Annotated in this window: 62 protein-coding genes and 5 pseudogenes; 39 read left to right on the forward strand and 28 right to left on the reverse strand. The window is 69.7% G+C overall.

Annotation, left to right across the window (positions count from 1 at the left end):
* Window positions 1-94: 94 nt before the first annotated feature.
* A complete protein-coding gene (locus PV396_RS41315) occupies window positions 95-853 on the reverse strand; it encodes an AzlC family ABC transporter permease (RefSeq protein ID WP_319213498.1) in 759 nt (252 codons plus the stop codon).
* A gap of 346 nt (window positions 854-1,199) precedes the next feature.
* Here PV396_RS41315 and PV396_RS41320 point away from each other — a divergent pair, with 346 nt between their 5' ends.
* Both PV396_RS41320 and PV396_RS41325 read left to right on the forward strand, forming a co-directional pair.
* Window positions 1,200-3,368: an RICIN domain-containing protein gene (locus tag PV396_RS41320; protein ID WP_416071572.1), complete on the forward strand. Its 2,169-nt coding sequence runs from the start codon at window positions 1,200-1,202 to the stop codon at window positions 3,366-3,368.
* Window positions 3,369-3,520: 152 nt separating this feature from the next.
* Entirely contained in the window at window positions 3,521-4,549 is a 1,029-nt protein-coding gene (locus PV396_RS41325; RefSeq protein ID WP_319213500.1) for a LacI family DNA-binding transcriptional regulator, read from the forward strand.
* A gap of 21 nt (window positions 4,550-4,570) precedes the next feature.
* Here the strand turns inward: PV396_RS41325 and PV396_RS41330 are convergent, their stop codons facing one another.
* Entirely contained in the window at window positions 4,571-6,853 is a 2,283-nt protein-coding gene (locus PV396_RS41330) for a glycosyl hydrolase family 95 catalytic domain-containing protein (protein ID WP_319213501.1), read from the reverse strand.
* 226 nt (window positions 6,854-7,079) lie between these two features.
* Here PV396_RS41330 and PV396_RS41335 point away from each other — a divergent pair, with 226 nt between their 5' ends.
* From PV396_RS41335 to PV396_RS41355, 5 genes are all read left to right on the forward strand, one after another.
* Window positions 7,080-8,135 (forward strand): LacI family DNA-binding transcriptional regulator, encoded by a 1,056-nt coding sequence (locus PV396_RS41335; protein ID WP_319213503.1) that lies wholly within the window; start codon window positions 7,080-7,082, stop codon window positions 8,133-8,135.
* A gap of 256 nt (window positions 8,136-8,391) precedes the next feature.
* Window positions 8,392-9,678 carry an ABC transporter substrate-binding protein gene (locus PV396_RS41340; RefSeq protein WP_319213505.1) on the forward strand — a complete coding sequence of 429 codons (1,287 nt, stop codon included), beginning with the start codon at window positions 8,392-8,394 and terminating at the stop codon, window positions 9,676-9,678.
* 39 nt (window positions 9,679-9,717) lie between these two features.
* Window positions 9,718-10,626, forward strand: a complete 909-nt coding sequence (locus tag PV396_RS41345; RefSeq protein ID WP_319213506.1) for a sugar ABC transporter permease — start codon at window positions 9,718-9,720, stop codon at window positions 10,624-10,626.
* Window positions 10,623-11,441, forward strand: a complete 819-nt coding sequence (locus PV396_RS41350) for a carbohydrate ABC transporter permease (RefSeq protein WP_319213507.1) — start codon at window positions 10,623-10,625, stop codon at window positions 11,439-11,441. Before PV396_RS41345 ends, PV396_RS41350 begins: the two co-directional genes overlap by 4 nt.
* A gap of 227 nt (window positions 11,442-11,668) precedes the next feature.
* Complete coding sequence (locus tag PV396_RS41355) at window positions 11,669-13,996, forward strand: beta-glucosidase family protein (RefSeq protein ID WP_319213508.1); 2,328 nt, start codon at window positions 11,669-11,671, stop codon at window positions 13,994-13,996.
* A 21-nt stretch (window positions 13,997-14,017) separates the two neighbouring features.
* On the opposite strand, the gene denD is transcribed toward PV396_RS41355, so the two are convergent.
* Window positions 14,018-15,079 (reverse strand): D-erythronate dehydrogenase, encoded by a 1,062-nt coding sequence (gene denD / locus PV396_RS41360; protein WP_319213510.1) that lies wholly within the window; start codon window positions 15,077-15,079, stop codon window positions 14,018-14,020.
* A gap of 99 nt (window positions 15,080-15,178) precedes the next feature.
* On the opposite strand from denD, the gene PV396_RS41365 reads away from it, so the two are divergent.
* Window positions 15,179-15,817, forward strand: a complete 639-nt coding sequence (locus tag PV396_RS41365; RefSeq protein WP_319213511.1) for a nucleotidyltransferase domain-containing protein — start codon at window positions 15,179-15,181, stop codon at window positions 15,815-15,817.
* A gap of 60 nt (window positions 15,818-15,877) precedes the next feature.
* Here PV396_RS41365 and PV396_RS41370 read toward each other — a convergent pair whose 3' ends face one another.
* Both PV396_RS41370 and PV396_RS41375 read right to left on the reverse strand, forming a co-directional pair.
* Window positions 15,878-19,162 (reverse strand): hypothetical protein, encoded by a 3,285-nt coding sequence (locus PV396_RS41370; protein ID WP_319213512.1) that lies wholly within the window; start codon window positions 19,160-19,162, stop codon window positions 15,878-15,880.
* Window positions 19,163-19,217: 55 nt separating this feature from the next.
* The gene (locus tag PV396_RS41375) at window positions 19,218-19,661 is read right to left on the reverse strand and encodes a hypothetical protein (RefSeq protein ID WP_319213513.1); all 444 of its coding nucleotides are present in this window, start codon (window positions 19,659-19,661) and stop codon (window positions 19,218-19,220) included.
* A gap of 70 nt (window positions 19,662-19,731) precedes the next feature.
* Between PV396_RS41375 and PV396_RS41380 the strand changes: the two genes are divergently transcribed.
* Window positions 19,732-20,427, forward strand: coding sequence for a 2-phosphosulfolactate phosphatase (locus tag PV396_RS41380; protein WP_319213565.1), 696 nt, complete (start codon window positions 19,732-19,734; stop codon window positions 20,425-20,427).
* Window positions 20,428-20,579: 152 nt separating this feature from the next.
* Here the strand turns inward: PV396_RS41380 and PV396_RS41385 are convergent, their stop codons facing one another.
* Window positions 20,580-21,419 carry an alpha/beta hydrolase gene (locus PV396_RS41385; RefSeq protein WP_416071574.1) on the reverse strand — a complete coding sequence of 280 codons (840 nt, stop codon included), beginning with the start codon at window positions 21,417-21,419 and terminating at the stop codon, window positions 20,580-20,582.
* Window positions 21,420-21,805: 386 nt separating this feature from the next.
* On the opposite strand from PV396_RS41385, the gene PV396_RS41390 reads away from it, so the two are divergent.
* The 3 genes from PV396_RS41390 to PV396_RS41400 all read left to right on the forward strand — a co-directional run bounded on the left by PV396_RS41390 (window position 21,806) and on the right by PV396_RS41400 (window position 24,876).
* The gene (locus tag PV396_RS41390) at window positions 21,806-23,020 is read left to right on the forward strand and encodes a hypothetical protein (protein WP_319213515.1); all 1,215 of its coding nucleotides are present in this window, start codon (window positions 21,806-21,808) and stop codon (window positions 23,018-23,020) included.
* Between the two features lie 221 nt (window positions 23,021-23,241).
* On the forward strand, window positions 23,242-23,964 hold the full coding sequence (locus tag PV396_RS41395; protein WP_319213517.1) for an alpha/beta hydrolase: 723 nt from the start codon (window positions 23,242-23,244) through the stop codon (window positions 23,962-23,964).
* Window positions 23,965-24,249: 285 nt separating this feature from the next.
* Window positions 24,250-24,876: a class I SAM-dependent methyltransferase gene (locus tag PV396_RS41400; RefSeq protein WP_319213519.1), complete on the forward strand. Its 627-nt coding sequence runs from the start codon at window positions 24,250-24,252 to the stop codon at window positions 24,874-24,876.
* 41 nt (window positions 24,877-24,917) lie between these two features.
* Here PV396_RS41400 and PV396_RS41405 read toward each other — a convergent pair whose 3' ends face one another.
* From PV396_RS41405 to PV396_RS41415, 3 genes are all read right to left on the reverse strand, one after another.
* On the reverse strand, window positions 24,918-25,973 hold the full coding sequence (locus PV396_RS41405) for an SGNH/GDSL hydrolase family protein (protein ID WP_416071575.1): 1,056 nt from the start codon (window positions 25,971-25,973) through the stop codon (window positions 24,918-24,920).
* Between the two features lie 287 nt (window positions 25,974-26,260).
* On the reverse strand, window positions 26,261-27,379 hold the full coding sequence (locus PV396_RS41410; RefSeq protein ID WP_319213521.1) for a Gfo/Idh/MocA family oxidoreductase: 1,119 nt from the start codon (window positions 27,377-27,379) through the stop codon (window positions 26,261-26,263).
* Window positions 27,364-28,026, reverse strand: coding sequence for a ThuA domain-containing protein (locus tag PV396_RS41415; protein WP_319213523.1), 663 nt, complete (start codon window positions 28,024-28,026; stop codon window positions 27,364-27,366). Before PV396_RS41415 ends, PV396_RS41410 begins: the two co-directional genes overlap by 16 nt.
* Window positions 28,027-28,344: 318 nt before the next feature.
* On the opposite strand from PV396_RS41415, the gene PV396_RS41420 reads away from it, so the two are divergent.
* Complete coding sequence (locus PV396_RS41420) at window positions 28,345-29,685, forward strand: ferric reductase-like transmembrane domain-containing protein (protein WP_416071573.1); 1,341 nt, start codon at window positions 28,345-28,347, stop codon at window positions 29,683-29,685.
* 78 nt (window positions 29,686-29,763) lie between these two features.
* Here PV396_RS41420 and PV396_RS41425 read toward each other — a convergent pair whose 3' ends face one another.
* Window positions 29,764-30,333 (reverse strand): helix-turn-helix transcriptional regulator, encoded by a 570-nt coding sequence (locus tag PV396_RS41425; protein ID WP_319213527.1) that lies wholly within the window; start codon window positions 30,331-30,333, stop codon window positions 29,764-29,766.
* A 276-nt stretch (window positions 30,334-30,609) separates the two neighbouring features.
* Between PV396_RS41425 and PV396_RS41430 the strand changes: the two genes are divergently transcribed.
* On the forward strand, window positions 30,610-33,426 hold the full coding sequence (locus PV396_RS41430) for an AfsR/SARP family transcriptional regulator (protein WP_319213528.1): 2,817 nt from the start codon (window positions 30,610-30,612) through the stop codon (window positions 33,424-33,426).
* A gap of 17 nt (window positions 33,427-33,443) precedes the next feature.
* Here PV396_RS41430 and PV396_RS41435 read toward each other — a convergent pair whose 3' ends face one another.
* From PV396_RS41435 to PV396_RS41460, 6 genes are all read right to left on the reverse strand, one after another.
* Window positions 33,444-36,302, reverse strand: coding sequence for an AfsR/SARP family transcriptional regulator (locus tag PV396_RS41435; protein ID WP_319213529.1), 2,859 nt, complete (start codon window positions 36,300-36,302; stop codon window positions 33,444-33,446).
* A 196-nt stretch (window positions 36,303-36,498) separates the two neighbouring features.
* On the reverse strand, window positions 36,499-37,500 hold the full coding sequence (locus PV396_RS41440; protein ID WP_319213530.1) for an alpha/beta hydrolase: 1,002 nt from the start codon (window positions 37,498-37,500) through the stop codon (window positions 36,499-36,501).
* 94 nt (window positions 37,501-37,594) lie between these two features.
* Complete coding sequence (locus PV396_RS41445) at window positions 37,595-38,686, reverse strand: MBL fold metallo-hydrolase (protein ID WP_319213531.1); 1,092 nt, start codon at window positions 38,684-38,686, stop codon at window positions 37,595-37,597.
* Between the two features lie 43 nt (window positions 38,687-38,729).
* Window positions 38,730-39,650 (reverse strand): alpha/beta hydrolase, encoded by a 921-nt coding sequence (locus PV396_RS41450; protein WP_319213532.1) that lies wholly within the window; start codon window positions 39,648-39,650, stop codon window positions 38,730-38,732.
* Between the two features lie 132 nt (window positions 39,651-39,782).
* Window positions 39,783-40,607: an alpha/beta hydrolase gene (locus PV396_RS41455; RefSeq protein ID WP_319213533.1), complete on the reverse strand. Its 825-nt coding sequence runs from the start codon at window positions 40,605-40,607 to the stop codon at window positions 39,783-39,785.
* A gap of 234 nt (window positions 40,608-40,841) precedes the next feature.
* Complete coding sequence (locus tag PV396_RS41460) at window positions 40,842-42,374, reverse strand: FG-GAP-like repeat-containing protein (RefSeq protein WP_319213534.1); 1,533 nt, start codon at window positions 42,372-42,374, stop codon at window positions 40,842-40,844.
* A gap of 508 nt (window positions 42,375-42,882) precedes the next feature.
* Between PV396_RS41460 and PV396_RS41465 the strand changes: the two genes are divergently transcribed.
* Entirely contained in the window at window positions 42,883-43,383 is a 501-nt protein-coding gene (locus tag PV396_RS41465; protein WP_319213535.1) for a peptidylprolyl isomerase, read from the forward strand.
* A gap of 57 nt (window positions 43,384-43,440) precedes the next feature.
* Here PV396_RS41465 and PV396_RS41470 read toward each other — a convergent pair whose 3' ends face one another.
* Both PV396_RS41470 and PV396_RS41475 read right to left on the reverse strand, forming a co-directional pair.
* A complete protein-coding gene (locus PV396_RS41470; RefSeq protein ID WP_319213536.1) occupies window positions 43,441-43,935 on the reverse strand; it encodes a MarR family winged helix-turn-helix transcriptional regulator in 495 nt (164 codons plus the stop codon).
* A 180-nt stretch (window positions 43,936-44,115) separates the two neighbouring features.
* Window positions 44,116-45,342, reverse strand: a complete 1,227-nt coding sequence (locus PV396_RS41475; RefSeq protein WP_319213537.1) for an acyl-CoA dehydrogenase family protein — start codon at window positions 45,340-45,342, stop codon at window positions 44,116-44,118.
* 63 nt (window positions 45,343-45,405) lie between these two features.
* Here PV396_RS41475 and PV396_RS41480 point away from each other — a divergent pair, with 63 nt between their 5' ends.
* Window positions 45,406-46,233: an NAD(P)-dependent oxidoreductase gene (locus PV396_RS41480; protein WP_319213538.1), complete on the forward strand. Its 828-nt coding sequence runs from the start codon at window positions 45,406-45,408 to the stop codon at window positions 46,231-46,233.
* Between the two features lie 176 nt (window positions 46,234-46,409).
* Here PV396_RS41480 and PV396_RS41485 read toward each other — a convergent pair whose 3' ends face one another.
* Entirely contained in the window at window positions 46,410-46,994 is a 585-nt protein-coding gene (locus PV396_RS41485; RefSeq protein WP_319213539.1) for a helix-turn-helix domain-containing protein, read from the reverse strand.
* A gap of 253 nt (window positions 46,995-47,247) precedes the next feature.
* Here PV396_RS41485 and PV396_RS41490 point away from each other — a divergent pair, with 253 nt between their 5' ends.
* From PV396_RS41490 to PV396_RS41555, 16 genes and pseudogenes are all read left to right on the forward strand, one after another.
* The gene (locus tag PV396_RS41490) at window positions 47,248-47,772 is read left to right on the forward strand and encodes a (2Fe-2S)-binding protein (protein WP_319213540.1); all 525 of its coding nucleotides are present in this window, start codon (window positions 47,248-47,250) and stop codon (window positions 47,770-47,772) included.
* The gene (locus PV396_RS41495; protein WP_319213541.1) at window positions 47,769-48,764 is read left to right on the forward strand and encodes a xanthine dehydrogenase family protein subunit M; all 996 of its coding nucleotides are present in this window, start codon (window positions 47,769-47,771) and stop codon (window positions 48,762-48,764) included. The genes PV396_RS41490 and PV396_RS41495 overlap by 4 nt, the downstream gene beginning before the upstream one ends.
* Window positions 48,761-51,004: a xanthine dehydrogenase family protein molybdopterin-binding subunit gene (locus PV396_RS41500; protein ID WP_319213542.1), complete on the forward strand. Its 2,244-nt coding sequence runs from the start codon at window positions 48,761-48,763 to the stop codon at window positions 51,002-51,004. The genes PV396_RS41495 and PV396_RS41500 overlap by 4 nt, the downstream gene beginning before the upstream one ends.
* A gap of 44 nt (window positions 51,005-51,048) precedes the next feature.
* Window positions 51,049-52,203: an XdhC/CoxI family protein gene (locus PV396_RS41505; protein WP_319213543.1), complete on the forward strand. Its 1,155-nt coding sequence runs from the start codon at window positions 51,049-51,051 to the stop codon at window positions 52,201-52,203.
* 168 nt (window positions 52,204-52,371) lie between these two features.
* A pseudogene (locus PV396_RS45265) lies at window positions 52,372-52,632 on the forward strand (transcriptional regulator); the annotation flags it as partial.
* A gap of 346 nt (window positions 52,633-52,978) precedes the next feature.
* Window positions 52,979-54,934, forward strand: coding sequence for a RiPP maturation radical SAM C-methyltransferase (locus PV396_RS41510; protein ID WP_319213544.1), 1,956 nt, complete (start codon window positions 52,979-52,981; stop codon window positions 54,932-54,934).
* On the forward strand, window positions 54,931-55,875 hold the full coding sequence (locus PV396_RS41515; RefSeq protein ID WP_319213545.1) for a TauD/TfdA family dioxygenase: 945 nt from the start codon (window positions 54,931-54,933) through the stop codon (window positions 55,873-55,875). The genes PV396_RS41510 and PV396_RS41515 overlap by 4 nt, the downstream gene beginning before the upstream one ends.
* A gap of 22 nt (window positions 55,876-55,897) precedes the next feature.
* Window positions 55,898-57,178, forward strand: coding sequence for an MFS transporter (locus tag PV396_RS41520; protein ID WP_319213546.1), 1,281 nt, complete (start codon window positions 55,898-55,900; stop codon window positions 57,176-57,178).
* A gap of 16 nt (window positions 57,179-57,194) precedes the next feature.
* Window positions 57,195-57,428, forward strand: a complete 234-nt coding sequence (locus PV396_RS41525) for an MbtH family protein (protein WP_319213547.1) — start codon at window positions 57,195-57,197, stop codon at window positions 57,426-57,428.
* 126 nt (window positions 57,429-57,554) lie between these two features.
* A pseudogene (locus PV396_RS41530) lies at window positions 57,555-58,898 on the forward strand (condensation domain-containing protein); the annotation flags it as partial.
* A 63-nt stretch (window positions 58,899-58,961) separates the two neighbouring features.
* On the forward strand, window positions 58,962-59,417 hold the full coding sequence (locus PV396_RS41535) for an AMP-binding protein (protein WP_319213567.1): 456 nt from the start codon (window positions 58,962-58,964) through the stop codon (window positions 59,415-59,417).
* Window positions 59,314-60,192, forward strand: a pseudogene (locus PV396_RS45270) (AMP-binding protein); the annotation flags it as partial. The gene PV396_RS41535 and the pseudogene PV396_RS45270, both read left to right, overlap by 104 nt.
* 217 nt (window positions 60,193-60,409) lie before the next feature.
* Window positions 60,410-61,636 (forward strand): thioesterase domain-containing protein, encoded by a 1,227-nt coding sequence (locus tag PV396_RS41540; protein WP_416071576.1) that lies wholly within the window; start codon window positions 60,410-60,412, stop codon window positions 61,634-61,636.
* Window positions 61,637-62,233: 597 nt separating this feature from the next.
* Window positions 62,234-64,150, forward strand: coding sequence for a GAF domain-containing sensor histidine kinase (locus PV396_RS41545; protein ID WP_319213548.1), 1,917 nt, complete (start codon window positions 62,234-62,236; stop codon window positions 64,148-64,150).
* A gap of 11 nt (window positions 64,151-64,161) precedes the next feature.
* Window positions 64,162-64,815: a response regulator transcription factor gene (locus PV396_RS41550; protein WP_319213549.1), complete on the forward strand. Its 654-nt coding sequence runs from the start codon at window positions 64,162-64,164 to the stop codon at window positions 64,813-64,815.
* A 728-nt stretch (window positions 64,816-65,543) separates the two neighbouring features.
* Complete coding sequence (locus PV396_RS41555; RefSeq protein ID WP_319213550.1) at window positions 65,544-66,746, forward strand: heparin lyase I family protein; 1,203 nt, start codon at window positions 65,544-65,546, stop codon at window positions 66,744-66,746.
* Window positions 66,747-67,015: 269 nt separating this feature from the next.
* Here PV396_RS41555 and PV396_RS41560 read toward each other — a convergent pair whose 3' ends face one another.
* The 3 genes from PV396_RS41560 to PV396_RS41570 form a co-directional block, all read right to left on the reverse strand.
* The gene (locus tag PV396_RS41560; RefSeq protein ID WP_319213551.1) at window positions 67,016-67,960 is read right to left on the reverse strand and encodes a hypothetical protein; all 945 of its coding nucleotides are present in this window, start codon (window positions 67,958-67,960) and stop codon (window positions 67,016-67,018) included.
* The gene (locus PV396_RS41565) at window positions 67,957-68,313 is read right to left on the reverse strand and encodes a PadR family transcriptional regulator (RefSeq protein ID WP_319213552.1); all 357 of its coding nucleotides are present in this window, start codon (window positions 68,311-68,313) and stop codon (window positions 67,957-67,959) included. The genes PV396_RS41560 and PV396_RS41565 overlap by 4 nt, the downstream gene beginning before the upstream one ends.
* A 192-nt stretch (window positions 68,314-68,505) precedes the next feature.
* Entirely contained in the window at window positions 68,506-69,402 is an 897-nt protein-coding gene (locus tag PV396_RS41570) for a LysR family transcriptional regulator (RefSeq protein WP_319213553.1), read from the reverse strand.
* A gap of 159 nt (window positions 69,403-69,561) precedes the next feature.
* On the opposite strand from PV396_RS41570, the gene PV396_RS41575 reads away from it, so the two are divergent.
* The 4 genes from PV396_RS41575 to PV396_RS41590 all read left to right on the forward strand — a co-directional run bounded on the left by PV396_RS41575 (window position 69,562) and on the right by PV396_RS41590 (window position 72,919).
* Window positions 69,562-70,008 carry a nuclear transport factor 2 family protein gene (locus PV396_RS41575; protein WP_319213554.1) on the forward strand — a complete coding sequence of 149 codons (447 nt, stop codon included), beginning with the start codon at window positions 69,562-69,564 and terminating at the stop codon, window positions 70,006-70,008.
* A gap of 75 nt (window positions 70,009-70,083) precedes the next feature.
* On the forward strand, window positions 70,084-71,280 hold the full coding sequence (locus PV396_RS41580) for an NAD(P)/FAD-dependent oxidoreductase (RefSeq protein ID WP_319213555.1): 1,197 nt from the start codon (window positions 70,084-70,086) through the stop codon (window positions 71,278-71,280).
* 140 nt (window positions 71,281-71,420) lie between these two features.
* Window positions 71,421-72,254 carry an NAD(P)H-binding protein gene (locus PV396_RS41585; protein WP_319213556.1) on the forward strand — a complete coding sequence of 278 codons (834 nt, stop codon included), beginning with the start codon at window positions 71,421-71,423 and terminating at the stop codon, window positions 72,252-72,254.
* Window positions 72,251-72,919, forward strand: a complete 669-nt coding sequence (locus tag PV396_RS41590; RefSeq protein WP_319213557.1) for an NAD(P)-binding oxidoreductase — start codon at window positions 72,251-72,253, stop codon at window positions 72,917-72,919. Before PV396_RS41585 ends, PV396_RS41590 begins: the two co-directional genes overlap by 4 nt.
* Window positions 72,920-73,108: 189 nt before the next feature.
* On the opposite strand, the gene PV396_RS41595 is transcribed toward PV396_RS41590, so the two are convergent.
* On the reverse strand, window positions 73,109-73,714 hold the full coding sequence (locus PV396_RS41595; protein ID WP_319213558.1) for a dihydrofolate reductase family protein: 606 nt from the start codon (window positions 73,712-73,714) through the stop codon (window positions 73,109-73,111).
* A 264-nt stretch (window positions 73,715-73,978) separates the two neighbouring features.
* On the opposite strand from PV396_RS41595, the pseudogene PV396_RS45275 reads away from it, so the two are divergent.
* The 3 genes and pseudogenes from PV396_RS45275 to PV396_RS41610 form a co-directional block, all read left to right on the forward strand.
* Window positions 73,979-74,158, forward strand: a pseudogene (locus PV396_RS45275) (hypothetical protein); the annotation flags it as partial.
* Window positions 74,146-74,838: a response regulator transcription factor gene (locus PV396_RS41605; protein WP_319213559.1), complete on the forward strand. Its 693-nt coding sequence runs from the start codon at window positions 74,146-74,148 to the stop codon at window positions 74,836-74,838. The pseudogene PV396_RS45275 and the gene PV396_RS41605, both read left to right, overlap by 13 nt.
* Entirely contained in the window at window positions 74,835-76,286 is a 1,452-nt protein-coding gene (locus tag PV396_RS41610; RefSeq protein WP_319213560.1) for an ATP-binding protein, read from the forward strand. The genes PV396_RS41605 and PV396_RS41610 overlap by 4 nt, the downstream gene beginning before the upstream one ends.
* Before the next feature lie 204 nt (window positions 76,287-76,490).
* On the opposite strand, the gene PV396_RS41615 is transcribed toward PV396_RS41610, so the two are convergent.
* The 5 genes and pseudogenes from PV396_RS41615 to PV396_RS41630 all read right to left on the reverse strand — a co-directional run bounded on the left by PV396_RS41615 (window position 76,491) and on the right by PV396_RS41630 (window position 82,937).
* On the reverse strand, window positions 76,491-78,641 hold the full coding sequence (locus tag PV396_RS41615; protein WP_319213561.1) for an MMPL family transporter: 2,151 nt from the start codon (window positions 78,639-78,641) through the stop codon (window positions 76,491-76,493).
* 86 nt (window positions 78,642-78,727) lie between these two features.
* Window positions 78,728-78,892 (reverse strand): annotated as a pseudogene (locus PV396_RS45280) (hypothetical protein); the annotation flags it as partial.
* 61 nt (window positions 78,893-78,953) lie between these two features.
* Window positions 78,954-79,160, reverse strand: a complete 207-nt coding sequence (locus tag PV396_RS41620) for a DUF4145 domain-containing protein (RefSeq protein ID WP_319213562.1) — start codon at window positions 79,158-79,160, stop codon at window positions 78,954-78,956.
* Window positions 79,161-79,198: 38 nt separating this feature from the next.
* Window positions 79,199-80,704: an ISL3 family transposase gene (locus PV396_RS41625; protein ID WP_416071577.1), complete on the reverse strand. Its 1,506-nt coding sequence runs from the start codon at window positions 80,702-80,704 to the stop codon at window positions 79,199-79,201.
* A gap of 196 nt (window positions 80,705-80,900) precedes the next feature.
* On the reverse strand, window positions 80,901-82,937 hold the full coding sequence (locus PV396_RS41630; protein WP_319213563.1) for a SpoIIE family protein phosphatase: 2,037 nt from the start codon (window positions 82,935-82,937) through the stop codon (window positions 80,901-80,903).
* Window positions 82,938-84,079: the final 1,142 nt, after the last annotated feature.

Below are 84,079 nucleotides of genomic sequence, written 5' to 3' on the forward strand. Positions count from 1 at the left end.
CGCACCACCGCAATCTCGTCCGGAGTCACACACCCTCAACGCCACACCCAGCCCGCAGGACACGCACCACTACAACCGACCTGACCAAGCACTACTAGGCATCGGCGGTCTCTCCTGTGGAACGACGGGCGGTCAGGGCGTGACGGACCAGGAGCAGGCCGACGAACAGCAGCAGCGCCGTGAACATCGCCAGACCCGGGGTCACGACGAGGGCCACGGCCGCACTGGCTCCCGCCAGCAGCACGGAAGGGATTTCCCGGCGGGAACGGAAGGCGTCCAGAGTGAGCACGGTGAACAGGGAACACAGCGCGAACTCCAGGCCCTTGACGGGCGCGGGCAGGGCGGCGCCGAGGGCGACACCGACCAGTCCGCCGCCGACCCAGTAGCTCTCGCAGGCGATCTGCATGGCGAGCAGGCGAGGTGCGGAGCGCTCCGACTCCGGCAGCGAGGCGTTGACGGCGTACGCCTCGTCGATCATCGCGTAGACCGCGTACGCCTTCGCGACCGGGTGCTTGACCAGGTGCAGCGGAAAGGAGAACGCGTAGAAGATGTGCCGGAAGTTGACCACGAACACGGTCACGGCCACCGCGGCGAGCGGGGTGACGGTGGCCATCATGCCGACCAGCAGCAGCTCCAGGGAACCGGCGAAGGCGGCCACGGACAGGGCCGGTGTCAGCCACCAGGGCAGTCCGGCCTGAAGGACGAGCAGGCCGAGCGCGATGCCGAGGGGAAAGATCCCGAGGCCGGCCGAGAAGGAGTCGCGGATCCCGGCGGCGATCTGCTGTCGGCGGGGCACCGGAGCCGAGGGCCGGGCCGGGGCGGCGGTTGTCCGGGGGGACACGTCTTGTCGCATGCGCCCATGGTCGCGTGAATCCCGTGACATGTGGTTGCGAATATTGCGTGGATGAGGGCCTCCTGCGCAATCTATTGCCCGTCAACCCGCCCGACGCGGCAATCATTCACACTCGCTGGTGGGAGCGGCCGACCCCGGGCGGACGGGATCCCGGGCGGGCCGCACTCATCCCGATCGCCGGGACGTCAATACCTGGCGGTGGCGAACATGCGAAACACTTTCGGAAACACACCGGTGACATAGCGGTATCGCATCCCAATACTGTCTCCAGCCGGACCAGCCCTCACTGGAGCCGCACCTCATTCCTGGGAAAAGGCCCGCGGCCGGCGCACAGAGAAAAAAGGTAATGATGCGAAAACTGGCACAGAGAGCTCTCGCCGCGGCGACAGCCACAGGTTTGGGCGTCGCATTCGCCGTCGCCTCCGCAGCGGGTGCTTCGGCATATCAGCCGAGTTCGTCGAACCTGTACGTCGCGGACAGCCCGTCCACCTGCAACAAGAAGCCCTGTGTTCTCTATCCCAAGTCGGCGCAGCTGCCGGGCGGTCGTATCGTGGCCGCCTTCGAGAACAGCCAGGGTGCTCCGGTGGGGCAGAAGATGCCTGTCTACAAGAGTGACGACGACGGTACGACATGGCAGAAACTGTCGGACGTCCAGGCGCCCGCGTATCTGTCCAGCGATTCCCAGTACGCCAAGTACACGAGCAACTGGACGAACCCTTATTTCTATGTTCTCCCGCAGGATGTCGGAAGCCTGAGTGCCGGAACTCTGCTGCTCGCGAGCGTCGTCTCCGGGGACGACTACTACTACGAACAGAAGAAAGCGGCCGACCCGAACTGGACACCGACCGGTGACGGGGACCGCAAGGACGTGGCGATCGCCCTGTATTCCAGTGTGGACGACGGCACGACCTGGAATTTCCAGAACATCATCGCCGCCGGGGGATGGGCCGGCTCGGTGCTCTCGACCGCCAACACCAGCGCGCAGAAGGACCCGGTCTGGGAGCCGTACCTGGAGGCGCGCGGCGGTCAGCTCGTCGCGTACTACTCCGACGAGAACGACTACACCGGCTACGACTCCGCCACCGGGGTGCCGACCCTCGACCCGGCCAACGACACGGCGACCGACTCGGGCGGCCAGATCCTCGCCCACCGGACCTGGAACGGCAGCAGCACCTCCGCATGGAGCGGGCCCGTCGTCGACGTTCCGGGCACGACCGTGAACAACAACGGCAAGACGGAGATCGGCGGTGGACGCCCCGGCATGACGACGATCGCCCCGACCACCGACGGAAAGTGGCTTCTCACCTACGAGTACTGGGGCGGCGGAGCGAACGTCCGGTACCGGACCGCGGACGACCCGCTGAAGTTCTTCTCCGGGACCGACGGCGCCATCACCTCACTGCCCGTACCCACGGGCGGGCACGCCCTGGCGACAGGCGGCAGCCCGGTGCTCATGCCCATGCCGGACGGCCGCATCGTCTACAACGCCGCAGGCAGCGGAAGTGTCTGGGTGAACGAGTCAGGCCTGAGCACCGGCGCCTGGAAGGAGTACCAGACACCGATCACCGCCGGGTACAGCCGTAACCTCCAGTACGTCGAGGGCACGGGACGCGTTCTCGTCCTCCAGGCCGGCTTCGGCGGCGGGGGCATCGGTCCCGTGCGCTACGCCGAGGTCGACCTGGGCCGCTCCCCGGGCGCCTACTACACCCTCGTCAACCGCTCGACCGGCCAGGCACTCAGCCCCGCCGGCGGGAAGACCCAGGACGCGAACCTCACCGGCGACGTCCCCGACCTCGTCCTCGCGAACCGAGACCCGGCCGACGACACACAGCGCTGGCACACGACGGCCAAGGGCAGCGACGTGACCCTGCTGAACAAGGCCGGAGGACGGGCCGCCGCGATCTGGACCGGCAGCGCGACAGCGGGACAGAAACTGGCCCAGTGGGTCGACGACGGAGCCAACGACAAGCAGTGGACCCTCGTGCCCTCCAGCGACGGCTACTACAAGCTCCGCTCGGCGCGAAACACCAGCCTGTTCATGACGGGCGCGAGCGCGGGCGGCGCCGTCACCGTGGCGGCCTCGGCCGATGACGGCTCGCAGGACTGGCAGCTCGTCCAGGACCCCCTGCCGACGGACGGGACCTTCACCCTGAAGGGCGCCAACTCCGGCCGCTGCCTTGACATACCCAACGGCCAGACGGGCGTGCAGGCACAGATCTGGGACTGCTCCGGGAACGCGAACCAGACCGTCACACAGACCGCGGCCGGGGAACTCCGGATCGCCGGCAAGTGCCTCGGTGCGAACGCCGACGGCACGACCGCGGGCACGAAGCTGATCCTCTGGACGTGCAACGGCAGGACCAGCCAGAAGTGGTGGCTGCGCCTGGACGGCTCGATCCTCAACCGCTCCAACGGCCTGGTCGTCGACGTCACCGGCGGGGCAACCGCCAACGGATCGAAAGTGCAGCTGTGGAACGCCCTCGGCAACACCTCGCAGAAGTGGAGCCGCAACTAGCCAGGACCGCCCTTGCCCGCCGGCGCCGCCTCCCGTTAGCTTGCGGCGGAGTTCCCTTATGAGGGAATAGGCGCAGATCAACGCCGTACCGGCGAGCCCGGCGGGCATCGGGTGACAGGTCAGAGCGAGGCACACGAGTGACAGGTCGGGGCATGAAGACGGACCGGGACGCACAGTACGGTCTGCTGAGCAGCATCGCCGGTGAGGCCGGTGTCTCGCTGAGCACCGTCTCCAAGGTGGTCCACCGGCGCCGTGACGTCGGGGCGGCCACCCGGGCCCGCGTGGAGGAACTGCTGACGCGGCACGGATACGTCCGGCCCGGAGAGCCGAATCCCGTGGCGCCGCGCCAGATCGTCGCGGTGTTCCGGGACCTGTCCGGTCCCTACACACTGGAGGTCGTCCGGGGGATCGTGGCCGCCGCCGACGAACTCGACATCGACGTGGTGACGGGAACGACCGGCCACCGGTCGATCGCCCGGTGGCTGGAGGAGTGCGAGGCGCTGGGCGCGGCCGGGCTGATCATCGTGATCTCCATGCTCGCGGAGGACGACCAGCGGCGGATCGTCGAGCGGCGGCTGCCCGTCGTACTGATCGATCCGCTCAGCGCGCCCGGCCAGGACATCCCGAGCATCGGGGTGACGAACTGGAGCGGCGCCAAGGACGCGGTGCACCATCTGCTCGGACTCGGGCACACCCGGATCGGGATGGTAGTGGGCCGTGCGCACTCGCCGGCCGGAGCCGCCCGGCTGCACGGCTACCGGGCCGCACTCGAAGAGGCGGAGATCGACTACGACCCGGCGCTCGTGCGTTCGACGGACTTCGACTTCGACGAGGGGCTGCGCGCCAGCCTGCGCATCCTGCGTGCCGACGATCCGCCCACCGCGGTCTTCGCGGCCAGCGACGCACAGGCGCTCGGCGTCCTGGAGGCGGCCCGGCAGCTCGGGCTCGCCGTTCCCGAGGACCTGGCGGTCATGTCCTTCGACGACACGCTCGTGGCGGCCATGGCCTGCCCGCCGCTGAGCGCGGTGCGCCAGCCCTTCGAGGAGCTGGGCCGCGAGGCCACCCGGGTACTGCTGGACATGGCCGAGGGACGGCCGCCCGCGTCCCCGCGGATCGAGCTGGCCACGGAACTCGTGCTTCGTACCTCCACATCCGTGCCCCGGGGCGTCAGGACACCGTGAGCGGCCTCCTGGCGCTCACTCTCACCCTCGCCGGGGCCGGGCGAGCGGGACGCTCACCGAGACGGGAGCGCCCGGCAACAGACGCACAGTGCGCTGCCGGTCCGCGCCCCGTCGGCACACGACGTCGACCTCACGCTCGCGCTCGGAGCTGAACACCGCCCTGACGACACCCTTTTCCAGGTCCCAGGTCAGCTCGTCCACGCGCACCCCGGCGCGGGTGGCGACACCTCGCAGGCTGCCGCGGCGCCACTCGGCGGGGAGCGCCGGCAGCAGCTCCACGATCCCCGGCCGGGAGTCCACCAGCATCTCCACCACGACGGCGGGCAGACAGTGCGCCGCGTCCGCGTTGTAGATCTCCCGACCCGGATTGTGCGACGTCATCAGCGACCTGAAGAGCATGTCCCGGCCGAGGATCTTGAGGACGTTCGCCTTCGCCGTGTCACCGTCCTTCAGCCGCGCGGCGACCAGGGCGCGGTGCAGGCTGCCATGTGCGGACAGGTTCTCGTCGCCCCGGCGCAGCAGCGCCTCCCGGGCGGCGGCAGCCAGCTCGGGGGTGTCGTCCGGGGTGATGTCGTGCAGGGGCCACACCGGGTAGAGGTGGCTGATGTGCCGATGGTCGTCGGCGGTCTCCAGACCCGGCCACGCCCACTCGGCCAGCGCCCCGCGGTCGTCGACGCGATATGGGGGCAGCCGCTCGGCCAGCGCGCGCCAGCGGACGGCCCCCTCCTGCTCGACACCGAGATACGCGCAGACGTCGGCTGCGGTGGTCAGTGCGTGCCGGGCCGCGGCCAGGTCCATGGTGGCGTTCACCCCGGCGACGCCCCGCGCACCGCGCGGACCGACCTCGGGGGAGTAGGAGGGGACCAGGACCACATGCCCGTCCTGGTCCTCGCGGGTGAGGAAGTCCTCGAAGAACACCGCCGCCTCGACGAGCCAGGGAGCGAGGGTACGGGCGAGGAAGTCGTCGTCGCCGGTCGCCTGCCAGTACTCGAGGAGCGGGAACAGCAGCCAGTCCGCGCCCCCGAGCCACATCGTCCAGGGCCATTCGTCGTCGAGGTGGAACAGCAGCCCGTGCTCCCCGTCGGTCCGGCTCGGCGCGAGCACGCCCCGCGTGCCGTAGATCGTGCGGGCGTTGACGCGCCAGTCGTCGAACTGCCCGCCGATCAGCGCGGCGTACGACGCGATCAGCTCGGGCATCCCGGTGAGGACCGCCCCGGCCATCTGGAGGTTGATGTTGGCGTCGGTCGTGTAGTCGCCGGACCAGGCCGCGCCCCACGCCCCCAGCCACAGTCCCGTCAGCCGGGGCGGCAGCACCCCGCTGGAGCTGAGCAGCAGATAACGGCCGCAGTGGAACAGCGCCTCGACCAGCGCGGCGTCGAGTTCCTCGGTGTCGGCCCTGGCGATCAGTTCGCGTACGGGCAGTCGCCGGGCGCTCTCCGGGGCACCGAGGTCGAGCGTCGCGCGCCGGTACAGCTCGCCGTGGACCGCCGCGTGCCGGGTGAGCAGGATGTCGTAGTCGGCCGGCACCTCGGCGAGTCCCGAACGCAGTCCGTCGGCGGCGGGAACGGGCGCACCCCGGCCCATACGGGTCAGCAGCGTCACCCTCGTGGCCCCCACGACCCGGACCGTGTCCCCCTCCACGACGATCCCACCGCCCGAGACGACAACCCTGGTCACGCCGACGAAGCCGGCCGCACCGGGACCGGGCGGATACGTCCCCACCGCGGCGAGGGACGCCTCACCGGCGCCGTCGGCCCGCGCGGACGTAGTGAAGTGGACGTCGCCCGGCCGGCCGGGAAGCTCACCGGAGAGCCGTACGGCCAGATCGAGCCGTGGCCCGGTGATCTCGACGACCGCGACGGCGTCGGTGCGTGAGACGAACGCCCGCCGCGACCGTTCCCGTCCCGCGTCGGACCATGTGACCCGAACCTCGCCGGTGGCGAAGTCCGTCACCCGCCGATAGCTCTCCACCGTGCCCTCCCCGGCCACGGAGTCCAGATGGAGCACATGACCGGGGTGGAAGGACTGCGTCCAGGCCAGTCCCCGGCCGTCGGAGAACTCCCGCTGTGCTTCCTCGGGTTCCCCGGTGAGGAGCAGGTCGCGCACATGCTCGAGACGGCTCGCGACAGCAGGCGGGCGCATCCCGAGGGAATCGTTGGGCAGGACGTAACGGTGGTGGTTGTGGACGATCCGTTCCTGGTGCGGGTGGCCGGACACCATGATCCCGTATTCACCGTTTCCGGAGAGAAAGGCGTCCTCCCAGCGGTCGGCGGGCTGTGTGTCGTGGATGCTGTGCACCGGCATTACCGGCCTTCCCGAAATGATGTGCCCGAGCGGCTCGAACAGGTTGCGGGGAGCCTACAAGAGGTGTCCTCGCTCTTCGCGAAAGACTTTCGTAAGCCGTAACTCCCTTGTATTTCCCCGGGGTTCGAGGCCTTTTCCGCGACCCGCTCACGGCCGGGTCGTGATTCGGGTGTGTACTTTCCCTCCGCGCACGGTCATCGGACACCGACGGGGAGGTCCAGGCGAAGTGACGGGTCCAGCCAGGCCGCGCCGGAACGGTCGGAGCGATCAGTACGGGCTGCTCGCCTCGATAGCGGAAGAGGCCGGTGTCTCGGCGGCCACCGTCTCGAAGGTCGTCCATCGCAGACGCGACGTGTCCGCGGCGACAAGGGGGCGCATCGAGGCGCTGCTGCGCGAACACGGCTTCGTCCGGGCCTGGGAGGACGACACGCGCCGGGCGCGGCAGATCCTGGTCGTCCTGCGCGACCTGGCCGGCCCGTACACCCTGGAAGTCGTCCGGGGCATCGTGGAATCGGCGGCCGATGCGGGCATCCACACGACCGTGGGTACGACCGGCAGGCGCTCGATCTCGACGTGGCTGGAGGAGTCCGTCGCGCTGGGCACCTTGGGGGTCGTCATCGTCATCTCGGCCCTCGCCGACCTGGACCAGCGCCGGATCCTGGACCAGCGGCTTCCGGTGGTGCTCGTCGATCCCCTGAACGCGCCGAGCGCCGGCATCCCGAGCGTCGGGGTGACGAACTGGCACGGCGCGACGACCGCCGTCCAGCACCTGATCGCCCTCGGACACCGCCGGATCGGCATGCTGGCCGGCCGGTCGAGTTCACAGGCCGGGGCCGCGCGTCTGCACGGCTACCGGGCGGCGCTCACGGAGGCCGGAATCCCGTACGACCCGGCCCTCGTCAGGTCGACGGACTTCGACCACGGCGAGGCCCTGCGAGCGGCCCGCGCTGTCCTGGACCGTGCACAGAGGCCGACGGCTCTCTTCGCCGCCAGTGACGTCCAGGCCCTCGGCGCCATGGAGGCCGCCCGCCAGCTCGGCCTCGCCGTGCCGCGCCGACTGTCGGTCGTGTCGTTCGACGACACCCTGGTGGCCGCCATGGCCGCACCGCCGCTGAGTGCCGTACGGCAGCCGTTCCATGAACTCGGTCAGGAGGCCACCCGCGTCCTGCTTCACCTTGCCGACGGCAGGCCGCCCGCCATCTCGCGGCGGGAACTCGCCACCGAATTGATCGTGCGCATGTCCACCGCACCGCCCTGGAGCGAGCCGGACACAAGCGCCTGACCTCGATTTCCGCAAGCCCCCACATCGCGAAAGTCTTTCGGAACTGAATCCCTTCCGATGTTGCAGCGGGCGAATTGCGCCGCTTAGCGTGACCGACGCCGGCTCAACCGCAGGAGCAACGGGACGCAACCCTTGCGCGAAAGCACCTGACGGGCATGGCCATCGACCCACATCCCTCCGTACGAACAGGCCGGGACGGCCTGCCGGGTGAGTACACCCGTACCGAGGGAATTGCCGACTCGAAAGGTGTTCAACGATGAACAGAGTGTCCCGACGGTGGTTCCTCACCGCGACGGCGGCGACCACGCTGGGCGTCACCGTGGTGGGCTGCGGTTCGTCCGGTGGCTCCACGCCCTCCTCGCCGACCGGCAACGCGGACTTCTGGACACTCCAGGACCCGACCAACCCGGTGCAGAAGGCCGCCGTGGACGCCTTCAACTCCACCGGCAAGGGCAAGGTCGGCATGACCGTCATCGCCACGGACGGGTACAAGGACAAGCTGCGCACCGCGATGGGCTCCTCGAAGATGCCCGGACTGTTCTTCAACTGGGGCGGCGGCAGCCTCGACGACTACGTGAAGGCGGGCAAGCTCGTCGAGCTCGACGGAATGCTGGCGGGCCGGTTCCTGCCCTCCGCGCTGGCCGCGGGCAAGGTGGACGACAAGCTGGTCGGCATCCCGTGCCGAGGGACACAGCCCGTGTTCCTCTTCTTCAACAAGAAGGTCTTCGCCGATGCCGGCATCGAGCCGCCCGCCACCTACGCCGAACTGCTGAATCTGGTGAAGCTCTTCAAGGGCAAGGGGATCACACCGTTCGCGCTCGCGGGCAACGCCAGCTCCTCGTGGACGGAGCTGATGTGGGTCGAGTACCTCGTCGACCGCCTCGCGGGCCCGGTCCTCTTCGACAGGATCCAGAACGGCGACTGGTCGCAGTGGGGCGACCCGGCCGTCCTGAAGGCCGCGGAAATGATCAAGGAGCTGGTGGACAGCGGCGCCTTCGGCAAGAACTTCGGCTCGGTCAACTACGGCGCGGGCGGCACCTCCACCCTGCTCAACAAGGGCAAGGCGGCGATGGTCCTGATGGGCTCGTGGGAGTACGCCGTCCAGCAGGGCGAGGCCCCCGACTTCGTCAAGAACGACCTCGGGTACGTGCCCTTCCCGAGCGTCGAGGGCGGCAAGGGCGACCCGAAGAACGTCGTCGGCAACCCCACCAACTACATCTCGGTGACCGCCGCCGCCCCCGAGGACACCGCGGCGGAGTTCCTCAAGACCACCTACAGCGACAGCTATGTGCAGGGGCTCATCGAGAAGGGCGAGGTGCCGGTCACGACCAACGCCGAACAACTGCTCGCCAAGGCGCCCGACCCGGCGTACGCGAAGTTCCAGTACGACCTGGTGGCGAAGGCCCCGTCCTTCACCCAGTCCTGGGACCAGGCGCTCGGCCTCACCCTGGGCACCCCGCTGCTGACCGAGATCCAGAAGCTGTTCAACGGACAGAGCTCGCCGGAGCAGTTCGTCGGCGCGGTCCAGGCGATCAAGAAGTAGGAAGGCGTCCACGTGGTCTCCCCAACGACTTCGCGGCCGGTGAGCAAGCACCGGGCACGCGACGGGGCCGCTCCGCCCACCCTGGAGCGGCCCGGCGTGGCCTGGGCCGTCCCCGGGCTGCTGTTCTTCCTCGTCTTCGCGATCGTGCCGATGGCGGGAGTGCTCTACCTCTCCTTCACCCACTGGGACGGACTGAACAGCCCGCAGTTCTCGGGTCTGGACAACTGGTCGCGGTTCTTCGGCGACAGCCAGGTTCGCCAGTCGACCCTCGTCACGGGCGTCCTGCTGGTCGGGAACATCGCCGTACAGGCGCCGATCAGCATCCTGCTGGGGGTGTGGGCGGCCGGTCACCAGCGCAACCGCGCCGTCCTGTCGGCGGTCTTCTTCCTGCCCCTGCTGCTGTCGACCGCGGCCACGGCCATCATGTGGCGGCAACTGCTCGACCCGAACTTCGGTCTGCCGTCGAAGGTCGAGTGGCTGTTCGGCGGCAGCAATCCGTTCGGCTCCAAGTCGGGCGCGATCGCCTGTCTGGTCCTGGTCACCAGCTGGCAGTTCGTCCCCTTCCACAGCCTGCTCTACCAAGGCGCCGCCCGGGCCGTCCCGCACACGCTGTACCAGGCGGCCGCGATCGACGGCGCGGGACGGGTACGGCAGTTCGTGCACATCACCCTGCCGCAGCTGCGCAACACGGTCATCACCTCCACCACGTTCATGGTCATCGGCGGCCTCACCGCCTTCGACATCGTGCTGCTCCTGACCAACGGCGGCCCGGGCACCGACACCTCGATCCTGCCGTTCTCGATGTACCAGACCGCCTTCCGCACCTACGACTACGGATACGCGAGCGCCATCGCGAGCTTCCTGCTGCTGCTCGCCACCGCGGCCTCGGTCCTCCTCACGAAGCTCAGCGGCTACGACAGGATGACAAGCACCATGGAGGGTCTGTGAGGACGCGCCCGAACTACCTCGCCGGCGCCGCCGCCCTCGTCTGGCTGGTGATCATCGGCGTCTCGCTCTACGCGCTGGTGAACACGGCGGTGCAACCGCAGACGAAGTACACCGACAAAGGGCCCGTCTCGATCCCCTCCACGGTGACCTGGGACAACTTCACCACCGTGGTGGACAGCGGGTTCCCGCACTACATCTGGAACACCGTGGTCGTCGCGGTGGCCACCGTCGCCATCGTGCTCGCGCTCGCCGTACCGATCAGCTATGCGGTGGTCCGGGGCCGGGGATGGCTCTCCAAGGGAGTGTTCCGCCTGTTCCTGCTGGGACTTGCCATCCCCTCCCAGGCGGTCATCATCCCGCTCTTCCTCATCGTCAACGACCTCGGCTTCTACGACACCCTGTGGGGGATCATCCTGCCGACGGCGGCCTTCGCCCTGCCGGTGAGCGTGCTGGTCCTCAGCGGCGGGATGCGGGACATCTCCAACGAGCTGTACGAGGCCATGGCCCTGGACGGCGCCGGACCGGCCCGGACACTGCTGACCCTGGTCGTCCCGATGTCGCGCTCCGCCATCGCGACGGCGTCCGTCTTCGCGGCCCTGCAGGCGTGGAACGGCTTCCTGTTCCCGCTGATCATGACCCAGTCCGAGGACACCAAACTGGTGACGCTGGGCCTGTACAACTTCGTCTCCGAGTACAGCGCCAACGTGCCGGCCCTGATGGCCGCGGTGCTGCTGTCCGCCGTACCCATCCTGGTCGTCTACCTCTTCGCCCGACGGGCCCTCGTCGCGGGCCTGATGGGCGCCGGCGGCAAGTGACCGCGCCGCTGTCCCGCCCGGCCCGACACGGCGGGACGGCCCTTCGACCCGGGCCCGGGCGTGCCACGCGAGCCGACGAGAACCTCCGCTCGGCGCTGTCCCGCGCGTCCGCCTCCCCAGGACCGCAGGAGCGTCGCCCGGGCCCGAATCCGCCCCCGACCGACCCCCCCCTTCCAACTTTTTCCGAGCACGCCGTTCGCGGCACCCGTCACAGAAACGGACACACCTTGACGATCAGCGACGAGCGCCCGACGACGACCGGGCCCTGGAACGATCCCGCCCTGCCGACGGCCGACCGCGCCCGGGCCCTGCTCGACGCCATGACCGAGGGCGAGAAGATCGCACAGCTCGGCAGCACCTGGCCGGGCCACGAGGGGGGCGGCGACGTCGCCCCCATGCAGGACACCTTCCAGGGCGCCGAGAGCTTCGACGAGGCGATCCTGGACGGCCTCGGGCATCTCACGCGGGTGTTCGGCACGGCACCGCTGGACCCCGAAGCGGGCCGCGAGCGGCTGGCCGCCCTGCAGGAGCGGGTGGTCGCGGCGAATCGATTCGGCATCCCGGCCATCGCCCACGAGGAGTGCCTGACCGGATTCACCACCTGGCAGGCCACCGTCTACCCCACCCCGCTCGCTTGGGCGGCCACCTTCGACCCCGGCCTCGTGCGCCGCATGGCGGCGGCCATCGGCTCCGACATGGCCGCCGTGGGCGTCCACCAGGGCCTGTCACCCGTGGTGGACGTCGTACGCGACTACCGCTGGGGCAGAGTGGAGGAGACGCTCGGTGAGGACCCGTACGTCGTCTCGGAGCTCGGACTGGCCTATGTCCAGGGCCTCCAGGCGGGCGGTGTCGTCGCCACCCTGAAGCACTTCGCCGGCTACTCCGCCTCCCGCGCCGCCCGCAACCACGCCCCGGCCGCCCTGGGGCCGCGTGAACTCGCCGACGTCGTCCTCGTCCCCTTCGAGAAGGCCGTCGTCAAGGGCCGCGTCGGCTCCGTCATGAACGCGTACAACGACATCGACGGCGTGCCCTGCGGCGCGGACGAGGTCCTGCTCACCCAACTCCTGCGCGACACCTGGGGGTTCGAGGGCACGGTGGTCTCCGACTACTGGGCGATCGCCTTCCTCGCCTCCCTGCACCATGTGGCGGCCGACATCCCGGAAGCGGCCCGCGCAGCCCTGCACGCCGGCATCGACGTGGAACTGCCGCACACCACGGCCTACGGAGAGGCCCTGCGCGCCCAGCTGCGGGACGGCAGCCTCCCCGCCGGTCTGCTCGACCGCGCGGTGCTGCGCGTCCTGACGCAGAAGGCCGAACTCGGCCTGCTGGACCGGGACTGGACTCCCCGTCGGTACACGGCCCCCGCGCACTTCGACGCCCCCGGCAACCGGTCCATCGCCCGCGCGCTGGCCGAGGAGTCCGTCGTCCTGCTCGACAACGCCTCGGGTCTGCTGCCGCTCACCGGCGTGCGCTCCGTCGCCGTGATCGGTCCCGCGGCCGACGACGCCCACTGTCTGTTCGGCTGCTACTCGTTCCCCAACCACGTCCTGCCGAGCCACCCCGACCTCCCCATGGGTATCGAGGCAGCCACCGTGCTGGACGCCGTCCGCGAGGAGTTCCCCGGGGCCACGGTGCGGCACGAGCGCGGCTGCCAGGTCAGCGGCGACGACCACAGCGGCGTCGCAGCGGCGGTGGCCGCGGCCACGAAGGCCGACCTGACGGTTCTCGTCGTCGGCGACCGCTCCGGCCTGTTCGGCCACGGAACCTCAGGGGAGGGCTGCGACGTCGGCGACCTGACGCTCCCCGGAGTGCAGGACGAACTCGTCTCGGCCGTCCTCGACGCAGCGCAACGGACCGTCCTCGTCGTCGTGTCGGGCCGCCCGTACGCGATCGGCCGGCACGCCAGGGCCGCTGACGCGACCATCCAGGCGTTCTTCCCCGGCGAGGAGGGCGCGGCGGCGATCGCGGGCGTCCTCTCCGGGCGGATCAACCCCTCCGGCCGCCTGCCGGTCCAGATCCCGGGTGACACGGCCGGCCAGCCGGGCACCTACCTGGCGCCTCCGCTCGCCCTGAAGAGCGACGGTGTGAGCAACATCGACCCCACCCCCGCCTTCCCGTTCGGGCACGGTCTGTCGTACACGAGCTTCGAGACAGCGGACGCGTACGTCGAGGACGCGGTCGTCGGGGTCGACGCGCTGATCACCGTACGGGCCAGGGTCTCCAACACGGGCGACAGAGCGGGCACAGCGGTGCCCCAGCTCTACCTCACCGACCCGGTGGCCTCGGTCACCCGCCCCGTCCGGCAGCTGATCGGCTTCACCCGCGTCGACCTCGCTCCCGGCGAGAGCCGCGTCGTGGAGTTCGAGGTCCACACGGACATGACCAGCTTCACCGGAAGGGACCTGCGGCGCCGCGTCGAGCCCGGCGACATCACGCTGACCGTCGCACAGTCGGCAGGCGACCCGGGCACCTCCGCGCGGGTGCGGCTGGAGGGAAACCCGCGGACGGTCGATCACACCAGGACCATGACCACCGCCGTGACGGTACGCCGGTGACGCACGGGCCACCGGCACTCGTCACGGATGGCGCCCGTCCCGGGCACCGCCGGTGACCCGCCTGCGGAGACCCTCCCTGGCCGACTCCGCGACGGCTTCGGGGTGGTCCTCGACATAGGCCCGTACGACAGTCTCGAAACTGGCGTCGGGGCGGAGCCCGAGTGCTGTGGCACGCGTGTTGTCGAAGACGGCGGGCCACGAGCCGACGATGGCCTCGACGGCCGGATCGGGCGCGACCGTGACCAGGTCGGCGACGGCGTCGCCGGCCACCCGGCGCAGGGTGTCCAGCATCTCTGCGACCGTGACCGTGAGGGCGGGCAGATTGACCGGCAGCCCGCCCTCGAGCGCGCCTGGTCCGCGCTCGGCCTCGGTGACGCGGAGGATCCCGTCGACGGTGCGACGCGGCGAGGCAAGGGCGACCCGCAGATCGGGGCTCACCGGGCAGACGGCCGGGAGACCCGCGAGCGGTTCGCGGATGATGCCGGAGAGGAAGCCCGAGGCGGCCGCGTTCGGCCTGCCCGCGCGCACCGAAACGGTCATCAGACGCGCCACCCGCCCGTCGACGAAGCCCCGACGGGTGTATTCGGCGACCAACTGCTCGCAGATGCGCTTCTGCGCTCCGTAACTGGACCGGGGCATCGGCAGCGTCGACTCACTGACCACGGGCGGCAGCGGCAGCGCGGAGTCGAAGCCGTAGACGGCGACGCTGCTGGAGAACACCGTCCGGGGCGGCGGCCCACTCGCGGCCGACTGCGCGCGGGCCGCGTCCAGCAAGGCGCGGGTGGTGTCCAGATTGGCTCTCATACCGAGGTCGAAGTCGGCCTCGCACTCGGCCGAGACCGCCGAGGCCAGATGGATCAGGACGTCCACCGGCCGTGCGAACACCTCGTCGAGGCGCTCGCGCAGATCGCCGTGTACGACCTCCACCAGCGGGTCGGCCGCCAACGGCGACCCGGCGGGGACGACCCGGTCGGCGAGCACCAGCCGGTCGACGGGCACACCGCACAACACCCGCCGCTCGAGCAGCGCCCCGGCGACCCGCTGACCCAGGAAGCCGAAGCCACCGGTGATGACGACCCTCATCCGCGTTCCCCTCGACAGACCTCGAACCGGCGAACCTCTCGTACCCACCTTCCCCGTTCGACCCTGCTTCGGCCCCCTCCGGCCCAGTAGGTTGGGCCGATGACCGAACCCCTGCCGCCCGGCGGCGTCGTGCTCGACGCCGAGGAACTCGAAGCCCGGTGGGCGGACGCATGGCGGCCGGAACAACTGGCGGAGCGGTTGGACGGAGTCGGTGTCCCCTGGTGCGTCGCGGCCGGGTGGGCGCTGGACCTGTTCCGCGGCAGGCAGTCGCGACCGCACGGCGATGTGGAGATCGCGGTGCCCGCGGCGGGATTCCCGTCGATCCGGGACCGCTTCCCCGACTGCGCGTTCGACGCCGTGGGCTCGGGACGCGTCTGGGCCGAGGCGGGAGCGGAGACGTTGGCGGCCACCCACCAGACCTGGTCACGGGACCCGGCACGTGGCCAGTTCCTGTTCGACATCTTCCGCGAGCCGCACGACGGCGAAACCTGGATCTGCCGACGCGACGAGGGACTTCGGCTGCCGTACGACGCGATCATCGAGCGGACGGCGGACGGGATCCCCTATCTGATACCGGAGTTGGTGCTGCTGTTCAAAGCGAAGGAGCCACGGCCCAAGGACCAGGCGGACTTCGACAGCGTGCTGCCCCTGCTCGACAGGACGCGCAGGGAAACCCTCACCGGATGGCTGGAGCGTACGCACCCCGGCCATCCGTGGCTGGCGCGGCTGACGGGGTAGCGGCGCCGGCCGCGCGGTCCGAGGCCGGCGTCTGTTTCCCCTGGTCGGCGTTCAGTGCGGTCAATCGAAGGTGGCGGCGAGGGCTCGTACGTCGGAGCCGGTCGCCCACTCCCTGAGGTGGTGGAGAAGGGCACGGTAGTGCGCCTCCTGGAGGCGACGCGACGCCAGCGCGAAGGACGACACCCCGAGGTCCGCGTGCCGGAGCCGGCCGAGGCCCTTGACGGCATGCAGCGCCGCCATGGCCTCGTACCGCTCGACAAGCGGGGGACCGGCGTCGAGCGGAAACCCGAAGTCACGGAGCGCTTCGACGTATTCAGCCGCCAGGGCATGACGGCGCTCCCAGCCCTCGGGCGTCATCTCGAGCAGCGGAAGGTCGTCGATGACGGTGACCGCTTCCTGGAGCAGCGGCAGCGCCACCGTGGCCTCGATGTCGATCATCACCAGGTCACCGCGAGGAGTCCACAGCCAGTTGCCGGGATGCGGGTCCTTCTTGGCCACAGCGGGAGAACCGTCGGCCACGAAAGGCGCGCACACGGTGTGGAGCAGCTCCCGCTGACGCTCGTCGAGTATGAACTTGCGGCCAGCCTTGGCCAGTTGGGCCGCGAACGCCGTCCGCTCGGGTTCGCCGCACGTGACGGAGAGGGCTTCGCCGCCCGCGCCGGGGGAGACCCGCCAGGCCTGGAAGGCGGCGAGGTAGCGCAGGGCTTCGCGAAACCGTAGGACGGGATCGCCGGCGTCACGGGCGCGGAGCCGGTCGAGCGCGGAGGCGCCGAGGACCCGGCCCTGGGAGCGCCGCATGACGTAGACCGCGTCGCCGTCCTCGACGTCGATGACGGCCATCGGTTCGGGCAGGGTCCAGTTGTCCGGGGCGGGGCTCTGGCGCAGCCACTCGCCGAACCGGACGGTGGCGTCGCGTTCCTCGCGGGCCTCCTCGCCACCCAGCCGTTTGAGGACGATCGACTGTTCGATCAGTCGGTGCGGGTCGTTGATGACACGCACACCTCGAAGGCCGGGACGCGCCTGCCCGCCGAGGACGGAGTCGTCGAACTCCTTGTTGTCGACGGCCAGTTGTGCCGCGCGCCGCAACAACTCGCCACGTTGTCCGGTGGCCACCGCGGCAGCCAGGTCCTCGGGTTGCGAAATCAGCAGGGTGGCCGTGGCCAGGTGCTGATGGGACGTCGCCAGACCGGCCAGCTGCATCACCGCCCATGGCCACGTGGGGTCGCACACCGTTGCCTGGAGGGCCCGCAGCGCCGCGTCGGTGAGCAGCCCGGGCTCGTCGGTGAGCGCGGCGAGACGCATGACGGTGGCCGCGGTGACGCTGCGGTTCTCCCGCTGGGCGAACTCGGGGACGCCGGAGAACGCCTCGTCCTTGAACGCGAGGACCTGTTCGAGATCCTCGACGTCGCGGTTGCGTGTCCCGCGCCGGTAGTAGGCGTCCCCCAGCAGACCGGTGAGCTCGACCGCGTCCTGCCCGAGGTCACGTGCGGCCTGGAGATGGACGAGCGCCAGCTCGAGCAGGGACGGGTCCGCGGTGAGCGGGTACGCGCGCAACGCGCTCTCGCCGAGTTTGCTGTGCGCGATCGTCGGGTCGAAGTCTCCCCTGGCCAGGGCGGGGTTCTCCTGTGCCCGTCGCAGGGCCGAGCCCAGCCAGGCCATTCCGTCGGTGAGCAGTCCCAGGGCTTCCTCGGCGTCGGCCGCGTCGCCCGCCAGGAGCATCTTGGCCAACTTGAGTGCGCACGCGCCCGCGTTGGCCTGCGCGTCGACACTGGGCGTGGTGTCCACGGCGTCGAAGCTCAGCCGGTAGAGCTGGATGGTACGGGCCAGCTCTTCCGTACTCCCGGCGCGGCGGGCCAGGAACCAGGCCATGAGGGCGGCATGCCCGGCGGTCCTGTGCCGGGACGCGGGCGTTTGGGTGGGGTGCTCCAGATCGATTTCGAGCCGGTCCAGCGCCTGGGACAGCAGGGCATGCCACTCGTCGCCGCGCTCGTCGCCCTCGGTCAAGTGCCCTGCGAGGACCTTGGTGGCCTGTACGAGGGCGGCTGCGGGGATGGGCGCGTCGACCGGCGTGTCCGCGATGTCGGCGACCAGCCCAGCCAGACGCGGCAGGTCGTCCGCCTTCAGCGCCGCGTCCACCGCCTGCTCGAGTTCCGTGACGCGCAGTTTCGTCTCGACCATGGAAGGGGCGCCGGGCTCGAGCAGGGCGCGTGCCTGGGCGTGGTCGGCGGCGGCGCCCGCGCGGTCGTTGCGCCGGGCCCGGACACGGGCCCTGTCGAGGAGCGCGTGGATGACGGTGTTCGCCATGGAGTGGGCTTCGGCGTCGGGGCGCAGCCAGTCGTCCAGAGCCAGGTCGAGCAGTTCGGTCGTACGTCGGCCGTTGCGGTCCACGTCGACCCGGTAGCGGTGGTACCGCAGTTGTGCGCGTTTGGCCGCCAGGTAGCCGTCCTGGGTGCTGGCGGGTTCGACCAGGTCCAGGGCGGCGGTGTACTCGTCCTCGGCCTGACGCAACAGGACCAGACCGGCGCTGTTCTCGCCCGCCCTGAACAGGAAGTACCCGTGGTGGGCCAGAGCGTCGGCGGCAGCGGCGCGCAGCCTCTTCGTCCTGTGGGTTTCCGCAGGGACGGTGGCGGAGGCGCGAGCCTGTTCCAGGTGGGCGACGTCCTTGGTGACGTCGTACAGGCGCAGTCCGATCTCCGCCTGGTAGGCGTAGTGCTCTTCGGTGGTGTCGCCGAGCTCCTGGGCTTCCAGCGAGAGGCGGGCGGCGCCGCGCAGAAGCTGTTCGACGTCGGCGGCGACGGTGACGCGCCGGGACAGGATCACCTGGGCCGCGGAGAGCTGGCCGTAGTACTTGCGGCGGGTGGTGTCGTTGAGCCGGTTCTCGGTGTCGCGCACCCAGGTCAGCTGGCGTACCGACTCGTTGAGCAGAAACCGTCCCGAGTCCGACTCGCCGTCGACGCGCAGGAGTTCACGGCCCAGATGGAAGCAGCGTCCGCCGATCCGCAGACCTATCTCGATCCTGGTCCGCATCAGTCCCAGCTTCTCGGCCTTCAACGCCTCGGGCAGGCCGGGCGTGTGGCGGGCGAACAGCTCACGGAAGAGCGAGTACAGGACGATCCAGACAGCGTCCGGCTCGTTGGTCCTGTTCTGGTTCCCCTTGATGGCGCAGTAGGCGGTCACCAACTGGCCTGCGGACGGGCGCCCTTCGAGGTCGGTCACCTTCGAGGGAGCGATCAGACGATCGAGACGGGACGAAAGGTCTCCGGGCAGAAGCACGCCGTGGTCCGTCAGATTCTGGATGACGGTCGCCGGCGTCGCGCCGTGCGGCCTCTGTGAGTGCTGTGTCACTTGCCTACGATGGCACGACACGTGCGGCCACGCCGGGCTTCCGCGGAGTACGCGTTCAGTGCGGTGCCACCTCGTGCCGGGCCAGCTCGGCGAAGCGCCCCACCGCCGAACGGCACGCCTCGGCCTGTGAGTTGAGCTCCGCCCGGTCGGCGGCGTTCTTCAGCGCGGAGGCCAGATCGCGCGCCTCCTCCGCGCGCGCCACTATGGCACGGTCCCCTGCGACCAGTGCCACCTGGAAGTACGCCGACCAGGCCGCGTTGCGCGTCTCGTACACGGCGTGACCCGTGAGGTGGGGACGCCCCTCGTTCTCGATGAACCACCGGTCCATCAGGGCCTTGCGGAACTCCATGATCGCGATGGCGTAGTTCCGGTACGCGTCGATGCGCACCTCGTGCAACCGGTCCAGGGCCGCGTTGCGTCGTTGCAGCAACTGAGTGATCAGCGAGCCGACGATCCCGCCGGCGAGCGCGCCACAGACACCGATCAATGTCGTGATCATGGCGCGAACACTACCGTCCGTTCGCAACTCCATCGGGTCTTCACCTCGAGCATGCGCGATCATGAGCGGAATGAACTCCCGTTTCCTCGGTATCCCCGATCTGGTCGAAGTCCCGTCCGTCGCGGTCGTGATCGACGTCATGCGCGCCTTCACCGTGGCCGCGTGGGCCTTCGCCCAGGGCGCGGAGCAGATCGTTCTCGCCGAGTCGCTGGACGAGGCCCTGGCGCTCAAGTCCCGCCATCCGGACTGGGCGGCGCTCAAGGACGGTCCGCCCGCGCCGGGCTTCGACATGGTCAACTCGCCCGGCCTGCTGCGGTCCGTGGACCTTGCCGGACGAACCGTCGTGCAGAAGACCACGGCAGGGACGGTCGGCGCCCTCGCGGTCAAGGACGCCTCGCTGGTGCTGTGCGCCGGCTTCGTGGTCGCGGAGGCCACGGCAGAGGTCCTGCGGACGCGCGCGGGGGACAGTGTCACGTTCGTGGTCACCGGCGAAGACGGCCGGGCCGACGAAGACCTGGCGTGTGCCCAGTACATCGCTCGGAGGTGGGCGGGGGAGTCGGGGACCGACGCCGCGGAATTCCTCCGTCGCGCCGCCGATTCGCGCGCCGCAACCGAACTGGCCGAAGGGGTACGACAAGGAGTGCACCCGGACGACGTCGCCCTCTGCCTCGAACTCGACCGGTTCGCCTTCGCCATGGTGGCGACCCCGGAAGATTCACTGATGGTCCTGCGCCCACTCGCGACGTCTTCTCCGACTGATCGCTGAGCGCTCGGCCGTTCCTCGCCCGCGTTGAGGATCGCCGCGCGGGCCCCGGGCGGTGTCCCAGCCCCGATCCGGGACTAGGCTCGGCGCGATCGTGGCGCGCTCACACAGGTGCCGCCCGGGTCCGCCGGTGCCGTACGGAGCCCGTCGCGCCGTCAGGCGTCGAGCGCGGCGCGGAGGGTGGTGGCCATCAGGTCGATGGCCTCCTTACCGGCAGGCACCGGGCCGGTGTGGGTGAAGTAGTGGTCCACACCTTCGAAGTCGCGGTGGGTGACCGGTACGCTCGCGGATTCCAGTGCCTTGGCGTACGCGGCGCCTTCGTCGCGCAGGCGGTCGTGCTCCGCGGTGATGACCAGGGCCGGCGGCAGTCCTGCGAGGTCGTCGGCGAGGCCGGGCGAGACGAGAGGGTCGGCGAGGTCCCCGGGATCCGGGACGTAGGCCGCGGTGAAGATCCGCATGAGCGGGGGCGTGAGCAGCGGCTTGGCTATCGGGGACTGTTTGGTGGCCGGGTCGGCGACCTGGTCGAACGGGCCCGAGTCGAGGATCTGGAGCCGAGGTGTGAACGTGCCGCGCTCACGGGCCGTCCGGCACACCGCGGCCGTCAGGCTGGCTCCCGCACTGTGTCCGCCGACGGCGAGTCGGGAGCCGTCCCACCCGTGGACGGTGCCGTTCTCGGCCGTCCACGCGGTGACCTCGTAGGCCTGGGTGACCGGGACGGGGTGGGGGCGCTGCGGGGCGACGGCGTAGTCCACGTTGATGACCACGCAGCCGGCCGTGGCGGCTATGTAGCGGCAGAGGTGATCGTCCTGCTCGGGGCGGGCGATCACGAACCCGCCGCCGTGGAAGTTGACGTACACGGGGGGAGCGGCAGCCGTGCCGGTGACCGGCGGGCGATAGACGGTGCAGGTCACCGGCCCGACGCTGGTCTCCACCCGGAGGGTTTCGGTGCGCTTCGGAATGTCGGTGAAGCGCAGGTCCTTGTGTACACGGCTCATCACGCGGCCGAGCAGCAGCTGCACGCCTCTGGCCTTGATCCCGGGATTGAACAGCACGGCTCAGCCACCTATCACTGCAACGTTAAATAAACAGGAATCCTGATGATGAGGGCGGATCGCGCAGCACGCAAGAGGAAACGGTGGACGGCTTCGGGCGCGGGCCGCGAGGGCAGGTCGCGGCGCATGTCGTCGCAGATACGGCCCGGTGCGGGGCGGCCGGCCCGGGCCCGGCTGCAGAGCCTGGTCTGTGGCCGACCGACCCCTGTCTGGCCGATGGGAACTGGTGTACAAGTGAGGGCTGTGCAGCATCCGGTCGACCCGTGCCTGGGGAGGGCGCAGCGGTCCGCCGAGGTGCTCATCACGACCGATCGTTCTCAGGGGGGATCATGCGCATACGTTTACGTGCCTGGATTCTGGCGGGCGCGGGCCTGCTCGCCGCGGGCGCCGGTCCGGCGTACGGGGCCGACACATCGTCGGCCGAGCCGGCGGCGGGGTCCGTGCAGTACGCCGTGCAGGATCTCGGCACCCTGGGCGGTACCCGCAGCAAGGCGACCGCCATCGACGGGAACACCGTGGTCGGGAGCTCACTGACGAGCGGCGACGCCGCCGAACACGCCTTCGCATACGACCTGCGCAGGCACACCATGACCGACCTGGGCACGCTCGGGGGCTCCAGCCGGGCGATCGACGTGGAAGGCAACCACATCGTCGGGGAGTCGACCCTCTCCACCGACGGCTCGACCCATGGATTCACCTACAACCTCAGGACCGGCCGACTCGTCGACATCGGCACGCTCGGCGGCAGCAGCACCGACATCACCGGCCTCAGCGGTGACACCGTGGTGGGGACGTCGTCGCTGCCCGGCGACCTCGTCACCCACGCGTTCGCCTACAGCCTGCGCACCCGCACCATGACCGATCTCGGCAGCCTCGCCGGCCCCTCGGGCAACAGCACGGCGGCGGCAGTCAGCGGTGCGAACGTCGTCGGCACCTCGGCCCTGCCGAACACGCCTGCCAACAGGACGCACGGGTTCGCGTACAACCTGCGTACCGGGACGATGACCGATCTCGGCACCCTCGGCGGAAGCTCCAGCACGGCCAACGACATCAGCGGCCCCATCGTGGTCGGCCAGTCCCGGACGGCGGCGGGCGGCCTCACCGGATACGCCTACGACCTCCGCACCGGCAGCCGTACGGACCTGGGGTCCCGCTTCCTGACCGCGCAACTGATCAGCGGGAGCAACGTGGTCGGCGGCGACGGCCTGCTCTCCAGCAAGTTCGACCTCAGGACCCGCACGAGCGCCACGATCGGCTCCGGGCGTGGTGTCACCGAGGTCGAACAGATAGCCGGGAACGCCATGGTCGGCAACAACTTCGCCCCCAACTCCTTCGCCTTCGTCGCCCGCGCCGACAACGGCGACTTCACCTACCTCCCCTCCCTCGGCGGCCTCAACTCCTCCGCGTCGCAGGTCAACTGCCACGGCGTGGTCGCGGGAAGCGCGGCACTTCCGCCCACCGTCCCGGCCACCGTCAACGGACCTTTCCACGCCGTCGTCTGGGTGCCGCACACGGCCGCGCAGCGGAGCGGAGCCGCCGCTTGATCCTTTGCTGTCCGTGGTGAGGCGGCACGGCCCCGGAGACTTGGCAGAAAACCCGTTGGCGGACCACGGCCGCCACTGCTAGGTTCCCGGAGGCCGTGCGAGAGAACGAGGAGGTGGTACCCGTGAACGCAGTAACGACATGGGTGCTCCCCTCCGGGGTCACGGTCGGGCGATAGGTCGTCCGGGAGCGCCGTTCACGCGCACTCCCGAAAGGCACGACCATGCACTTCACTTCCGAACAGCGCCTCGACGACGGCGTACTCGAACGCGAATTCACCCTCGGGGACATCCCCGGGACGTTGTGGACACCTGGATCCGAACCGGCCCCGCTCGTCCTGATGGCCCACAACAACGGCCTGCCCAAGGCGGACCCCCGGCTCGTGGCCCGGGCCCGGTACACGGCGGCGCGCGGCTACGCGGTGGCCAGTATCGACGCGGCCGGGTGCGGCGACCGGCCCCGTTCCGCCGCCGACGAGCAGGCCCGTGCCGAGCTCCGGCGGGCCATGCAGGCCGGCGAGCAGGTCGACGAGATCTTCGAGTCCTTCATCGGCCCCCTGCTCGAAAAGGCCGTCCCGGACTGGCAGACCGCTCTGGACGCACTCCTCGAACTGCCCGAGACACGCGGCCCGGTCGGGTACTCCGGAGGATGGACCGCCCTCGGCATCCGGTTCGCGGTGGTCGAGCCGCGCATCGCCGCCGCCGGTTTCTTCGCCGGGGGTTACGTGCCCCGCGCCCAGCGCGAGGAGGCCCGGCAGGTCACCATTCCGCTGCTGCTCCTGCTGCAGTGGGACGACGAGGGGAACCCCCGGCAGCGGGCCCTGGACCTGTTCGACGCCTTCGGCAGCAAGGAGAAGACACTGCACGCCAACCTGGGCGGGCATACCGGCACCCCGTGGTTCGAGCTGGAGGACGGATGCCGGTTCTTGGACCGCCACCTGAAGTGAGGCCGGACCGTCGGGCCGACAGCACCGGATAGCGCCGTCGGTCCGTGGGCCCGTGGGCCGCCCCTCGTGAACAGGGCCCGGCCCGCCTCGAGACGGCACCCGGCAGACGCACAACCCCCGGGACCCGGCGGTACCGGCCATCGGCCGTGCCGCCGGGTCCTCGCTCACGCGGCGGCGCACCGATGAGAGCCCTCGCCGCCACGGGGCCGATGTCTACGATCAGTGAAAGCGCGATGACGCCGCTCTCGTCACCGCCGACGAAACTGACCGGAGGACACACAGAACATGACCAGGCCACGCGACCGTTGGACGGAACTGACAGGCGGGGACGCCGGGGAGGGATACGCCGAGCGTTTCGCGCGGCTCGCCGCAGCGGGCCAGGACATCCACGGCGAGGCCAACTTCTGCGCCGCCCTGCTGACTGCCCCCGCCCGGGTACTAGACGCCGGCTGCGGCACCGGCCGGATCGCGATCCGGCTTGCCGAACTGGGCCACCACTGCACCGGCGTGGACATCGACCCCTCCATGCTCGCCGTCGCCCGCCGCGACGCCCCTGCGCAGGAATGGCTCCACGGCGATCTGACCCACCTGGACGCCCTCGGCCTGGAACCCGGCTTCGACCTGGCGCTCGCCGCCGGAAACGTCATCCCCCTGCTCGCCCCCGGCACCGAGGCGACCGTCGTCCGGCAACTGGCTGCCACGCTGCGCCCCGGCGGACTGCTGGTCACAGGCATGGGGCTGGACGCGGCACACCTGCCGCTGCCTGAACCGCCGGTCACCCTGCCGGACTTCGACCACTGGTGCACCCAGGCAGGACTGACCCTGCGACACCGCTACGCGACCTGGTCCGGCGATCCCTACCAGCAGGGCGGCGGCTACGCGGTCAGCGTGCACGCTCGTCCGACCACCTGAGCCCGCTGGGGCCCCTGGGCGCTCCTTCGGGGCCGCTGGCGTCACCAGCGTGTCGGCAGACCGGCGAGGTACGAGGTGAGCCGGTCGGCGATGAGTCGGTCGTCGTGGGCCGAGTAGTGCCAGTCGCAGCCGAGGTAGTCCAGCCCCGAGTCGTCGAGGAACCAGTAGCGGACCCTGCTGTCGCCGGCGTCGTTGCGCGCCTTGACCACCTGCTGGACATGGCCCGCGTACTGTCCGGCGCCCACCGCCACGATGGTCGTACGCGCCCCGTAGCGTGTGCGCAGCTTCTGGACGAAGTCGCCGTAGGCGCTGCGGTAGGCAGCCGCGAGGGTCTCCGGCGTCCACGGCTCACCGGGGTTGACGGCAGTCGAGAAGTCGTTGGTGCCGAGGTTGACCACCACGACCTGGGGGCGCCAGGTGCCCGGGTTCTGCCAGACGTCGCCCGGCGTGTTCAGCAGGGCACGGTCGTAGAAGGTCCGGTAAGTGACGTCCGGGGAGCCGCCGTTGTAGTTGCGCACCATGCCGAGGCCCGAATAGCCGTTGATCTGGTAGTCGGCGTTCAGTCGCCGGGCGGTGAGGGCGCCGTAGCTCACATCGGAGTTGGTGTTCCGCCTGAGCTGGTCCCCCGTGCAGGTGCGTGAGGTCGACAGATTGCCGTAGCCCACCGTGAGGGAGTCACCGACGAACTCGATCTGGCGCTTGCGCGCGGCAGGCTTGCTCAGTACGGCACCGCCGGGCGCGGCGACGAACCCTCCGAAGGCGCTGGTGTCCCACGGGGTGTCGTTGCGCTTGACGAGCCGGACAGTGTGCGTGCGCTTCGACAGACCGTTGATCCAGCGCGTCGTGTTACCGGGCGTGACGAGCGTGGCGACGGTGGTTCCGTCGATCTGGACGTCGTAGTCGGCGGCCGAGTCGTTGAGGACGATGCCCACACCGGTGCCGCTGACACGACCCTCGAAGTACACCCCGGGCCAGCTGTACTGCACGGTCTTCCCGGCGTCCTTGACCCGCCCAGCGGTGTGCACCTGTGCCGGCACGCCTCTCGCCGGGACCGGTCGCCCCTGCTCCGGTAACTTGCCGCTGCCCCGGTCGACCAGCGTGGATGACGCGCCGGTATCCACCGTGGCCGCCCGCGCAGTACCGGTGGCTCCCAACCCGCTCAGGAGCGGCGCCAGCAGGGCGGTCACCGCGACGAGCACCCCCGTGCGCCTTCGCCGACCCCACACCCCGAATGTCATATCCATGTCATTAGCCCGCATGTGTGTCCCCTTCGCTCGGTGGTCGGCCTCTACGAGATGGTCCAGCACCGGCCGGTGTTTGGCCATGGCTCCGCCCGTGCGCTCACGGGCGGAGCGCACGCATGCACCCCCCTGCCGTCGTCAGGTCACTCGGTTTCGGGCCTGGCGTGTACGGGCACGGCGGCGGGCCGCTCGCAGTGACTGGCGACCAGGACGGCCTGGCCCCGCTGGGACGCGAGGAGCAGCGACTCCATGGTCTCCAGTACGTGGTAGGCGAGTTGGCCATCGGCGCGGTGCGGGGAGTTGGTGGCGAGGCCACGGGCGAGATCCGCGACCCCGTAGCCGCGCTCGGCCCCCGCGTAGCCACCCCGCACGGGAACGTCCTCCCAGTGCCCGGCCTGGGCCCGGAAGAGACGCACCGGGCCGTCGAAACCGTTGGGATCAGGGACGGACAGCGAGCCCCCGGTGCCGTACACCTCGATACGCGGCAAGGTGCCCGCCCAGACGTCGAACGACATCACCAGGGTGGACAGCACTCCGCTCTCATGCTCCAGGACACCGGTGACATGGGTGGCCACCTCCACCGGGAACTCGGTGCCGGCTCGAGGACCGCTGCCGATGGTGCGTACGTCGCGCGAGGTGGACGCCATACCGACCACTCTGCGCACCGGACCGAGCAGCGTCACCAGGGCGGTGAGGTAGTACGGGCCCATGTCGAACAGCGGGCCGCCGCCCGGCCGGTAGTAGAACTCCGGGGCCGGGTGCCAGAGTTCATGGCCGGGCGCGACCATGAAGGCGGTGGCGGCGACGGGCGTACCGATCTCGTCGGCGTCCAGGACCGCGCGGGCCGACTGCACGCCGGTGCCGAGGACCGTGTCCGGCGCACAGCCCACCCGTACGCCCGCGGCGTCGGCCGCCGCCAGGACGGCCCGGGCTTCCTCGGTGGTCGCGGCCAGCGGCTTCTCGCCGTACACATGCCTGCCCGCGGCGATCGCGGCCTGGGCGACCTCGGCGTGCGCGGCGGGAATGGTCAGATTGAGGACGAGGTCGACGTCCTCGGCCGCGTACAGCTTCTCCGCGACGGTGGCGCGGGCACCGGGGACCGTGGCCGCGACGGCGGCGGCGCGGGCCCCGTCCAGGTCGGCGACCGCGGTGACGGACACGTTCGGCAGTGTGGCGAAGGTCCGCAGATACGCCCCGCTGATCTGTCCGGCGCCGACCACCCCGATGCGCAACGGTGACTGGTCCTTCAGCGCGTCGCCCATGCCATGCCCTTCCTGATCATCGCGTCGACCTGGGGAACCTCCAGGTCGGCGAGGCTGTGTCCGATCGTGGTGACGAACACCCGGCCCGCGCCCCAGAGCCGGGTCCAGGCGACCGGCACCGACGTTCCGGCGAGCTCGGGATGCTCGGCGTCGGGGCCGTACTCGGTGACGGCGAGCACCTCGATCGCCGGGTCCACGTGAAGGTAGTACTGCTCGGTGGTGACGGTGAAGGGTTCGATGCCGGACATCACCGGGTGACCGGTCTTCTCCGGCACCGGGCGCACCTGATAGGTGGTGAACTCCCTCGGGTGGTAGACGAATTGACCACCGGTCATCAACTGGTAGCGGGTCTCGGCGCGGAACGCGTCGATGATGCCGCCGTGCCATCCGGCCAGACCGGTGCCCGCGAGGACGGCCCGGCACAGGCCCTCCGCCTGCGGGCCGGTGATCTCTCCCATGGTCCAGCACTGCACCACCAGATCGGTGGCGGCGAGCAGATCCTCGTCGAGGTAGCTGTCGAGAGTGTCGGAGACGGTCACCGCGTAGCCGTCCGCCTTGAGTGCGGTGACGTAGCGGTCGGTGGCGGCCACGGGGACGTGACCCTCCCAGCCACCGCGCACGACCAGTGCGTGCTTGGCTGACGTCATCGGATCTCCTTCGAGGATCTCAGGCTGTCGAAGCGCTTCGCTAAGACAAGGAAATTAACGATAGATGTCCGACGAAACAAGTGGGTGAACGCAGGGATGCTCTGAGATTCAGCAGGTTATTGGCGATTTCGAACAAGCCGAGCAGGCGAAGTGGCATCGTCGATGCGCTTCACCTACGGCGGGGGAGTGCGACGGGCAGGTCCCGGAACAAGAACAGTCGAGGCCAAATAGGCCCCACTTCTCGCCATGTTCCGTACTCTTGCCCGCCCAGGGGCCGCAACCACCCTTGGGCACAGGTACGTCAGAACAAGAGGGGAAATGGTGGAGGCGACAACTACACGGGTGCGAGAGGGTGCCATACCTCCGGTCGTCGCGGCGCGATGGGCGTTGTGGACGTTTGTCATCGCCAACCTGGTGATCGTCGAGGTCCTGTTCCTCACCGCCGGGACCGGCAAGAACGGGGTGCTCACGGTCGCCAAGTTCTTCGGCCTGCACGCCGCCGTGCTGATGCTGTTCCAACTGCTGCTGGTGGCCCGGCTGCCGTGGCTCGACCGTCGTATCGGCATGGACCGGTTGACGGTGTGGCACCGCTGGGTCGGCTTCACCCTGCTGTGGACCCTCCTCACCCACGCCGTGCTGGTGGTGCTCGGCTACGCCGACCTTTCCGACACGTCGATGACGAAGACGTTCTTCTCGCTCGCCGGAGTACCGGCCTCCCTGCTCGGCATGCTGGCCGCGGCGCTCGTCGTCGTGGTCGCCTCGGTCTCCACCAGAGGGGTGAGGCGGCGGCTGCGGTACGAGACGTGGCACGGCGTACACCTGCTGCTGTACGTGGCGTTGGGGCTGGCGTTCGTCCACCAGTTGCAGGAGACCACGACCTTCAGCTCCTCCGCGCTCGCGAAGATCTACTGGTGGGCGCTGTGGCTGTTCGCCTTCGGTTCCCTGCTCACGGGACGGATCGTCGTGCCGCTGTGGCGCAACGCCTATCACCGGTTCGAGGTCGTCGAGGTGGTCGCGGAGTCCGACGACGTCGTGTCGGTCCACGTCACCGGCCGCCACCTCGACCGACTGCCCGCCAGGGCGGGCCAGTTCTGCATCTGGCGGTTCCCCGGGCACAACCACTGGTGGCTGGCCAATCCCTTCTCGCTGTCGGCGGCACCGGACGGCCGCACATTGCGCCTGACGGCGAAGGCGGCAGGCAGTGCCAGCGCCGGCCTGCGCCACATCCCCGTAGGGACCCGCGCGTTCGTCGAAGGACCCTACGGGGCGTTCACCTCACTGCATCGCACGCGGCCCGGCGCACTGCTGATCGCCGGAGGAGTGGGCATCACACCGGTTCGCGCCCTGCTGGAGGAGGAACCGGCCGACGACGTCGTCGTCCTCTACCGGGTGCGCAGCGAGAACGACGCCGTGCTGGTCGACGAGGTACGCACCCTGGTCACGGCCCTCGGCGGGCAGCTGCACCTGCTCACCGGCCGCAGGGGGGAGGGCAGCTCGCCGTTCGAGCCGGAGAGTCTCCGCGCGCTGGTTCCCGACATTGCCGAACGCGATGTGTACGTCTGCGGCCCGCCCGCCATGACCTCGGTCGTACTCGGCGCCCTGCACGGGCTGAAGGTTCCCCCCGTCCAGGTGCACGCCGAGCGTTTCAGCCTGGCCTGACGGCATCCGAGGCTCCGACGGACGCGCCCGTCGGAGCCTCGGCGGTCGCTGTCGGCCGACCGCCGGGCCGGGGGACGCTCACCCCCGCAGACGCCCCTTGTCGGCCGTCACCTCTGCCACCAGCCGGGCGAGTTCGACCCGGGAACGGATCTCCAACTTCCTGAAGACGTGCCGCAAGTGGTAATCCACCGTGTGGCGTGAGACGGACAGCAGTGCGGCCGTCTCCCGGTTGGTCAGACCGTGGGCCACGTGCTCGGCCACCAGACGCTGCGACTCCGTCAGATCGGCCCAGTTCGCGCGCCGGCCCTCCGCCCGGGAAGCGGAACGCGGAAGCCGTGCGGAAACAGGGTCCGTGAACCGGACGATCGCTCCGACCAGAGCCGTCCCCATCGAGATGCCCTCCGAGAGTTGCGGCCGGGCTCCGGACGCCAGTGCGACCGCCCGCGGCGCAGGCGCTCCCCGCACACTGGACGCGACCTCCTGGCGCGCCCACTCCCACAACAACGGACGGTCGTCGGCGCGTACCAGCGCGGCCGCCGGGCTGTTGGTCAACAGGGTGACGTCGCTGACCACGGCGACGGGGTCGGCGGTGCTGCGGCACGCTTTCAGAAACCGTTCGTGCAACAGACGAGGGTCGTGGATGACCATCGATAACATCGTGTCTCCATCACCTTCCGGGGACGTAAGGGCGACCGGGCCTCGCCCACGCTACGCAGGGCGTGGTGACGGACAGGTGACCGAAAGGTGATGACCGGCGCTGCCCATCGCTCCGCATGTGACGAAAAGGTGCTGCTCCGCAGGACGGCGGAAGGTACTGTCCGAGGGCCCGCTGCCCGCTGCCCTCTACCTGCCCTCTGCCCCCTGCCCCTCTCGTCCGTCGTCGTGTTCGGCTCCCTTCGTCAGGACCTCTCAACCTTGGATCTCGTGCGTGCGACGGTGCTCGGTCCGCTCAAGGCCTGGAAGGGCGGGACAGAGCTCGACCTCGGTCCGCCCATGCGGCGCGCTCTGCTGGCCGTCCTGCTGACCCAGCCCGACCGGCCCGTACTGATGTCCGAGATCATCGACGTGCTCTGGGGCGATACGGCTCCGCAGAGCGCGCCGAACCTCGTGCACCGTCACGTCGGGGCGCTGCGCAAGGTACTCGGTACACACCCGGGCAGCCCTCAACTCCCGCTCCTGGTACGGGCGTCGGGCGGTTACCGGTTACAGTTCGGCACCGACCAGCTCGACCTCCTTCGGTTCCGTGCCCTGCGTATCGGTGCCGATGAACACCGACGCGCCGGCGACAACGCCAGGTGCGTGAGCGCTCTGATGGACGCACTCGAGCTGTGGCGCGGACCGCTCGTCAGCGGATTGCCGATGTCTGTGCGCACCCACCCCATGTTCACGCGCGTCGACCGTGAGTACCCGGACGCCATGAAGGACGGAGTCGACGCCGCCCTCGACGCCGGAGGTGTCCACCCGGAGCGCGTCCTGCTGCCGCTCCACAGGGCGGCAGCCGCCCATCCGCTGGACGAAGCGCTGCACGCCCGACTCGTCACCGTCCTGCACCGCACCGGGGACACGCGGCAGGCGCGTCAGCGCTACGACGACATCAGGAGACGGCTGAGCGAGGAACTCGGGCTCGACCCCGGTCCCGAGTTGGAGGAGGCGGCCGAGGAAATCCGCCACCCCCGGTCGGAAAGCCGCGGCACAGGGAAGACCCTCGAGAAGCCGTCCACCCTGTCGCATACCGCGCCGCCCGCCCAACTCCCCCCGGACCTGGGCGTCTTCACCGGTCGGCAGGCGGAGATGGCCTTGGCGTACGGCCTGCTGCCCGCCGACGGCGCGTCCGCCCAGTCCGTCGTCATCAGCGCCATCGGCGGTATGGCCGGTGTCGGCAAGACCGCCCTGTCCATCCACTGGGCCCACGAGGTCGCCCACCGCTACCCCGACGGACAGCTCTACGCCGACCTGCGCGGCTTCGACCCGGGCGAGGCGACGGTCGGCCCCGAACAGATCCTGAGATCGTTCCTTGACGCTCTGGGAGTTCCCCCGGAACAGGTGCCGGTGAGCGTCGACGCCCAGGCTTCCCTGTACCGCGGCCTCCTGACCGGAAAGCGGATCCTGGTCGTCCTGGACAACGCCAGGGACACCGAACAGGTCCGCCCGCTGCTGCCGGGCACGGCCGGCTGCCTCGCCATCGTGACCAGCCGTACGTTCCTCTCCCAACTGGTGGACGAGGGCGCGCACCCGGTCGCCCTCGACGTGCTCGACGACACCGACGCGCATACGTTCCTGTCGCGCCGCCTGGGTCACGAGCGGTTGGCCGCGCAGCCCCAGGCGGTCCAGGACATCATCGACTCCTGCGCCGGTCTTCCGCTCGCACTGGCCATCGTCAGCGCCCGCACAGCCATGAACCCGCAGGTCGATCTCGCCGTTCTCGCCGCGGAACTGCGAGAGGAGGACAACCGGCTGGCGACCCTGTCGGCGGGGGACCCGACCACCGACATCGAGACCATCCTGTCCTGGTCCTACCAGGTACTCACACCCCTCGCCGCCCGGGTCTTCCGCACTCTGTCGCTCCACCCGGGCGCGGACACAACCCTCGCGACCGCCTCGAGCCTCCTCGGCCTGCCCCAGGAACAGGTAGCGCGGGCGCTGTCCGAGCTGATCGGCGCCCACCTGCTCACCGAACGCTTCCCCGGCCGCTTCGTGTGCCACGACCTCCTGCGGTCGTACGCGAGTGAGCTGCTCCGCGTCCACGACTCCCCGGCGGATCAGGCCGAGGCCGTGCACCGGTTGCTCGATCACCTGCTGCACGGCGCGCACCGTGCGAGTGCCATGCTCGCTCCGCACCGGGAACGGCTGACCCTCCCCGCGCCGGTCGACGGGTCGGCGCCCGTCGAGTTCACCGACCGTCAAGAGGCGGCGCAGTGGATGGATACGCACATACCCGTCGTCCTGGCCGCTGTTTCGCACGGCCCCGCACGACTCCACGCCCCGACCCGCTGCTGGCAGCTGGCCAGCACGGTGGAACTCCATCTCGACCGGCACGGCCGCTGGCAGGAACAGCTCACCCTGCAGACCGCGGCCCTCGACGCCGCGCAACGGTCGGACGATCTTCGCGGCCGTGCCCACGCCCACCGCGCTCTGGGGTTCGGCCACGGCCGTCTCAGTGACACCGGACGGGCGAAGGACCACCTCACCACGGCCCTGGAGCTGTTCGCGGCCGCCTCCGACCGGGGCGGCGAAGCCCGAACCCATCGCTACCTGGCCTTCTTCGAGAACAAGGAGGGCCGGCACGATGCCGCGCTGGCCCACTACTCCGTCGCCCACGCCCTGTACACGGACACGGGGCAGCACAGCGGCCGGGCCCAGGTGCACAACGAGGTGGGGTGGACCCACATCCTGCGCGGCGACCACACCCAGGCGCTCGTGGAGTGCCGGCAGGCACTCGACCTCCACCACCACCTGGACGACACCAACGGCGAAGCCGCTGCGTGGGACAGCCTCGGCTACGCCCACCATCATCTCGGCGCGTACGAGAAAGCCGTCGGCTGCTACCGGCACGCCTTGACGCTCTATCGACTCCTCCACGACAGATACCTGGAGGCCGACACCCTCGTCCACATCGGCGACAGCCAGGAATCGGCGGGTGCCGGCACCGAGGCCCGCACTTCCTGGAGCCAGGCTCTGCTGATCCTGGACGACCTCGCGCATCCCGACGCGGAAACGGTTCGCCGACGTCTGTCCCCGTGACAAGCAGGAGTACGGGGTCACCGCGACCGCGCGGTGACCTTCTCCCGGATCTCGGACGCCCAGTCCGGATCCATCGGGGCGATGATGCCGACCGCCTCACTCCACCGGGCGCGAGCCGTCTCGAGGTCGCCGTCGAGAGCGAGCGTGTCCCCGAGCCGGTTGATACTGCCCGCTTCGTTGTAGCGATCCCCGCCCGCCCGCAGCAGGCGGATCGCCCGCTCGTAGCAGAGACGGGCCCGAGCCAGATTGCCGAGGTGATGGTGGGCGAAGGCCAGGGTGTCCCAGGCATTCGCCTGGTCCGACCCGCCGGTGTCGGACGTACGGCGATGCAGCAGCAACGACCGCACGGCACTCGTGACAGCTTCGTCGTGGGCACCGAGTGCGGCGTGGAACCAGGCAATGGCGTTGAGGCAGTCGGCCTGGGCGCCGACATGCCCGGCGATCCGGTACAGGTCGAGGGCCCGGCGGGTGCAGTCGATCGCCTCGAGGTCGCGTTCCGTACGCGTCATCACCCAGCCGAGCATCCGCAGACAGTGCGCCTGCCCCATGTCGTCACCGAGAGTCTCGAACAGGACGAGGGCCTGCTGCAGGTGCTCCTCAGCGGACCCGTACCGGCGCAGCAGCGAGTGGGCCCGCCCCAGGCCCGCGTGCGCGTGTGCCAGGCCGGTCGCCTCCCCCGACCGCCGGGCCGCCTCCAGCGCGGTGAGCTGGAGGTCCGCCCAGTCGTGCCAATGACCCACCCGTTCGTACATCGGATCGAGCAGGCGTGCCAGCCGCCAGGCGTCGCCGGGCCGATCGTCCCGCACGACCTGACGCACCAGCTCGGTCAGCGTGAGCCGTTCCGTCCGGAACCATCGCACCGCCGCCTCCGGGGAGTCGGGTGCGGTGTCGGCCGTGACCGGTTCGCCGAGCAAGGGATGCGGAAAGGCGCGGGCCGGGTCCAGCTGCCGCAGGGCGGCGTGCGCCGTCCCCAGGTAGTGCTGGAACAGCCTGTCCTTGGCCGCGCTTCTGTCCGAGCCGGTGTCGTGGGTGTCGGTCGCCTCACGTCCGTAGGCACGCAGCAGATCGTGCAGGCGGTGCCGGTCGTGCTCCTCCATGGTGACGAGGTGCGCCCGCACGAGTTGGTCCAGCAGCGTACGGGTCGTGCGGAGGGTGAGGCCGGCGAGCGCGGCGGCGGAACGAGTGTCGAAAGTGGCTCCGGGATGCAGCGACAGCAGCCGGAACAGCCGGGCCGTCGCGTCGGAGAGTGTGCGGTAGGACCAGTCGAACACCGCCCGCACGTCGCTGAAGTGATCCGTGCTGTGAAAGGCGTCCAGGCTCCCGTCGGCCTCCTGGAGCTGCGCGGCCATCGCGCTCAGCGGCAGGTGAGGGTTCATCAGGACCCGGGCCGCGATCACCGACAGGGCCAGCGGGAGCCGGCCGCACAGGGAGATGATCGTTTCCGTCGCCTCGGGCTCGCTGTCGACACGGTCGGCCCCGAGCCGCCGTACGAGAGTCTCCCGGGCGTTCTCGGCTGACATGACGTCGAGCCTCAACGGGTGCGCGCCGTGGGCCGCCACGAGGCTGCCCAGCTGGTTTCGGCTCGTGATCAGCACCAGGGAGCCTGCCGAGCCGGGAAGGAGGGGCCGGACCTGTTCCGCGTCGCGGGCGTTGTCGAGCAGGACCAGCACACGTCGGGTGGCCAGCAGGCTTCGGTAGAGGGCGGCTTGGGCGTCCAGTTCGTCGGGTATCCGCCGCGGGGGGATGCCGAGATTCTCCAGGAAACCGCGGATCGCCTCCGCCGGGGCCATTGCCGATCCGTTGAGATCGAAGCCACGGAGGTTGACGTACAACTGCCCGTCCGGGTACCGGTCGGCGACCTGATGGGCGAGGTGGAGGGCGAGAGTCGTCTTGCCCACCCCGGCCATCCCGCCGATCGCGTTGATGATCAGGGCCCGGGCTGCGGGGGCCGCGCGGTCGGCAGAGGCGAACTGGGACAGCAGGTGGTCGACTTCGGCATCCCGGCCCACGAAGTGGAAGGGCGCGGCGGGAAGTTGGGCCGGACGTGGGAACGGGGACGGTGTGCTTCCCAAGCCGGGCTGTTCTGCTGTGCCGGGTGGCGGGGACGCCAACAGGGCTCCGGCCAGCACCTGTTGGTGCGCCTGGCTCAGACCGGCCGAAGGCCCGACTCCCAGTTCGTCGTGGAGCCGGTCGCGCAGACCGTGGAACACCTCGAGGGCCTCGGCCTGCCGCCCGGCCTTCGACAGGGCGAGGATCAGCCGGCTGTGCAGTGGCTCGTCCAGCCGATGCTGGTCGGTCAGCGCCTGCAGAACTACGAGGATCGGCTCGACGTCCCCGAGCCGGAGAGCGAGGTCCGCCGCCTCCTTGGCGACCGTCAGACGTTCGTTGTCGAGATGCGTGAACAGGGGGTGCCCGCGCACCTCGGCGCCGACCCCGGCTGCCGCGGGCCCCCGCCACAGCTGGAGGGCCTCGGCGTAGTTTTCGACAGCCCGCTCCCTACGACCCGTGTCGCGCGCCGCACGCGCCTGCGTGTACAGCTCACGGAACCGAAGAAGGTCCAGGGAACGGGCGTCGACGTTGACGCGGTATCCGCCCCCGCCTCCCACGAGCCACTGTCCGCTCGCCATACGGGGCAGGGCCGGCTCGATCATCCGGCGCACCGAGCCGATGTGGCGCCGGACGACGTTCGCGGCGGTCGGGGGAGCGCTGCCGCCCCACAACAGGCTCACCATCTCCGGCAGCGACACGGGCAGGCCCGCGCTCGCCAACAGCACGGCGAGCAGGGCCTGTTGCCGCGGAGGACCGGTGTGCAGTTCGGTGCCGGCCCGCCAGGCCCGTACCGTACCGAGTACGGTGAACCGCACCTCGGACGTCACCTGCTGAGCCGGTAAGAGGGCAACGGGGGTCTGCGAGCCGCCGCCCTGCCGCACAGGCGCGGGCCCGTCGCCTACTCGAACCATGTCTCCCCCATCACGCGGACTGCCGGATGCAGAGCGCGCCGCACCTCACCGTATCGAGTGAGACACGTACTGGGCAGGGCAGTTGTCTCCTTCCGGCCCCCGGCCCCCGGGTCTAGTCGGCGAGGAAGGTGAGGAGGACGTCGGTGAGTTCGGTGGGCCGTTCCTCGTAGATCCAGTGGCCGGAGTTCTCGATCACCTTTTCCGTGACGTGGGTGGCGTACTTGCGCACCTGGTCGGGGACGGCCTCGCCGAGACTGTGACTGGCTCCGATGGCGAGTACCGGCATGGTGAGTTTCGTCCGCCCGTTGATCCTGTTGTCGGCCACGTCCTGGTCGAGGGTTCTGAACCACTCGAAGCTGGCGCGCAGATGGGCGTCGTCCTTGAGGTAGTTGCCGTAGAGGGTGGCGTCCTCGTGGGTGATTCCGGCCTTGTTGTACTCGAGCAGGTCCGTGAAGCCCTCGACCCACTGGGTCTCGCGGCCGTCGACGGCCTGTTCCGGCAGGCCGTTCTCCACGGAGAAGAAGCCGAAGTTCCAGAAGCCCGGCCCTTGGGAGGTCAGGGAAGGGAAGCGGTAAAGGCTCTTGTCGGGGATGGGGGCCTCGCTCAGGACGAGCTTCCGGACGTCGCGCGGGTGCGCGGCGGCGTACGCGTACGCGACCATCGTGCCGATGTCGTGGCCGACGATCCGTACGTCCTTGTCCCGGCCCAGTCGGGTCAGCAGACCGTGGATGTCGGCCGCGAGGGTTTTCTTGTCGTAGCCGGTGGCGGGCGCGTCGCTCCGGCCGGCGCCGCGCAGGTCCGGCGCGATGACGCGGTAGTGCTTGGCCAGTTCGGGCAGTTGGGCGCGCCACTCGTGCCAGGTCTGGGGGTAGCCGTGCAGCAGGACGAGGGTTTTGCCCCGGCCGCCCTCGACGAAGTTGATGTTGACGTCACCGACCTTGAGTCTGCGTTCGGTGAAATCGGCAGGAAGGCGTTCGCCGGTGGGTGCGGGGTGGTCCGTCGCCGAGTTGACGACCGGTTCGGCGGGGCCCGGGTTGCCGACGAACACGGTGAGAGCCGTGGCGGCGGCGACGGCGGTCGCGGAGGCCGACATGGACAGCAGGGCTCTTCTCAAGGGATCTCCTCATCTGCGGGGACAACTGTCAGCCGGACAGCGGACAGTGGAATCCGGGCCTGACGGCTACGGGCTATGGGCTACGGACTACGGGCTACGGGTGGGTGCTGAAGGGGCCGAGCTCCCCGGCGTCGATGCGCAGCGACTCGAGCATCGCGAAGGCGTTGTCGGGGGTGAACACGTCCACGGCGGCGAGCACACCGGCGTACTTGGCCATGACAGGAGCCGCTGCCCGCTCGGCCACCGCGTCGAGATACGTCTTGAAAACGGCCCAGGAGTTTCCCGAGGGTCTGTACTTCTCGAAGAAGGGCGTCGGGTCCACCGAGGCCATCGCGGCACGGGTGCCGGCTTCGAGATCGGCGACGTACCGCTTCTGGAGATCACCGTCGGCACGAACGCCGAGGCGGCCGAGATGTCCGCCGACGAGAGTCCGCCACGGGTACTCCATGGCGATGTCCTGCGCCTTGATCCACGCGGGAATGTCCTGGGACACCGCGAGTCCCTTGAACGGGACCCAGCCGGGGTAGAGCACGTCCACGACCATGAGAGTGGCCTGCCGGGGCGCGTGGACGAAGATGTTGTCGGGGGAGTGGTTCGGACCGTGGTGGGCGAGTTCGAGCACTTCGCCGCCCACCCGCAGGACGTAGCGGTCGTCGAAGGTCTCCGAGGGCGCGGGCCGGTTGGGGTCGGCGGCGATGCGCAGCAGGCGCCGCGTCTCGGTGTGCCCGATGCGCACCACGTCCCTGCCGAAGATGGACGAGGCCCCGATGTGGTCGGCGTGGGAGTGCGAGTAGACCAGGTGGGTCACCTTCGCCGGCAGTCCGTTCGCCCTGGTGACCTCCTCGATGGCCCGCAGCAGGTTGTGCCCGATCGTGGGCGGCGCGTCGACCAGGACGACGCCGTCGCGCGTGGTCAGGAACATGGCCTGGTAGAAGGAGTCGGTGACCCAGTACAGGTTGCCCTTGATCCGGCCCACAAAGTAGCCGTCCGCGTTCGTCTTGGGGCCGACCGAGGTCGCGGGGATCGCCGCGTAGTCGGGAAGGCCTCTCGGCTCGGCCGCCGCCGCGACGCCGGGTAACGCCGTACCGAGGACGGCGGCGGTAGTGGGCAACGCCGCCGCGAGCGCCATCCGTTGGAGAAACAGGCGTCGCTCAGGGGTGACCGCGTCCGAGGATTCGAGTGTCATGGAAGTCGCCTTTCCGAGCGAGGAGTCGGAGTACGTGGGGGGCTCAGCGGCTGGTGGAGCGGGCCGCGGTGACGATGAGGTCGGTGGTGACGTCCGGGTGCGAGAGCATGACCACGTGCGAGGCGCCCTTGACCTCGACGGTGTGGGACTTCGCGCGGGTGGCCATGAATCGCTGGGCGGCGGCCGGGATGGCCTTGTCGGCACCGGCGACCAGGTACCAGGAGGGCAGCGTCTTCCAGGCGGGCGGGCCACTGGGTTCACCGAGGGCGGCCAGGCTCGCGGGACGCTGCGTGGCGGCCATCAGCGCGGTGTCCCGGGCGGGCAGATCGGCGGCGAAGGCTGTATGGAACTTACGGGCATCGATGTAGGCGTCCGTGCCGGTGCCGCCGCCGGCCAGCGGAAAGGCCCGGGTGAGCAGACTCTCGGGCAGCAGACTGCCCGGGTACCTGCCGGTCAGGTCGAGGCCCGACTCGCCCTGCTCTGGAGCGAATCCGGCGACGAAGACCATCGCCTGGACGTTGGAGTGACCGATCGCGGCGTTCGAGATGACCTCGCCGCCGTAGGAGTGTCCGACCAGGACGACCGGTCCAGGAATCGTGGACACGATGCTGGAGACGTAGGCGGAGTCGCCGCTCAGGTCGCGCAACGGGTTCGCCGCGGCGATCACCGGGTAACCCGCTCGCTGGAGTTTGGCGACGACCTTGTTCCAGCTCGACGAGTCGGCGAACGCGCCGTGCACCAGAACCACGGTCGGCTTCGCCCCGTGACGGTCCTCGGCCGACGTGGACGTGGGTGAAATGGACGCGGCCGGCGACGACGCGGCGGACGCGGCCTGCGAACCGGTCACGATCAGCAGGGCAAGAGCCGCCAGGCCTACGGGAACTCTGCGCCTACGCCCCCGGCTCGGGGCCACGGACGTGACCGCGGAGGGCTCGGACATGGCGGAGGCCGGAACTTCGGACATGGAGGAACTCCTCGTGGAGAAGGGGGTGTGAAAAGGAGGGGCAGCAGGGAGGTCTCGGCGCCGACGGTGAGGTACGGCGCGTGACGCCGTTCACCCTCTCCCGTCCCGGTCTGCCCTCTGCCCTCTGCCGGGTCAGAGGGACTGCTTGCCGAGCCAGGCCAGAACGCTGTCGGCGACATCGCGCCAGCCGCTGTCGATGGTCAGCGAGTGAGCCCGGTCCGGGAATCGAAGAATCTCGGTGATCGCGTCGGAATGGCGGTACTGCTTGAGCGTCGCCAGGGTGACGGCTTCCGGCACGGTGTGGTCCTGACCGCCCGAGATCAGCAGCAGCGGACCTCGCGAGGCGTTGCCGGTGGCCACCTTCGCCGGCGAATGGGGGTTGAAGTTGGCGGCGGCGGCCTCGAAGAGGGGCTTGCCGGGCGCCGGGACGGTCCACCGCTCGTAAAGTCGCAGGGACTCCTCTTCGGACACGGCGTTTCCGAACGCGTAGCGGAACTGCTCGCTGGTCAGCGAGACCGCCCGGTGCCTGTTGGCGGCGTTCCTGAACACCGGCAGGGTGGCCCGCAGCGTCGACAGCGGCAAGGGCAGTACGCCCTTGATCTGCGCGGCGTCGATCGCCACCGCGGCGACGGCCAGATCCTGGCCCAGCAGCTTCTGCGCGATCATGCCGCCGAACGAATGCCCGATAAGGATCGGCTTGGCGCCGAGGCCGCGGACGATCGCCGCGTAGTGCTCGACGACGTCTTCGATGCCGTGGTCGGCGAGCCGCTCGGGATGCGCCCGGGCCTCTTCGACGGTGTCCGGATCACCGGGCCAGCCCGGCGCCGTGGCGTCGTAGCCGCGGTCGCTGAAGAGTTCGATCCATGGTGTCCAGGACGTGGCGTGGAGCCACAGGCCGTGGATGAACAGCACAGGAGTCGAGGCAGTGGCCGGGGGTGCGGCGTCGTCGCGGTTCATGAAAACCTCCGTGTCCCTTCGTGGAGGCCATGTGAATCGGGCCCCGCCGCAGCTCACGGTAGGTGGGGCGGACTGGTCGCCGCCCCACGCGAACGCGTAGTCGTCGCCAGGTCCGAGGGGTGGCTCTCGGGCGCCGGTACTGATCCGAGCCGGTCACCGCTGATGGTTCAGGGAGCTTCCCCGCACCCTCTCTCGGGGGTGCGGGGACGGATCCGAGACGCTTCCCGCCGCCGCTCAGAAGATGCGGTAGGGGCCCCAGCCGGTACCGGCCTGGTAGCGGGTGCCGAGGGTCTCGATGCCGGGTTTCCCGGTGCCGGGGTAGACCCACAGCGTGCCGTCGGACGCCTGACGGGACAGCACGTCGGTGCGCCCGTCACTGTTGAAGTCCCCTGTGCGGACAGCGTTCTGGGTCAGCCAGCTCCTGCCGACCTGGTAGCGGGTGCCGAGGGTCTCGATGCCGGGCTTCCCGGTGTTGGGGTAGACCCACAGCGTGCCGTCGGATGCCTGACGGGACAGCACATCAGGGCGGCCGTCGTTGTTGAGGTCCCCGGTGGTGATGATGTCCTGGCTCTTCCAGCCGGTGCCGACCTGGTAGCGGGTACCGAGGGTCTCCATGCCGGGTTTCCCGGTGCCGGGGTAGACCCACAGCGTGCCGTCGGATGCCTGCCGGGTCAGTACGTCGGTGAGCCCGTCACTGTTGAAGTCCCCGGTGCGGGTGATGTCCTGGGTCAGCCAGCTCCTGCCGACCTGGTAGCGGGTGACGAAGGCTTCCATGCCGGGCTTCCCGGTGCCGGGGTAGACCCAGAGTGTGCCGTCCGATGCCTGACGGGACAACAGGTCACCGAAACCGTCGTTGTTGACGTCCCCGATGGTGACGGCGTCCTGGCTCTGCCAACCGGTGCCCGCCTGAAAACGGGGGCCGAGCGTGCTGCCGCTCGCGTTTCCGGTGCCGGGGTAGATCCACAGGATGCCGTCGTCCCTGGCGGCCGCGACGTCGGCCTTGCCGTCACCGGTGAGGTCGTCCGGGTTGCGGGAGACGGCGTGGTCGACCCAGTCGCGGATGTCGTCGACCCGGGTGTCGACGGCACCGGTACGGGTCTCCGCGGGATCGTTGCCGAGACATCCCCCTTGCCAGGAGCGGGAGTTGACGGAGACGAGTTCCGTGATGCCGTTGACGGTGCGAAGGGCGGGACCACCGGCGTCGCCCTTGCAGACGGTCGCGGTGTCGGAACCGTTGAGGTTCACTGCCGTGTCCGTGGTGGAGGCGACGGTGAACGTGCCGCTGTGGAGCTTGTCGGGCACCCATTCGGTCCTGGTACGCCCGAACCCGGCCTTCACCAGCTGCTCTCCCGCTGCGGCGGGCGTGGTCGCCAACCGGACGGGCGCGATGCTCGGATCGGTGACCCTGGCGGCGAGTTTGACCAGAACGAGGTCGCGGTCGGCGTGCGGGACGAGCCGGATGGCCGACAGGACACTGCCGCTGGTCTGGGTCAGGTCGGTACGTCCGACGGTGACGGTGGTGTTGACGGCAGGTTTGCCTGCGGGGGGTCTGCCGTCCGCGGCGAAGCAGGTGGCCGCGGTCAGGACCCACTGCGGATGGACGAGGGTGCCGGTACAGGCGGCCTGCTCCCCGACGTTGATCTTCGCGACGTAGTTCAGTTGCGTCGGCGCGTCGGCCCCGATGACCGTGGGCGCGGAGCCGGACACGGCCGTCGCCGGAACGGTGCTCAGTACGACGGGGGCCGCGAGCAGGGTAGCGGCCAGCACGGACAGACGCGGGCGTCTGGAAAAGGAGCCCGACCCGGCTGCGACGCGCCACCGGAGACGACTGCGTTCTGCTGTTTCCTTCATTGATCCCCCAGTTGGTTGCTGAACGCGGGATGTCATCACCGGGCTCCGATGCGGGTGCACATGAATGCGATGCCGGCATCGCTCTACCAGCTGTGCCCCAACTCCCTTGGAGGAGAGCTTTCTTACCCCTCGAAGCGCGAGGTCCCCGGTCCCGGTGATCGTCACCGCTTTGCCATACCAACATGAAGTCCTTGCGAGGTCGAGTGCGGAAAACCGTGCATACTCCGGCAACCCCTCCGCATCTTTCGTGATCTCCGCCACACCTGGCAAAGGTTGTACGGGAAGTTGTGAGGGAGATGTGAGCGCCCCCCTCGCGCGAAACCGCCGGTGGCCCCGTGCTGTCCATGGGGCCGGCGGTGCGCCGGGGGCGGGAGAGGTGACGCCGCGTTCCACGCGCCCGCGGGCATCATGGAGAATCAGTGCCATGAGTGAGAACGTCTACTTCCAGGTTTCCGCCAACGGTGAGGACCTCGGGCGCATCGTCTTCCGTCTCTTCGACGATGTCGTACCGAAGACCGCCCGTAACTTCCGCGAGCTGGCCACCGGCCAGAACGGCTTCGGCTACAAGGGCGCCCCCTTCCACCGCGTCATCCCCGAGTTCATGCTGCAGGGTGGTGACTTCACCAACGGCAACGGCACGGGTGGCAAGAGCATCTACGGTACGAAGTTCGCCGACGAGAACTTCCAGCTCAAGCACGACCGGCCGTTCCTGCTGAGCATGGCCAACGCGGGTCCGAACTCCAACGGCTCGCAGTTCTTCATCACCACCGTGGTGACCCCGTGGCTCGACGGCAAGCACGTCGTCTTCGGAGAGGTCGTCGAAGGCGCGGACATCGTCAAGGCGATCGAGGCGCTCGGCAACCGCTCCGGCGCGACCGCCAAGAAGATCGTCATCGAAGAGAGCGGCATCGTCCCCGCCGTCTGATCCGCGTTCGTCCGGGGCGCCTGCCCAGCGCCCCGGACCGGGAAGTCCATCCCGCTGTCAAGCCCTCTTCGCGCCGCTCTGCTCGCGCACGGCGTCGAACATGGCCGTGAGAGCGGGACTCTCGGCGAGGCTGCACAGCAGGGCGTGCAGCGAGTGCTGTTCAGTGGTGCCCAGGTCGGCGAGGGTTTCACTGTCGAGGCCGACGAGCGTGCGGTTGAGATCGGCCAGGACCTTGCGTCCGTCGTCGGTGATGTCGACGGCGTAGCGACGCCGGTCCTGTGGATCGCGTGTCCGCGCGGCGTATCCGGCCCGCTCGAGGTCGTCCAAGCTCGTCACCATCGTCGCCGGGTCGATGCGCAGAAACGAGCCGAGCGCCAGCTGCGGCATGGCCCCGTTGTCCGCCAGGGCCTGCAGAACGCTGTAGTGGCGCACGCGCAGGCCCGTACCGCCGATGCCGACCTCGGCGATCCTGAACGCCACCTGCCCGAGCTTGACCAGCAGACAGATGGTGTGTTCGGCCACTGTCCCCGGTACCAGCGGAGCCTCGGACATCGTTTATCCCGCCCATGGTTAGCCCTACGTATGGTCTGGGTCCATCGTACGAGAAGGCCTGGGGTGGCCGAACCGGGGCAACGACCGTGGTGCGCAGCGAAGAGTGGCTAACGAAGATCGGTCAGTGAATAGCGGTTGACCAGGCGGCTCGCAGTGCGGGACACCGCCCGGAGCGAGCCGTCAGCCGACGATGGTCCGGCCGAAGATCTGCCGGGCGATGACCCACTTCTGGATCTCGTTGGTGCCCTCGTAGATCTCGCCGATCTTGCTGTCCCGGTAGATCGCCTCGACGGGGCCGGCGCTGCCGTCGGCACCCAGTTCGCGTGCGAAGCCGAGGCCGCCGAACGCCTGGACGGCGTCGCGCGCCATGTCCACCGACAGCTTGGTGGCGTAGTACTTCGCCATCGCGGCCTCGGGCTCCGGAGACGGGTTGCCCGCGTCCAGGCGCAGGGCGGCCTTGGTGACGAGGGTGCGGGCGTTGTCGATCTCGGTGGCCCGCTCGGCGAGCAGGAACTGCCAGTGCTGGTTGGCGGCCACCGGCTTGCCGAAGGCGTGCCGCGTCGACAGGTGGGCCACGGCGTGGTCGAAGGCCGCCTGGGCCATACCGACCCCAGCGGCCGCGATGCCGATCCGGCCGTAGGTCAGTGTCGACAGCGCGTGGCGCAGCCCGTGCCCCTCGGTGCCGCCGAGGAGGTCGTCGTCGGACAGATGTACGTCCGTGAAGCGGATGTCCGCGGTGAGCTGCCCGCGGTTTCCCATCTTGCGGTCGGCGAGGCCGACTTGGACGCCGGGTAGCGCTGTGTCGACGATGAACATGCTCAGCCGCTCGCCGGTGCGGGCGAGAACCACCACGAACCCGGCCACGGGCGAGTTGGAGATCCACCGCTTGTGGCCGTTCAGCACCCAGCCGGTCTCGGTGCGTACGGCCTCGGTCCGAACGGCCTGCGGGGACAGGTCGCTGGACGCGTCCGGCTCGGTGGTGGCGAACGCTCCGACCACCGAGCCCTGCGCGACCTTGGGCAGCCAGCGCTGCTGCTGCTCCTCGGTGCCCTGCCGCAGGGCGTTGCCCGCCAGGATGCAGTGCACATCGAAGACGGCCGCGACGCTGCTGGAGTAGTAGGCCAGTTCCTCGATCGCCGCGGCGGTGGCGGTGGCCGGGTGGGTCAGATTGTCGCCGCCGACCTCGCCGGGGAAGGGGATCCGGAAGACCCCCGCCGAGGCGAGCGCGTCGAACACCTGTCGGGGGAAGCCGTCCGTGCGCTCGTCGCCGTTCGCGATCGCCGCGGCGTGCGGGGCCACCTCTTTCTCCGCGATCCGGCGCACGGCGGCGCGTACGGACCGGGTCTCTTCGGGGGCGAGGAGCTCGTGGTAAAGCCGGTCGCTCTGGCGTGCGGGAGTGGAAGTCATGCGTGGACCATATCATTCGTACTGCGTATCATTAGTTCTCCAACTGATTTTGGAGGTTCGAACATGACACGAACGCTGGCCGGCAAGACCGTCCTGATGTCGGGCGGCAGCCGCGGCATCGGACTCGCCATCGCCCTGTGCGCGGCCCGCGACGGTGCGAACGTCGTGATGCTCGCCAAGACCGCCGTACCGCACCCGAAGCTCGAAGGCACGGTCCACACCGCGGTCGAGGAGGTCGAACGCGCGGGCGGCAAGGGGCTGGCCGTCGTCGGCGACGTCCGCAACGAGGACGACGTACGCACCGCCGTCAATGCCGCGGTCTCTGCCTTCGGCGGTATCGACATCGTGGTGAACAACGCCAGCGCGATCGACCTGTCGTCGTCGGAACAGCTGGAGATGAAGCGGTACGACCTGATGCAGGACATCAACACGCGTGGCACGTTCCTGCTGACCAGGGCCGCGATACCGCACCTGCGCGGGGCGGAGAACCCGCACATCCTCACCCTCTCGCCGCCGCTGAACCTGGCGCCGCACTGGGTGGGCAGACATCTCGGCTACACGCTGTCGAAGTACGGGATGAGCCTGTGCACCATCGGGTTCGCCGAGGAACTCGCCGCCGACGGCATCGCCGCCAACTCGCTGTGGCCTCGGACCCTGATCGACACCGCCGCCGTACGCAACGTGGTCGGCGGCGCCGCACAGGCCCGCAGTCCCCAGATCATGGCTGACGCCGCGTACGCCGTCCTCACGCGTGACGCGCACAAGTGCACCGGCAACCTGTTCATCGACGACGAGGTCCTGTCGGACGAAGGCGTCACCGACCTGTCGGTCTACAGCCCGGCCGGCCTTGAGGGCGAGCTCGCGCTCGACATTTTCGTCGATCCGGCCTGATCCCGCTCAGTTCCGAGGCGGGCCTTCTTGGCGCGCCGGGCGGGCCACCCGTGCGGCCCCGTCCGTCACCGCAATGGTCACGGACTCGACGGTATGGGCCATGTCCGGCTGTCGTCTCCACGATCGTTCCGGAAGCGGCGGAGGGCAAAGCGAGACGGGGCCGCCGGCCGGGCGGTTCAGCCGCGGGGCCCCACGCCGCGCAGAAGCGTGTCGACGACGAGTGTGGCCAGTGCGTCCGCGTTCTGCCGGACCTGGTCCGGGGCGAGATCCGCGCCGCCCCCGTGCTGGGCCTCGTCGATGAGGGCGTAATAGACCCGCCGCGCCCACATGAGGTCCGTGTCGGGGGCGAGGAACCCTTCGTGCTGGGCTCGGGCGAAGAAATCCAGGGCGCCGACGTTGACCTCGGACCAGATCGCCTCGGTGAGGGGGGTGTCGGCGAGGGGGTGGCCGAGGGTGAACCGCCAGACACTCTTGATGCGCAGAACGTTCGCCGTGACGCGGTGCAGTGCCACGAGCGGTGGGGCGGTGTCCATGTGGGCGTCCTCGACGGACTCCATGAGTTGCCGCTTCGCCGAGGCGGCGAGTGCTTCGATGAGTGCTTGGCGGTTGGCGAACCGCCGATGGACGGTCGTTCTGGCTACGCCCGCCCGCTCGGCGATCTGCTCCATGGAGGCCCCGGGGTCTTCGGCGAGTACCTGCTCGGCCGCTTCCAGAATCGCGCGCACACTGCGCGCGGCATCGGCCCGCAGGGGTCGACCCATGACCTATCCACTCCCGTTGTTGATTCGTGATGCATCGAAGACCATACGCCTGGCCTGCGTATTTGTGCCGATTTGCATCAATGTTGTTGCGTGGAAATGTAAAATCGCGACAGGAGTGATGCGTTTAAATCAATGAACTGCTACGTTGCTGTCTTAGATCATGAACATATTTGCGTGATCCGGTTCCCCCTCGGCGGTTCCTCAGTCCGCGGAGTGGAGTCCCTCTGTCCTGGCCCATGTGCCTGACGGCCCCATGAGAACGAGCCCTCGGGTGAACCGGAGGAATGACACGGTGGAGATAGAGCTGCGGATCAACGGATCCGCCCGAACACTGGACGTCTCACCACAGGTGAGTCTGCTCGACGCGCTGCGCGAGTACCTGGGCCTGACCGGCACCAAGAAGGGCTGCGACCAGGGCGCGTGCGGTGCGTGCACGGTGCTGGCCGACGGGCGGCGGATCAACTCGTGCCTGGCGCTGGCGGTGCAGTACGAGGGCCGTGAGATCACGACGATCGAAGGGGTCGACCACCCGCTGCAGGAGGCGTTCGTCCGCACCGACGGATTCCAGTGCGGGTACTGCACGCCGGGTCAGATCTGTTCGGCGATCGGGATGCTTGCCGAGCACAAGGAGGGCGCGCCCAGCGCGGCGACCGAGCATCTCGCCGACGGTGGCGGGGAGTTGGACGAAGCGGAGATCCGGGAGCGGATGAGCGGCAACCTGTGCCGTTGCGGCGCCTACAACGGCATCGTCTCGGCGATCAGGGAGGTCGCGAAGTGAAGTCGTTCTCCTACGCCAGTGCAACAGATGTGGGCACGGCGCTGCGTACGGTCGCAGGTAGCGACGGCGTGAAGTTCCTCGCGGGCGGCACGAACCTCGTCGACCTCATGCGGGAGGGCATCGAACACCCGGCGACGGTCGTCGACATCACCCGCCTGCCCCTGACCGGCATCGAGGAACTGCCGGACGGAGGAATCCGCGTCGGCGCACTGGTGACCAACAGCCGGCTCGCCGCGGACCCCCTCGTCCGCACCCGCTACCCGGTCCTGGCCAAGGCGATCCTCCTCGGGGCCTCGGCCCAGCTGCGGAACATGGCGACGGTGGGCGGCAATCTGCTGCAGCGTACCCGCTGCATGTACTTCTACGACGAGGCGTCCGCGTGCAACAAACGCGCGCCGGGCACCGGTTGCGACGCGATCGGCGGGTTCTCCCGTGGCAGCGCGGTCCTGGGCACGAGCGAGCACTGCATCGCCACGCACCCCTCGGACATGGCGGTCGCGCTGGTGCTGCTCGACGCCGTCGTGGAGGTCGAGAGCGTGCGCGGAGTACGGCGGATCCCGGTCGCCGACTTCCACACGCTGCCCGGCGAGACCCCGCACGTCGAGTCGGTGCTGGCCCCCGACGAGCTGATCACGGCCGTCGAGCTGCCGACGGTGCCGGTCGCGGCGCACTCGCGCTACCGCAAGGTCCGCGACCGCGCCTCCTACGCGTTCGCCCTCGTCTCCGTCGCCGCCGCGCTGGCCGTCCAGGACGGCGTGGTCACCGACGTACGGCTCGCACTCGGCGGCGTCGCCACCAAACCCTGGCGGGCGCGCGTCGCGGAAGAGCTGCTGGTCGGCGCCGAAGCCACTGACGAGAACTTCGCCAGGGCTGCCGCCGCGGAACTCGCCCCCGCCCTGCCCCAGTCCGGCAACGCCTTCAAGATCGACCTGGCCCGGCGGTCGGTCGTGGCCGTGCTGCGGACACTCAACGCCGAGCGGAGCGCATCGTGACCACACACACCTGGACAGGCTCCGAGCCCAGCGCGGACGCCTCCGTACCCGTCGGGGGCGCGGTCGGCCGACCGGTGGACCGCCGGGACGGTCACGCGAAGGTGACCGGGGCCGTGCGGTTCTCCGCCGAGCACCACTACCCGAACCTCACCTACGCGACGCTGGTCCATTCCACCGTCGCCCGTGGCACGATCACCGGCATCGACACGACCGCGGCGGCTGCGGTGCCCGGCGTCGTGGAGGTCCTCACCCATCTCAACGCGCCGAGGATCCGCCCGGAACGCAAAGCCAACATCGTGCGGGACCTGGGGCCGAGCGTGTCGGGGACCAGCCTCGACTATCTCAACACCGATCAGGTCTTCTGGGACGGCCAGCCGATCGCCGTCGTGGTCGCGGAGACCTCGGCCGCGGCGAACGAGGCCGCCCCGCTCGTCGAGGTGACCTACGACCTGCTGCCCGCGCGCGTGGACTTCGCCGTCGAGCAAACCAATGCCACCCCGGCGAAGGGCGACCTCACCTTCGCCGGCCTGAAGAAGAAGGGCGACGCCGAGGCGGCCTTGGCCGCTGCGGAGGCGTCGGTCGACCTGCGCTACACCACGCCCGGCCTGCAGCACAACGCGATCGAGCCGCACGCGACGGTCGCCGTCTGGGACGGTGACCACCTCACCGTGCACGACACCACGCAGTCCATCAACCAGACCGGCCATTACCTGGCCTGGCGGTTCGGTGTGCCGGCGTCCCACGTCCGCGTCCACGCCGAGTACGTGGGGGGCGGCTTCGGCGGGAAGTTCGCCGTCTGGCCCGGCACGGTCATCGCGGCGATGGCGGCCAGAGCGGTCGGGCGGCCCGTGCGCCTGGCGCTGAGCCGTACGGCAGTCAGCCGCACCACGGGTGGGCGTACCGCCTCGACCAACCGGATCGCGCTCGGCGCGACCCGCGACGGCCGGCTCACCTCGCTGATCCAGGACAGCGTCACCCGCACCGGCTCGGCCGGGGGCCTGCTCGAGGCGACCAGCTCTCCGGCCCGGCACCTCTACGGCGCCCAGAACATGCTGACCCGGCAGAACCTCGTCCCGATGGACCTGGTGCCCAACACCTGGCTGCGCGCCCCGGGGGAGGCGATCGGCAGCTTCGTACTGGAATCGGCGATGGACGAACTCGCCTATGAATTGTCCATGGACCCGATCGCCCTGCGGCTGCGCAACGAGCCGACAACGGATCCGACGGGCGGCAAGAGGTTCTCCCAGCGCATGCAGCGTGAAGCCTTCGAGGCAGGCGCCGAACGCTTCGGCTGGGCGGACCGCGACCCAGAACCCCGCTCCATGCGGGACGGCGAGTGGCTCGTCGGCATGGGCACGGCCACCGCCTACCACCCGGTCCTGCGTCTGGTCGCCGACGTCAGGGTGCGGCTGAGTGACGACGGCAGCGCGCTCGTGCAGTGCGGTTTCCATGAGATGGGCATGGGCGCCGCGACCGTCCAGGCACAGATCGCTGCGGACGCGCTCGGCATCGCGTACGAGGAGGTTCGCGTCGAGTACGGCGATTCGGCTCTGCCGTCCGGCCCGATGGCCGGCAACTCGAACCAGACGGCGACGGTGGCCACCAGCGTCCTCGCGGCGTGCGCCGAGCTGACCCGCAAGGTGAGTGCGCTGGCCCGGCGTACGGGCACGACCGGCCAGGAACCGTCGGCCGCCCTGCGCGCGGCGGGGCGCCCGTTCATCGAGGCCTCGGTCGGGTCGGCCACCCGGCTGGGTGCGCTGGGCAGCCAGGGCCGTTTCCTGTCGACCTTCCTGAGGGACCAGCGCTGGTCCAAGGCCGCCCGCGGCGCGCAGTTCTGCGAGGTGCGGGTGAACGCCGCCACCGGCGAACTGCGGATCTCACGCTGGCTCGGCATGTTCGACGTCGGTCGCATCATCAACCCCAAGACCGCGGCCAGCCAGCTCCGCGGGGCGGTGGTCATGGGCATCGGCATGGCGCTGTCGGAGCAGACCTTGGTCGACCCCCGCAACGGGCGCACCATGAGCGCCGGCCTCGACTCCTACTACGTTCCCGTGCACGCCGACATCCCCCCGATCGACGTTGCCTGGCTCGACGAACCGGACAAGACGATGCCCCTGGGCATCATCGGCCTGGGTGAGGTCGGCACGACCGGCGTGGCGGCCGCGATCGCGAACGCCGTCTACCACGCGACCGGCAAGCGGATCCGGGATCTGCCGATCACGCTGGACAAGCTGCTCTGAGACGACGGCCGTTCGATCCGTCCTACGGCAAGAAAGGCATGCACGTGCTGGACATCGCTGGCGAGCTGAACCGGTGGCTCGATGAGGGACGGGAGTTCGCCGTGGCCACTGTCGTGGCCGTCAGCGGCAGCGCGCCGCGCGGGCCGGGCGCCGCGCTCGCCGTCGACGCCGACGGCACGGCCATCGGCTCGGTGTCCGGCGGCTGTGTCGAGGGCGCGGTGTACGACCTGTGCACCCAGGCGCTCGCCGACGGCGAGACGGTGCGTGAGCGGTTCGGCTACAGCGACGAGGACGCCTTCGCCGTCGGCCTGACCTGCGGCGGCGTCCTCGACATCCTGATCAGCCCGGTGCCCGCCGACGCGCCCGGCAGGAAGACATTGCAGACGGCACTGTCGGCCGCCGCCCGGGGCGAGGCGGTGGCACTCGCCCGCGTAACCCGCGGCCCGGCAAAGCTGCTCGGGCGGGCGCTGGCAGTCCGCCAGGACGGCTCGTACGAAGGTCAACTGGGCGAACACCCCGACCTGGACCGGGCCATCGTCGACGAAGCCTGCTCCCTGCTGGACGCCGGCCGCACCGGCACCTTCGACATCGCGCGGGACGGCTCCCACTGCGAGCCGGATCTGACCGTGTTCGTCGAGTCGAGCGTGCCGCCGCCGCGCATGCTCGTCTTCGGCGCCATCGACTTCGCCGCCGCCCTCGTACGCGTGGGCAAGTTCCTCGGCTACCACGTCACCGTGTGCGACGCCCGCCCCGTCTTCGCCACCCGGACCCGCTTCCCCGAGGCCGACGACATCGTGGTCGACTGGCCCCACCGCTACCTGCAACACACCCCGACCGACGACCGCACGGTGATCTGCGTCCTCACCCACGACGCCAAGTTCGACGTACCCCTCCTGGAAGCGGCCCTGCGCCTGCCGGCCGCCTACATCGGCGCGATGGGCTCACGCCGCACCCACCAGGACCGCGACCACAGACTCCGCGAAACCGGTCTCACCGAAGCCGAACTCACCCGCCTGCACTCACCCATCGGCCTTGACCTCGGCGCCCGTACCCCCGAGGAGACCGCCCTGTCCATCGCCGCCGAGATACTCGCCACCCGCCACGGCGGAACAGGCCTCCCCCTGAGTGGCTCGCACACACCGATCCACCACGACACCGAAGGGCGCCGGCCGCGGCGATCAGCGCGACTGGCCGCGTGACGCGACAGTGCGCCGGCTGTCAGGACGACCGAGGCATGGAGGCCCCCGGCCTGCCGCGCGCGTGGACCCCGGATGCAGCCCTGGAGCTGGTGACCGCCTCCCACCCGCCGACCCGCGCCTCCGAGCCCGACGCCGACGGCAGGCGGGTGCACCCTGCGGCACCTGGTCGTGGACGCCAGTGCGCTGGCCGGCCAGTTCACGCCGAAGGGCGAGTGCCCGGAGGGGACCGCCTGGTATGCGACGCCGACCGTGGCGTACGCGGCGGAGTTCGGGCTACGACGTCGCGCCGAACGAGGCGTAAGTCCGTACCCGGAGCCGGCGATCGTCGTCTCGGAGGTCAAGGCGACGGTGCAGGGCGGCCTGGGCAAGCTGTCGCTTGTCGGGGTACGCGGCCCGCCCGAGGCACCCCGTCCCGACGGTCGACTGCCGAGGCCCTGCACCCCGTATTTCACGAGAAGCCCGCTTCCGCGACATCGTCCACTGGACTCGATGACGAGGCGTACGTCCAGCGGTCGGGACTCCCGTTCGCCGGCGCAAGCGTTTGCTGCACTTGGCCGGAACACCCCTCTCCGCCACGACCGCGTGGTCCCGTGTGAGGACCGGTCGCCACGCCCGCGAAATCTTCGGCGAACACCCGTGGACCAATGTGAACGCACCTGTGCGGCGGTAGGAAAGGAACCCGAGTCCATCCGGACCTCGCCCGGCGCCCGTCGGAATACCCATTGGCCTGAACATCTCTGCCGACTCGAGCCATGGCGCACTAGACTCGGAACGAATGATCAACGGGAGGCCGCAGTTGTTGCATGTCGCTTTAGTGAACATGCCATTCGCCGACTGGAATCGTCCGTCATTTACCCTGGGGCAGTTATCGACTCTCTTTCACCGGGAGTTCGACGACCGGGCGCGAGCGCACGTGTGCTATCTCAACCAGGACATGGCCGAGTTCTTCGGAACACGTCTGTACGAGGCCCTCTCCGTGAGTCACGATCATGTGGACACAGGGATCGAGGACTGGCTTTTCCGGCACATCGCCTTTCCCGGCGAGGCCGACACCGCCACCGAGTACTTCCAGCGCTACTACCGGGGTGCCCGGTGGGCCGACTTCCGCAAGCAGATCCTGTCGGCGCGGGACGGACTGCGGGAGTTCTGCGAGGAACTGATCGACCGCTACCGGCTTGACGAGGCCGACATCGTGGGGTTCAGCTCGATGTTCGCCCAGCATGTGCCGAGTATCGCCCTGGCGCGGCTGATCAAGGAGCGCAGCCCGCAGACGCTCGTCGTGCTCGGTGGGGCGAACTGCGAAGCGCCCATGTGCTCGGTGGTCGCCGAGCAGGTGCCGGCCGTCGATTTAGTCTTCTCCGGGCCCGCGCTGAACACCTTCGGCGAGTTCCTGCGGTGTGTCCTCGACGAGGATCTGGAGCGCGCCGACGCCGTTCCGGGAATTCTTTCCGAGCGGAACTGCCGAGACCCGCGCTTCCGCAAGGCAATCGACGCGGAACGCGATATCGACGACTTCTTCCTGCCCGACTACGACAGTTTCTACGAGGCGCTGGAGAGTCATCCGGAACTGCGGCGCACGGGTACCAGCAAGCCCATGCTGTTCTTCGAGACGTCCCGCGATTGCTGGTGGGGGCAGCGTTCACACTGCACCTTCTGCGGGCTGAACGGCGAAAGCATGGATTTTCGGGCGATGGCCCCGGACCTGGCAGTCCAGCAGTTCGAGTGGCTATTCGGCTTCGCGCCCGCCTACACCTCGCTCTTCTGCACGGACAATGTCATGCCACGCAATTACTCGCGTGAGGTCTTCCCTCGACTCGACCCGCCGCCGGGGGCCGAGATCTTCTACGAGGTCAAGCTCCCACTGAGCCGTCAGGACCTGCGCGCCATGACCGACGCGAGCGTCACCGTCGTCCAGCCCGGCATCGAGGCGCTGTCCTCCTCGACGCTGAAACTGATGGGCAAGGGGACGAACGCGTTCCAGAACCTGCAGTTCCTCAAGAACTGCGAGGAGTTCGGGATCAAGCCCGAGTGGAACCTGCTGATCGGCTTCCCCGGGGAGGACCCGTCGGCGTACCGCAAGTACGCCGAGGAACTGCGCGACTTCGTCCACCTGGTGCCGCCGCACGGCGTGTACATGGTGCGTTTCGACCGCTTCAGTCCCTACTTCAAGCGGAGCGACGAGTACGGGCTCGTCCTGAAGCCGGTGGACTACTACTCCCTCACGTATCCCTTCGACGAGTCGGCGCTGGCCGATCTCGCGTACTTCTTCGCCGACCAGAACCTGGCTCCGTACATGCTCGACGCGGTCGAGTGGCACGACGAGTTGAGCGGGCTGGTCACCCAGTGGCGTGCAGCCTGGTACGGGCACGACGGAGCAGCCCGTCGCGAGCTGCGGCTGGTCGCCGACGACGATGGCCGGCTCACCGTTCGTGACTCCCGGTCCGGCGCTCTCCGGACTCACCCGGTCGACGCGGAGACCGGCCGGCTGCTGCGTCGACTCGCCTCGCCGGCCAAGCCCGAGCAACTGGCCCGGGACTGGCCTGAGGGGCCGGACGACCTGCGGCAACGCCTGGGCACGCTCACCGAACTGCGGTTCCTCTTCGCCGAGAACGGCCGGGTGATGAGCCTGGTGCTGACCGGAGAAGAGGGCGAGATCGAGGAGCCCGCCCGGGACGAACTCGCCACGGTCGGCGCCCGGCTGCTGCCGCTGTTGCCGGAAGCCCCGCGATGACCGCCGAGACCACCCCGATGCTCCCGCTGGTCCTCGAGGGACACGGTGAGTCGGCCGTCGAACGGCTTCGCGCCCGGCGGGACGAGCTCCGGACCGCGCTGCGCGAATGCGGTGCGCTGCTGCTGCGCGGCTTCGACGTCGGGGGCGCCGACGGCTTCGCGGACATCGTCCGCACGCTCTCCGGCGAGCCGCTGCCGTACACCGAGCGTTCATCTCCCCGGAGCGTGATCAAGGGAAACGTCTACACGTCCACCGACTACCCGCCCGGCGAAGAGATCTTCCTGCACAACGAGAACTCGTATCAGGCGAGTTGGCCGCTGACCCTGTACTTCCACTGTGTGCGCCCGCCGCAGGACCAGGGCGCCACCCCGCTGGCCGACACCAGGCGGGTGCTGGCCGGCATCGACGACGAGGTGCGCCGGGAGTTCGCCCGGCGCGGCTGGACGGTCGTACGCAACTACGGTGACCTGGTCGGCCTGCCGTGGCGGGAGACGTTCGCCACCGAGGACCGCGCGGAGGTCGAGCGGTACTGCCGGGAGCGGGACATCGAGGCACAGTGGCTGCCCGGCGGCGGGCTGCGCACCCGGGCGGTACGGAAGGTCGTGCACCGGCATCCGGTGACCGGCGAGATGGTGTGGTTCAACCACGCGACGGTCTTCCACGTCACCACGCTGCCGGAGTCGGTCCGGCTCGGGTTGCTGGAGATGCTGGGCGAGGAGAACCTCCCCAGCCAGACGTACTACGGCGACGGCAAACCGATCCCGGACGCCGTCATGGACCATCTCCGGGCCTGTTACCGAGCCGCGGCGACCCGCTTCGACTACCGTGCCGACGATGTCCTGGTGATCGACAACATGCTGGTCTCGCACGGCCGGGAGCCGTACACGGGACCCCGCCGGATCGCGGTCGCCATGGCGGAGCCGTACACCCCCCACCGCTAGCCCCAGGACGGAAGACCCTCGTATGCCGGCGCGTTCACTCTGGTCCAACCGGGACTTCTCCGTTTTCTGGGCGGTCCAGGCGCTGTCCGAGGTCGGCAACGCCTTCTCGCTGGTGGCGCTTCCGCTGCTGGTGCTGCACACCACCGGGTCGGCGGCGCAGATGGGGTTGCTCACCGCCGTCGCCGGCGCCGCCTCGCTGCTCACCGGTCTGGTCGGCGGCGCCTGGGCCGACCGCTTCGACCGGCGGCGCCTGCTGATGCTGTGCGACGCCGCCCGGCTGGTGCTGTACGGCGCGATCCCGGTGTGCTGGGCCCTGAGCCCGCAGATCTGGCTGCTCTACGTGGTCATGGCGCTGGCCTCGGTCTTCGAGATGCTGTTCAAGATCACATATGTCACTGCCGTGGCGAACCTCGTCGACAAGGAGCAGATCGTCGCGGCGAACGGCCGGCTGGAGGCGACGAACGCGATCGCGTACGTCGCCGGCCCGGCCCTGGCCGGTGTGGTGGCCGGGTTCTTCGGGTCGACGGCCGCCGTCGCCATCAACGCGGGCAGCTTCGGGATCTCTCTGGTGGGCCTGGCGTTCATCAGGCTCAGGCCCATCGAGCGGCCGTCGACCGACGAGGCCGAGAGCAAGGCGGCCCATGCCCAGGACCTGCGCTCCGGCTTCCGGGTCGGCGCCGCGTTCCTGTGGCGCACGCCGGTGCTGCGGACGCTCACCGTGCTGCTGACCGTCACCACCTTCCTCAGCCTGGGCATGACCGATGTCTTCATCTACCACCTGCGGCACGGTCTTGGGCAGGACGAACGCACGGTGGGCTACGTCCTCGCCCTGGCCGGGCTCGGCACCTGTGTGGCCGCCGCCGTGACCGCCCGGCTGCGCCGCTCCTGGGGGTTCGGCCCCTGCTGGCTCGGTGCGATGAGTCTGTGCTCGGTGTCGGTGCTGGTGCTGGGCGGCACCGGACAGGTGTCGATGGCGGCCGTGACGATCTGTCTGTACTCGTTCGGCATGGCGCTGGCGGGCATCTGCTCGATGTCCCTGCGGCAACAGGTCACGCCGGACCATCTGCTCGGCCGGGTCACCTCCGCGTTCTGGACGATCCACGGCAGCCTCGCGCCTCTCGGCGCCGCCCTGCTCACCGCCCTGGTCGGCCGGCTGGGGACACGGGGGCCGCTGACCGCGGTGGCCGTCGTCTTCCTGGCCGTGGTCGTGGCCGCCGCATTCACTCCCATTCGGCAGCGCCGACCGGAGCAGACCGCCGTATCGCTCCCGCAGACGCGGCCCGCTGAGGCGCCGCAACCATGAGAGGAGAGCCACGGGGATGACGCCGAAGCCCGACGATGACGACCGGCTGTACAAGGTCGTGGTCAACCACGAGGAGCAGTACTCCGTCTGGCCTGCCGACCGGGACAACCCCGCTGGGTGGTCGGACGCGGGCAGGACCGGCCTGAAGTCCGAGTGTCTCGCTCATATCGAGGACGTGTGGACCGACATGCGTCCGTTGAGCCTGCGCCGTCGCCTGCGGGCGGGCGAACAGGACGCACGGAACGGATAGGGCGGACCGGTGGCGGAGGGCGCCGACTCCGACGCCCGTCCGTCACCGCACCCGCCGTACCGCGAACCAGGGAAGGCCATCGTGCACGACGACCTGGAAACACGACCGACGCCTCGCTCGGCGGGAGTGCCCCGGCTGCCGCTCTCCCACGGCCAGAAAAGGCTCTGGTACCTGGAGCAGATCGCCGTCGCCGCCCCGGTCCACCACGTGTCCGCCGCCACTCTCATCGAGGGCCTGCTGGACGCCGGTCTGCCGGCGTCCGCCCTGCGGGACTGTGTCGCCCGCCACGAGCTGCTCCGCAGTACCTTCGACGATCGCGGGGACGGGCCGCGCCGTACCGTCCGTGAGACGGCCGAGGTGCCGCTGCGACGACTGGACCTCGTGGGAAAAACCGCCCCGGGGACGGACGCTCGCGGCGGGTCCGCGCCTGAGGCGTAGCTGCGCGGTGTACTCGCCGAGGAGAGTGGCCGGCCCTTCGCCCTCGACAGCGGGCCCGCGCTGCGTGCCACCCTGGTGCGCACCGGCGAGAAGCGGCACGTACTGCTGCTCACAGCGCACCGCATCGTCGCCGACCGGGCTTCGCTCACTGTGCTGGAGCATGAACTGGCCTGCCGGTACGCGGCTTTGAGCGAGGGATCGGCGCAGCTCCCGCTCTCGCACGCGGACCGGCCGACCCTGGAGCGGGCGGTCCTGGAGCGGGAGACCCGGGACGAGGGGCTGCCGTACTGGAAGCGGCGGTTGGCGGGTCTCCCGCCGCTCGACCTGCCGCTCGACCGGACGCGGCCGAGGAAACCGACCCAGCGGGCGACGGGCCGAGGGGTGCTCCTCGACGATCGGCACGCAGAGGCCCTGCGGCGGCTCGCCCGCGAGGAAGGCGTACCGGCGTCGACAGTGCCGGCGGTCGCCTTCGCCGTGCTGCTGGCACTCTGGACGGGTCGGCACGACGTCGTGTTCGGCACCCCCACGGACCGTCGTCCGCCGGCGTCCACGAGGACAGCGTTCGGGCCTTACGAGGATCTGCTCCTGTTGCGGGTCGACCTGACGGGCCGCCCCTCCTTGCGGGAGGCGTTGCGTCGCGTCGCACGTACCCGGGACGAGGCGGAGCGGCACGCCGGTGTCGCCTTCGGACGGCTCGTCCAACTCTTCGACCAGGAGCGGGACTTGCGCCATAGTCCGCTCTGCCAGGCGGTCTTCGCAGTGACGGGGGCGCGGCGCACGGGCTTCACCGCGGCGGGGCTCACCACGTCCGAGGTCACCCTGGACGACGCGATCGTCCCCTACGACCTGCAGTGCACGGTGACCGATGACGATGGCGCCGGCCCGGGCGGCCTCGGAGCTGAGTTGCGCCTCGCGTCCGACCTGTGGGTGCCGGAGTCGGCCGACCGCATGGCGACCGCCTTCCGCGCACTGCTCACCGCCCTCGCTGAGACCCCCGACCGGCGGATCGGGGAGATTCCGGTGCTGTCGCCCGAGGACCGGGCCCGGGTCGACGCCTGGAACGTCACGGACCGTCCCCTGCCCGAACCAGCCACCGTGGACGGCCTGTTCCTCGCGTGGGCGCAACGCACCCCGCAAGCTCTCGCCCTCACCGACCGCACCGGAACCTGGACGTACGCGAGGCTGCTGGGGCGGGCCGAGCGTGTCGCACGGACCTTGATCGCGGCCGGCGTCACCCCGGACTCCGTCGTCGCCCTGCACATGCGACGCTCCGCCGACCTGGTCACGGGCATGCTCGGCGCGCTCCTGGCAGGCGGCGCCCCCCTCGTCCTCGACCCCGGCAACCCCGAGGAACGCCTGCGGTTCATGGCCGACGACGCCGAGATCTCGGCCGTCCTCAGCCGCGCCGACCCCCCCCGCCTGGCTGCACGGCCTGGGCGTACCCGTACTGCGACTCAACGACGCGGAACACGACAGCGCCGATACGTCCGCCCCGCAGCGGCGGGGACCTGCGCCGGCCGACCGGGAACCCGACACGCCCGCCGCACCTGAGCCCGCACCCGTCCGGGCCGTCGAGACCGGCCCACAGAGGCAGGGGTCCTTGGCAGCCGGGCCGGCACACGACAAGTCCGTGGCAGCCGGCCGGGAGCACGTCGGGCACTGTCCCGTCGACCCGCCTCCGCGGTCCCGCTCCCACCCGCTCGGGCTGGCCGCCGTGGTGCACACCTCCGGGTCGACCGGGCGGCCCAAGGCTGTCGGGATACCCCATCGGGCCGTCGTGCGGCTGATCACCGTGACCGACTACGTGTGCATCGGCCCCGGCGACGTCCTCCTGCACCTTGGTGACCCTGCCTTCGACATCACCGCATTCGAGGTGTGGGGAGCGCTGTGCAACGGCGCCCGCGTGGACGTGCTGCCCGGCGACGAACCCCTCGGGCCCGACGAGGTGCTGGCCGCTCTGCGTGAGCTGCGGCCGACGATCGTCGCCCTCACCGGCACCCTCTTCAACCGGGTGGCCGACATCGACCCGAGGGCCTTCGGCGGGCTGCGTCACCTGTTCGTCGTCGGAGAGGTGATGGACCCCCGGCGCACGCGCGCGGTATTGCGCGGCGGCGCGCCGCCCGGGCACCTGCACAACGGGTACGGCCCGAGCGAGAACGCGACGTTCTCCACGACCCACCTGGTGGACCGGCTGCCCGAGGACGCCCCGGGCGTGCCCATCGGCTCCGCCCTCACCAACACCACGCTGCACGTGCTGGACCAGGAGCTGGGCACCGTGCCGATCGGGGTGACCGGCGAGTTGTACGTCGGTGGGCTTGGAGTCGCCCGGGGTTATCTGGGCCGCCCGGGCCACACTGCGGAGCGCTTCCTGCCAGATCCGTTCGCCTCCCGGCCGGGGGCGCTGATGTACCGCACCGGAGACCTGGTACGAAGGCTCCCGGACGGGACGTTGGACTTCCTCGGCCGGGCCGACCAGCAGGTGAAGATCCGCGGCTACCGCATCGAGCCGGGTACGGGCGGAGCCCGAGGAGATCCGGGCCGCGCTGCTGCGGCACCCTGGTGTACGGGACGCCGCCGTCGTCCTCATCGCGAACGAGGAGTACGGCGACCAACTGGCCGCCTGTGTCGTCGCCGACGACGTCCACACCACGACGACGCGGTCCCTGCGCGCCCACCTGGCCGAGCGGCTGCCGACCCAACTGGTGCCGACCACGTATGCCAGGACCGAGGCCATACCCCTCACATCGAACGGCAAGGTGGACCAGGCCGCAGTGCGATCCCTCGTCCAGACCGGCGCCACCGGGTCCCCGGTCTCCTCGGCGGGCGGGGCCGGCACAACGCCGGCCGACCCGGTGGAGGCAGCCGTGGCCCGGGTCTTCGAGGAACTGCTGGGCGTCGCCGCCGTCGGCGCGGACGAGGACTTCTTCACACTGGGCGGTCACTCCCTGCCGGCCGTACGGCTGATCGCACGGCTCAACGGGGAGTTCCACGCCGCGCTCCAGGTCCCCGTGCTCTTCACAGAACCGGAGCCGGGGCCGGGGCCGGATCGTGAGGTGGGGCGGCCCGGAAGGGCGGCCACGCCGAAGCACCTGGCCCGGCTGCTCAAGGCGGGCAACGCCGCCCCGCACGCCCTTCCGGACGACATCGTGGCACTGAGACCCCGGGGCGAGGGCACCCCGCTGTTCTGCGTCCACCCGGCAGGCGGCGAGGCCACCGGCTTCCGTCATCTCGCCGCCTGCCCCGAGCTTCGCGGCCCGCTGTACGCCCTCCAGACATCGGCGGGCGGTGCCGACCACGAGGACCGGAGCGTCGAGGCGCTGGCCGCCCGCTATCTGGCGGCCGTACGCGCGGTGGCGCCTACCGGCCCGTATCTGCTGCTGGGCTGGTCCATGGGCGGGCTGGTGGCCTTCGAAATGGCCCGGCTGCTCGAACTGCGGGGTGAGCGCGCTGATGGTCTTCCTCGTCGAGAGCTACCTCTCCGCACAGCTCCCCGAGTTCGCCAAGGACGACGAGACCTCCGACGGCGCACCAACGGCGCCCATCTGCGGGCCGCCCGGGCCTACCGCCCGTCGCGGTACGCCGGCCCGGTCGCACTCGTCCAGGCCGACAAACAGGATGCGGACTTCCGGCGCACCGCGATCCGCTCCTGGTCCGGCGTCTGCGCCCCCGCCCGGCTGACCCACCACGTCCTGGAAGGAGACCACCTGACCCTGTTCGAGCCACCGTACGTCACCGAACTCGCCCGCCTGATCGCCCGGATGACGCGGTAGTCCACCGGCCGCAGGAGCGTGGTCCTCATCTGCACCGACGCTGCGGCCAACAACACGGGCTCTCCCGGACCGGCCCGCCCAGCGGGGCCCGGGTTCTGGCGACGACCGGACCCGGTTCGCCGACGCCGGATCGACCTGCAGGCGTACGCAGGATCCGCTCCCGTCACAAGGGCTGTACGGCGCGCGAAGGCGGTGACGCCGGGCAGGCCGAGCCGACGCGCAGCGACCTCGGCCGTCAGCGCGCGCCGAAGGGCGGCGGTTCTCCTGCGGCGCGGCCCCTGCCTCCGATGCCGTCGGCCCGTGAGGGCCACGGGGCAGGGAGGGCTGACCGCCCGGGCGGCCGGAGCGCTGGCCGTGGGCGGCCTCACACTTGTGGCGGCTGTGCCCTTCGTCCCCGGCGAGAAACCGGCTCGCCGCCTGAACGTTCACCCCCACTCGCACACCATGTATCGACTCGGTAACGCAGTGTCATGACCAGTGGGTAGTTCTTTAGGCTCCTCGCGAGCCGCTCTGGTGGCGGTCTTCTGCGACGGGGGCTGGTCCATGGAGGGATACCGGCGGTGGGCTTATCCGGGGGCTGCTGTCTCGCTGAGTGGTGTGGCCGCGGCGGTGTGCATCGCGGCGTACGAAAACCGACTCCAGGATCTGTACTGGGGTGATGCCGGTGTCTCGGTCTCTTTCGCGGCCGTCGGAGGATTGCTGGCTCATCGGCTGCCGCGCCACCCACTGGGCTGGTTGATGCTCCTGATGGCGCTGAGCGGTTCGCTCGGATGCTTGATCCACCAGGTGTGGCCGCTGGCATCGGCGGCACGGATGCCCGGCACAGTAGTTCTCGGCTGGATGACTGCGTGGGTGTGGTGGCCGGCCTTCGGCGCGCTCCCTCTGGCTCTTCTGCTGTACCCCACGGGACGCCTGCCTTCGCCGCGTTGGCGCCTGACCAGCCTCGTCTTCTCAGCTCTGGTGGTTCTGCCGACTGCCGTCCTCGCAGTGGTCGGGGCCATCCATCCCACGGCCGGCGTGGTGGATCCCGAGGACATCGGGCAGAGCCCTCTCTTTCCGGTGAACCGGGTCACGTTCATCGCCTTGCAGGTATGTCTCCTGATTGCCCTGGTCTCGCTCGTGAAACGGTGGCGATCAGGAGCGCGGCTGGAGCGCGACCAGTTGAAGTGGCTGGCCTTCGCCGTCGCGCTGGCCATAGGCGGGCAGGTCGCGCTGGACCGTGTGCCCTACCCGCCTGTGGTGCTGCATGGGATCGGCTTCTGCCTCGATGCCGGCGTCCCCGCCGCCGTGGCCGTCGCGGTACTGCGTTACCGGCTGTGGGCCATTGACCTGATCATTCGGCGCTCGCTGGCCTATGCGGGCCTCACCGCGGGCGTGGTTGTCCTGTATACGGGTGTGATGTGGTCGGTCAACGGTGTGCTCCACCGGAGGTCCACCTTCGCGGCGTCCCTGCTGGCGACCGGCGTCGTCGCGGTGGCCCTTCAGCCGCTGCACCAGCGCAGTCAGCGTGCCGTGAACCGGATCTTCTTCGGTGACCGGGACGAACCCCACACCGTCATGGCCCGTCTGACCGCACGTCTGCGCTCCTCGATCGAGCCGGACGACGCCCTGCCGATGGTGGCCCGCACGCTGGCAGACGCACTGCGTCTGTCGTACGTAGCCATCGAGACGCCTGCCGGCCCCCGCGTGCGTCATGGTGTGCCCACCGGCACCGTACTGACTCTGCCCCTGCAATACCGGAACGCTGTCATCGGCCGGCTGCTGGTCAGTCCCCGACTGCCGGGAGACGACCTGTCCTCCGCCGACAGAGAACTGCTCAACCAGACAGCCGGACTGACGGCAATGGCCGTGGAGACCGCCAGGCTTACCGCAGACCTGAGGGAATCGCGGGAACGCGTGGTGCGTGCGCGGGAGGAAGAGCGCCGACGTCTGCGCCGGGACCTGCACGACGGTGTCGGGCCTTCCCTCGTCGGGCTCCGCCTGCGGCTTGCAGCAGCCGAGCACGTGGCCGAGGGCAGCGCGGAGCACCTGCGTGAACGGCTTCAGGCCCTTCAGGTTCTGGTGGACGGCATCACGTCCGATGTTTCCCAGGCTGTGGTGGGTCTCCGCCCCGCCGCTCTCGACGACGAAGGGCTGATCGAGGCCCTGCGTCTGTACGCGGACCGGCTCTCGTCACCCGACAGCGTCCGCATCACCGTCGAGTCCGAAGGGGACGCAGCGGACCTGCCCGCAGCAGTGGACGCTGCCGCCTACCTCATCGCCACAGAGGCCATGACCAACGTCATCCGGCATGCGGCCGCCACACGGTGCGTCGTGACCGTACAAGTGTCCGACATCCTCGAACTGAGTGTCGCCGACAACGGAAAGGGGCTGAGGGCGCGGCGTCGCGCGGGAGTGGGCCTGACCTCCATGCGTGAACGGGCGGAGGAGCTGGGTGGCGAGCTGTTGCTCGACACGAAGCAGGAGCGCGGTCTCACTCTGGTGGCGCGCATCCCGCTGGGGAGCCCGAATTGACACCGATCCGGATGGTCATCGTCGACGATCACGAAGTCTTCCGCAACGGTCTGCGTGACTACGTGGAGGTAGCGGGCATGCGTGTGGTGGGTGAGGCCAGCAATGGAGCAGAAGCGGTGGACGTCGTTCTGGACACGGAACCGGACGTCGTGGTGATGGACTTGGAGATGGCGGGAGGTGACGGGCTGACAGCGATCCGAGCCTTGGCCGACGAACGGCCGGGTCTGCCGGTCGTCGTGGTGTCCGGCTATGGCGAAGGGCCCCGGGTCGGCGACGCGCTGCGCGCCGGTGCCGCTGGATTCGTACTCAAGACGTGTTCAGCACCCGCTCTGCTGGCGGCGCTCGGGGCGGCCGCCCGAGGTCTGACCGTACTCGACCACACTGCGCGTGGTCACCTGTTCGTCGCGCTGGAGGCGGCACGGACGCCGGCGGTCAGTCCTCTTCCTTTTCCCGCCCTCAGTGGGCGGGAACGGCAGGTGCTTACCCTGCTGGCGCAGGGCAAGGAGCCGTCCCGGATAGCCCGGGAGCTCTTCCTCGACCCTCACACGGTGCACAACTACCTGTCGTCCGTCGTTCGCAAGCTCGGTGTGGCCGGACGCAATGAGGCCGCGGAAGTGGCGCGAGCCCACGGCTTGGGACATGGTTCCGGTTCCCCGGCCGGCTGACCCGCCACCGGGATGATCGAGGACTGATCAGGGAGTGCTCCCGGGACACCCGGGAGCCGAGCATGGGATGCGTCGGCTCAGTACTCCGATGCGGCCGGGAACCGGCAGAAAGAAGAACCACCTCTCCAAGGCCGCCTGGACACCAGCTTGAAGGAGCATCGCATGACTCGAACGTCGCTTCGGCGCCTTGCCGTCGCCCTGTCGGCCATCAGCGTCGTGTCAGGTCTGAGCCTGGGGTCGGCCGGTCCTGCCCAGGCATCGCCACGGCCGGCGGCGGCCGCCGCGACACAGCACGTCCTCTCGGCTCATGTTCGTGCGGCAGCAACGCAATCACCGCCTCTCTACTACCACGACGCCTACAACTTTCCGACGTGGGTCTTCGGGAGGACGCGGCTGTGCGTCACAGCCGGCTACTCGGCCCCGGGCACCGCAAGGGTGCAGAGCAGCGCGCCCCTTGCGGCTCCTGAGTACGTCTACGCAGCAGCGGGCCAGACGCGTTGTATCGAGAGGTGGTGGGGCGGGTTCCCAGTCAACGCCATGAACATCACCTACAGCCGGCTGACCGTCACGGCCAGCTGAGGTAACTGGGCCACGGGACTGGTCTCGTGACCCGCCCGTCGTCGCGCCGGAGACCCCTGGGCCGTCCGGAGGCGAGTGAGAGCCGGCGCCCCGCCCTCGGGGCCGCACGAACGAAACCATCGCTTCGCGTCCTACGAAGGAGCTCGAGCATGAAAAGGTCACGTATCAGAGCATGGATCGTCGCAGTGAGCTCGACGATGCTGGCCGCGGGAGTGGCACTGGCACCCGTGCAGACAGCCATCGCCGACCCGGCCGGTGTGCAACGCACCCTGGACTGGGAGCAGTCGGCTGACCGGACCCTCCCCGCCGCGGCACCGACCAACTTCAACAAACAGTGGGCCACTTCGTACGGAGCCACCAGCGTCACGAGCCCCACACGCGACGGGTCCTACGCAGCCCGCTTCGAGCTCCGCAAATCCGATCCGGTCGTCTCCAGCAGCAAGCGGGCGGAGATCTCGCAGCGCGACGAGCAACCCGCAGGCGCCGACCGGTGGTACGGCTTCAGCATCAACCTCGCGACCACATGGACCCACGACACCTCGGCCGAGATCGTGAGCCAGTGGCACCATTGCGACGTCGGCTGCCCGGGTACCTCACCCCCCTTGGCACTTCTGACCGACGAAGGGCGCTGGAAGATCGACTTCCGTGGTGAGCCCATCGATCTAGGTGCCTACACCACGGGGACCTGGGTGGACTGGGTCTTCCACGTGACCTGGAGGACGGACAGCACCGGCCTCCTCCAGGTGTGGAAGAACGGCGAACTCGTCGTGCACCAGACCGGCGCCACCCACGACGGGGGACCCCGGTCGCCCTACTTCAAGTTCGGTATCTACAAGTGGGACTGGAACACCGGAGCTCCCTCCAGCACCACGCAGCGGGTGATGTACTACGACGCTCTGCGTCTGGGTGACGAACGCGCCGTTCACAAGGACATCACGCCCCAACGAGCCTGTACGCGAGCCCCGGTGGTCGCCGCCGCGTCCGCCACCACCTACGAGCAGACAAACCCACCCTCCAACGCCGTCGACGGCAACCTGACGACCCGCTGGTCCGGCCAGGGATTCGGCGCCGCACTGATCCTCGACACGGGCACACCCCGCCAGCTCTGCGGCGCCACAGTGGCCTGGCATCGCGGTGACCTGCGGTGGAACGACTACACCATCCATGCATCACGGGACGGTGTCTCGTACACCAAGGTGTGGGAGGGCCGCAGTTCCGGGACGACCACGGCGCCGGAGACGGTGCACTTCACCTCCGGCGCCCTGGACGCCCGCTACCTCAAGATCTCGTTCTGGGCGAATCCCGAGAACGACTGGGCAAGCATCACCGAAGCGGGGCCACTCGGCCTTTAGCGAATCGAGGGACTGCCCAGCCGGGCCCACCGCTTACAGCGGTGGGCCCGGCTCGCCGACGCAGGCGGGCAGGTCGACCGGGATCAAGATGCTCAAGCGCCAGATGTTCGGCCGGGCAGGACTCGAACTCCTCCGCAAACGCGTCCTGCTCTCTGCACAGGTCCTGGGTCAGGAGTCGTCCTCAACGAGGCCAAACCCTTCAGGGAAGCTCTCCTGCCAGGCAGCAGCGCCGGGCCGATCCGGGGTGCGGCCCGGGGTCCCGGAGCCGGTTATGCCTCGTTCGGCGGGGTTGGCTGGTAGGGGCGCCTGCGTGGGCGGAGGAAGGGGGCCACGCTGCTGAGCAGGACCAGGAGCAGGACAACCACTCCCGCGGGGGTGACCTGGACCGTCACCTGCAGCGTGGTGGGCAGCACGGCCACCGCGACGCCCGCGACGGTCAACCGGTCACGCGTGCCGAAGCGCAGGGCGATCGTGAGGACCCCGGCCCACAGGAGCCCGGCCCACATGGGGCCGATGACGCCGAGAACGCCCAGCGTGAAGGGGTAGTGCGTTTCGGCGAGTTGGACGCCCGAAACCAGGACGGCCGCCAGGGCGGTGATTGCCATGATCGTGCGGCGTTGTGACAGGGAGGGGCCGAGCAGATCCCTGGGTGCGGCGAGGACGACGGCGCCGGTGAGCAGCGGCACGGCCAGTCGCATCACCGCGATCGAGGGGTCGCCGTACAAGCCGGAGGAGGCGAACGCGGTCGCCAGGACGTCGGCCAGGCTCAGCAGCATCGCCGGCACGACCAGTGCACGGGCCACGGTCCAGCGCCCGGTCCAGACAGCCGCGAGCGCGGCCAGCCAGAGCAGTGGCGTGAGCCCCGTGTTGGCCAGGTTCAGCACATTCGGGAGCGGGGACGCGGGCGAGGTCCGGACGCCGGGGGAGAAGAGCCACAACAGGCCCGCCACGAAGCTGCCCGTCGCCACGGCGACAGCCAGCGGGGCCGCCTGCGCCAGGACCTGACCCGCCATCCGGTCGGAGCCCAGGCCGGTGCGCCGCCGCAGGCCATGGCCGGCGACATCGAGCGCCTCGCGCAGCCGGCCGAGCGGGCCGGCATCCCGCGTCGCCTCGGCATAGATCGCGGTCAACTCGGCTTCGTGCTCGGCGCGGTAGGCGGCCGGATGGAGGCGCAGCGCCCAGCGCAACGCGAGTGAGCTGTGCTGCCGCGTCACGCCAGGGCCCCCTTCGGACGGACGGCGTGGGCGCGACGGGCGGCCAGTCGACGCTCCGCCTCGGCGACGACAGCGCGCAGCCGCTCCGTCTCGGCGGCCAGCACGTCTCGGCCGGCCTCGGCGAGGGCGTAGACCTTGCGCGCCCGTCCGTCCACGATCTCCTCGCGCTCGACCCGGATCAGGCCCTGCTGGGCCAGCCGGTCCAGCGCGCCGTAGAGAGTGCCGGTGCGCATCCGCACACGGCCCTGGGAGATCGCGTCGATCTCCTGAATCAGTCCGTAACCGTGCCTGGGCTCGTCGGCCAGGGCCGTGAGCAGGAGCAGCGTCGGCTCCTGAAGCGGTCGCTCATTCATGCCGCCTATATATATCAGCGACCGACATATGTTGTCGATCGACTCATCGTTCTGCCCAGCCCGGAAGCCCGATCGGCTGCCTGGGGCCTGGCCACAGGATCGCGTCCCGATTCGCGGCGTAGCCGATCGACGTGGGGGCACTCCGGGTGGCGGCAGGGCGTGCGCTGACCGATCAATCGCCCGTCTTCGTTGTCACAGGGAGACGGGGCCGACCTCGGCGGCGGTCTGGGCCAGGGCGCGGAGGGTGGGGCTGTCGGTGGTGGAGCTCCATGTGAGGGCCCAGTGGATGGTGGGGGCGTCGTGGAGAGGGAGGAAGACGATGCCGGGGGGACGGTTGTAGCGGGCGGCGATCTCGCCCAGCGGGTGGACGCACTGTCCCGAGGCGACCAGGGAGAGCACCTCGTGGAAGGTCCGCGCGGCGGGCCCGCGGGGGATGCGGCGGCCCAGCGGTGTACGTGTGGGGATCATGGCCGCGATCCAGTAGTCGGGGGCGTCGGGGCCGAGGTCGACGACATGGTTGTCCCCGAGGTCTTCCAGTGACGCGCTACCGCGCTCGGTCAGTGGATGGTCTGCCGCGACGGCGAGCACGCGGCCCCCGCTCAGCACGGTCGGGCCGACCGTGAGGTCCGGTTCGGCCACCGGAAGCCACAGCACATGCGCGTCGTGCTCCCCGGTGCGCAGCGCGGTGAACGGATTGCTGCCGTAGATCTCGCCGAACTGGACATCGCTGCCCGGGTGGCGGGAGCGGAAGGCCTCGATGAGGGGGCGCAGTTCGTGGCCGGCGTGGCCGAACACGCCCAGGCGCAGGGTCTGCCGAGTCCCCGTCCCCGTGCCGGCGGCCTCGGCGCGTGCGAGTCCTTCCCGGATGAGGTCGACGGCCTGCTGGAGGTCTTCGCGCAGGCGCCGGCCGACCGGGGTCAGGGTGACGCGCCGACTGGTGCGGTCGAACAGGACGACGCCGAGGCGCCGTTCCTGTTTGGCGATGGCCTGGCTGACGCGGGCCTGGGACACATGGAGTCGCTCCGCGGTGCGGCCGAAGTGCAGCTCCTCGGCCAGGGTCAGGAAGATCTCGATGTCACGTAGCTCCACGCTGAGCTCCCCCCGTCAAGTCCATGCATAACCGCCACGTTATGAATAGCCCAAGGAACCTTACATTGTTCCGCCGACCGGCCCGCACCGATGCTGGATCCATCACCGCCGGACGGGCGGCACACGTCTGACCCACACATGGACGGGGGAGGGAAACCGATGGACGACATGCGGGCCATCGTCGATCGCGTCGAGATAGAGGGGCTGCGAGCCGAGTTCACGGACGCGGTGATGATGCGTGACTTCGACCGCGACGTCTCGCTGTTCACGCCTGAGGGTGCCATGCACTGGCCGCACATCGACAAGAAGTTCGTCGGCCGCGAGGAGATCCGCGCGGGGATCGAGTGGGGCCAGTCGCTCTGGGAGTTCTTCGTGCAGAACGTCCACCCGGGCGTCGTCCGGCTGGACGGCGACACCGCGGTCGGCCGGGCGTACATCCAGGAGTTCGGACGGATGCGCGACGGCAGCTCGCACCTGAAATACGCCTTGTACCACGACCGTTACGAGCGAACCGCCGACGGCTGGAAGTTCAGCGAACGCGTCTACGAGGTCGGGTACCGGGACTCGACCCCGCTCCCAGGCTCGGTGCCGGAGCGCCTCGGCTGATCCGTCCTGTACTCCGTCGTGGCGTGCCAACTCGACATCTTGCGTGCGAATCCCTGAAAGCGGAGGAAGGAAACCATGGCTGAGAACACCGAAGTCGTCGTGATCGGCGGCGGTTACGCCGGGGTCATCGCGGCCAACCGGCTGCTGCAGCGCGACGACGTGACCGTGACGCTGATCAACAGCCGCCCGGACTTCGTCGAGCGGATCCGACTGCACCAGCTGGCGGGCGGGACGCACTCGGCCGTCAGCGACTACCGCAAGGTCCTGGGCGAACGCGTCCGGCTGGTGGTCGACACCGTGACCCGGATTGACGCGGCGGGGCGCGGGGTGGAGCTGGCGAGTGGCGACAGGCTCGGCTACGACTACCTGATCTACGCGGTGGGCAGCGGCAGCGCCGACCCGGGCGTGCCCGGAGCTGCCGAGTTCGCCTACCCGATCGCCACGTTCGAGGAGGCGCAGCGGCTGCGGTCGGTCCTGGACGCCGCTCCTGCCACGGCCCCTGTGACGGTGGTCGGAGCCGGTCCGACCGGAATCGAGACCGCCGCCGAACTGGCGGAGGCGGGCCGCACCGTGACCCTGGTCTGCGGCGGGCTGCTCGGGCCCTACCTGCACCCGAACGGCCGCCGCTCGCTCGCCGTGCGGCTGGCCCGCCTCGGTGTGACCGTGCTGCAGGGCCCCGGCACGAAGGTCGCGGACGTGACCGGCGACAAGGTGCGCCTGGGCGACGGCCGTGAGCTGTCGAGCGCGGTCACCATCTGGACCGCGGGGTTCGGCGTGCCGGACCTGGCCGCCCGCAGCGGGCTCACCACCGACGCCCTGGGCCGCCTGCTGACCGACGAGACCCTGACGAGTGTCGACGACGAGCGGATCGTCGCCGCCGGGGATTCGGCGGCGCCGTCGGACATGCCGTTCAGGATGAGCTGCCAGGCCGCGGGCCCGCTGGGCGCGCACGCCGCCGACACGGTGCTCAGCCGTATCGCGGGCGAGCGGCCCGCACCGATCGACCTGGGGTTCGCCGGCCAGTGCGTCAGCCTGGGGCGCCGCGCAGGCATGTTCCAGTTCGCCCACAAGGACGACACCGCCAAGCGCCTCCACATTGGCGGCCGGACAGGGGCAAAGGTGAAGGAACTCGTGTGCCGGCTCACCGTCAAGCAGTTGGTGAACGAGGCACGCAAGCCCGGCTCCCACACCTGGGCCAGGGGCGAGCAGGGCCGCCGACTGCTGCGGGCCCAGCACCGCGAGACGGCGCCCACCGCCGATCAGTCCGCCTGAACCACGCACCGGCAGCCCGGTGCGAGGCCGCATGCAGATGGTCCTGGCACACGGCTCGTCCGTGACGTCCTCCCGCCATACGAACCGAGATCACCAGCCTTGCAAGATCGGACATCGACACACCCACGAGGGGTTCAGTCATGATTCTTGTCACCGGAGCCACTGGCGTCGTCGGCCGGGAAACCGTCCGCCTCCTGGTCGAGGGAGGAGCGAAAGTAGCCGCTGTCACCCGCGACAGCCACGCCGAATTCCCCGCGGGTACCCACCTGGTCCACCCGGCGGAGGTTCCTGCCGTCGACGGCGTGGAGGCCGTCCTGCTCAGCCCGCGTGCCGTCGGATCCGCCGTTGCCGACCTGTTGGCCCGCGCCCGCGAGAAGGGCGCGGCAAGGGTGGTCGTGCTGTCAGCCGTGACCGTGCAGTACCCGGCTGGGCACGCACGCTTCCGCCGGCAGTTCCACGCGGTCGAGGAGATCGCCAAGGGGGGCGGCCTGGACTGGACGATCCTGCGCTGCGCCGATTTCGCCTCCAACACTCTGGCCTGGGCCGGGCAGATCCAGGCCACCGGGACCGTACGGGGGGCCTACCCGCAGGCGAGGACCTCGACCGTCGACGAGCGTGACATCGCTGCGGTGGCCGCCCTCGCCCTGACGGACCCGCAGCACAGCGGTCAGGCGTACCTGCTCACCGGAGAGCAGTCGCTGAGCCAGCCGGAGAAGGTCGCCGCGCTCGGCGCGGCGCTCGACCGGACACTGTCGTTCGCCGAGGCCGCACCGGAGGAGATCCGCCGCGGCATGCTCGCCGCCGGCCTGCCCGAGGAGGTACCCGACCGGCTGCTCGGCTCGCTGGCCGACTACGCCCGCAACGCCGGGCCCACCACCGACACCGTGCGGCGGCTGCTGGGCCGCCCGGCACGCACGTACGCCACCTGGGCGCAGGACCACCGTGCCGCCTTCACCGCAGGAGGAACCCGATGAAACTCACGATCGTGGCCGCCACCGGGGGTATCGGACGGCACCTGGTCGAGCAGGCGGTAGCCGCCGGGCATGAGGTCACCGCCGTGGCCCGCCGCCCGCGTGAGCTGCCGGGGGGCGTCCGGGCGGTCGCCGTCGACCTGACCCGGCCCGACATGCGGATGCTCGCCGGGGCGGTTCGCGGCTCCGATGCCGTACTGTCCGCGCTCGGCCCGCGAAACCCGCGCGCGGACGCGGGCATCACCTCGCACGGCACCCGCGCGATCGTGGCGGCGATGCAGGCAGAGCACGTCCGGCGGATCATCGTCGTCAGCGCCGCACCCGTCGGACCGGTGCCGGTGCCTGGCCGGCCGGCACCACCCAGGCACGATCCCGGCGACGGCTTCTTCATGCGTTACCTGGGCGGCCCGTTGACCCGGGCGATGTTCGGCCGGCACTACGCCGACCTCGCCGTGACCGAACAGACCCTGCGCGACAGCGAACTGGCATGGACGGTGTCACGTCCGCCCAAGCTCACCGACAAGCCCCTGACCAGCAGGTACCGGACCGCGTTGAACCGCAACGTCCGGGGCGGGTTCTCCGTCTCACGCGCCGACGTCGCCCACCACATGCTGGCCATGGTGAACCAGCCGGACACCATCGAGCAGGTCGTCGGCATCGCGAACTGACACAGATCAGCCACGCCCGGCACGGAGGGATCGGGCCCTCGCGTGAGCGGCACGAACAAGGCCAAGGACAGGGTGCAGGCACAGACTCTGCGCGGGTCGATGCGGGCCCTTCCGGAACGGGACCGCGTCGACCCCGCAGACCGCGTCATGGGGCATCCCCGTCGGCAGGGCCACCGAGTCGTGGCGACGTCACGCAGGGACGCCGAGCGGCGGGTGTTCGAGCACGCGGGGCTTGTACTCGACCAGCTGGATGCGGCCGTCGAAGGTGCGGTGCTCGATCATCTCGAGGGCGACGTCCGGATAGCCGTCGTAGATGCGCTCTTCGCCCGTGGCCCCGGTGATCACCGGGAACATCACGACCCGGAAACGGTCGACGAGTCCAGCACGTAGCAGGGATCGGCACAGGCTGAGGCTGCCGATCGTGCTGAGGAGCCCCGAGCCACTCGCCTTCATGGCGCGGACCGCCTCGACGGCGTCGTCGCGGACGAGCGTGGAGTTGGCCCACGTCAGTGGCTCCTCGAGTGAGGAGGAGAACACCACCTTGGACGCTTGCGTGAGCTCGTCGACCGACGCCTCTTCTTCGGGCCGGAACTCGTCTTGGCCCTTCGGGACCTCGCCTGCGGCGAAGCCCGACATCAGGCGGTAGGTGTTCGCTCCCATCAGGTAGGTGGCCTCGGGCTGCTCGCCGAGCCATGCGAGGTACTCCGGGCCCTCGAGGCCCCAGAAGCCGGGCCATCCCTCTCCCGATGCGTAGCCGTCGAGGGAGGTGATGAAGTCGACGAGAAGTTCCGACATGGCGGTGTCCTTTCCTGGGTGTCACGAGCTTGGACCGGCCGAGAGCCAGAAACTCATCGGCCGCGCTGTGGAGGAACGAGAAATCTCCTGACGCTGCTGCCGATCAGGTCGGCGGTGCGGCACTGCTTTTTCCACGCGAGCGGGAACGGCTTGTTTGAGCTCTGTCAGAGCCCCGGATCAGCTCCACCTGCGAACAGCCCGCCAACCAGATTGCCGGCCATCCCACGATCACCAAGGCGTCACAATGCCGCCCTCGGTATCGGCCTCGAAATCGTCCGGCGCGATCCCACCGGCCGCGGCTTTCGCGTCCAGCCCCGACGCTGGGTCATCGAACGCACCCTCGGCTGGCTCATGCAACGCTCTAATCCTGGCCTCAGGTTGATCGGGGACAATGAGCGGCAAAAGTATCGACTGGAAGGGGGCGGGCCAGCGTGCGGATCATGATCGCGGATGATGAAGCGGCCATCCGTGAGTCGCTGGAGCGGGTGCTCCAGGTCGAGGGTTACGACACCAGCACCGTCGCCAACGGGTTCGCCGTGCTCGACGGGGTCGTTGGGGCCGGCGGTGACACGCTGGATCTGCTGATCCTCGACGTGATGATGCCCCGCCTGGGCGGGTTGGAGACCTGCCGGCGGTTGCGGGCCGCGGGTCGGGATCTGCCGGTGCTGATGCTGACCGCCCGTGACCAGGTCTCCGACCGGGTCACAGGACTGGACGCGGGCGCCGACGACTACCTGCCCAAGCCGTTCGCCACCGAGGAGTTGCTGGCCCGGGTGCGGGCCCTGCTGCGCCGGCGCACGCCGACCGACGAGGAGTCGCAGATCCTGTCGTTCGCCGACGTCCGGCTCGATCCCGACAGGTTCGAGGCGTGGCGTGGCCGGCGACCGCTGCGCCTGACCCGGACCGAGTTCTCCCTCCTGCAGGTCCTCATGAGCAACGCGACCCGGGTCGTGACCCGTGACGCGCTGTTCGAGGCGATCTGGGGCTTCGACATGAGCGCCACCGCCAACAACCTCCAGGTATACGTGAGTTACCTGCGCCGCAAGATGGAGGCCGAGGGTGAGCCGCGATTGATCTACACGCTGCGCGGCCTGGGATACACGTTGCGGGAGACTCCTCCGTGAGCAGGCCGGTCGGCCGGGAACCGCGCCGGCTGACCCGGTGGTGGCGCCGGCGGTCCCTGCGGAGCAGGCTGACGGTGATCGCGGCGACGGCCATCGCGGTCAGCGTGTTCGTGGCCTTCCAGGTGGCCAGCGAGCTACTGGGCTGGGAGCTGCAGGACAGCGCCAAGAATCAGCTACGCGCCGACTCCCGCGTCCTGGCGACGAACGCGCAGCGCGACGGTCCGGCGCAGGTCCAACTACCGCCGTATCCCGGGTCCGGTCGGCTGGTGCGGGTCATCCTGCCCGACGGCTCGACCCGGACGCCGGCCGGCCAACCCGCGCTGCCCCCCGTCAGCGAGGACGCCGGGCGCGTGGCGCGGGGCGCGTCGGCCGACCTGATGGAGTCGAACGACAGCGACGAGGACGGCTACCTCATCTACACGCTGCGGGCGGGCGACGGCGCGGTCCAGGTGGCCCAGGTCGCCGACGACAGCCCGATCAACCGGTTCGGGTTCGGCATGCTGCTGATCGGGCTGCTCTGCGTGGCCGGCGGCGCCCTTGTCGGGCGGACCGTGGCACGGACCGGGCTGGCACCGATCGACCGGCTGACCGCCGCCGCGGTACGTGTCGCGCACACCCGGGATCTCGACGCCGACATCCCGGATGAGGGCGGTGGGGAGATCCGGCGGCTGATCCAGTCGATCAACGACATGCTCGCCGCGCTCCGGGACTCCCGGCGGGCCCAGCGGCTGCTCGCCGAGGACGCCGCCCATGAGCTCAAGACCCCGCTCACCAGCCTGCGCCTCAACGTCGAGCTGCTGATCCGGCTCGATCGGCGCGGCACCCTGGACAGCGCACTGCCGGCGGAGAGCCGGACCCGGCTGCTCAACGATCTCGGCGCCCAGGTGGCCGAGTTGAGCACTCTTGCCGCCGAGCTGACCGACCTGGCGCGCGGTGACGTCAGCGACGAGAACACCGAGCTGCTCGACCTCGCCGACGTGGTGGTGGCCGCCGTGACCCGGGCGCGTTCCCGCGTGCCCGACGTCGAGGTCGCCCTCGACGTGGCCTCCGTGTGGGTGAGCGGGCGTCCCGCCGCGCTCCAGCGGGCGGTGCTCAACCTGATCGACAACGCCGGCAAGTGGTCCCCGGCGGACCAGCCGGTCCAGGTCCGGCTCCGTGCCGAGGGCGCGTCGGTGGTGCTCGAGGTCGACGACGCGGGGCCGGGCATCGACGCCGCCGACGTACCGCGGGTGTTCGACCGGTTCTACCGTGCAGACAGCGCCCGGGCGTTGCCGGGATCCGGTCTGGGGCTGTCGATCGTGCAGCGGGTCGTCGACGCCCACGGTGGCCGGGCCACCGTCGCCCGCTCCGCACGCGGTGGCGCGCTGCTTCGCATCGACCTTCCGGCCGCGGCCCCGCCCGCCCCGATCGCGCCGCTCACCGCCGGGGAGGACAGCGCGGCACGCTGACCCGCCCCGGTGGCGCGGCGCAGGACAGCGGACGACGGCCCTCGGACATGGCCCCACGGCTCACCGCCGGGGCAGGACACCGAGATGCACCGACCCTGGCCCCGGCACGTGGCGCAGGATTCGAGGGGCGGCGGCCGTCGGGCCCATGAAAAGATCCGGGACGGGCCTGGCTGCCCGTCCCGGATCTCATCCGTGCCGCCGCGCTCACCGTTGCAGCGCGGGCTCCTCGTCGTCGGCGAGCGGCTGTTGGCCGTCCGGCAGTTCCGCCGCCGGCCGGGACAGCCGGCTCGGCCACCAGATCCGCCGGCCGATCAGCAGGGTGAGGGCGGGCACCAGGACCGACCGCACCAACAGGGCGTCGAGCAGCACACCGAAGGCGACCAGGAACCCGACCTCGATCAGCATCACCAGCGGAAGTGTGGCGAGGACCGCGAACGTGGCCGCCAGGACCAGGCCTGCCGAGGTGATCACGCCACCGGTGGCGGAGAGAGCTTTGAGCATGCCCTCTCCCGTGCCGAGGCGTACGGTCTCCTCCCGGGCACGGCTGGCCAGGAAGATGTTGTAGTCGACGCCCAGCGCCACCAGGAACAGGAATGCCAGCAGCGGCACCGAATTGTCGACGCCCTTGAACCCGAGGATCGTGTCGAAGACGAACACGCTGCCGCCGAAGGCCGCGGCGAATGAGACGATCACGGTGGCCATCAGGACCAGCGGGGCCACAACCGCGCGGAGCAGCAGCCCGAGGACGATGAGGACGACGGCGAGCACCAGCGGGATCACCAGCTTCTCGTCGCGGCTGGTGGTCACCTCGGTGTCGAGGTTCTCCGCGCTCGGCCCGCCGACGATCGCCTCCGCCCCGCTGATCGGGTGCACGGCGCTCCGCACCCGCTTGATCGTGTCGTACTCTGCGACGGTGTCCGGCGCGTCCTTCGGGAACACGGAGATGTCGGCCCAGCCACCGCTGGTCTGACCCGGGATGGCCAGGGCCACACCGCGAGTGTCCTTGACGATGTCGAGCACCCGCTCCTGGTACGCCGGCCGCGTGAAGATCGTCATCGGCTGGCCGCCGAGCTCCGGAAAGTGCTGGCGCAGAACGGTGAAGCCGGTGACCGACTCCGGGGCGGACAGGAACTGATCCTGCTCCCGCAGGTTGCCGGTGTTGCCCGCCAGCCCGAGGGCGAGCACGCCGAGTACCCCGAGCGAGCCGAGCGCCGCCACCCACCGGCGGCGGCTGATGGCGGCGCCAAGCCGTCCCCACAGCCCCGGCTTCTCCTCTACGACCATGCTGAACCGCGGGATGGCCGGCCAGAAGATCCGCCTGCCGAGCACCACGAGCACCGCCGGGAACAGCGTCAGCATGGCCACCAGCGCGCACAGGATGCCGGCCGCGCCGATCGGGCCCAGCCCGCTGGTGCTGTTCAGGTCGGCGACGAGCAGGCAGAGCAGGCCGGCGATCACGGTGGCCGCGGACGCGACGATGGCCGGCGCCGCGCTGCGCAGCGCGTGGACCATCGCGACCCGGACGTTCTCGTGGTGGTGCAGTGCCTCCCGATATCGAGCGATGAGCAACAGCGCGTAGTCCGTGCCGACGCCGAACACCAGGATCGTCAGCAGCGCCGAGTTCTGGTCGTTGACCACGAGACCGAAGCCCTTGACGAGCAGGTAGACGGTCGCCATCGCGGTCAGTGCGGCCGCGCCCACGGCCACCAGCGGGATGAGCCACAACACCGGGCTGCGGTAGGTGAGGATGAGCAAGAGCGTGACGACGACGATGGTGGTGAGCAAGACCTGCATGTCGATGCCGTCGAAGACGGCGTCCATGTCGCCGTCGATCGCGGCCGGGCCGGTCACGTCGAGTTCCAGGCCGTCGGGGCGGTCCTTCGCGGCGTCACGTAACGGGCCGACGATGTCCTCCGGCGCGCCGTAGGCCGTGCTCACCTCGAGGGTGAACATCATCGCCTTGCCGTTGCTGGAGGCACTAGTCGGCGGGCCCTCCTCGTCGCGGCCGGCCGGGGCCGCCACCTTCGGCGGGTACCGCTTGGAAAGGGTGTCGTAGTGGCGCTCGGCCGTCGCGCGATCGGTATTGGTCAAGCCGCCGGCGCGGTGGTACACGAAGACGAACGTGTTGTCATCACCGTCGGGGAGACTGTCCTCCAATACCGCGACCTTGGTGGACTCGGCGCTGGCCGGCAAGGTGTCCGCAGCACTGTCGGTGGTGACCGAACTCAACTTTCCGCTCAGCGGCACCATGAACACCGCCAGCACCAACCACAAACCGATCACTAACCACGGCACCCACCGGCCTGCCAACCGACCGGCCGGCGCTTTTCCGGACGGCGCTGCGTTGACTACCATCACTAGCCTCCTACCTACGCGTTACATCGCTTCTCCGACGACCTACTTCCTAACGAGCGAACCTGAGACAACCGTTAATACGGTGCTCAGACCGGTTGGCGCGTGGTGGCGTCGAGGTCCTGCCCGGTGGGCAAGGCCCAGGCGACGAGGCCGTCGGGCCGGATGAGCAACGCATCGACGTCCACCCGGCCCGTGCGGGCGGTGACGGTGTTGACCCGTCCGCTCCACGCGGCCGCGGCGTCGCGGGCCTCCGCACGGCCGACGAGGCGAGCAGGGGCCCACGCCCCTCACGCAACAGCACCGCCGACCGGTTCACCGCGGTGACGACGTCCAGGTCGGGCCGCTCCAGCGCAGGCCTGTGGCCGCGAGCTCCTGGATCTTTCCGTGCAGGGTGTGATGCGTGGCGCCCTGGACCTTGCACAGCTCTTCCACCGCCGACCGGTATCCGACGTCGGCGAGCCGGGCCGCGCCTGCGTTTTCTGCCCGTGAGGCTTCCTTGTCCGGGGTCTGTCCAGCCAACGGCCCTGTCTCATATTCGGTGGTGACGGAGAGTGTTGCTATCCGAGGAGGATGCGGTGGCGGAGGAGGGTGAAGCCTGCTCGTCCGTGCATCTGGCGGGCGATCCGCTTGGTCTTGGTGTTGACGCCTTCGGTGGGGCCGTTGCTGTACGGAAGTGTGAATCCGGCGGTCACGGCTTCGAGGTCTCGCTCCAGGCCCCGGGTGAAGGAGTGCAGATGGGGTAGATCCGCTGCGCGGACCTGGGCGATCCAGCGTGAGAGCCTGTCGGCATTTTCTGTATGAGGTGTCAGGAGCGGGGCGAAGTTCCTTATGCAGGCGGCCAGTTGGGTCATCTCGGAGCAAGCGGCGGTCAGCTGGGCCAGGAGATCATGATGTTCGGTCTTGAGGTTGTCGGGTTTGGTGAGCATCATGCGGGCGAGTCTGCGTGGTGAGATGTGGCTGCGGTCGGTGTCCGCCCGGCCCTGGTTGATGTACTTGTGCAGGAGGTTCAGGCAGCCGGTGAAGCCGAGGGCTGCGATCTCTTCGAAGAGGTGCTTGATGGGGATGGCGGGGTCTTCGGCCCGGCGTTTGCGCAGGTGCTCGCGGTAGGGATCGACCAGGCCGGCGCGGTATTTGGGGACGCGGAGCATGCGTTCAGGCCGGTCGGCGCGGGCGTAGCGTTTGACGGTGTTCAGGGCCAGTTGCAGGCGGCGGGCGCATTCCAGCAGGCCCACGCCCTTCTCGAGCAGGTTGTGGACCTGGTGCCAACGTTCCAGAGTGGTCTGTGCGCGCGGCCCGTCGTACAGGGGCGCGTCCAGCACGGTGGCCCAGCAACTGCTGTGTGCCTTCACCTCGCTCAAAGCGGCTTCACACAGGTTGTGCCACAAATGCCAGCGATCACCAACCTGTACCGCGTCGGGCAGAGCACGGCGGATGGCCTCGGCATAGGTCGCGGAGCCGTCCCGGCACACGATCTCGACGCCCGGATGAGCGCGTAACCATGCTTCCAGGGTGTCGGCTGTGCGGTCGGGCAGCACATCGATGCGCTCGTGGGTCTCGGCGTCGATCACCACGGTCGCGTAGCGGTGGCGCCGGCGCAGAGCGAAGTCGTCGACACCGATCACGCGGGGCACCCGCCCGGCGGGCAACGGGATCCGCAACAGGGTGCGCAGGGCCGTGTGACGCGACAGGCCCACCGCGAGTATCGCCAGCAAGCGCGCCCCGGCCCGGCCCGCTAACTCCTTGACCACAGCCTCGACTTGACCGGTCAGACGGGCGGTGCGTCGCTGGTACCGCTCCAGAACCCCGGGCACCTGCTCACGGAAGGTGTGACAGCAGCCGCGCGTGGAACACACCAGCCGCCGCACCCGCACACGGACCACCACACGCCGCCCGTCCACCGGTACGTCGGCCACCGTCCGCAGGTGAAAGCCATGCACTCGCCCGGACGGCGCCCCGCAACTCAGGCACGGCACCATGTCCGCCGGCGTCCGTGCTCGCACCAGGATCCGCTCGCCTTCGTCGGTCACGTCCTCGATGACCAGCGGTAACAGCCCCGAGAACACCACATCTACAAGGTCGGTGACATCTCGCACATAAATGTCAACGACCTTGGCAACCCTCCGTCACCACCGAATATGAGACAGGGCCGTTAAAGACACACCCGGTTCCGCAGGCACGGAGCTCCGCCGAGGCGGGTCTGGTCAGGGCGGACGTCTCGGCAATCCCACTGGCACTCTCGCCCTGTCGGACGTGATCTGATCAGGAACCGCCTGTGGGCCGGAGCAGCAATAGGGCGATGTCGTCGGTGTGCCGGCCGAGAGGGCGGATGTGGTGGACGAGGCTGGCGACGAGGTTTTGCAGGGAGAGGTCGCTCGACCTGCCGAGGTGGTGCGCGAGGTCGGCGGTGGTCCGGGCGATGTCGGCACCCGGCACTTCCACGAGGCCGTCGGTGTAGAGGGTGAGGATGGCCCCCTCGGCCAGAGGCAGTGCGGTGATCGGGTAGCTGGGGGGTCCCATGCCGATGCCGAGGGGAGGACCGGGGTCGATGTCGACGGTATGGGCTCGATGATCGGGGTGCCGCAGGAGCGGGGGTGGGTGTCCGGCGCTGGCGAGGGCCGCCTGCTTGCGGGCGAGGTCGAGGTGGGCGTACAGGCAGGTGACGAAACGGCCCGCGTTCACGTCGGCCAGGTCTCGGTCGGTGCGGGTGAGGACCTCGTCGGGAGCGGCTCCGGCGGTGGCGTGGGAGTGGACAGCCATACGGACCTGGCCCATGAGGGCAGCGGCCGTCACGTCGTGGCCCTGGACGTCGCCGATGACTGCTGCGGCGGTGGTGTCGGTGAGGCGGATGAGGTCGTAGAAGTCGCCGCCGATGTCCATGCCGCGGCTGGCGGGTAGGTAGCGGGCGGCGACGTCGAGCCCGGTCACGGTGGGCAGTGCGTGGGGCAGGAGGGTTTGCTGGAGGCCGTGGGCGAGACTGTGTTTGGCGTCGTAGAGGCGGGCGCGGTCCAGGGCTTGGGCGATGAGTGCGGCCAGGGGGGTGAGGATGGAGCGCTCGGCGGCGGTGAAGGTGTGGGGGTGGCTGAAGGCGAGGACGAAGCAGCCGACGGGACGTCCGGAGGTGATCAGCGGCAAGAATGCCCATGCTTGTTTGTCGCTGATCTGCGGCGCCTTGGGGAAGGCGCGGGCCAGCTCGGTACGGTCTGCGAAGTACGAGGAGGCGCCGTCGGCCAGGGCATGGCCGGCGGGGGTGAGACTGGCGTCCGCAGGCTGACCGTCGAGTTGCTCGATGACCTCCGGGGCATAGCCGCGGTATCCGACGATCCGCATACGGTCGGCTTCGGCAGTGGACATGATCATTCCGTGGGCGCCAAAGGCAGGCAGGATCTGGTCGGCGACCAGGTCGACGACGTCTTGGACGCCTACGGTCTCGGTCAGCGCGGCTGCCAGATAGACCAGCAGGTGGATGCGGCTTCCTGATGTGCTGATGAACGCGGGCTGCGTGGCGAGGGGCTTGAACGGCGGCTCGACCGGGTCGCCAGGAGTGATGAGAATGCTGATGCCGCTGTCGTCCGCGTGGAAGCGGAGGTCGAGCCAATGGTTCGACGGGCCCAGGACTGTCAGGGACAGCGGCTCACGGCTGGTCACAGCGGTGCGGTATGTATCCATGAAGGCGAGGTTGTCCAGCCAGGGCAGTGACTGCCAAGGTTGGGTACCGAGCAGTTGTGCCGCGGCACTGCCCAGCAGTTCGGCGGCTGCGGCATTGGTGAAAGTGATACGTCCCTCAAGGTCGAGGGCAACGGTACCGAGGGGAAGACGCTCGACCAGGTCGGCCGCTGCGAGCGCCGGCTGTGCCTGCCTCGCGGCCGCGTCGTGCAGCGGGATGAAACGGGGCCGGTCCGGCACGACCGCAGGGCGAGCGGCTGCATCAAGGACCCGGGCGATGCGCCGCGCCCCGACGGCGATGCGCCCGCGCTCACGGAGAGTGAGACGGTCGGGACGTTCGGGAGGCCACAGCAGCAGCAGGGCGCCACGGCAGTCGTGGACCCCGCTGAGCGGCGCGACTGCGAACGCGAGCCGGTAGGGGACGTTCGCTGCCACGCGCGGATATGAGCGGGCCAGCTCCTCCTGCGAGCTCACCCAGACCAGCCGCTCCTCACGTACCGCATCCTGGGTCGGGCCATGGGAGGCGAGCGCCACGCGCCACCATGGAGCAAAAGCCTCGACTGGCACACCGCACATCATGTCCAGAGCCAGTACCGTTCCTGTCGGATCCAGCAGATAGACGGCTCCGGCCACGGCACCCGCACGGTGCACGGCCCCCGTCAACGCTTGGCCCAGCGGATTGACCGCCTCAGACGGCTCACCACACCCGTTCACGTCGCACAGCACCTCACGCCCATATCAGGACGATACGCCCGCTCAGCGGTGACAGCATGCGGAACGGAGCACGGCTGGGGTACGAAGGCCGCCAGCGATCAGGCGAGGCCGCAGCTTGTACGCGGCCTGGACGGCGGCGATCGCCTGCTCGATGAGTCCGTCTCCGTGTCGATGGTCAACCGCACAAAGCGATGCCCCCTCAGTGATCACTTCCGCCATCCTCTCCATCTGCACCGATGCCGTCATCGCATTCCGGGTAGCGGGCGGACGTGCCCGGTGACCCGTGCGATCAGTGGCAGGGATCGTGCTGCACGCAGTCCGGGCCGACCGTGACACGGGGCGGAATTGAATGGTCAATTCCGTTTGCTGGATTCCGCAACCCACAACGGGCGTTATCCGACGTTTCCATGCGCTCCCACTATTCGCCACCGTTCGCCACCCCTTCATTCCCCCGCAACCAGACGTGAGGCACTTGCCTGTGACCTAAGAATGTTTGGCGACACCGGCTCCACCCCGCCTGAATCGGGTAATTCCCTGACAGGGATCCGACAATAAAAATGGGGTGAAGCCTGCCTGACCGCTAGGGAAGCACGATGCTCTCCCGTGACCCAGTAAAGGAGTGGGCGCACCCGCAGGTGCGCTGAACTGCCATGTTGAACGACTTCATGACTGAGGCCTGGCCCGAGTACATCGCCGGCGTCCTGGTCTTGGCCACTGGCGCAGGGGCCAGCACCCTGGCCGGGGCCTGGCGCCGACGCAGGCGGCTTCGACGAAACCACGAGAGCGCAGCCGACGGCAGCGAGTGACTTTCCCGCCCCTCATTTCACCGGAGGTTTCTGTGCTCGAATCCAATAACGTCGTCTTACAGACGACAAAAAACGTCGTTTACAAGACGACACCACGACAGCCGGAAGCGGAAACACATCGAACTGACGCTTGGAATCATCTGAAAGAACCCTCCTTAGCCTCGATCTTTCGTGACGGTCTGCCGACGGAGTCGGTAGACCGTTTCGCCTTCCGCGGCTGCTGGCGGGCAGGCCGGTAGCCCGACTGTCGTGTCG

The sequence above is a fragment of the Streptomyces sp. ME02-8801-2C genome, assembly GCF_033793965.1.
In the GTDB taxonomy this organism is placed as follows: Bacteria; Actinomycetota; Actinomycetes; order Streptomycetales; family Streptomycetaceae; genus Streptomyces.

What these genes read in the sequence shown, in the direction of transcription:
- PV396_RS41470 (WP_319213536.1), bottom strand. Translation starts at nt 43,935, where the DNA reads ATGTCCGAGGCTCCGCTGGTACCGGGGACAGTGGCCGAACACACCATC.
- PV396_RS41585 (WP_319213556.1), top strand. Translation starts at nt 71,421, where the DNA reads ATGATTCTTGTCACCGGAGCCACTGGCGTCGTCGGCCGGGAAACCGTC.
- PV396_RS41380 (WP_319213565.1), top strand. Translation starts at nt 19,732, where the DNA reads ATGAACTCCCGTTTCCTCGGTATCCCCGATCTGGTCGAAGTCCCGTCC.
- PV396_RS41340 (WP_319213505.1), top strand. Translation starts at nt 8,392, where the DNA reads ATGAACAGAGTGTCCCGACGGTGGTTCCTCACCGCGACGGCGGCGACC.
- PV396_RS41465 (WP_319213535.1), top strand. Translation starts at nt 42,883, where the DNA reads ATGAGTGAGAACGTCTACTTCCAGGTTTCCGCCAACGGTGAGGACCTC.
- PV396_RS41410 (WP_319213521.1), bottom strand. Translation starts at nt 27,379, where the DNA reads ATGGGCGACGCGCTGAAGGACCAGTCACCGTTGCGCATCGGGGTGGTC.
- PV396_RS41490 (WP_319213540.1), top strand. Translation starts at nt 47,248, where the DNA reads ATGAGAACGAGCCCTCGGGTGAACCGGAGGAATGACACGGTGGAGATA.
- PV396_RS41400 (WP_319213519.1), top strand. Translation starts at nt 24,250, where the DNA reads ATGACCAGGCCACGCGACCGTTGGACGGAACTGACAGGCGGGGACGCC.
- PV396_RS41565 (WP_319213552.1), bottom strand. Translation starts at nt 68,313, where the DNA reads ATGAATGAGCGACCGCTTCAGGAGCCGACGCTGCTCCTGCTCACGGCC.
- PV396_RS41390 (WP_319213515.1), top strand. Translation starts at nt 21,806, where the DNA reads ATGCGCATACGTTTACGTGCCTGGATTCTGGCGGGCGCGGGCCTGCTC.
- PV396_RS41520 (WP_319213546.1), top strand. Translation starts at nt 55,898, where the DNA reads ATGCCGGCGCGTTCACTCTGGTCCAACCGGGACTTCTCCGTTTTCTGG.
- PV396_RS41425 (WP_319213527.1), bottom strand. Translation starts at nt 30,333, where the DNA reads ATGGTCATCCACGACCCTCGTCTGTTGCACGAACGGTTTCTGAAAGCG.
- PV396_RS41580 (WP_319213555.1), top strand. Translation starts at nt 70,084, where the DNA reads ATGGCTGAGAACACCGAAGTCGTCGTGATCGGCGGCGGTTACGCCGGG.
- PV396_RS41555 (WP_319213550.1), top strand. Translation starts at nt 65,544, where the DNA reads ATGAAAAGGTCACGTATCAGAGCATGGATCGTCGCAGTGAGCTCGACG.
- PV396_RS41475 (WP_319213537.1), bottom strand. Translation starts at nt 45,342, where the DNA reads ATGACTTCCACTCCCGCACGCCAGAGCGACCGGCTTTACCACGAGCTC.
- PV396_RS41420 (WP_416071573.1), top strand. Translation starts at nt 28,345, where the DNA reads ATGGTGGAGGCGACAACTACACGGGTGCGAGAGGGTGCCATACCTCCG.
- PV396_RS41515 (WP_319213545.1), top strand. Translation starts at nt 54,931, where the DNA reads ATGACCGCCGAGACCACCCCGATGCTCCCGCTGGTCCTCGAGGGACAC.
- PV396_RS41525 (WP_319213547.1), top strand. Translation starts at nt 57,195, where the DNA reads ATGACGCCGAAGCCCGACGATGACGACCGGCTGTACAAGGTCGTGGTC.
- PV396_RS41485 (WP_319213539.1), bottom strand. Translation starts at nt 46,994, where the DNA reads ATGGGTCGACCCCTGCGGGCCGATGCCGCGCGCAGTGTGCGCGCGATT.
- PV396_RS41375 (WP_319213513.1), bottom strand. Translation starts at nt 19,661, where the DNA reads ATGATCACGACATTGATCGGTGTCTGTGGCGCGCTCGCCGGCGGGATC.
- PV396_RS41575 (WP_319213554.1), top strand. Translation starts at nt 69,562, where the DNA reads ATGGACGACATGCGGGCCATCGTCGATCGCGTCGAGATAGAGGGGCTG.
- PV396_RS41445 (WP_319213531.1), bottom strand. Translation starts at nt 38,686, where the DNA reads ATGACACTCGAATCCTCGGACGCGGTCACCCCTGAGCGACGCCTGTTT.
- PV396_RS41320 (WP_416071572.1), top strand. Translation starts at nt 1,200, where the DNA reads ATGATGCGAAAACTGGCACAGAGAGCTCTCGCCGCGGCGACAGCCACA.
- PV396_RS41615 (WP_319213561.1), bottom strand. Translation starts at nt 78,641, where the DNA reads ATGGTAGTCAACGCAGCGCCGTCCGGAAAAGCGCCGGCCGGTCGGTTG.
- PV396_RS41590 (WP_319213557.1), top strand. Translation starts at nt 72,251, where the DNA reads ATGAAACTCACGATCGTGGCCGCCACCGGGGGTATCGGACGGCACCTG.
- PV396_RS41595 (WP_319213558.1), bottom strand. Translation starts at nt 73,714, where the DNA reads ATGTCGGAACTTCTCGTCGACTTCATCACCTCCCTCGACGGCTACGCA.
- PV396_RS41450 (WP_319213532.1), bottom strand. Translation starts at nt 39,650, where the DNA reads ATGTCCGAAGTTCCGGCCTCCGCCATGTCCGAGCCCTCCGCGGTCACG.
- denD (WP_319213510.1), bottom strand. Translation starts at nt 15,079, where the DNA reads ATGAGGGTCGTCATCACCGGTGGCTTCGGCTTCCTGGGTCAGCGGGTC.
- PV396_RS41415 (WP_319213523.1), bottom strand. Translation starts at nt 28,026, where the DNA reads ATGACGTCAGCCAAGCACGCACTGGTCGTGCGCGGTGGCTGGGAGGGT.
- PV396_RS41510 (WP_319213544.1), top strand. Translation starts at nt 52,979, where the DNA reads ATGATCAACGGGAGGCCGCAGTTGTTGCATGTCGCTTTAGTGAACATG.
- PV396_RS41455 (WP_319213533.1), bottom strand. Translation starts at nt 40,607, where the DNA reads ATGAACCGCGACGACGCCGCACCCCCGGCCACTGCCTCGACTCCTGTG.
- PV396_RS41365 (WP_319213511.1), top strand. Translation starts at nt 15,179, where the DNA reads ATGACCGAACCCCTGCCGCCCGGCGGCGTCGTGCTCGACGCCGAGGAA.
- PV396_RS41395 (WP_319213517.1), top strand. Translation starts at nt 23,242, where the DNA reads ATGCACTTCACTTCCGAACAGCGCCTCGACGACGGCGTACTCGAACGC.
- PV396_RS41550 (WP_319213549.1), top strand. Translation starts at nt 64,162, where the DNA reads ATGGTCATCGTCGACGATCACGAAGTCTTCCGCAACGGTCTGCGTGAC.
- PV396_RS41385 (WP_416071574.1), bottom strand. Translation starts at nt 21,419, where the DNA reads ATGAGCCGTGTACACAAGGACCTGCGCTTCACCGACATTCCGAAGCGC.
- PV396_RS41315 (WP_319213498.1), bottom strand. Translation starts at nt 853, where the DNA reads ATGCGACAAGACGTGTCCCCCCGGACAACCGCCGCCCCGGCCCGGCCC.
- PV396_RS41480 (WP_319213538.1), top strand. Translation starts at nt 45,406, where the DNA reads ATGACACGAACGCTGGCCGGCAAGACCGTCCTGATGTCGGGCGGCAGC.
- PV396_RS41330 (WP_319213501.1), bottom strand. Translation starts at nt 6,853, where the DNA reads ATGCCGGTGCACAGCATCCACGACACACAGCCCGCCGACCGCTGGGAG.
- PV396_RS41325 (WP_319213500.1), top strand. Translation starts at nt 3,521, where the DNA reads ATGAAGACGGACCGGGACGCACAGTACGGTCTGCTGAGCAGCATCGCC.